Origin of the sequence: Bacillus sp. SD075 (genome assembly GCF_017355165.1) — a bacterium.
Taxonomy (GTDB): Bacteria; Bacillota; Bacilli; order Bacillales; family DSM-1321; genus Peribacillus.
The window spans coordinates 346,029-444,339 of the sequence record NZ_JADILK010000001.1; the positions used below are offsets into that span (position 1 = coordinate 346,029).

103 protein-coding genes and 1 other annotated feature are annotated in these 98,311 nt (G+C 42.8%); of the genes, 89 read left to right on the top strand and 14 right to left on the bottom strand.

All coding sequences use genetic code 11. The features are described 5' to 3' along the window. Window positions 1-102: 102 nt before the first annotated feature. A complete protein-coding gene (gene tagU, locus IOC57_RS01590; RefSeq protein ID WP_207437064.1) occupies window positions 103-1,032 on the bottom strand; it encodes a polyisoprenyl-teichoic acid--peptidoglycan teichoic acid transferase TagU in 930 nt (309 codons plus the stop codon). A 532-nt stretch (window positions 1,033-1,564) separates the two neighbouring features. Here tagU and IOC57_RS01595 point away from each other — a divergent pair. Both IOC57_RS01595 and IOC57_RS01600 read left to right on the top strand, forming a co-directional pair. Further along, window positions 1,565-1,867: a hypothetical protein gene (locus IOC57_RS01595; protein WP_207437065.1), complete on the top strand. Its 303-nt coding sequence runs from the start codon at window positions 1,565-1,567 to the stop codon at window positions 1,865-1,867. A 25-nt stretch (window positions 1,868-1,892) separates the two neighbouring features. After that, window positions 1,893-2,348 (top strand): hypothetical protein, encoded by a 456-nt coding sequence (locus tag IOC57_RS01600; protein WP_207437066.1) that lies wholly within the window; start codon window positions 1,893-1,895, stop codon window positions 2,346-2,348. Window positions 2,349-3,058: 710 nt separating this feature from the next. On the opposite strand, the gene IOC57_RS01605 is transcribed toward IOC57_RS01600, so the two are convergent. Then, on the bottom strand, window positions 3,059-4,324 hold the full coding sequence (locus IOC57_RS01605) for a replication-associated recombination protein A (protein WP_207437190.1): 1,266 nt from the start codon (window positions 4,322-4,324) through the stop codon (window positions 3,059-3,061). 365 nt (window positions 4,325-4,689) lie between these two features. On the opposite strand from IOC57_RS01605, the gene cymR reads away from it, so the two are divergent. From cymR to IOC57_RS01675, 14 genes are all read left to right on the top strand, one after another. Then, window positions 4,690-5,109: a cysteine metabolism transcriptional regulator CymR gene (cymR, locus tag IOC57_RS01610; RefSeq protein ID WP_207437067.1), complete on the top strand. Its 420-nt coding sequence runs from the start codon at window positions 4,690-4,692 to the stop codon at window positions 5,107-5,109. Window positions 5,110-5,170: 61 nt separating this feature from the next. Continuing rightward, the gene (locus IOC57_RS01615; RefSeq protein ID WP_207437068.1) at window positions 5,171-6,316 is read left to right on the top strand and encodes a cysteine desulfurase family protein; all 1,146 of its coding nucleotides are present in this window, start codon (window positions 5,171-5,173) and stop codon (window positions 6,314-6,316) included. A gap of 29 nt (window positions 6,317-6,345) precedes the next feature. Beyond that, the gene (mnmA, locus tag IOC57_RS01620; RefSeq protein ID WP_207437069.1) at window positions 6,346-7,461 is read left to right on the top strand and encodes a tRNA 2-thiouridine(34) synthase MnmA; all 1,116 of its coding nucleotides are present in this window, start codon (window positions 6,346-6,348) and stop codon (window positions 7,459-7,461) included. A gap of 123 nt (window positions 7,462-7,584) precedes the next feature. Beyond that, on the top strand, window positions 7,585-8,250 hold the full coding sequence (locus IOC57_RS01625; RefSeq protein ID WP_207437070.1) for a tetratricopeptide repeat protein: 666 nt from the start codon (window positions 7,585-7,587) through the stop codon (window positions 8,248-8,250). A gap of 36 nt (window positions 8,251-8,286) precedes the next feature. Next, complete coding sequence (gene recD2, locus IOC57_RS01630; protein WP_207437071.1) at window positions 8,287-10,692, top strand: SF1B family DNA helicase RecD2; 2,406 nt, start codon at window positions 8,287-8,289, stop codon at window positions 10,690-10,692. Window positions 10,693-10,782: 90 nt separating this feature from the next. Then, a complete protein-coding gene (locus IOC57_RS01635; RefSeq protein WP_396020742.1) occupies window positions 10,783-11,352 on the top strand; it encodes a LemA family protein in 570 nt (189 codons plus the stop codon). Further along, the gene (locus IOC57_RS01640) at window positions 11,352-12,125 is read left to right on the top strand and encodes a TPM domain-containing protein (protein WP_207437073.1); all 774 of its coding nucleotides are present in this window, start codon (window positions 11,352-11,354) and stop codon (window positions 12,123-12,125) included. The genes IOC57_RS01635 and IOC57_RS01640 overlap by 1 nt, the downstream gene beginning before the upstream one ends. 147 nt (window positions 12,126-12,272) lie before the next feature. After that, window positions 12,273-12,731 (top strand): PRC-barrel domain-containing protein, encoded by a 459-nt coding sequence (locus IOC57_RS01645; protein ID WP_207437074.1) that lies wholly within the window; start codon window positions 12,273-12,275, stop codon window positions 12,729-12,731. Then, a complete protein-coding gene (locus tag IOC57_RS01650) occupies window positions 12,721-12,936 on the top strand; it encodes a hypothetical protein (RefSeq protein WP_207437191.1) in 216 nt (71 codons plus the stop codon). The genes IOC57_RS01645 and IOC57_RS01650 overlap by 11 nt, the downstream gene beginning before the upstream one ends. 227 nt (window positions 12,937-13,163) lie before the next feature. Continuing rightward, window positions 13,164-14,240, top strand: a complete 1,077-nt coding sequence (locus IOC57_RS01655; protein WP_207437075.1) for an AI-2E family transporter — start codon at window positions 13,164-13,166, stop codon at window positions 14,238-14,240. Window positions 14,241-14,550: 310 nt separating this feature from the next. After that, window positions 14,551-17,187 carry an alanine--tRNA ligase gene (alaS, locus tag IOC57_RS01660; protein ID WP_207437076.1) on the top strand — a complete coding sequence of 879 codons (2,637 nt, stop codon included), beginning with the start codon at window positions 14,551-14,553 and terminating at the stop codon, window positions 17,185-17,187. A gap of 66 nt (window positions 17,188-17,253) precedes the next feature. Further along, on the top strand, window positions 17,254-17,523 hold the full coding sequence (locus IOC57_RS01665) for an IreB family regulatory phosphoprotein (protein WP_034311358.1): 270 nt from the start codon (window positions 17,254-17,256) through the stop codon (window positions 17,521-17,523). Then, the gene (ruvX, locus tag IOC57_RS01670; RefSeq protein ID WP_053347052.1) at window positions 17,523-17,948 is read left to right on the top strand and encodes a Holliday junction resolvase RuvX; all 426 of its coding nucleotides are present in this window, start codon (window positions 17,523-17,525) and stop codon (window positions 17,946-17,948) included. Before IOC57_RS01665 ends, ruvX begins: the two co-directional genes overlap by 1 nt. Before the next feature lie 11 nt (window positions 17,949-17,959). Then, window positions 17,960-18,247 (top strand): DUF1292 domain-containing protein, encoded by a 288-nt coding sequence (locus tag IOC57_RS01675; protein ID WP_207437077.1) that lies wholly within the window; start codon window positions 17,960-17,962, stop codon window positions 18,245-18,247. Between the two features lie 131 nt (window positions 18,248-18,378). Here IOC57_RS01675 and IOC57_RS01680 read toward each other — a convergent pair whose 3' ends face one another. Further along, window positions 18,379-18,534, bottom strand: a complete 156-nt coding sequence (locus tag IOC57_RS01680; protein ID WP_207437078.1) for a hypothetical protein — start codon at window positions 18,532-18,534, stop codon at window positions 18,379-18,381. Window positions 18,535-18,869: 335 nt separating this feature from the next. Between IOC57_RS01680 and mltG the strand changes: the two genes are divergently transcribed. The 8 genes from mltG to IOC57_RS01720 all read left to right on the top strand — a co-directional run bounded on the left by mltG (window position 18,870) and on the right by IOC57_RS01720 (window position 27,241). Continuing rightward, window positions 18,870-20,006, top strand: a complete 1,137-nt coding sequence (gene mltG, locus IOC57_RS01685; protein WP_207437079.1) for an endolytic transglycosylase MltG — start codon at window positions 18,870-18,872, stop codon at window positions 20,004-20,006. A 257-nt stretch (window positions 20,007-20,263) separates the two neighbouring features. Further along, entirely contained in the window at window positions 20,264-20,929 is a 666-nt protein-coding gene (locus IOC57_RS01690; protein ID WP_207437080.1) for an O-methyltransferase, read from the top strand. Beyond that, window positions 20,916-21,845, top strand: coding sequence for a peptidase U32 family protein (locus IOC57_RS01695; protein WP_207437081.1), 930 nt, complete (start codon window positions 20,916-20,918; stop codon window positions 21,843-21,845). Before IOC57_RS01690 ends, IOC57_RS01695 begins: the two co-directional genes overlap by 14 nt. 32 nt (window positions 21,846-21,877) lie before the next feature. Then, window positions 21,878-23,149 carry a peptidase U32 family protein gene (locus IOC57_RS01700; RefSeq protein WP_207437082.1) on the top strand — a complete coding sequence of 424 codons (1,272 nt, stop codon included), beginning with the start codon at window positions 21,878-21,880 and terminating at the stop codon, window positions 23,147-23,149. 1 nt (window position 23,150) lies between these two features. Then, window positions 23,151-23,789 carry a uridine kinase gene (gene udk / locus IOC57_RS01705; RefSeq protein ID WP_144479404.1) on the top strand — a complete coding sequence of 213 codons (639 nt, stop codon included), beginning with the start codon at window positions 23,151-23,153 and terminating at the stop codon, window positions 23,787-23,789. Window positions 23,790-24,094: 305 nt separating this feature from the next. Next, window positions 24,095-24,571: a transcription elongation factor GreA gene (greA, locus tag IOC57_RS01710; RefSeq protein WP_063232968.1), complete on the top strand. Its 477-nt coding sequence runs from the start codon at window positions 24,095-24,097 to the stop codon at window positions 24,569-24,571. Window positions 24,572-24,694: 123 nt separating this feature from the next. Further along, window positions 24,695-26,446, top strand: a complete 1,752-nt coding sequence (locus tag IOC57_RS01715) for a peptidoglycan D,D-transpeptidase FtsI family protein (protein WP_207437083.1) — start codon at window positions 24,695-24,697, stop codon at window positions 26,444-26,446. A gap of 87 nt (window positions 26,447-26,533) precedes the next feature. Then, window positions 26,534-27,241, top strand: a complete 708-nt coding sequence (locus tag IOC57_RS01720; RefSeq protein WP_207437084.1) for a YrrS family protein — start codon at window positions 26,534-26,536, stop codon at window positions 27,239-27,241. A 53-nt stretch (window positions 27,242-27,294) separates the two neighbouring features. Here IOC57_RS01720 and IOC57_RS01725 read toward each other — a convergent pair whose 3' ends face one another. Further along, complete coding sequence (locus IOC57_RS01725; RefSeq protein WP_207437085.1) at window positions 27,295-27,507, bottom strand: DUF2536 family protein; 213 nt, start codon at window positions 27,505-27,507, stop codon at window positions 27,295-27,297. A 153-nt stretch (window positions 27,508-27,660) separates the two neighbouring features. Between IOC57_RS01725 and IOC57_RS01730 the strand changes: the two genes are divergently transcribed. From IOC57_RS01730 to IOC57_RS01755, 6 genes are all read left to right on the top strand, one after another. Further along, complete coding sequence (locus IOC57_RS01730; RefSeq protein WP_207437086.1) at window positions 27,661-28,299, top strand: class I SAM-dependent DNA methyltransferase; 639 nt, start codon at window positions 27,661-27,663, stop codon at window positions 28,297-28,299. A 16-nt stretch (window positions 28,300-28,315) separates the two neighbouring features. Then, window positions 28,316-29,011, top strand: a complete 696-nt coding sequence (mtnN, locus tag IOC57_RS01735) for a 5'-methylthioadenosine/S-adenosylhomocysteine nucleosidase (RefSeq protein ID WP_207437087.1) — start codon at window positions 28,316-28,318, stop codon at window positions 29,009-29,011. A gap of 94 nt (window positions 29,012-29,105) precedes the next feature. Further along, on the top strand, window positions 29,106-30,029 hold the full coding sequence (locus IOC57_RS01740) for a PLP-dependent cysteine synthase family protein (protein ID WP_207437088.1): 924 nt from the start codon (window positions 29,106-29,108) through the stop codon (window positions 30,027-30,029). A gap of 1 nt (window position 30,030) precedes the next feature. Next, window positions 30,031-31,167 (top strand): bifunctional cystathionine gamma-lyase/homocysteine desulfhydrase, encoded by a 1,137-nt coding sequence (locus IOC57_RS01745; protein WP_207437089.1) that lies wholly within the window; start codon window positions 30,031-30,033, stop codon window positions 31,165-31,167. Between the two features lie 113 nt (window positions 31,168-31,280). Next, window positions 31,281-31,547 (top strand): YrhC family protein, encoded by a 267-nt coding sequence (locus IOC57_RS01750; RefSeq protein ID WP_286184433.1) that lies wholly within the window; start codon window positions 31,281-31,283, stop codon window positions 31,545-31,547. A gap of 487 nt (window positions 31,548-32,034) precedes the next feature. Beyond that, the gene (locus IOC57_RS01755; protein ID WP_072273247.1) at window positions 32,035-32,175 is read left to right on the top strand and encodes a YrzI family small protein; all 141 of its coding nucleotides are present in this window, start codon (window positions 32,035-32,037) and stop codon (window positions 32,173-32,175) included. Between the two features lie 321 nt (window positions 32,176-32,496). On the opposite strand, the gene IOC57_RS01760 is transcribed toward IOC57_RS01755, so the two are convergent. After that, window positions 32,497-32,673: a sporulation protein YjcZ gene (locus IOC57_RS01760; protein ID WP_207437091.1), complete on the bottom strand. Its 177-nt coding sequence runs from the start codon at window positions 32,671-32,673 to the stop codon at window positions 32,497-32,499. A 189-nt stretch (window positions 32,674-32,862) separates the two neighbouring features. Between IOC57_RS01760 and sigK the strand changes: the two genes are divergently transcribed. Further along, window positions 32,863-33,585 (top strand): RNA polymerase sporulation sigma factor SigK, encoded by a 723-nt coding sequence (sigK, locus tag IOC57_RS01765; RefSeq protein WP_034308596.1) that lies wholly within the window; start codon window positions 32,863-32,865, stop codon window positions 33,583-33,585. 657 nt (window positions 33,586-34,242) lie between these two features. After that, window positions 34,243-36,033 (top strand): M3 family oligoendopeptidase, encoded by a 1,791-nt coding sequence (locus IOC57_RS01770; protein WP_207437092.1) that lies wholly within the window; start codon window positions 34,243-34,245, stop codon window positions 36,031-36,033. A 67-nt stretch (window positions 36,034-36,100) separates the two neighbouring features. Here IOC57_RS01770 and pssA read toward each other — a convergent pair whose 3' ends face one another. Further along, window positions 36,101-36,640 carry a CDP-diacylglycerol--serine O-phosphatidyltransferase gene (pssA, locus tag IOC57_RS01775; protein ID WP_207437093.1) on the bottom strand — a complete coding sequence of 180 codons (540 nt, stop codon included), beginning with the start codon at window positions 36,638-36,640 and terminating at the stop codon, window positions 36,101-36,103. A 135-nt stretch (window positions 36,641-36,775) separates the two neighbouring features. Between pssA and IOC57_RS01780 the strand changes: the two genes are divergently transcribed. Beyond that, window positions 36,776-37,561 carry a phosphatidylserine decarboxylase gene (locus IOC57_RS01780; protein WP_207437094.1) on the top strand — a complete coding sequence of 262 codons (786 nt, stop codon included), beginning with the start codon at window positions 36,776-36,778 and terminating at the stop codon, window positions 37,559-37,561. Window positions 37,562-37,613: 52 nt separating this feature from the next. Here the strand turns inward: IOC57_RS01780 and IOC57_RS01785 are convergent, their stop codons facing one another. Beyond that, entirely contained in the window at window positions 37,614-37,754 is a 141-nt protein-coding gene (locus IOC57_RS01785; protein ID WP_034311351.1) for a sporulation histidine kinase inhibitor Sda, read from the bottom strand. 465 nt (window positions 37,755-38,219) lie between these two features. Between IOC57_RS01785 and IOC57_RS01790 the strand changes: the two genes are divergently transcribed. The 8 genes from IOC57_RS01790 to IOC57_RS01825 are packed head-to-tail and all read left to right on the top strand — an operon-like array spanning window position 38,220 to window position 43,232. Next, on the top strand, window positions 38,220-38,741 hold the full coding sequence (locus IOC57_RS01790) for a YqeG family HAD IIIA-type phosphatase (RefSeq protein ID WP_034308582.1): 522 nt from the start codon (window positions 38,220-38,222) through the stop codon (window positions 38,739-38,741). Then, window positions 38,738-39,847, top strand: coding sequence for a ribosome biogenesis GTPase YqeH (gene yqeH / locus IOC57_RS01795; protein ID WP_396020743.1), 1,110 nt, complete (start codon window positions 38,738-38,740; stop codon window positions 39,845-39,847). Before IOC57_RS01790 ends, yqeH begins: the two co-directional genes overlap by 4 nt. A gap of 19 nt (window positions 39,848-39,866) precedes the next feature. Further along, a complete protein-coding gene (gene aroE / locus IOC57_RS01800) occupies window positions 39,867-40,709 on the top strand; it encodes a shikimate dehydrogenase (RefSeq protein ID WP_207437097.1) in 843 nt (280 codons plus the stop codon). Beyond that, entirely contained in the window at window positions 40,703-40,993 is a 291-nt protein-coding gene (yhbY, locus tag IOC57_RS01805) for a ribosome assembly RNA-binding protein YhbY (RefSeq protein ID WP_207437102.1), read from the top strand. The genes aroE and yhbY overlap by 7 nt, the downstream gene beginning before the upstream one ends. A gap of 11 nt (window positions 40,994-41,004) precedes the next feature. After that, on the top strand, window positions 41,005-41,574 hold the full coding sequence (locus IOC57_RS01810; RefSeq protein ID WP_207437109.1) for a nicotinate-nucleotide adenylyltransferase: 570 nt from the start codon (window positions 41,005-41,007) through the stop codon (window positions 41,572-41,574). Then, complete coding sequence (yqeK, locus tag IOC57_RS01815; RefSeq protein ID WP_207437114.1) at window positions 41,564-42,136, top strand: bis(5'-nucleosyl)-tetraphosphatase (symmetrical) YqeK; 573 nt, start codon at window positions 41,564-41,566, stop codon at window positions 42,134-42,136. The genes IOC57_RS01810 and yqeK overlap by 11 nt, the downstream gene beginning before the upstream one ends. After that, entirely contained in the window at window positions 42,136-42,492 is a 357-nt protein-coding gene (gene rsfS, locus IOC57_RS01820) for a ribosome silencing factor (protein WP_063232984.1), read from the top strand. Before yqeK ends, rsfS begins: the two co-directional genes overlap by 1 nt. Further along, window positions 42,489-43,232: a class I SAM-dependent DNA methyltransferase gene (locus tag IOC57_RS01825; RefSeq protein WP_207437115.1), complete on the top strand. Its 744-nt coding sequence runs from the start codon at window positions 42,489-42,491 to the stop codon at window positions 43,230-43,232. Before rsfS ends, IOC57_RS01825 begins: the two co-directional genes overlap by 4 nt. Window positions 43,233-43,332: 100 nt before the next feature. On the opposite strand, the gene comER is transcribed toward IOC57_RS01825, so the two are convergent. Beyond that, window positions 43,333-44,163, bottom strand: a complete 831-nt coding sequence (gene comER, locus IOC57_RS01830; protein WP_286184435.1) for a late competence protein ComER — start codon at window positions 44,161-44,163, stop codon at window positions 43,333-43,335. A 110-nt stretch (window positions 44,164-44,273) separates the two neighbouring features. Between comER and IOC57_RS01835 the strand changes: the two genes are divergently transcribed. From IOC57_RS01835 to IOC57_RS01845, 3 genes are all read left to right on the top strand, one after another. After that, complete coding sequence (locus tag IOC57_RS01835) at window positions 44,274-44,909, top strand: helix-hairpin-helix domain-containing protein (protein ID WP_207437120.1); 636 nt, start codon at window positions 44,274-44,276, stop codon at window positions 44,907-44,909. Window positions 44,910-44,992: 83 nt separating this feature from the next. Next, the gene (locus IOC57_RS01840) at window positions 44,993-45,553 is read left to right on the top strand and encodes a ComE operon protein 2 (protein WP_207437121.1); all 561 of its coding nucleotides are present in this window, start codon (window positions 44,993-44,995) and stop codon (window positions 45,551-45,553) included. Between the two features lie 16 nt (window positions 45,554-45,569). Beyond that, window positions 45,570-47,876, top strand: coding sequence for a DNA internalization-related competence protein ComEC/Rec2 (locus IOC57_RS01845; protein WP_207437123.1), 2,307 nt, complete (start codon window positions 45,570-45,572; stop codon window positions 47,874-47,876). A gap of 76 nt (window positions 47,877-47,952) precedes the next feature. Here the strand turns inward: IOC57_RS01845 and IOC57_RS01850 are convergent, their stop codons facing one another. Then, entirely contained in the window at window positions 47,953-48,087 is a 135-nt protein-coding gene (locus IOC57_RS01850) for a YqzM family protein (protein WP_034308559.1), read from the bottom strand. 338 nt (window positions 48,088-48,425) lie between these two features. Between IOC57_RS01850 and holA the strand changes: the two genes are divergently transcribed. Then, window positions 48,426-49,439, top strand: coding sequence for a DNA polymerase III subunit delta (gene holA / locus IOC57_RS01855; RefSeq protein ID WP_207437125.1), 1,014 nt, complete (start codon window positions 48,426-48,428; stop codon window positions 49,437-49,439). 88 nt (window positions 49,440-49,527) lie between these two features. Here the strand turns inward: holA and rpsT are convergent, their stop codons facing one another. Further along, window positions 49,528-49,794 carry a 30S ribosomal protein S20 gene (gene rpsT, locus IOC57_RS01860; protein ID WP_207437127.1) on the bottom strand — a complete coding sequence of 89 codons (267 nt, stop codon included), beginning with the start codon at window positions 49,792-49,794 and terminating at the stop codon, window positions 49,528-49,530. 274 nt (window positions 49,795-50,068) lie between these two features. Between rpsT and gpr the strand changes: the two genes are divergently transcribed. From gpr to deoC, 13 genes are all read left to right on the top strand, one after another. Continuing rightward, window positions 50,069-51,187: a GPR endopeptidase gene (gene gpr / locus IOC57_RS01865; protein WP_207437129.1), complete on the top strand. Its 1,119-nt coding sequence runs from the start codon at window positions 50,069-50,071 to the stop codon at window positions 51,185-51,187. Window positions 51,188-51,273: 86 nt separating this feature from the next. Then, on the top strand, window positions 51,274-52,473 hold the full coding sequence (gene spoIIP / locus IOC57_RS01870) for a stage II sporulation protein P (protein WP_207437130.1): 1,200 nt from the start codon (window positions 51,274-51,276) through the stop codon (window positions 52,471-52,473). Window positions 52,474-52,494: 21 nt separating this feature from the next. Continuing rightward, window positions 52,495-52,818, top strand: coding sequence for a YqxA family protein (locus tag IOC57_RS01875; RefSeq protein ID WP_148359208.1), 324 nt, complete (start codon window positions 52,495-52,497; stop codon window positions 52,816-52,818). A 175-nt stretch (window positions 52,819-52,993) separates the two neighbouring features. Then, window positions 52,994-54,829: a translation elongation factor 4 gene (gene lepA / locus IOC57_RS01880; RefSeq protein WP_207437131.1), complete on the top strand. Its 1,836-nt coding sequence runs from the start codon at window positions 52,994-52,996 to the stop codon at window positions 54,827-54,829. Between the two features lie 90 nt (window positions 54,830-54,919). Beyond that, window positions 54,920-56,071 (top strand): radical SAM family heme chaperone HemW, encoded by a 1,152-nt coding sequence (gene hemW, locus IOC57_RS01885; protein WP_207437133.1) that lies wholly within the window; start codon window positions 54,920-54,922, stop codon window positions 56,069-56,071. 124 nt (window positions 56,072-56,195) lie between these two features. Then, a complete protein-coding gene (gene hrcA / locus IOC57_RS01890; RefSeq protein ID WP_207437134.1) occupies window positions 56,196-57,224 on the top strand; it encodes a heat-inducible transcriptional repressor HrcA in 1,029 nt (342 codons plus the stop codon). Window positions 57,225-57,323: 99 nt separating this feature from the next. Further along, on the top strand, window positions 57,324-57,914 hold the full coding sequence (gene grpE / locus IOC57_RS01895) for a nucleotide exchange factor GrpE (RefSeq protein ID WP_396020744.1): 591 nt from the start codon (window positions 57,324-57,326) through the stop codon (window positions 57,912-57,914). A gap of 37 nt (window positions 57,915-57,951) precedes the next feature. Continuing rightward, window positions 57,952-59,784 (top strand): molecular chaperone DnaK, encoded by a 1,833-nt coding sequence (gene dnaK / locus IOC57_RS01900; protein WP_095389811.1) that lies wholly within the window; start codon window positions 57,952-57,954, stop codon window positions 59,782-59,784. Between the two features lie 298 nt (window positions 59,785-60,082). After that, window positions 60,083-61,198, top strand: a complete 1,116-nt coding sequence (gene dnaJ / locus IOC57_RS01905; protein WP_207437135.1) for a molecular chaperone DnaJ — start codon at window positions 60,083-60,085, stop codon at window positions 61,196-61,198. 36 nt (window positions 61,199-61,234) lie between these two features. After that, window positions 61,235-62,176 carry a 50S ribosomal protein L11 methyltransferase gene (prmA, locus tag IOC57_RS01910; protein ID WP_207437136.1) on the top strand — a complete coding sequence of 314 codons (942 nt, stop codon included), beginning with the start codon at window positions 61,235-61,237 and terminating at the stop codon, window positions 62,174-62,176. Between the two features lie 138 nt (window positions 62,177-62,314). Further along, window positions 62,315-63,067: a 16S rRNA (uracil(1498)-N(3))-methyltransferase gene (locus tag IOC57_RS01915; protein ID WP_207437137.1), complete on the top strand. Its 753-nt coding sequence runs from the start codon at window positions 62,315-62,317 to the stop codon at window positions 63,065-63,067. Between the two features lie 6 nt (window positions 63,068-63,073). Further along, window positions 63,074-64,411, top strand: coding sequence for a tRNA (N(6)-L-threonylcarbamoyladenosine(37)-C(2))-methylthiotransferase MtaB (gene mtaB, locus IOC57_RS01920; RefSeq protein WP_207437141.1), 1,338 nt, complete (start codon window positions 63,074-63,076; stop codon window positions 64,409-64,411). A gap of 158 nt (window positions 64,412-64,569) precedes the next feature. Next, on the top strand, window positions 64,570-65,241 hold the full coding sequence (gene deoC / locus IOC57_RS01925) for a deoxyribose-phosphate aldolase (protein ID WP_207437145.1): 672 nt from the start codon (window positions 64,570-64,572) through the stop codon (window positions 65,239-65,241). 452 nt (window positions 65,242-65,693) lie between these two features. Here deoC and IOC57_RS01930 read toward each other — a convergent pair whose 3' ends face one another. Further along, complete coding sequence (locus IOC57_RS01930) at window positions 65,694-66,626, bottom strand: Na/Pi symporter (protein WP_207437146.1); 933 nt, start codon at window positions 66,624-66,626, stop codon at window positions 65,694-65,696. 233 nt (window positions 66,627-66,859) lie between these two features. On the opposite strand from IOC57_RS01930, the gene rpsU reads away from it, so the two are divergent. The 26 genes from rpsU (at window position 66,860) to IOC57_RS02060 (ending at window position 91,087) form a co-directional block, all read left to right on the top strand. Next, window positions 66,860-67,033, top strand: a complete 174-nt coding sequence (gene rpsU, locus IOC57_RS01935; protein WP_028391853.1) for a 30S ribosomal protein S21 — start codon at window positions 66,860-66,862, stop codon at window positions 67,031-67,033. 14 nt (window positions 67,034-67,047) lie between these two features. Next, complete coding sequence (locus tag IOC57_RS01940; protein ID WP_207437147.1) at window positions 67,048-67,491, top strand: GatB/YqeY domain-containing protein; 444 nt, start codon at window positions 67,048-67,050, stop codon at window positions 67,489-67,491. 342 nt (window positions 67,492-67,833) lie between these two features. Next, window positions 67,834-69,108 carry an NfeD family protein gene (locus IOC57_RS01945; RefSeq protein WP_207437195.1) on the top strand — a complete coding sequence of 425 codons (1,275 nt, stop codon included), beginning with the start codon at window positions 67,834-67,836 and terminating at the stop codon, window positions 69,106-69,108. 50 nt (window positions 69,109-69,158) lie between these two features. Continuing rightward, a complete protein-coding gene (gene floA, locus IOC57_RS01950) occupies window positions 69,159-70,148 on the top strand; it encodes a flotillin-like protein FloA (RefSeq protein ID WP_396020749.1) in 990 nt (329 codons plus the stop codon). 22 nt (window positions 70,149-70,170) lie between these two features. After that, entirely contained in the window at window positions 70,171-70,674 is a 504-nt protein-coding gene (locus tag IOC57_RS01955; RefSeq protein WP_207437149.1) for a hypothetical protein, read from the top strand. Between the two features lie 117 nt (window positions 70,675-70,791). Further along, complete coding sequence (gene yqfC, locus IOC57_RS01960; protein WP_034308511.1) at window positions 70,792-71,076, top strand: sporulation protein YqfC; 285 nt, start codon at window positions 70,792-70,794, stop codon at window positions 71,074-71,076. A gap of 15 nt (window positions 71,077-71,091) precedes the next feature. Beyond that, window positions 71,092-72,279, top strand: a complete 1,188-nt coding sequence (gene yqfD, locus IOC57_RS01965) for a sporulation protein YqfD (protein WP_207437150.1) — start codon at window positions 71,092-71,094, stop codon at window positions 72,277-72,279. A gap of 3 nt (window positions 72,280-72,282) precedes the next feature. Continuing rightward, window positions 72,283-73,245: a PhoH family protein gene (locus IOC57_RS01970; RefSeq protein ID WP_207437151.1), complete on the top strand. Its 963-nt coding sequence runs from the start codon at window positions 72,283-72,285 to the stop codon at window positions 73,243-73,245. 194 nt (window positions 73,246-73,439) lie between these two features. After that, window positions 73,440-75,599, top strand: a complete 2,160-nt coding sequence (locus tag IOC57_RS01975) for an HD family phosphohydrolase (RefSeq protein ID WP_207437153.1) — start codon at window positions 73,440-73,442, stop codon at window positions 75,597-75,599. Between the two features lie 11 nt (window positions 75,600-75,610). Further along, entirely contained in the window at window positions 75,611-76,087 is a 477-nt protein-coding gene (ybeY, locus tag IOC57_RS01980; RefSeq protein WP_207437154.1) for an rRNA maturation RNase YbeY, read from the top strand. Then, complete coding sequence (locus IOC57_RS01985) at window positions 76,065-76,442, top strand: diacylglycerol kinase family protein (RefSeq protein WP_063233011.1); 378 nt, start codon at window positions 76,065-76,067, stop codon at window positions 76,440-76,442. Before ybeY ends, IOC57_RS01985 begins: the two co-directional genes overlap by 23 nt. A 39-nt stretch (window positions 76,443-76,481) precedes the next feature. Further along, entirely contained in the window at window positions 76,482-76,880 is a 399-nt protein-coding gene (locus IOC57_RS01990; protein ID WP_207437156.1) for a cytidine deaminase, read from the top strand. After that, complete coding sequence (gene era / locus IOC57_RS01995) at window positions 76,873-77,802, top strand: GTPase Era (RefSeq protein WP_034308493.1); 930 nt, start codon at window positions 76,873-76,875, stop codon at window positions 77,800-77,802. Before IOC57_RS01990 ends, era begins: the two co-directional genes overlap by 8 nt. Before the next feature lie 100 nt (window positions 77,803-77,902). Next, window positions 77,903-78,046: a YqzL family protein gene (locus IOC57_RS02000; protein WP_101222596.1), complete on the top strand. Its 144-nt coding sequence runs from the start codon at window positions 77,903-77,905 to the stop codon at window positions 78,044-78,046. 33 nt (window positions 78,047-78,079) lie between these two features. Beyond that, window positions 78,080-78,832 (top strand): DNA repair protein RecO, encoded by a 753-nt coding sequence (gene recO, locus IOC57_RS02005; protein WP_063233013.1) that lies wholly within the window; start codon window positions 78,080-78,082, stop codon window positions 78,830-78,832. Window positions 78,833-78,890: 58 nt separating this feature from the next. Further along, window positions 78,891-79,066 (top strand) — a binding site (T-box leader). A gap of 99 nt (window positions 79,067-79,165) precedes the next feature. Beyond that, window positions 79,166-80,062, top strand: coding sequence for a glycine--tRNA ligase subunit alpha (gene glyQ / locus IOC57_RS02010; RefSeq protein WP_034308488.1), 897 nt, complete (start codon window positions 79,166-79,168; stop codon window positions 80,060-80,062). Next, window positions 80,049-82,118 carry a glycine--tRNA ligase subunit beta gene (gene glyS, locus IOC57_RS02015; RefSeq protein WP_207437160.1) on the top strand — a complete coding sequence of 690 codons (2,070 nt, stop codon included), beginning with the start codon at window positions 80,049-80,051 and terminating at the stop codon, window positions 82,116-82,118. The genes glyQ and glyS overlap by 14 nt, the downstream gene beginning before the upstream one ends. Window positions 82,119-82,283: 165 nt before the next feature. After that, window positions 82,284-82,919 (top strand): transcriptional regulator CcpN, encoded by a 636-nt coding sequence (gene ccpN / locus IOC57_RS02020; RefSeq protein ID WP_161784850.1) that lies wholly within the window; start codon window positions 82,284-82,286, stop codon window positions 82,917-82,919. 28 nt (window positions 82,920-82,947) lie between these two features. Beyond that, window positions 82,948-83,757 carry a pyruvate, water dikinase regulatory protein gene (locus tag IOC57_RS02025; protein ID WP_076366287.1) on the top strand — a complete coding sequence of 270 codons (810 nt, stop codon included), beginning with the start codon at window positions 82,948-82,950 and terminating at the stop codon, window positions 83,755-83,757. Between the two features lie 512 nt (window positions 83,758-84,269). After that, window positions 84,270-84,725, top strand: a complete 456-nt coding sequence (locus IOC57_RS02030; RefSeq protein ID WP_063233028.1) for a YaiI/YqxD family protein — start codon at window positions 84,270-84,272, stop codon at window positions 84,723-84,725. A gap of 51 nt (window positions 84,726-84,776) precedes the next feature. Further along, window positions 84,777-86,582, top strand: a complete 1,806-nt coding sequence (gene dnaG / locus IOC57_RS02035) for a DNA primase (RefSeq protein WP_207437197.1) — start codon at window positions 84,777-84,779, stop codon at window positions 86,580-86,582. A 35-nt stretch (window positions 86,583-86,617) separates the two neighbouring features. Then, entirely contained in the window at window positions 86,618-87,751 is a 1,134-nt protein-coding gene (gene rpoD / locus IOC57_RS02040; protein ID WP_034308477.1) for an RNA polymerase sigma factor RpoD, read from the top strand. 163 nt (window positions 87,752-87,914) lie between these two features. After that, window positions 87,915-88,445 (top strand): hypothetical protein, encoded by a 531-nt coding sequence (locus tag IOC57_RS02045; protein ID WP_207437162.1) that lies wholly within the window; start codon window positions 87,915-87,917, stop codon window positions 88,443-88,445. A gap of 235 nt (window positions 88,446-88,680) precedes the next feature. Next, window positions 88,681-89,049 (top strand): cytochrome c550, encoded by a 369-nt coding sequence (cccA, locus tag IOC57_RS02050; RefSeq protein WP_207437163.1) that lies wholly within the window; start codon window positions 88,681-88,683, stop codon window positions 89,047-89,049. Window positions 89,050-89,264: 215 nt separating this feature from the next. Next, window positions 89,265-89,972: a tRNA (adenine(22)-N(1))-methyltransferase gene (locus IOC57_RS02055; RefSeq protein ID WP_207437164.1), complete on the top strand. Its 708-nt coding sequence runs from the start codon at window positions 89,265-89,267 to the stop codon at window positions 89,970-89,972. Beyond that, window positions 89,969-91,087 carry a Nif3-like dinuclear metal center hexameric protein gene (locus IOC57_RS02060; protein WP_207437166.1) on the top strand — a complete coding sequence of 373 codons (1,119 nt, stop codon included), beginning with the start codon at window positions 89,969-89,971 and terminating at the stop codon, window positions 91,085-91,087. Before IOC57_RS02055 ends, IOC57_RS02060 begins: the two co-directional genes overlap by 4 nt. Before the next feature lie 48 nt (window positions 91,088-91,135). Here IOC57_RS02060 and IOC57_RS02065 read toward each other — a convergent pair whose 3' ends face one another. Together IOC57_RS02065 and vrrA are read right to left on the bottom strand one after the other, a co-directional pair. Then, window positions 91,136-92,080, bottom strand: coding sequence for a 4-hydroxy-3-methylbut-2-enyl diphosphate reductase (locus IOC57_RS02065; protein ID WP_207437167.1), 945 nt, complete (start codon window positions 92,078-92,080; stop codon window positions 91,136-91,138). Window positions 92,081-92,206: 126 nt separating this feature from the next. Further along, the gene (gene vrrA / locus IOC57_RS02070; protein WP_207437168.1) at window positions 92,207-92,893 is read right to left on the bottom strand and encodes a VrrA/YqfQ family protein; all 687 of its coding nucleotides are present in this window, start codon (window positions 92,891-92,893) and stop codon (window positions 92,207-92,209) included. Between the two features lie 523 nt (window positions 92,894-93,416). On the opposite strand from vrrA, the gene IOC57_RS02075 reads away from it, so the two are divergent. Together IOC57_RS02075 and IOC57_RS02080 are read left to right on the top strand one after the other, a co-directional pair. Then, window positions 93,417-94,730, top strand: a complete 1,314-nt coding sequence (locus IOC57_RS02075; RefSeq protein ID WP_207437169.1) for a DEAD/DEAH box helicase — start codon at window positions 93,417-93,419, stop codon at window positions 94,728-94,730. Window positions 94,731-94,742: 12 nt separating this feature from the next. Then, complete coding sequence (locus tag IOC57_RS02080; protein WP_207437170.1) at window positions 94,743-95,639, top strand: deoxyribonuclease IV; 897 nt, start codon at window positions 94,743-94,745, stop codon at window positions 95,637-95,639. A 111-nt stretch (window positions 95,640-95,750) separates the two neighbouring features. Here the strand turns inward: IOC57_RS02080 and IOC57_RS02085 are convergent, their stop codons facing one another. Continuing rightward, complete coding sequence (locus IOC57_RS02085) at window positions 95,751-96,011, bottom strand: DUF2624 family protein (RefSeq protein WP_063233031.1); 261 nt, start codon at window positions 96,009-96,011, stop codon at window positions 95,751-95,753. Window positions 96,012-96,225: 214 nt separating this feature from the next. On the opposite strand from IOC57_RS02085, the gene IOC57_RS02090 reads away from it, so the two are divergent. Genes IOC57_RS02090 through IOC57_RS02100 form a run of 3 tightly spaced genes read left to right on the top strand, consistent with a single transcriptional unit; the run spans window position 96,226 to window position 98,286 of the window. Beyond that, window positions 96,226-96,990, top strand: a complete 765-nt coding sequence (locus tag IOC57_RS02090; protein ID WP_207437171.1) for a metal ABC transporter ATP-binding protein — start codon at window positions 96,226-96,228, stop codon at window positions 96,988-96,990. A gap of 21 nt (window positions 96,991-97,011) precedes the next feature. After that, entirely contained in the window at window positions 97,012-97,845 is an 834-nt protein-coding gene (locus IOC57_RS02095; RefSeq protein WP_207437172.1) for a metal ABC transporter permease, read from the top strand. Between the two features lie 15 nt (window positions 97,846-97,860). Beyond that, complete coding sequence (locus IOC57_RS02100) at window positions 97,861-98,286, top strand: Fur family transcriptional regulator (protein WP_207437173.1); 426 nt, start codon at window positions 97,861-97,863, stop codon at window positions 98,284-98,286. Window positions 98,287-98,311 lie beyond the last annotated feature (25 nt).

Consider the following 98,311-nt stretch of genomic DNA (forward strand, 5'->3'; position numbering starts at 1 on the left):
CAACAAATCTCTACAATTGGTGTTCGTTTTTTGTCAGAATATTGGACGGGTAAAATGAAAAAGCTGTCAGGATGCGGGTCCGGACAGCTCTTTCTTTTTTTCTTATTTGATGGATAATTGTTCTTTTAATTCGGATTGGACCTTTTCTTTTTCTTCATCCGACACAATATAATAGTAGATTCCGTCGATTTTCGTTCCGTTGCCATTTATGGATGATTGGGTAATGCTTTTGCTTGCATCCCTATAGTTCTTTTGGATGTCCATCATGTCATCAAACGTCAAATTAGTCTGGATATTATTACCGAGTGCATCGAAGACTTCATCGTATTTCGTCAGGGAGGAAACGCTCGCTCCTTTTTTAATGACGGCCTCGATTATGGAACGTTGTCTGGATTGACGGCCGAAATCACCACTCGGATCATCATGTCTCATTCTAGAATAGGCAAGGGCTTCTTTCCCGTTAAGAGTACGCGTGCCTTTTGCAAAATGAATGCCATCAGATGTGAAGTCCAGATCGTTTTGCACGGTCACGCCGCCGACTGCGTCAACGATGTCCTTAAAGCCTTCCATATTGATCTTCATATAATAGTCGATTGGGATATCAAGGAAGTTTTCAACGGTATCCATGGACATTTTCGCGCCGCCGAAGGCAAATGCATGGTTGATTTTATCCTGTGTACCATGACCGACGATCTCGGTCCGTGTATCACGCGGAATGCTAAGCATTTTGACCGATTTCTTTTGTGGATTGACTGTCAGGACAATCATGGTATCTGAACGGCCTTTGTCGCCATCACGTTCATCGACACCGAGCATGAGCATCGAGAAGGGCTCCTGATCTGATAGTGCAAGGTCCTTCGTCCGTTTATCCGTGGTACGGTCTATTGGTGTATGCATCGTGTCAACGGTTTTTGTCAGTGAATTCCATACGGAGTAGGCGAAGGCTCCGCCAGCTAATATAATAAGTAGGACAATTATACCGACTACCTTCAGCCATGTCCGTTTCTTTTTCTTCTTTTTTTCATGTCTCATATTTTACTTCCTTCCTCATTTTGTAACCACTTCATCTATTATATTTAATTTCATATTAAAAGAATAGTATATTTTGTTATTTTATAATACCTTTGGCATATTTGGATGTAGGGTTACTAGTAACTAGAACAAATCTAAAGGGTAGGCAGTTAGATTCATTTAATAGTTTAATGCTTTGGCTGATCGGGGAATTCACACTTCCCTGGTTTTAGGTTGTGTAATTTGGCCTAGTGTTTAACTTTTTAAGTATATAGATCTTTTGCAGGTCATTTTTAGATGTGTACATGGGTAATCATGATCAGCCAGCCTTGCTTAAACAGGAGGTGGGATTCGATGTGCTTTTTATTTGCCAGGAGAAAAGCCTTTGGATCCAATGAATTTGACCAGGTAAAGGATTTGCTGAATATGTCTGGATGAATGAAGTATTACTTGAAAATGGGTGATTAGCAAAGTCCCTATTAGAAAGGAAGCGCATATATATGCAATACGGATATCCCTAAAAAAAAAAATAAATATTGGAGGCCAAGAATTAATGGAATATTCAACGGAAAGCTTGTCGGATGAAAGGAGCTTAACAGAAAGCTCATCGGACGGGAGCGATTCAACGGAAAGCTCATTGGATGAAAGCGGCTTAACAGAAAGCTCATCGGACGGGGGCGATTCAACGGAAAGCTCATCGGATGAAAGCGGCTTAACAGAAAGCTCATCGGACGGGAGCGATTCAACGGAAAGCTCATCGGATGAAAGCGGCTTAACAGAAAGCTCATCGGACGAGAGTGATTCAACGGAAAGCTTATCGGATGAAAGCAGCTCAACGGATATCCCTGAAGAATAAATAAATATTGGAGGCTAATGAATAAATGGAATATTCAACGGAAAGTGCATCGTACGAAAGTAATTCAACGGAAAGTGCATCGTACGAGAGTGAGTCAACAGAAAGCTCATCGACCGAGAGTGAGTCAACGGAAAGCTCATCGACCGAGAGCGAATCAACAGAAAGCTCGTCGTACGAGAGTGAATCGACGGAAAGCTCGTCGTACGAGAGTGAATCGACGGAAAGCTCGTCGTACGAGAGTGAATCGACGGAAAGTTCATCGTACGAGAGCAGTTCAGTGGAAAGCTCATCGGATGAAAGTAGCTCAACGGAAAGTTCAGCAGATGAAGGGAATGTAACACTTTCCGACACCGCAGAAGAAATTGAAAATTCAACTGAGGGTGAAGGAAATGGCAGTCCTCGCCGTGTGAATATATTTAAGAAAATGTGGCTGGATAATATGATTAAAGCATCGAAGGGTATCTATAAAGAAGAGGATTGACCATATAGGTACAGCAACTAAAATGTTGTTGTGCCTTAATATGAAAAGGGGACATGCCGCTAGCACTCGTGGTTGACATATCCTCTTATTGGATACGGGGATCCTGATTTTTCTGCGGGGAATGTAGGCGGAATACCGTCTGTTATATCTGAATGCTGTAAAAGTCATCGGCTGGAACCATGTTGTTGTTTCTGCGCTTGATGGAACCCTAATACAAATACATTCTGGACTAATTTCCGGGGGGATTAGCCAAGCTAGGCGATTAAAATGAAACATTCGGGTTGCTAAAAAAGAATGACCTGGTCGGAGCGTTTCGCTGACAATCGTACATAGTGCCTATGGCTTACTGGTGGGATTTAGGTTGTTTTTTACAGAACGGTGGTCACCAATGATATCTACATGTATGGGTAGTATATTGAACTAGGACTCTCTGGAATATTTTAATAGAGTAAGTTTGGAAATCCAGTTCGGAAAGAAGATATCTTTTATGTGCCGAAATGGAATCTAGCTGTACACTTTTCCGTATACAAACCAATAAACGGGTCATGCCCTTTTTAGTTAGGCATCCGCAGAGCATGGGAATGAGTAGTACACAATGAAAGAAGGAATCTTTGGGATGGTGAATGCTCCAGGGGAGGAGAGATCAACATGAGGCGTTAATCGGTTTCTTTCCCACAATAAAGAAACTCCGGGTCTGAAGGGATCCGGAGTTAGTTCTTTTTCTCGATATTTTCATAGACTGACGCAAGGGCTTGTTCAAATTTCCCGCTCTTTTTCGGTTTGTAATATTTTTTGCTGCGCAGTTTGTCGGGAAGGTATTGCTGCTTTACCCAGCCATTCTCGTAGTCATGCGGATAAAGGTAGCCGATGCCCCTTCCGAGATCGGTGGCCCCTTTGTAATGGGCATCCTTAAGGTGATCTGGTACATCTCCGCTATGGCCGCTGCGAATGTCTGTCAGAGCTGCATCGATTGCGACAATGGCCGTGTTCGATTTAGGTGATAGGCATAACTCGATCACCGAGTTGGCAAGTGGAATCCGGGCTTCAGGAAAACCGAGTCGTTCAGCGGCTTCGACTGCAGCGAGGGCCCTCGGTCCAGCCTGGGGATTCGCAAGAGCTATGTCTTCGTAAGCGATGACCACTAAGCGGCGGGCAATGCTGACAAGATCGCCGGCTTCGACCAAGCGCCCCAAATAATGAAGGGCTGCATTCACATCACTGCCGCGGATGGATTTTTGGAAAGCTGATAGAACATCATAATGGGCATCTCCATCCTTGTCATGTGAGAAGCTTTTTTTCTGCATGCATTCCTCGGCAATTTGCAGGTCTATATGAATCGTTCCGGATTCATCGGGTTCGGTGGAAATGACGGCGAGTTCAAGAGCGTTAAGGGCACTGCGGACATCTCCGTTCGAAGCAGTCGCGAAATGGGTAAGGGCATCAAGGCTGACATCCGATTTATACGCACCGAGCCCCCGTTCTTCATCATGAAGTGCCCGTTCAAGAGCTTTGGTTATATCATTGGTTTCCAATGATTTGAGCTCGAAAATCTGGCACCTGCTTCGGATGGCCGGATTGATTGCATGATAGGGATTGCTGGTCGTTGCACCGATCAAGGTGATCATCCCGTTTTCAAGATAAGGCAATAGGAAATCCTGCTTCGCCTTATCCAGTCGATGAACCTCATCAAGCAACAGGATCACTTTCCCGGACATCTTCGCCTCGGCTGCCACGATTTCCATATCCTTTTTATTATTGGTCACCGCGTTCAGCGCCCGGAAAGCAAACTTCGTGCTTCCGGCAATCGCGCTTGCAATGGAAGTCTTGCCAATTCCCGGCGGACCATACAGGATCATGGAAGAAAGCTGTTTTGCTTTCACCATCCTTGCGATAATTTTTCCTTCACCGACCAGATGCTCCTGCCCGATGATCTCATCAATCGATCGAGGCCGCATCCGGAAAGCAAGCGGTTTTATATTCATTGCGCACCTCTCCTTTTTATATAAGGTATCACAACTGATGGGGGAAATGCGCTGATTATGCTGTGAAAGTGGGCGAATTCGTATTATGGTAGTCCGTTTGGGGATATAATTGGTGCTGTAAGTTGATTATCGAGCTACCTACCAGCGGAATCATCCACAATAGTCCGCCCAAAATATCGACCCCTTACCCTTAAAATCCGTCCTCTCATTTTGTTATATTCCGTTCTTTATTTCATTTTTCCTACCTTTCCAATTAGGATAATTTGACAAATGGAGGGCGGGTGAATGCATTTCCGACGGGAATATGCTATAATTTCATAAGAATTTAGAAACGGATAAATAATTTGAGGTGTATATGTATGAAGATATCTACTAAAGGCCGTTATGGTTTAACGATCATGATCGAGCTGGCTAAACATTATGGAGAAGGCCCGAAGAGTTTGAAATCGATTGCCCAGACGCATAATCTGTCGGAGCATTATTTGGAGCAGTTGATTGCGCCGCTTCGTAATGCTGGGTTGGTAAGGAGTGTGCGCGGTGCGTATGGCGGGTATGTCCTGTCTAAAGATCCTCAGGAGATTACTTCGGGTGATGTCATTCGTGTATTGGAAGGGCCGATTACCCCTGTTGAAGGAATTGAGGATGAGGAGCCGGTGAAGCGCCAGCTTTGGATCCGGATTCGCGATGCCGTGAAGGATGTATTGGATAATACGACGCTTATGGATTTGGCGAGCTACAAGGATACGGGTGAAATCGATTCTTATATGTACTATATTTAAGTGATCAGCAATGCGCCTATTATGTAGGCGCTTGCGTTTTTTTAATGGAGGCGACAAAAAAGTGGACAGAATATATTTAGATCATGCTGCGACTTCACCGATGCATCCGAATGTGATCGATAGGATGATGAAAGTCATGAGCCATGACTTCGGAAATCCGTCGAGCATTCATGCTTTCGGACGGGAGGCGCGCCATGTTTTGGATGAGGCGCGTACGAGTATTGCAGCGAGCATCGGTGCGGGGCGTAATGAAATCATTTTCACGAGCGGTGGAACCGAGGCGGATAATACGGCGATCATTGGTGTTGCGAATGCTTATAAAGAAAAAGGGAAGCACATCATTACGACGGAGATTGAGCATCATGCGGTTTTGCATACATGCCAATACCTTGAGAAGTCTGGCTTTGAGGTCACATATTTACCTGTGAATGAAGCGGGGCTTATTTCAATTGCCGATTTAAAGGCGGCATTGCGGGACGACACGATTTTGGTTTCGATCATGTTCGGCAATAATGAGGTTGGTACGATTCAGCCGATTGCTGAAATTGGACAGCTGCTCAAGGGGCATCCAGCCATTTTCCATACGGATGCGGTTCAGGCATATGGTTTGATCTCTATCGACGTCAGTGAGTTGGGTGTGGATTTGCTGAGTGTATCCGCGCATAAAATTAACGGTCCCAAGGGAGTCGGCTTTCTTTATATTCGCGAAGGCTTGAAGCTTAATCCGCATTTATATGGCGGGGAACAAGAACGCAAACGCCGTGCCGGTACGGAGAGCGTGCCGGCCATTGCCGGTTTTTCAGAAGCTGTTTTCATCGCACAAAGCACGATGGAAAAGAAAAGGGAGCAATACAGGCGTTTTAAAGACGTATTGCTTGCCGTCTTTGATGAGGCGGATGTACAATATGAAATTAACGGATCTATGGAACAGTCGCTGCCGCATTTGCTGAATGTTAGTTTTCCGGGTACGAATGTGGAATCACTGCTCGTTAATATGGACTTGGCAGGTGTCGCGGTATCGAGCGGATCCGCTTGTACAGCGGGGTCAATCGATCCGTCGCATGTGCTTGTGGCGATGTTCGGGAAAGATTCGGAGCGGACGAAGAATTCGATTCGTTACAGCTTCGGTCTGAACAATACGGAAGAGGAAGTAAGGCAGGCTGCTGAAACCACCGTTAAAATCGTCAATAGATTAGCGGGAAGATAATTCCTGCTTTAAATAAATGAGGTGACAGAATGAGAAAAGCACCACAGGACACCCGCGTTGTCGTGGGTATGTCAGGAGGCGTGGATTCTTCTGTGTCAGCCCTGCTATTGAAGAATCAAGGCTATGATGTGGTCGGGATTTTCATGAAGAACTGGGATGATACAGATGAAAACGGAGTCTGTACGGCAACGGAAGATTACAATGATGTAATTGCCGTTTGTAATCAAATCGGCATCCCTTATTATGCGGTCAATTTCGAGAAGCAGTATTGGGATAAAGTTTTCACTTATTTCTTGGATGAGTATAAAGCGGGCCGTACCCCGAATCCGGATGTAATGTGCAATAAGGAAATCAAGTTCAAGGCCTTCCTTGAACATGCCGTAAGTCTTGGTGCCGATTATGTGGCTACAGGTCATTACGCACAGGTCGAATACCGGGATGGCGAATACAAGATGCTTCGCGGTGTCGATAATAATAAAGATCAAACGTACTTCTTGAACCAGCTTACTCAAGAACAGTTGGAAAAAGTCATGTTTCCGCTTGGGCACATTGATAAGAAGGAAGTCCGTGAAATGGCGAAAGAAGCCGGACTTGCCACGGCTACGAAAAAAGATTCTACAGGGATCTGTTTTATCGGTGAACGCAATTTCAAAGAATTTTTAAGCAATTACCTCCCAGCTCAGCCCGGTGATATGGTCACGATGGATGGCAAGGTGATGGGCAAGCATGACGGATTGATGTATTACACCATCGGTCAGCGTCACGGTCTGGGGATTGGCGGTAGCGGCGACCCTTGGTTTGTTGCGGGAAAAGACTTGAAGCGCAATGTTTTATACGTGTGTCAAGGCTTTGATAATGATGTGCTGTATTCCAATTCCCTTCGTGCAGTGAATGTCAGCTGGGTGGCGGAACATATACCGGCTGGTGAATTTACATGTACGGCAAAGTTCAGGTACCGTCAAGAGGATAGCGGTGTCAAGGTGAAGGTCTTGGAAAATGGTGATGTCGAGGTCATCTTTGACGAGCCAGTCCGCGCGATCACACCTGGACAAGCCGTCGTATTCTATGATGGTGAAGTGTGCCTTGGCGGGGGTACGATTGATGAAGTATTTAAAAAAGGTGAAAAACTGACTTACGTAGGGTAAAATAAGCATGTCCCCAGCTGTGTTTGCGGTTGGGGACTTCTTTTGGATTGCGGGTGTACCGCCTGAAATCGACCGCTGGCTTATGCTATAATTTTTTAATATAAAAATGGAGTGTGAATGGATATGGATAAGAATCAACAAGGAATTGAATTTATGCAGCAAGGGAAATACGAAGAAGCGGCGAAAGTCTTTAATGAGGCGATCGAGGAAAATCCGAATGAGCCTGTTGCTTACATAAACTTTGGGAATGTATTGACTGCCGTGGGTGAAACGGATAAAGCGGTCAAGTTTTACAAAAAGGCGATCGAGCTGGATGAAAATGCGGCAGCGGCTTACTATTCATTAGGAAACTTATATTATGAATCCGATTCTAAACTAATCGAAGCGAAGGATATGTTTGAAAAGGCAATCCGTTTGGGACTGGATAACAGCGATGCTTTCTTCATGCTTGGGTTGACATTGATGGCGTTGGATCAACCGAAATTGGCGATGCCTTATTTACAGAGAACGGTGGAGCTGAACCCTGAGGACGTTGATGCTAGGTTCCAATATGCGCTATGTCTTGCAAATGCGGAATTATATGATGAATTGATCAATCAACTGAATTTGGTTGTGGAACAGGATCCGGGCCATGCCGATGCTTATTATAATTTAGGCGTTGCGTTTGCAGGGTATCGTGAAGATGCGAAAGCGGCGGTGGTTTATTTTGATAAGGCTTTGGAAGCACAGCCTGACCATATGCTTGCTGCGCACGGTAAGAAACTGTTGGAAGAAATGAATGCAGAGTAAATAAACGGCATATGCATGGAAAGGTGGGGAGAAGCGTTGAGCCAGCAGGATTCGTTGGATTTGTTTTCAGAAGAGAAAATGTTCATGAAAGGAAGTCATTTAGTGACGATCTTTCATAATGAGGATAATATGTACTCGGTTGTAAGAATTCGTGTGCATGAAACGAATCTGAATTATGAAGAGAAGGAAGCGGTCGTAACAGGTTATTTTCCAAGGATGCATGAGGATGAGATCTATATATTTTATGGGGCCATGAAGGAACATCCGCGTTTTGGCCTTCAATTCCATGTAGAGCATTTTCGCAAGGATCTGCCACAATCCAAGGAAGGGATCGTCAGTTATTTATCAGGTGACCTTTTCAAGGGCATTGGGAAAAAAACAGCCGAAAGCATTGTTGAGACACTGGGTGAAAAGGCTATTTCAAAAATTCTGGCTCAGCCTTCGCTACTTGATGATATCCCGAAGCTATCCGGGGAAAAGGCAAAGGGCCTCTATGATACATTGGTCGAGCATCAAGGTCTGGAGCAGGTGATGATCGCCCTGAATCAATATGGCTTCGGTCCGCAGCTGTCGATGAAGATCTATCAAATGTATAAACAGGATACGATCACGATGGTTCAGGGAAATCCATATAAGCTCGTGGAGGATATTGAAGGGATTGGTTTTGGACGGGCGGATGAACTTGGGCATCATCTTGGCATTTCAGGCAGCCATCCCGACCGAATCAAGGCGGCGTGCTTGTATACGCTTGAATCACAATGCCTGCAGGACGGGAATATCTACATAGAAGCCGAGCAGTTATTGGAAGCGGTCAAGCGGCTGCTGGAGGAAAATAAACGGGATCGCATTGAGTTCACGAACATTTCCTCGGAAATAATCGAATTGACGCAAGAGGGGAAAATAGTTGTCGAGGATCAACGGATTTATCCGCCTTCGCTATTCTATTCGGAAAAGGGAATCGTGATGAACATCAAGCGGCTGCTTGCTCAAACCGAGTATGAGGACCAGTTCCCGGAATCGGAGTTCTTGCTGGCACTTGGGGAGCTGGAAGAGCGGCTGGATGTTTCCTATGCCCCGGCACAAAAGGAAGCGATCCAAACAGCCCTTCAATCCCCCATGTTAATCTTGACGGGGGGACCGGGTACCGGTAAGACGACAGTCATCAAAGGCATCGTCGAGCTATATGCAGAGTTGCATGGGGTATCCATGGACATTAACGATTATAAAAAAGAAGGAAGCGATCCATTTCCATTCGTACTTGCGGCCCCAACTGGCCGTGCAGCGAAACGCATGGCCGAATCGACTGGGCTTCCCGCTGTTACGATCCACCGTTTGCTGGGGTGGAATGGGAGTGAAGGCTTTTCCCATGATGAGGATAATCAGCTGGATGGCCGTATCGTGATCATCGATGAGGTTTCCATGGTGGATACGTGGCTGGCCCATCAATTGTTTAAAGCTCTGCCGGAAAATGTCCAAGTGATATTGGTTGGTGATGAAGATCAGCTGCCATCTGTTGGACCTGGGCAGGTTTTAAAGGATTTGCTTGCATCGAATTGTGTACCGACTGTCAGTCTGGAACATATTTATCGTCAAGCTGATGGCTCATCAATCATTGAATTGGCCCATGAAATCAAAAAAGGAAGGCTTCCGGATGATGTCACGAAACAACAAGAAGATCGATCGTTCATTCGCTGTCAAACAGGTCAAATCGCCCAAGTAATCGAAAAAGTGGTTGCCAATGCCAGAACGAAAGGCTTCACGGCCAAGGATATACAGGTGCTGGCCCCCATGTATAGAGGGCCTGCCGGGATTGATGCTTTGAATAAAATGCTTCAGGAAGTGTTCAATGGCAATGCAGGGGAAAAGCGGCGTGAAATTAAATTCGGAGACGTGATATTTAGAACGGGAGATAAGGTCCTTCAGCTGGTGAACCAGCCAGAGGAAGGTGTCTTTAATGGCGATATGGGTGAAATCGTGTCCATATTGTTCGCTAAAGAAAATACCGATCATGTCGATAAAGTAATCATATCGTTCGAAGGCATCGAAGTGACTTACACGAAACAGGACTTGAACCAGATTACACATGCATATTGCTGCTCCATCCATAAGTCGCAGGGAAGCGAATTCCCCATAGTCATCTTACCAGTAGTGAAAAGTTATTATCGGATGCTCCGCCGTAATTTATTGTATACGGCGATTACCCGCAGTAAGAATTTCTTGATCCTTTGTGGTGAAGAAGATGCATTCCGTGTAGGGATCGAGCGTAATGATGAAATGCGCAGGAAAACGACTTTGCGTGAAAAGCTGAGGGAGATTTTGAGTGAAGAAGAAAGGCCGGTGGAAAAGGGAGAGGTGCATCAAAAATCGAGTTATCTTGAAATTCTCATGCATGCTGACCCGATGATCGGGATGGAGAATGTCACGCCGTATGATTTTATGTAACGGGATCTTTTGACTGAATTTTGTTTAGAATTCATAGTTTTGGTGGAACTAATATAGAATATAACTTAAACGTGAAAGAGTAGGGGGGATTTGATGAAAAAAGGGTGGATAATAGGAATAGTCGTTGCCGTTTTACTGGTCATTTATGGGGCATCTTCGTACAACGGCCTTGTAAGTGCCAATGAAGATGTGGACAATAAATGGTCACAGGTGGATAACCAATTGAAACGAAGAGCGGATTTGATTCCGAATCTTGTCGAAACGGTGAAGGGTTATGCTTCGCATGAAACGGAAGCCATTAAAGCGGTCAGTGATGCACGCTCGAAGTTGGCAGGTGCCAATTCTACTGAAGATGCGATTGAAGCCGATCAAGAATTGAGCGGGGCCTTGAGCCGTCTTTTGGTGGTTGTCGAGAACTATCCGGATTTAAAGGCCAATGAGAACTTTAAGGGTCTCATGGATAGTTTGGAAGGAACGGAAAATCGACTGACGGTAGCACGAAAAGACTATAATGATGAAGTTACCAACTATAATAAGATGATTAAACGATTTCCGAAGAATATGATGGCAGCAGCGTTCGGGTTCGATGTCAAACCATATTTTGAAGTGACCGATCAAGAAAAAGAAACGCCAAAGGTTGATTTCGGGAGCGATAAATAATGAAAAAACTCGCTGTGTTTGCGCTATTCTCCATTCTTATGTGCAGTTTAGCAAACGTGGTCGCAGCACAACCTAATATTCCTGAACCAGTTGGCGATATATATGTTCAGGACTTCGCCGAAGTCCTGGATGATCAGGAAAAATCCGACCTCATCGAGCTTGGGAAACGCTTGGATGATGCCACAAAAGCACAAATTTCCGTTTTGACGGTTGATTCGATGGAAGGATCCGAGATCGAGGAGTACTCGGTCGAGGCTTTGAGAGCATTCAAGCTTGGGGATGCCGAGCTGAACAATGGTGTCCTCATTGTTCTGGCCATGGAAGAACAGAAAATCCGTATTGAAGTGGGGTACGGATTGGAAGGGGCCATTACCGATATAAAATCCGGTCAGATTTTGGACAATGTGGCTATCCCTGCGCTGAAAGAGGGTAAATATGATGTTGCCCTGACGGAAACCTATAAGGCCGTATATAACGATGTCACGAAAGAATACAACTTAGGTGACGAGTTTTTTCAAGATCTCTCCGTTCAGCCAGAGTCAGAAAACTTTCAGCCATCAGGTTTACAGATTTTCCTCATTATCATCGTAGTCATCATCGTATTCATCCTCGATGCCAAGTTCTTTAAAGGATTTTTCCTTCAAACGCTAATCAATATCATTTTGATATTCATCAGTCGCGGAGGCGGCGGTGGCCGTGGAGGCGGCAGCGGCGGTCCACGCGGAGGCGGAGGCGGAAGTTCCGGTGGCGGAGGTGCCAGCAGGGGATGGTAAAGCAGATGGATCAGACCGGGAAACCGGTCTTTTTTTTATGCCTGTTCCCTGTATTTCCGGAAGATCGAGCAACAATGGAAAACCTTTCAGCACATCTATTTTCAGCAGTAAAGAAATAATAAAAATGTTCGGAAAGGCGGGATCACCTTGCGGACGTTTTCATTATTGAAAGGAATGCCGGTTTTTACGATCAAAGGAGAAAGAATCGGCATAGTCCACGATTTATCAATTTCTGAAATGGGTCAGGTAACAGGCTTGGTCGTTCATCAGCAAGCATTGTTCAAAAGAGCTTTTCATTTGAAACTTGACGATATTTCTTCATTCGGTCCAGATGGGATCGTCATCATGCAACTGGATTCAAGCTTAAGGAAAGTGCCGGCGGATTCCATATGCCTATCGAAGGACGAATTATTGGGGCGCATGCTTTTTTCAGAAATGGGCGAAGAATTGGGTTTACTGCAGGATGTATATTTCAGGGAAAAAATGGGCACGATTATAGCGTATGAAACAACGGATGGGTTTTTCTCGGAGTCGACAGTGATAGAATCAAAACAGCCGCCTGCATTAGGGAAGGATACCATCATTGTTTCAGTTTATGAACAGTGAGGTGTCCATTTTGGAAATTAAATGTCCGAATTGCCGCAGTAAAGATGTTGGGAAGATTGGCGTGAATCAATATTATTGTTGGAATTGCTTTATTGAAATGACTCTATCCGAAGGGTTCATTAATACGCACCAAGTCGAGGAAGATGGAAGTTTAAGCTCATTGGACGATTTGTTTGAGGAAAATGACCGCCGCTTCAGTATGTAATTTAACGGAAGAGGTGTTTGCAATGGCTAGACGTTCACGGAATACTCTAATGAATATGGGTTCGGACTTGATGAACTCGAAGATGATCAAACGGAACATGAAGAAAATACGCAAAAGATTAAAGTCATTATTATAGCGGGAATGAGTGTCCTGATAATGAGGGCACTCTTTTTTATGTATGAAAACCTTCCGCCTTTCGAAGAATAAATAAGCGGGAGGTGTTTTTAGTGAGTATTCGTCTAAAGTGGTTCTATCGCCTGGGTTTTTTACTGCTCTTATTTTTCGTTATCTATATTTTTTTGAAACTTAAGCCCATGTGGGGACCTGCCGTTACTGTATGTGTGACGGTACTGCTGCCTTTTTTGATTGGTGCGTTCATCAGTTACTTGCTGCACCCTGTAGTGGAATATTTAAATGAAAAAGGGATGCGGCGCTGGCTTTCGATTACGATCATCTATTTGTTGTTTTTCGGAGGAATCGGCTTTGCTGTGTATAAAGGTATTCCAGTGATGGTCAGCCAGGTACGCGAGCTGTCGGAAAGCGTACCGGAACTGGTTGAGCAGTATCAGGGCAGGATCGATAAGCTCAACCATCAGACGGCGGCCTGGCCGTTCGGAATTCATGAAAGATTCGAAGAAGGTGTCACCCTTTTCGAAAATTGGCTGAAGCGAATACCTGAAAAGGCGATGGAGTATGCCATGAAGATGCTTGATTTCATCCTTCTGATCGCGTTGATTCCATTCATTGCTTTTTATATCCTGAAAGATTTCACAGCCTTAAAAAAAATGGCATGGTATATGACCCCGAAGAAGTGGCGCAAGCAGGGACGGGCATTCGTTCGTGATGTGGATGCGTCGCTTGGCGGCTATATCCGCGGACAAATCATCGTCTGTGTCGTGATCGGGTTGATTTCCTCATTGCTTTTCTGGATAGTCGGGATGCAATATCCGCTTCTATTGGGGGCGATAATCGGAATAACGAATGTCATTCCGTATTTCGGACCGATCATTGGGGCCATTCCCGCAGTGATCATCGCCGCGACAATGTCTGTAAAAATGGTGTTGATCATCGCCTTAATCGTGCTGGTGCTCCAATTTCTCGAGGGGAATATCCTATCGCCGCTCATAGTCGGTAAAAGCCTCCATATGCATCCGCTGTTCATCATGCTTGCATTATTGGCCGGAGGTGAAATAGGCGGGATCATGGGCATGGTCCTTTCGATTCCCATCCTGGCTGTGTTGAAAGTTTTTGTCCTTCATGCCCGCGTTCACTTTAGAAAGAAGCCGCCCCTTATTGACAAATAAAAGTCTTGTGAATATAATCCATTACATAAGATAATTCGTTGAAGGATGAAGTATGCTGAAGTCCATCTAAAAGAGAGGGGTCCCCCAGGCTGAAAGGGACCGCCAGGTGAAGAGCAGCAGAAAGCTAGTCCTGAGAGCAGCTAATACCTGCCGTCACGCCGCGTTAAGGCTTTTATGAAGGTGATGGGCCTAGGATGAATTCCTGCGTCCGTAATCAGGGTGGTACCGCGAGTCAACTCTCGTCCCTGTTTTTGGGATGAGGGTTTTTTGTGTGCTCAAAATTACATAATTTTAAAAGGAGGATATATATATGAAGTATTTAACTGGTGCTCAAATCCGCCAAATGTATTTAGATTTTTTTAGTGAAAAAGGCCATAATATCGAACCAAGTGCGTCATTGGTTCCTCATGAAGATCCATCATTGCTGTGGATCAATTCCGGGGTGGCGACGTTAAAGAAATATTTTGATGGACGGGTGATCCCTGAAAATCCAAGGATTACAAATGCTCAAAAGGCCATCCGTACTAACGATATTGAAAACGTGGGGAAAACGGCACGGCATCATACGTTTTTCGAAATGCTCGGAAACTTCTCCATTGGTGAATATTTCAAAGAAGAAGCCATTACATGGGCATGGGAATTTTTGACGGATGAAAAATGGATTGGGTTCGACAAAGATAAATTGGCTGTGACGATCCATCCTGAAGATGATGAAGCATTCGAACTCTGGAATAAGAAAATCGGTGTTCCTGCTGAAAGGATCATTCGCCTGGAAGAAAACTTCTGGGATATCGGTGAGGGTCCAAGCGGCCCGAATACAGAGATTTTCTATGACCGCGGACCAGCATATGGTGATGATCCGAATGATCCGGAACTATATCCAGGAGGGGAAAATGAACGGCATCTGGAAGTTTGGAACCTTGTGTTTTCTCAATTCAACCACAATCCTGACGGTTCTTACACACCGCTTCCAAAGAAAAATATCGATACAGGCATGGGCCTTGAACGTATGGCTTCCGTCGTTCAAGATGTGGCGACGAACTATGATACAGATTTATTCATGCCAATCATCCGGGCAGTCGAAGAGATTTCCGATGTGAAGTATGGTATCGATTCAGAAAAGGATGTTGCATTCAAGGTCATTGCCGACCATATTCGTACGGTAGCCTTTGCAGTAGGTGACGGTGCTCTTCCATCCAACGAAGGCCGCGGTTATGTATTGCGCCGTTTACTCCGCAGAGCGGTTCGATATGCTAAGCAAATCAACATCAATCGACCATTCATGTTCGAGCTTGTGACTGTCGTCGGTGAAATCATGAAAGACTTCTACCCTGAAGTCCTCAAGAATAAGGAGTTCATTGCAAAAGTAATCAAAAATGAAGAGGAACGCTTCCATGAAACTCTAAATGATGGTCTGTCCATCCTTTCTGAGGTCATTAAAAAGGAAAAGGGAAAAGGCGGCACGACCATTCCGGGCAGTGATGCATTCCGTTTATATGACACATATGGTTTCCCGATTGAATTAACGGAAGAATATGCAGAAGAAGAAGGCATGACGGTCGATCAAGCTGGATTTGAAAAAGAGATGGATGCACAGCGTGAACGTGCCCGTTCCGCACGACAAGATGTTGATTCCATGCAAATCCAGGGCGGGGTATTGGGTGATATTAAAGTAGAAAGTGAATTTGTCGGCTATGATCAAGTTGCTGTCGAAGCCAAAGTTGCTGCCATCATAAAAAATGGCGAGCTTGTAACGGAGGCACAAGAAGGTGAAGAAGTTCAAGTGATCCTGAACAAGACTCCTTTCTACGCGGAAAGCGGCGGACAAATAGCTGATATAGGAACGATGGCCAGTGAATCCGTGAAGGTTGATGTCCAGGATGTCCAAAAAGCTCCTAATGGCCAAAATCTGCACCGTGTAACAGTAATTGCAGGCACATTAATATCAGATTCCGATATCGTTGCTACAGTCAATCAAGAAAATCGCATCCATATCACGAAAAACCATACAGCGACGCATCTTCTGCATCAGGCGTTGAAAGATGTTCTTGGTACACATGTCAACCAAGCTGGTTCACTCGTACAGGCTGAGCGCCTACGCTTCGATTTCTCTCATTTTGGCCAGATCACGGCGGAAGAGATTGAACAGATCGAAACGATTGTAAATGAAAAGATTTGGCAAAGCTTGCAAGTGAATACGGATTATAAAAACATCGAAGAAGCAAAGGCGATGGGCGCAATGGCCTTGTTCGGCGAAAAATATGGCAAGATTGTCCGTGTCGTTCAAATAGGCGATTACAGTCTTGAACTATGCGGAGGGGTCCACGTTCCGAATACAGCGGTGATCGGCTTGTTCAAGATCGTTTCCGAAAGCGGAATCGGTGCAGGGACTCGCCGTATAGAAGCGGTAACGGGTGCCGGGGCATACAAATTGATGACGGATCAAATCGGTGTCTTGAAAGATGCGGCTGCTAAATTGAAAACGAATTTGAAAGATGTGCCTTCAAGAATCGAAACGGTTCTAGCTGAAGTGAAGGATCTTCATCGTGAAAATGAAAGCTTGACTGCAAAATTAAGCAATATTGAAGCTGGCAGCCTTGTTTCTAACGTAAAAGAAATTAATGGTGTACAAGTATTGGTGGCAAAGGTTCAAGCTACAGACATGAATAATTTACGTGCGATGGCTGATGATTTGAAACAAAAACTTGATTCTGTCATTATCGTATTAGGTTCCGCCCAAGGTGATAAAGTCAATTTGATTGCCGGAGTTACGAAGGATTATATCGAACGCGGTTTCCATGCAGGTAAATTAATCAAGGAAGTCGCATCTCGTTGCGGTGGCGGCGGCGGCGGACGCCCAGATATGGCACAAGCAGGTGGAAAAGACCCAGAAAAATTGGATTCTGCACTTAATTTTGTTGAAGAATGGGTCTTAACGATTTCATAATCAATGAAAAGTGTTGTACAATGAAGATAATAATGGATTCTGGACGCTGAGGAGAGGTGCATGATAATGAGTTCCTTTGATAAAACGATGAAATTTAATTTTCCCGAAGAACCATTCGAAAGAGATGTACAGGAAGTATTGTCTCAAGTTTATGTTGCACTTCAGGAAAAAGGGTATAACCCGATTAACCAGATTGTCGGTTATCTATTATCTGGTGACCCGGCTTACATCCCTCGCCATATGGATGCTCGAAACATTATTCGCAAGCTTGAACGCGATGAGATCATCGAAGAATTGGTTAAATCGTATCTTAAGAACCATCGAGAGGAATACTAATGCGCACAATGGGACTTGATTTAGGTTCAAAAACCATCGGCGTTGCCGTGAGTGACGCGATGGGCTGGACTGCACAAGGATTGGAAACAATCAAAATTAACGAAGCTGGAAATGACTTCGGCTTTAAACGTCTCAATGAAATAATAAAAGAACATGAAGTTTCTAAAATTGTCCTCGGTTTACCCAAAAATATGAACGGAACCGTTGGACCGCGCGGTGAGATCAGCCAAGATTTCGCCAAGCGTTTAGAAAACAAATTCAAGCTGCCGGTGTTTCTCTGGGATGAACGGTTGACAACTATGGCAGCTGAACGTGTTCTTCTTGAGGCGGACGTGAGCCGAAGCAAACGCAAGAAAGTCATTGATAAAATGGCAGCTGTCATGATTCTACAAGGTTTCTTGGACAGACAAACAAATTCAATATGAGGTGAATACAAATGGAACACGGTGAAAACAACATTACAGTAGTAGATGAAAACGGAAATGAGCAGCTTTGCGAAATCCTTTTCACATTCGACTCAGATAAATTCAACAAATCTTATGTACTTTACTATCCGATGTCTGCAGAAGATGAAGAGGAAGAAATTGAAATCCACGCTTCATCATTCGTACCAAGCGAAGATAATAAAGATGGTGAACTTACTCCGATCGAAACAGAAGAAGAATGGGATCTTGTCGAAGAAATGTTAAATACATTCCTTGACCAAGAAGAAGCGGAAGAATAAGATTAGAAAAAAACCGGCCCCTAAAGGTCGGTTTTTTTTTGATAATTGATTGAACGGGGGGAAGGGACTCCTGAGGGAAAGCGAGTGCCTGGAGAGAAAACCGGCCTCCATAATAACGGTCGGTTTTTTCCTTATCTTTTCTTTGCGAATAAAAGTATAAATGTAGCGAGTGGACCCAAAAATAAGGATAGCAAGAACCAATTCAACGCCGTTCTATTTTTACCTTGAGCAAGTCCGGCGTTTATGAGTGCCAATGTCCCCCAACCTACAAAATAAGAATTATCCAACTCCTTCACACCTTTCTTCATCTTAAATTAATACTGCCTTCCCCACATGAATATTCCTGTCATTGCCTGAGATGCGTAACGCATGCAGGAAATAAATGGGCGTGCTTTTTTTTAACTGAAGCAATAAGATATCACTATTTTCCTATTAAATAACACCTGTATATTGACAAAACTAGTGCATTTTTGCCATAAATAGAGTATTGATGTATGTAGTTTTGCAAAAAACATGTAATTATTTGTTGATTTTAGTATAATGTTCGAAGCAAAGATTAATTAGAGAAAGCATCATCTAGAAACCATTCTGTAGTTGGTGTGAGTTTGCAGGGGGAATGAAAATGGATGAAAAAGATAAAAATTTATCTAAAAAGGAACATATCCGAATGAAATTGTTAGAACAGCAAGGAGAAGCCAAGCTGGTTCGTAAAATCATCATGATTACGGTAGCTTCGCTCATTTTATTAATTGGGGTAGTTGGTCTTGTGGGCTTTTTATATATCAACTCAGCCATGAAGCCAGTCGATCCAGATGATGACACCATCAAGAAAGTGAAAATCCCAATCGGTTCTTCCGTTAACGGGATTTCAACGTTGCTTGAAGAGCAGGGAATAATCAAGGACGCACGTGTATTCAAATATTATATTAAATTCCGCAATGAATCCGGTTTTCAGGCAGGAGAGTATAAATTATCACCATCCATGCCCATTGAAGATATTGTAACAAGCATCAAAACCGGCAAACTCATGAAGGAAGCTGCCATGAAGATAACGATTCCTGAAGGAAAGCAGCTTATCCAAATTGCCGATATCATCGCAGTTAAGACGGGTGAAGATCCGAAAAAGGTCTTTAAGAAATTGAATGATGAGAAATTTGTAAATTCCATGCAAGAGAAATTTCCGCAGCTCTTGACCTCGGAAATTGAAAATGAAAAGGTTTTATATCCGCTTGAAGGGTACCTTTTCCCAGCTACGTATGACTTTTATGAGGAAAAGCCGACCCTGGAATCGATCGTCATCGAGATGCTGAAGAAAACGGAAGAGACATTGCAGGCTTATGAGAGTCAAATGGACAAGAACGATTATTCCGTACACCAGATGCTGACCTTCGCTTCACTTGTTGAAGAAGAGGCAACGGCACAAGTCGATCGCGGAAAGATAGCTTCCGTCTTTTACAATCGTATTGAGGAAGATATGCCACTTCAAACCGATCCGACCGTTTTGTATGCGAAGGGTTCACATAAGAACAGGGTGTTTTATAAAGACCTTGAGGTGAAATCCCCTTATAATACGTATAAGAACAAGGGGCTGCCGCCAGGACCGATTGCCAATGCCGGAACGACATCGATCGATGCGGTACTGAAACCTGAGAAAACGGATTATCTGTACTTTTTGGCAACACCTGAAGGGGAAGTCCTTTACTCCAAGACCTTGGATGATCACAATGACAAAAAGGCAGAGCATATTTCCAATAAATAAATAAAAAAATGCTAGGAGACTGAGGGGGGAGGGATATTACTTTCCCCTTGTTTTTATGATAGAATAGTACAAGTGAATTTTTGATCCGATTCTTATCGGTGACGTAACTCGGCGAATGCCGGGTTTTATTTTGAAAGATAAGGAAATGTAGATCGTCAAGCATACTTGTTTCAGCTCCTTGTGAAGGAATTGTCCAATCAATTTTTTCATGTTACTGACCAAGCGCTTTTGTTTTCCTTATAATTGGAGGAAACGTTTTGAACGGAAAAATAGAACAATATCTTCATTCCTTAATTCCGGAGCGTACGGGTTTACTTAAGGAGTTGGAAGATTTTGCGATGGAAAATAATGTGCCGATCATGGAGCCCGAAGGCATTGAGGTGCTGCTTCAGATTTTAAGGCTTCATCAGCCAAAGGCGATATTGGAAGTAGGTTCGGCGATTGGCTACTCGGCCATAAGGATGGCCGAAACCCTTCCGGACGCTCGAATCGTCACACTTGAACGGAATGAAGCCCGTATTGAGCAGGCAAGGGCTAACTTCAAGAAGGCTGGACTGTCGGAAAGGATTACCCTCATTGAAGGGGATGCCCTTGAAGCCGGGCCGAAAGTGATGGAACATGGTCCGTTTGATATCATCTTCGTTGATGCAGCTAAAGGGCAGTACAAGCGATTCTTTGAACTGTTTGAACCATTCCTTGCCGGTGCTGGGGTTATCATTACAGATAATGTTTTATTCAAAGGCCTGGTTGCCGAAAACATTGAAGAAATGGAAATGACGAGAAGAAAGCGGGCTCTCATCAAAAAAATCAGAGACTTTAACATCTGGTTACATGACCATCCAAATTTCGATACGGTGATTTTGCCGATTGGTGATGGTGTGGCCATTAGTAAACATAGAGGTGACAAAAATGAAAAAGCCTGAATTACTCGTGACTCCGACAAGTGTCGATCATATTAGAGAACTCATCGATGCTGGCGCTGACGCCTTTATCATTGGCGAACAACGTTATGCGCTTAGGCTGGCAGGGGAGTTCAAACGTGAAGAGGTAGAGAAGGCGATTGAGCTTGCACATGCCGCGGGAAAGAAGGTATACGTATCCATGAACGCCATTTTTCATAATGAAAAAGTGGATGAGCTTGAAGGGTATGTCACTTTCCTTAAGCAGGCTGGTGCCGACCGGATCATATTCGGTGATCCCGCAGTCTTAATGGCTGTCCGTGCCGTGGCGCCTGATATGCCCCTGCACTGGAATACAGAGATGACGGTAACGAACTGGTACACATGTAATTATTGGGGGAAACGCGGTGCTGTCCGTGCTGTGGCTGCCCGTGAGATAAGTCTGGATGAGATTGTGGAAATGAAGGAAAATGCCGAAGTGGAGATTGAAGTGCAAGTGCACGGCATGACATGCATGTTCCAATCGAAGCGTACTCTCCTAGGTAATTACTTTGAATACCAAGGCAAGGCATTGGAAGTGGAAAATCGGAAGGAACATAGAAATATGTTCTTGCATGATAAGGAACGTGAAAATAAATACCCGATTTATGAAGATGAAAATGGTACACACATCATGAGTCCGAATGATATGTGCATGATCGATGAACTTCAGGAATTGATTGAAGCGGACATTGATTCGCTGAAAATCGAAGGGGTATTGCAAACACCGGAATATATCGTGGACATGACAAAGTTATATCGGGAAGCGATTGACGTATGTGCTGAAGACCCTGACCGGTATGATGACATGAAATCGGACTTTTTTGAAAAAGTCAAAGCGGCTCAGCCGGATAGCCGTGAGTTGGATACCGGGTTCTTCTTTAAAGAATCGGTTTATTAAAGAAAAGGGTAAGAGAAAGAGGAGGAATAGCCTTGAATGCTATTGCTGATAAAATTTCCAAGATCGTTGATGGAAAGAGAGTCATTGTAAAAAAACCGGAATTGCTGGCTCCGGCCGGCAACCTGGAAAAATTAAAAATTGCCGTCCATTACGGCGCGGATGCCGTGTTCATTGGCGGTCAGGAATATGGCCTCCGTTCCAATGCAGGCAACTTCACGTTTGAGGAAATGAAGGAAGGCGTCGAATTCGCTAAAAAGTATGGTGCCAAAGTATATGTAACCACAAATATCTTCGCCCATAATGAAAATATCGATGGACTGGACGAATACCTGGAAGGTCTTCAGGAGGCTGGGGTTCATGGTATCATCGTCGCCGATCCATTAATCATCGAAACCTGTAAAAGGGTCGCTCCGAACGTCGAGATCCATTTAAGCACACAGCAATCGCTATCGAACTGGAAGGCTGTTCAGTATTGGAAAGAGGAAGGCTTGGAGCGGGTTGTTTTGGCCCGTGAGACAAGTGCTGATGAAATCCGTGAAATGAAAGAGAAGGTCGATATCGAAATCGAGGCTTTCGTTCACGGGGCCATGTGCATTGCCTATTCTGGACGCTGCACCCTTTCGAACCATATGACGGCGCGTGATTCGAACCGCGGAGGCTGCTGTCAGTCTTGCCGCTGGGATTATGATTTATATGAATTGGATCAAGACGGGGAAAAGGCTTTATTCGATAAAGAAGATGCTCCATTCGCAATGAGTCCAAAAGACTTGAAGCTGATTGAATCCTTGCCAGGCATGATTGAAATTGGCATAGACAGCTTGAAAGTCGAAGGAAGAATGAAGTCCATCCATTATATCGCTACAGTTGTCAGCGTCTATCGGAAAGTGATTGATGCGTATTGTGCCGATCCGGACAATTTCAAGATTAAACAGGAATGGCTGGAAGAGCTTGATAAGTGTGCGAACCGTGAGACGGCATCATCGTTCATGGAAGGGGAAATTCCTGGGTATAAACAGCAAATGTTCGGGAATCATACCGTAAAGACTCGCTTCGACTTCGCAGGATTGGTGCTTGCTTACGACGAGGAAACTAAAATCGTCACCATGCAGCAACGTAACTTCTTCAAGCCTGGGGATGAAGTGGAGTTTTTTGGACCGGAAATCGAAAACTTCACTCAAAAAATCGGTACGATCTGGGATGAGTCAGGTAAGGAGCTGGAGGCAGCCCGCCATCCGCTTCAAATTGTCCGCATTCAAGTAGATAATAGAGTTTATGTGAACAATATGATGCGGAAGGGGAATTGACATGACAAGAAAGAAACCAGTGGTCATCGGAGTTACAGGAGGGTCGGGATCAGGTAAAACAAGTGTTACCCGTTCCATTTTTGAATTCTTTCAAGGACATTCCATCTTGATGATCGAACAAGATTATTACTATAAAGATCAAAGTCATCTGCCTTTTGAAGAGCGCTTGAAAACGAACTATGATCATCCGCTTGCATTCGATAATGATTTGCTAATTGATCACCTTAACGCATTGCTGCGCTATGAAACGATAGAAAAACCCGTATATGATTATTCGATCCATACGCGTTCCGAAGAAGTCATCACAGTTGAGCCCCAGGATGTGATCATCCTTGAAGGGATTCTTGTGCTGGAGGATGAGCGCCTCCGGGACCTGATGGATATGAAGCTATATGTTGATACGGACGCAGACTTGCGAATCCTTCGTCGGATGACCCGTGATATTAAAGAACGAGGCCGTTCCATAGATTCCGTCATCGAACAATACATCAGTGTAGTCCGTCCGATGCATAATCAATTCATTGAACCGACGAAGCGGTATGCGGACATCATCATTCCAGAAGGCGGTCAGAACCATGTGGCGATTGACCTTATGGTGACGAAAATTCAAACAATCCTTGAACAAAAGTCTTTTTTGTAATAACATAGCATAAATAATGATAGGTGCCATTTTCCGCCGTTTATTTAAATAATCCCATTTATTTGTTGGGAAAGACTGGACAAATGTTGGAAAACGCAATACTCTATTCTTGATACAGAACGAACCGGCTGCACATCGCAGTCGGTTTATATACTAAGGAACGAATTGTTTCTTAGTATCGTAGCGTGTACTTTTTAAGTCGCGCAATTATATATTTTGACCCGATTTCAGGGTTAAGCACTATATAGTACATAAACTTGTCACAGCGAATGCTTGCTGTAAAGAATTTGAAGGAGTGAAGGGTTTTGGCAATTGAAAAAGAATATCCAATGACTAAAGAAGGTAAGTTGAAGCTTGAACAGGAACTGGAACAGTTAAAAACGGTTAAACGTAAAGAAGTGGTGGAAAGAATCAAAATCGCCCGCAGTTTTGGGGACCTTTCCGAGAATTCAGAGTACGATTCCGCGAAAGAAGAGCAGGCTTTCGTTGAAGGACGCATTACAACAATCGAAAACATGATCCGTAATGCAAAAATCATTGAAGGCAATGATACGAATACAGATACAGTTTCGCTTGGAAAATCGGTAACATTCGTGGAACTTCCAAATGGTGACGAAGAAACGTATTCCATCGTAGGAAGCGTTGAAGCGGATCCATTCGAAGGGAAAATCTCCAATGATTCACCAATCGCGAAAAGCCTGATCGGGAAAAGGGTCGGGGACAAGGTATCGATCATGACACCTGGCGGCGAAATGAGCGTCAAGATTGTTTCCATCAGCTAATTAAATGCAAAAGAGGATGTCCAGGGGGACATCCTCTTTTTTATCCGAAAAAGGCCGCGTTAAATTTGTTCATAATTGTTTAAAAATTCGCACCTCGTCAACAATGGTTACGAGGTGTATTTTATGAAAAAGAAACGAATGAGGTTGCTGGCTCTTTTTTTGACCACTTTTATGCTGATGCTCATAGGTAGGCTTGCCTACATTCAACTTGTATCGACAGAATCTTTTTCAAAGCATGATGTGAACCTGTTAGAAGCAAGCGTGAATCAGCGTTCACAGATATTAAAGATCGATGATGGACGCGGAAAGTTTTATGACAGAAATGGGGAACCGCTTGCACATGAAGAAATCCCAACGCTCGTCCTATTTCCATTTTTAAAAAAAATGACATGGCCGATAGATGAAGTGGCCTCGATAATAGGTAAATCGGAAGCGGAGTTAAAACGGGCGATAGAACAAGCGGACGAACCATTCGTCTTTGGCGGGGATGATCCGATCGAGTTGACGTCCAGCCAATCGAAGGCCATTAATGAATTGAAGATTCCCGGGGTCTTTGCCGTGAACGAGAAATTATATCATGCTCAAACCCCTGCAGCACAATTGATCGGAACGACGAATATATCTGATGCGGAAAAGAAAAAACGTTATCCGGACATGAATTTATCCCCTGAAACGAAAATAGGCAATACGGGGCTGCAAAGGACCTTCGATGAGTTCTTGCTTTCCGCGGGTGAATCAAAGCTCGTTTTTCACGTGGACGCCAGCGGTGGCCCAATGTTCGGTGTCGATGTTAAATATGTGGAACCTGCGAACCCGCTTTACCCGGTGAAGGTCGTGACGACGATCGATAAAGAAATTCAGGAGAAAGCGGAGAAGCTCGTCGATGAACGCGGGATAAAAAAAGGCGGACTCGTACTGATCGATATTGAAAAAAGTGAAATTGTCGCCATGGTATCACGTCCGGCGCTTAATATAAAAGATCCGAATGGCGAAGGGGCCGTCAATATGATGTTGACTCAAAAAACGCCGGGTTCCGTCTTTAAAACGGTTACGGCAGCAGCCGCCATCGATTATGAAGCGGCTAGCCCCACCCGGACATTTAATTGTAATTTGACGATAGACGGCAAAACGGATAAACAGAGGGAACTGGGCATGCTTAATTTTGAAAAGAGCTTTGCCCAAAGCTGCAACAGGACGTTTGCCGAGCTGTCACAGGAAATAGCTGAAAAGGACCCGGATTTTTTGGATAAATACGCAAAAATGTTAGGGCTGGTTGGTGAAACTGGCTGGCAAGGGGATGTCTATCACACCGAAGTTACTCAATTGCATCATGAACAAGACGGGAAGGTCTGGCATGATGATGATTTAAAAAAAGATCCGAAAATGATTGCCAAAACAGCAATTGGCCAGCAGGATGTCCAAACGACACCATTAGCGATAGCGAATATGATGGCAACGATTGCCCGCGGCGGCAAGAAGGAACAGGTCAAAGCCGTTTCCAGGGTCGAATTTAACAATAGTACCACCGTAGTCGACTTTCCCAATCAAAGCATGGACGGGGAGACATTGTCTCCTTATACAACGATGAAGATGCAGCATCTTCTTAGGAAGGTCGTGACGGAAGAGAAAGGGACGGGCGCTTTCTTGAGAGATTTGCCTGTTGATGTCGCTGGAAAATCCGGAACGGCTCAGACCAATATCGAAAAAGGGCAGCTCAATAAATGGTTTGCGGGCTACTTTCCATATAAAAATCCCAAATATGCTCTTGTTACCGTAAGTTTTGAAACGAAGGAAAACAGTTCCAGCATGACACCTCTTTTTTCAGATATTGTAAAAGTCCTGTACTCCAAGGACCAGGACAATGACGAGAATTGACGAAAAGTGTAGGAAACCCTTCCCTTCTATCTCTGGCTAAATCATGTTAAAATGAGGCAGTAAGAAATGGTAAGGGAGGAATGGACCTTGGGCTCACGTTTTAATCAGAGAGATCAAAAAAGGAAAGTAAATAAAATATATAATATTGCAATCACCATCGTTTCCATATTAATCGTCATTGTCGCGGTCACGATTTTCTTAAGTGATGATGGCACCGAATCAAAAAAAGCCACGACTGAACCAAAGCAAATCGCCGAGACAAATAAGGGGAAAGAAGTGGACAAACCTGCTGGCAAAGAGGAAGAAACGGATTCAGAGAAGGAAGACGCAGTAGGGGATAGTGAAGCAACGGAAGAAGATGCTGAGAAAGAAGATAGTAAAGCAGCAGAGGAAGATGGAGAAGAGCAGGCTGAAGATGATGCAGATTCAGAAAAAGCAGGAGATGCCGAACTTGTGGAAGTGGAAGGCAGCGGCGATGGCAATGTTGCGGCTACCTATACAAGTGAGGGCTGGAAACCAGTTGGAACTGAGCAATCCGGAGAGCACACTACAAGCTTTGAAAAGGGCTCGGTCGATTGGAATGAAATGAGTAAAGCCATAGCGAGTGGGGCTGGAATCGATGAAGGCAGCATGAAGCTATGGTGGCTGCAAAACGGCGGTTCGCCCACCACGGCAATCGGTACCGTTTCTGAAGGGGATAATCCGAAAACCTTCCGCGTTTATATTGAATGGGTGGATGGATCAGGTTGGAAACCTGCAAAAGTCGAAGAGCTGAAGACAAACGATAAAAGGTAATGACGAAAAACCCCCGAAAGCAATTCCGCTTTTCGGGGGTTTTTTCATGTTGATCACTTTTTTGCTTTAAAGTGGACGACTGCACTATAAAAACGTCTGCCTTCTTCACTTACATACATTTGGTGTGACACGGATTCCACCTGAAGCATGATCGCTTTATTGATTTCAATTTGTGATTGAATTTTTTCTTCAAGGTTCTTAATGTTTTCTGCCTCGAAAAATTCTATTTTATCTTCGAATAAGTTTAAGTCGAGTTGAAAACTCATGACTATTCCCCCCAACATTCAGATACTGTTAGTTTAACACCATTTTGGCTGAATCTGAACCTAATGAATTTGCCTAAAAACAAGAACGGTTTCAGTGTTTATTTCATATTATGCTTATAGGTTTTATTATCTTATCATAAAAGGTGATTAAAAATGGGCAGAGAATTTATCGATTTATTTGAAGAATGGTCGAAATCGTATGATGATACGGTTGGTGGACACGATATTGAGTATCAAGAGGTTTTTAAACATTATGACAGCATATTGGACAGCGTCGCGGATCGGGCTCATGGTCATGTGCTGGAGTTCGGGGTAGGTACCGGGAATTTGACGGAAAGGCTTTTGAATAAAGGCTTAAAGGTATCGGGAATAGAACCTTCACCCGCGATGAGGGAAATAGCGGTAAGCAAACTGCGCGGAAAAACGGAAATCGAAGATGGTGATTTTATCGATTTTCCGAAGCCGGTACAGGTGGATTCGATCGTGAGTACGTACGCGTTTCATCATTTAACCGATGAAGAAAAAGAAAAAGCGATAGTCAGCTATGGAAAGTTACTGAATACTGGTGGTAAAATAGTGTTTGCGGATACGATGTATCAATCAAGGGAAGCGCATGAACGGGCGATTCAAGATGCAAGGCAGGCAGGCTTTCATAATTTGGCGAACGATTTGCAAACGGAATATTATACTACGATTCCTTTTTTGGAAAAAGTGCTTGAAGAAAATGGATATAATGTGAACTTCGAGCGATGCAATCAATTTGTCTGGATTATGGAGGCGGAAAAATTATAGGAAGAGGTTTTTACTAATGAAAGTAGCCATAATCGGAGCAATGGAAGAAGAAGTTACGATTTTACGTGATAAATTGGAAGGTTTGGAGCAGGTGACCATTGCCGGTTCCGAGTTCAATACAGGGACATTGGATGGTGTCGAGGTCATTTTGCTTAAATCGGGAATCGGTAAAGTGAATGCGGCAATGTCCACTGCAATCCTGTTAGAAAAATTCAAACCGGATGCTGTCATCAATACTGGCTCAGCCGGAGGTTATCACCCAGCACTTAATGTAGGGGATGTGGTCATATCGACGGAAGTACGGCACCATGATGTCGATGTGACGATTTTTGGATATGAGTACGGTCAAGTCCCTCAGCTGCCGGCAGCTTTCATCCCGGATGAAAAGCTTTTCGCAATTGCAGAAGAGGCAGCAAAAGAAATTGAGGATATACAAGTGGCGAAAGGGTTGATCGTGACGGGGGATTCTTTCATGAATGATCCTGTCAGGGTTGAATTCGTCAGAGGGAAATTCTCTGATTTATTCGCGGTGGAAATGGAAGCGGCAGCCATTGCACAAGTAGCCTTCCAATTCAAAACACCGTTTGTCATCATTCGGTCCCTTTCGGATATCGCAGGTAAGGAGTCGAATATTTCCTTTGATAAATTCCTGGAAACTGCGGCTCTTCATTCAGCGGCACTGATTTTGAAAATGGTTGAAAAAATGAAATGAATGGTAAGTGATCAGTGGAAGCCTTTCTGCTGATCATTCTTTATTGCATAATTCTTATTAAATTGGTAGGATAACTATGAAAGGATGTCCGAATATGAAAGTCTTTCAAGATATTCATGAGTTGATAGGGGAAACGCCGATGATGGAAATCACCCATTTCCCGCTTCCAGATGAAGTCCGTATCTTTGCCAAACTGGAATACTTTAATCCGGGAGGCAGTGTGAAGGATCGGCTTGGTCAAGAACTGTTAGCCCAAGCGTTACAGACAGGGAAGGTGAAAAAGGGCGGGACGATCATCGAACCGACTGCCGGAAATACTGGAATTGGCTTGGCGTTGGCTGCTATAAACAGTGGAGTGGACGTGATATTTTGTGTTCCGGAGAAATTCAGTGCCGAAAAACAGGAATTGATGCGTGCCCTTGGAGCGAATGTGATCCAGACCCCGACAGAGGAAGGGATGACAGGAGCTATCGCCAAGGCTAAGGCCCTGCTGGATGAAATTCCAGGATCTTATTGTCCCCAGCAGTTCGCCAACCCAGCCAATCCTGATGCCTATTATAAAACGCTGGGACCTGAGATATGGGAACAGATGGGAGGCGATGTGGATGTGTTTGTTGCCGGTGCAGGGACGGGCGGGACATTCATGGGAACATCGCGATATATAAAAGAAAAGAACGCTGCTGTCAAAACGGTCATTGTCGAACCGGAAGGATCGATTTTAAACGGGGGCAAAGCTGGACCCCATAAAACAGAGGGGATCGGGATGGAATTTTTACCTGCCTATATGGATGAAACGTATTTTGATCAAATCCATACAATAAGCGATCGTGATGCTTTCCATATGGTAAAGGAATTGGCGATTAAAGAAGGCCTTCTAGTCGGAAGTTCTTCCGGTGCGGCATTTGCTGCAGCCATGAAAGAAGCATCCAAGGCTTCCCGGGGGACGAATATCGTCGTCATATTTCCGGATTCCAGTGAACGATACTTAAGCAAAAAAATTTATCAGGGAGGTATATAAAATGAGAAAAAAAACACAATTGATCCATGGAGGCATTTTTGGTGATGAAAAAACAGGAGCGGTTTCGGTGCCGATTTATCAAGTGAGCACCTATAAACAGGATGGGCCGGGGAATCATCGGGGATATGAATATTCCCGTACGGGCAATCCAACCCGCCATGCCCTTGAAGAGTTGATCAAGGATCTCGAAGAAGGAACAAGAGGTTTCGCCTTCGGATCTGGAATGGCAGCGATGACCGCGGTTATGATGCTGTTCAGTCAAGGTGATCATGTATTGATGACCGATGACGTCTATGGAGGGTCTTTCCGGGTCATCACCAAAGTGCTTAACCGCTTCGGGGTGGAAGCTACGTTCATCAATACGAGTGACATACACACGATCGAAAAAGAGATAAGGGACAATACGAAGGCATTGTTCATTGAAACCCCGACGAATCCATTATTGAAAATCACCGATCTGGAAGAAGTATCAAAAATAGCTAAAGAAAACGGCATCCTCACCATTGTGGATAATACCTTCAGTACGCCATACTGGCAAAATCCGCTTACACTTGGAGCCGATATCGTGCTTCATAGCGCTACGAAGTACCTGGGGGGACACAGCGATGTTGTAGCGGGTCTTGTCGTTGTGAATGATGAAAAACTAGGGAATGACCTTCATTTCATCCAAAACTCTACAGGAGGCGTGCTAGGGCCCCAGGATTCGTGGCTGCTGATGCGAGGCATTAAAACGCTGGGAATCAGGATGGAAGAACATGAAAAAAACACTTCTGAAATCGTCCGTTTCCTTTCCGGGCATGAAGGTGTTTCCAAAATCTATTATCCAGGTCTTGAAAACCACCCCAATCATGAAATTGCCAAAAAACAATCGCGTGGATTCGGTGGAATGGTTTCATTTGATGTCGGCAGCGCCGAAAAAGCCGAGTCCGTTTTGAATAAAGTGAGATTCTTTACACTTGCGGAAAGTCTGGGGGCGGTGGAGAGCTTAATTTCCATCCCTGCCTTGATGACACATGCCTCCATTCCGGCTGAGCGCCGTGCAGAGCTTGGAATAACCGATGGGTTGATTCGCATTTCAGTTGGTCTGGAAGACGTAGAAGACTTATTGGAAGACCTGGAACAAGCTCTGCAAGGATAATCGGGGAGGGGCCTCTTCAAAGCTGGCTGCCATTATTTACACCCTGTCATTTGGAATAAATATGGTAGAATGAGATATCAATATCTTATTAGCTTGAAAGAAGGTGGAATGGCATGAAAAACCGCAATAAACAAACGGCGGCAATGCTGCAATCGAAAATGGTCGATTTTAAACAATTTGCGATCACTTTGTTATGTGTGGGTTCGTTCTTCTATTTAGGAACCATCCTTCCCACCGGCGACAAGGCGATGATAGACACATATGTCTATATGGGAGCGACAATAATGTTCCTGGGCATATCCATAGTATTTTTCCGATTATCTAAAAAATATAAAAAGATCTTGGCCGAAATGGATGACCAGGACTCTTTACAACAATAGAAGCAAACCTGATTCTTTAAAAGAGTCAGGTTTTTTTGTTATTCCGACGTTGTTGCCCTCATAAGGGCAGATTTATCATACTACTTGCCTCATTTAAGGTGATGATTGCTCTTGAAAATGGGTAAAAAGATAGAAATTTCAAAAAAATAGGCAAAAGCCGTTTACAAATATCTGATTTGTGGATATACTTACCAAGTAATAAAAAATATTCCAAAGGAGGTCGAAGAAAATGACATTGTATCTATATGGAGTCGTCACTATTAGCCGGTCCGTTCCAAATGACAATCACATACCATTCGACCTGTGCCAAGCGGAATATTTCTAAAGCAATTTGGCTTTATTAATCATTCAGACATAGCGGCCGCAGGGAGAAGTGTTTTATCCTGCGGCCTTTTTATATTTTCAAAAAAATCCCGCAGGAGGACGTATCTTTCTGCGGCCTTTTTATGCCTTTTTGTTGGGCCGCTCCCTTAAAGGAGGTGATATCATGACACTGAATATGCTTTTTTTCACAATCACGATTAAAATGAAAAAAATGACTGCCGAGGAATGTTTGCAACAGGAGAGAATCCACAAGATTCGAGAAGAACATCTAGATAAAGCGATGAAGCATCGCCCTTTTTTCTAAAAAATATACGAGGTTGGTATCCCGTTTCATAAAAATAAATGCAAGAAAGGTGGAGGTTAATATGGTGAAAAACTTGTTATACGTAAAAGGAGAGAAGCGTTGCTATTGGCAGGAGAAGGATACCGGCTAACGGATTTGCCGGTGAATTGCCAGCATTCATGGTCTGTATGTTTATATAGCGGAAAATGCCGATGGAACATGAAAATTTGAAGGTATGTTGATTAATGCCCATGACGCTGTTTAACTCGGAAATGCAACGTTAGCAATGAATATGTAAATGGAAAACTCGGCACTCGGGCCGAGTTTTTTTCTTTGCCTGAGTCAGCAGCACGGACCAGATCCTCCATAACCAAATCCCGGCAACCACCAAAACCCGAAAATGAGCAATAAAATCAAGAGGACAATGAAAAGGCCATAACCAAAACCGTAACCGGACCCTGCATAACAAGGAGCCGGATAACCATAGTTCCATCCGTATGGTCCATAGTTATACCCCATACTAAAAACCCCCTTTCTCAAAAAATTCCCTATCATTATATGAACAATTGCCTTCGTTCGTTTGGAAATTCATTCAAGCTGGTTTGAACATTTTACACTTTCATGATTTCTTTTAGTGAGACAGACACGAACAAGCCCACTGTTGCATAGGTATGAATAGGGAAGCCAAAGAAACGGGGGATGAAACCAATGCCCGGAATACTTACAGTTGTCGGTTATATTATCAAAGAATTTTACTTATTCGTTTCCTATGTGAAAAACAACGCTTTTCCCCAGCCCTTGTCCTCTCAGGATGAAAAGAAATATCTGAAGCTTATGAGTGAGGGAGACGGTGATGCCCGTAACATCCTGATCGAGCATAATCTCAGGCTTGTTGCCCATATCGTCAAGAAATTCGAGAATACGGGCGAAGATACAGAGGATTTGATTTCGATTGGGACCATTGGTTTGATAAAGGCGATTGAGAGTTATTCGGATGGAAAGGGTACGAAGCTGGCCACATATGCGGCGCGATGCATTGAAAATGAGATCTTGATGCATTTACGAGCGACAAAGAAAACGAAGAAAGATATTTCCCTGCATGACCCGATCGGTCAAGATAAAGAAGGAAATGAAATCAGTTTAATTGATGTACTGAAATCGGAATCGGAAGATGTCATCGATACGATTCAGCTCAATATGGAAATTGAAAAAGTGAAAAAGTATATCGATATTTTGGATGAACGCGAAAAGGAAGTCATTGTAGGCAGGTTCGGACTGGATTTAAAAAAGGAAAAAACCCAGAGGGAAATCGCTAAAGAGCTTGGCATTTCCCGCAGTTATGTATCAAGGATCGAAAAACGTGCCTTGATGAAGATGTTCCACGAATTTTACCGAGCAGAAAAAGAGAAGGAAAAGAAAGCTAAAGGATAGGAATGGTGAAAGTCAAAAAGAGTGCGGGGAAATTCCCCGCACTCTTTTTTTACGATTTATTTCGGATCAAATCTGCAAATGCATGATAAATCTCGATACCCTGAAAAAGGAACAGGCGTGAAGCGGTTAAAGAAAGGACCCCTATCATTATTAGTCGGAACCACATATGAATCACTCCTCCATTTTATTTTTTATAAAATGTCAGAGCGTAAGGCTACGTAATTCGCCTGAAAGAAAACAGGGTTGAGATATCGTCGGCGGAGATTTGAGTGAAAATAAAGAAAACTCAAAATGGAAAATTCGAAAATGAGAAGGATGATAAGAGACTGCCAGGAACTGAAGGAAGGCACGAAAGGCTGTTTCTTGTCTGCCTGATCCCAATGATGAACATCGTTATTTTCTTCAATGGTTAGTTGCTGTGCATGATGATGGAATTGTATGGGCAGTGTCCAAAGGAGTAGGATGATGGCAGACATGTGAATAAAGAATTTCATATGAATCAACCACCCCTTTCCAAAGAATATATTCATCATAACATGATTTTAATCCGGGATATAGAAAAATGTTTTGATGAAAATACTGAAAATTCCTTTTAATTAGAAAAATATTGAATTAACCACTATAATGGGATTAGTGATAAAAAGGGGGTCATGCAGGATGGGATATTCTTTGACGTGGGATTTGGATATCTTTTTTAAAGGAGGAAGCTCTTCTAAGGAGTTCCTGCCTTTTTTAGATGAAATTAACGGAGAGGTAAAAGAACTAGACCGACTTGTAAGCACGATCCATCCAGAAGGAAATGATGAAATCAGTTTAATACAGGCATTTGATCTTTATAAAAATACAAATATGAAATCGTCACAGGCAGGTGCTTTCATTGGTTGCCTGGAAGCTCAAAATGCCCAGGATAAAAAGGCTGGTCAACTGCGGATCAAACAAATGAAAATAGTCGCTTCTCTAAAAATGGTGTTAAGCAAGCTGGATGAAAAATTGATACAGCTTGATGATGCGTTTTTTAAAAAAATCCTCGAAAAAGAACCATTGAATGAATTGGAATTCGTATTGAATGAACGCCGGGAAAAGGCAAAGGAAAAGCTTTCCGTGAAGGAAGAATCCTTAATCACCCAATTGGCCATGGACGGTTTCGAAGGTTGGAGCCAAATGTATGACACGATCGTCGGTTCAATGACCATCTCTTATAAGGGTGAAAAGCTTTCTGTAGGCCAAGCGGCCAATAAATTTTCTGATCCTGATGAAAGGGCACGGAAAGAATTATTTACTGCGTGGGAACAGGCCTGGGAGGAAAAAAGTGACCTTTTTGCCCGGACTTTGAACCACTTGGCAGGATTCCGTCTCAGTGTGAATGAAAAAAGGGGCTGGGTTGATATTTTGAAAGAGCCTCTTGAAATGGGGAGGATGAAAAAAGAAACCCTCGAAAGCATGTGGAATGTAATCGCTGATCATAAGGAGCCGCTTGTGCGGTTTTTAGAAAGGAAAGCGGAGTTACTGGATTTGGATAAATTAAGTTGGGCGGATTTGGATGCACCGCTCGCTGTTACAGCAGAGTCCAAGGTAATGGATTATCAAGAAGGTGCAGGCTTCATCATACAGCAATTCTCTAAATTCGGCTCTCAATTAGCAAACTTCACCCAAAAAGCTTTTGAAGATAGCTGGATTGAAGCTGAGGACAGACCAGGTAAGAGACCAGGCGGTTTTTGCACAGGCTTTCCATTAAATAAGCAGTCAAGAATTTTCATGACGTATTCGGGCACCCCATCCAATGTATCGACATTGGCTCATGAATTGGGACATGCATTCCATTCTTATGCGATGAGGGATATCCATCCATTGAATCGGTCATATGCAATGAACGTGGCTGAAACCGCCTCTACTTTTGCTGAAATGGTCGTAGCAGATGCAGCGGTGAAGGAAGCGGCCAGTGAGGAAGAAAAGCTGGTGCTTTTAGAAGATAAAATTCAGCGTTCCGTGGCATTATTGATGAATATCCATGCCCGCTACTTATTCGAAATAAGGTTTTATGATGAGAGGAAACAAGGGTATGTCAGTGCCGAACGGTTGAATGAACTGATGGTCGATGCCCAAAAAGAAGCTTATGGTGATGCTTTAAGTGATTATAATCCAACGTTCTGGGCTTCAAAGCTCCATTTTTATATTACAGGTGTACCATTTTATAATTTTCCGTACACATTCGGATACTTATTCTCATTAGGCATTTACGCGAATGCCCTGAAGGAACCTGCAGGATTCGAAGAAAAATATATCGCTCTATTAAAGGATACCGGTTCCATGAAGGTCGAGGATTTGGCGGAGAAACATTTAGGTGTCGATTTAAAGACCCGGGATTTTTGGGAAGAGGCAGTCAATGCCTGTATGGAGGATGTAGAAGAATTCATGCGTATGACCGATCCACTAGTCCGAAAAGCATGAGATGGTTTTTTTGGCAGGAATATGAACGAAAAAGCGGATGTCCGGTTTAGGACATCCGCTTTCTTATTTAAACTTTCTTCAGTTTAAATGGACTGACCATAAGTAATGATAATATAATCATGAGGGATAAGAAAAAGACCGGATGGAAATATGGGATGGCTAGATAACTTAAAGTAGCGATGCAACCCGCAACCGTAATGGGCACTCCTGTAAAATATCCATTGCTTTCACTTATATTGAAGCGCGCGAGACGAAATGCGCCACAGCCAATATAGAAAACCGTGAAGAGTGTGCCGGGTGCTCCGAATTCTATTAATATTCCTTGGTATAATAATAGAGCTGGTGCGACGCCAAAGGATATGATGTCACACATGGAATCAAGTTGCTTACCCAATTCAGATTCAATGTTGAACTTCCGTGCAACCATACCGTCAAAGCGATCTGCAAGGGCAGCCAGGAAGATTAATAGCAGGCTTAAATTCAATTGGCCGTGCATCACGGCAATTATTGCAAATCCACCAAGGGATAAGTTCATTAAAGTAAGTATATTTGCTGTTTGTGCTTTCACTTTTTTAATGGTTTGATCTAGGGCGTGTAATAAAAACATCTTTTCACTCCTTTCAAATGAAACAAATTAAAACAAATTATAGTAAACATAAGTATTTATTATATAATAATATTTTATTTAACACAATTTATGCAAGGGGTTTTAGAATAATTTTACAATTTGGAGTGGTTTTATTTGTTTCAGTCTTTGTATCGCATTCTTATTGAACTGACGAATGGTCAGTATTCATCAGGTTTATTAAAGCATTTTAGCCAATCCCGTTGGAGCAGGCCCTTAATTTTATTTTATGTAAGAACATTCAACCTTAATCAACAGGAATTTGGTAAGGAGTTAAAAGCCTATGCCAATCTTCACGAGCTATTTACAAGGCAGTTAAAGGCGGACGCCAGGCCAATTACGGCGGTTCCTTCTGCGGTAGCTTGTCCTGTGGATGGTGTTCTCGAGGATTCAGGTGAGATACACGCTGATAAAAAGATCGTCGTTAAGGGAAAGGTATATTCAATGGAGGAAATGCTCGGGGATGAGCTTTTTTTGGAAAAGTACTTAGGCGGCAAATATCTCGTGCTATACTTAAGCCCGAGTCATTACCATCGGATCCATGCACCAATCAAGGGTGCTGTAGTCAAACGTTGGACGCTTGGAAGGAAATCATACCCCGTTAATAAATGGGGGATGAAATATGGAAAAGAGCCATTATCAAAAAATTATCGGACAATAACTGAACTTCAAAATGAAGCGGGAAGTCTGGCAATGGTGAAGGTCGGGGCCATGTTCATCAATTCGATCGTCATCACCGATGAATCGGATGAATTGGAAAAAGGGCAGGAATTTTCTTATTTCAGCTTTGGGTCCACAGTGGTGCTTCTGTTTGAAAAAGGAAGTTTTGAACTTGAAGGAAACATATCCATTCCCGCAGATGTCCGTGTGGGTGAAACAATCGGATTCATGAGGGCCGTCTAACTTCAAATGAAAATAAGAGGCTGACATTTGATGTCAGCCTATGTATTTCATATTAAAATATTGATCGGATTTTATGCGTTAAGGATCTTCGATGAATTTCCGTTTCTATGAGGCGGATGAAATCGGTACTCAACTTTAGGTTCTGCGCTTTAAAATAGGATTCAAGCAACAGGTCATCAGATAGTTTTTGCATCAGAACGCCACTTACGGCTGCTCACCTCCAGTAGGGATTAAGAGGAATAATTTGGTATTTACTTGCATATATTGATAAGTCTTCCTTGATGTACCCCTACTGTATCAGAAATAAACGTGGAGAACAATCGTTCTGTTATCCACAGTTGGAAGTGGATAACCTGTGGTTAAGTTGTTTACAAGGTGAACGGAATGGTGCCCATCAGTATGGAAAATGTTAGTAAAGTTATCCACAGGTTGAATAATTGAAATTTTTGTCGAAATCTTTTATGAATAAATAGTTCTTTGGTTCGGGTCTGCCTGCAAATTTCCCATTCCTTAATAAAAAATGCCTTTCCATATCTGAAAACATACATTATGATATTTTTTTACCGTCAGCCCTTCTTTCCTAATTTTTTTTGAAAGTGAGCTGAAAATTCGATATGATGGAGACGGTAAATTTTAATGAAAATATAGAGGTGCCAATATGCTTAAATTATTTTTGCCGAGTGAACATGTTAAAAGCATTTTTAATATAGATCCTCAAGAATTGAAGAAAAGAGGGATTAAGGGAGTCATTACCGATTTGGATAATACTCTCGTTGAATGGGACAGGCCAACTGCCACTCCCGATTTAATCAAATGGTTCGACAATATGCGTGATCATGGGATTTTAGTGACGATTGTGTCCAATAATAATGAAAATCGGGTTCGGGCTTTTTCCGACCCGCTTCACATTCCGTTTATCTTCCAGGCCAGAAAACCGATGGCAAGAGCTTTCCATAAAGCCCGTAAGACAATGGGATTGAAATTAGAAGAAACGGTGGTAATCGGCGATCAGTTATTGACGGATGTCTTGGGAGGGAACAGAGGCGGGTTTCATACGATCTTAGTGGTTCCTGTGGCACAAACCGACGAATTCAGAACAAGGATCAATCGTTATTTTGAAAGAAAGATCATGGCGTTTTTTAAACGAAAAGGAATGATAGAATGGGAGGATCACAATTGAACAATCATCAAGAATTAGTGTGCATCGGCTGCGGTGTCAAGGTCCAGACTGAAGATCCGAAGGAGTTGGGCTTTGCCCCAAAATCGGCTCTGGAAAAAGAGAGCATCGTTTGTCAGCGCTGCTTTAAATTGAAACATTATAACGAAGTTCAGGATGTATCCTTAACAGATGATGACTTCTTGAAAATCTTGAATAAAGTAGGCGAAACCGACTCTTTGATCGTCAAAATCGTCGATATTTTTGATTTCAATGGAAGCTGGCTGCCTGGCCTGCATCGATTTGTAGGAAGGAATGATGTTCTTCTGATCGGAAATAAGGTTGATTTATTGCCAAAATCCGTAAAACCGAACAAGCTGATCAATTGGATGAAGCAATCATCCAAGGAATTGGGTCTTAACCCGATTGATGTCCTGCTTGTCAGTGCGGAAAAGGGAAAGCACATCCTTGAAGCGGCTGATGCAATTGAGCGGTATCGGAAAGGTAAAGATGTCTATGTGGTGGGCTGTACGAATGTAGGGAAATCGACCTTCATCAACCGTCTTATAAAGGAAGTGAGCGGTGAAGGTGATATCATCACGACTTCCCACTTCCCCGGGACTACCTTGGATATGATCGAAATTCCTTTGGATGATGACCAGGCATTGATTGATACGCCAGGAATCATTAATCATCATCAAATGGCTCACTATGTGGACAAACGGGACTTCAAGGTGATTATGCCGAAAAAGGAAATCAAGCCGAGAGTGTACCAATTGAATGAAGGGCAGACGCTATTTTTCGGGGGGCTGGCCCGGTTGGACTATGTCTCAGGCGGTAGGCGTTCATTGACTTGCTACCTTTCTAATGAATTGAATATTCACCGTACGAAACTGGAAAATGCCGATGAATTATATAAAAACCATGCCGGGGAATTACTGACGCCCCCACGGCCAGAACAAATCGAGGAGTTTCCGAAGCTGATTCCACATGAATTTTCCTTGAAAGATGGTAAAATGGATATTGTGTTTTCTGGTCTTGGCTGGGTGACGGTCAATGAGCCAGGAGCGAAAATCGTTGCACATGTTCCAAAGGGCGTCAATGTGATCGTTCGCAAATCATTAATCTAAATATAGGGGTCGTCTAGCTATGAAAAAGATATATGGGGTAATGGGAGATCCAATTGCACATTCGATGTCACCGGACATTCATAATGATGCATTTGAAAAAGAAAATATAGAAGCGGTTTATCACCATTTTCATGTGACGAAAGAAGGTTTGAACGATGCCGTGAAAGGCATGAAAGCCCTTGGTATAGAAGGGTTTAACATCACGATTCCTCATAAGACTTCAATCATCCCTTTCCTTGATGAAGTGGATGAATTGGCCCTTGCAATCGGGGCTGTAAATACGGTTGTTAACAAAAATGGTCGGTTTATAGGGTATAATACAGACGGAATTGGATTTTTCAAATCTTTATGCGATGAAATATCAGGTGACATCAAGGCTAAAAAAACGTTAGTGATCGGAGCGGGCGGTGCTGCGCGTGCGATTTATTTTACCCTCGTAAATGAAGGGGTAAAGCAAGTTGATATTGCAAACCGGACAAAGGAAAGAGCAGCCCAGCTTGTTTCTGATTGCCCATATGATAAAGTATCGAAGGCACTCTCGATTATCGAAGCGGAAGAAAGCTTATCACAATATGATTTAATCATCCAAACGACTTCTTCTGGAATGAGTCCGGAATTGGATCATTCCCCGTTAAAGGTCGACCAGCTTAAAACCGGTGCAATTGTCAGTGATATCATCTATAACCCTCTGCAAACCAAGCTGCTGCGTGAAGCTGGGGAAAAAGGGGCGGAAACGCAAAATGGTCTGGGGATGTTCATCAACCAGGCCGCGCTCGCATTTGAGATATGGACAGGCATTATGCCGGATACAGCAAGAATGACAGATATTGTCTTGAACAAACTAGGAGGTAACACATGTTAACAGGAAAACAGAAAAGATTTTTACGATCAAAGGCCCATCACCTCAATCCAATTTTTCAAGTTGGTAAAGGCGGCGTCAATGATAATCTCATCAAGCAAATTGGTGAGGCGCTTGAAGTACGTGAATTAATCAAGGTCAGCATCCTGCAAAACTGTGAAGAGGACCGCAATGATGTGGGACGTTCTTTATCAAAAGGTGCACGGGCGGAATTGGTTCAGATTATCGGCAACACAATTGTGCTGTATAAAGAATCAAAAGAAAACAAACAACTTAAATTACCTTAAGGAACCTATCTATGAAAAAAATTGGAATTCTTGGCGGTACATTCAATCCTCCGCATATCGGGCATTTAATTATAGCGAATGAAGTGCTGGATGCCCTCGAGTTAGATGAAATCAGGTTCATGCCAAATCACGTTCCTCCACACAAGGAAAAATCGGAGGAAGTTTCCGATATGGACAGGCTGGCCATGTTGGAAAACGCGATAGCCGGAAACCCATCTTTTTATATTGAGGGTATTGAAATAGAAAGAAAAGGCACATCTTATACGTATGACACAATAAAATTGCTGAAAGAACTTGAGCCAACCAATGAGTTCTATTTCATAATTGGCGCAGATATGATTGAGTACTTACCGAATTGGCACCGTATCGACGAGCTGGTGCATATGGTCCATTTCGTCGGGGTGAAGCGCCCTGGATATAATGAAAAGACCGTATACCCAATCACGATGGTGAAAGTCCCCCAAATGTTCATTTCGTCTTCCATGATACGAAGGAAGTTAAGAACGGGGAAAACCGTGAAATATTTAATAGCAGATCCAGTGGTGAAGTATATTAAAGGGAATGGTTTATATGAATCGTGAGAAAGCATTGGCGCTGGTCAAAGAACAGATTACCGAGCGCAGGTACATTCATACCTTGGGAGTGGTCGAGTCAGCGATTGATCTTGCTGAACGGTATGGTGCCGACGTCAAAAAAGCGGAACTGGCAGCCATTTTCCATGATTATGCAAAATTTCGCCCGAAAGAGGAAATGGAGCAAATTATAATCGCTGAAAAAATGGACCCGACGTTACTTGAATACAATATGGAGCTGTGGCACGCTCCTGTCGGGGCTTATCTGGTGAAAAAGGAAGCCGGCATTCAGGACGCTGAAATATTGGATGCCATTGCCCATCACACGTCTGGAAGGGTTGGCATGAGCCTTTTGGATAAAGTCGTATACCTTGCTGACTATATTGAGCCGGGACGTTCTTTTCCCGGTGTCGACGAAGTCAGGCAGACGGCAAAGCAGAATTTGGATCATGCTGTCATCCAGGCTTTAAGGAATACAGTTGTTTTTTTAATGAAAAGAAATCAGGCCATTTACCCTGACACATTTAAGACATATAATGATTTGATCATGAATTTGAAGGAGAAGATGTAATGACTGAACGTGAACTTCTTGTAATTGCAGCAAAAGCGGCGGATGATAAAAGAGCGGAGGATATCGTGGCATTGAACATGCAAGGAATTTCCCTTGTAGCGGATTACTTTTTGATTTGCCACGGTAATTCTGAAAAACAGGTACAAGCAATAGCTCGTGAAATGAAGAGCAAGGCTGATGAATCTGGAATCAATATAAAACGTCTTGAAGGTTTTGACGAGGCGAAATGGGTCCTTGTGGATCTTGGCGATGTAGTGGCCCACATATTCCATAAAGATGAAAGGAACTACTATAATCTCGAACGTTTATGGGGAGATGCACCTTTTGAAGATCTAGAGAGTGAACTGACTTCATGACTTACGGACGCTTTGCCTATGTATACGATGAATTGATGAAGGACGCACCTTATGAAAAATGGCTGATGATCCTTACGGCGAAGCTGGAACAGTATGGAATTGGTGGAAGGAAAGTCCTGGATTTAGCGTGTGGAACCGGGGAAATGACCGTTGAATTGGCGCGACACGGATTCGAAGTCACTGGCGTGGATTTATCGGACGAAATGCTTCTTGTTGCTAATGAAAAAGCGGTTAAGTTTGGATTATCAATTCCGCTTTTCCAGCAGAATATGGCAGAACTCGAGGGACTTGGTCAATTTGACTGTGTCACGATTTTTTGTGATTCGTTGAACTACCTTCGCAATGAAGAGGATATAGTCAAGACGTTCAGCCGGGTTCATGAGCATTTGAAGGATGGCGGATTATTCTTGTTTGATATCCATTCCATTTATAAAATGGAAGAAATCTTTCGTGATAATACGTTTGCTGTCAATGGTGAAGAAGTATCCTATATATGGGATTGCTTCCAAGGTAAAGAGCCTTACAGTGTGGAACATGATTTAAGTTTTTTCGTAAGGGACGATGAAAGCGGTCTGTATGACCGTTTTGATGAGTTGCATTATCAACGGACCTATCCGGTTGAACAATATAAAAAGTGGTTGGAGCAAGCAGGTTTTACGGTTTCTGAAATAATGGCGGATCTTGAAGAAGCACCGCTTGCAACGGAAACCGAAAGAATCTTGTTTGTAGCCAGCAAATAATAAAGAGGTCAGCATCTCCGGCGTACATCACACGTTCGAGTGGAGGTCTGACCTCTTCTTTTTTTATTTTAAGAAGGAAATGAGTTATGGATCACGAATATTAATAAGGATGGCCGAACTGCTTTTCAACTTCGTCTAAATCCTCTGCAAACTTTTCATGTGTCGCTTGAAAAAGATGATGGAACATTTCCCCGGTTTCAGCTTCTAAAACCTTGATCCCCTCACCCGTAATTCCACCCTTTACACAAACCTTTTCCTGCAATGTCGGCAATGTATAAACTCCTTTACCAAGCAGTTCCCCTAAGCCAACCAGCATGTTTTCAGTCAAAGTCGTAGCGGTTTTTTTATCGATCTTCGTCGTTTCGCAAGCCGCATCAATAAAAGCTTGTGCTAAATAGCTGAAGAAGGCAGGACCGCAGCTGACGATATCTGAAGCTACCCGGGTGATATCATTTTCAATGATGACCGGTGCCGAAATGGCGGAGGCCAAATCATATAAAGCTGACATTTTATCCTTACTGCAGCTTTCGCTGAAACTCAGTAACGATACCCCTGAACCCACACGGTTCGTTATGCTCGGTATAAAACGGGCACAGGGGGCATTCACTGCCGATTCAAGCTGGGAGACTGAAACCGGGCTTGTGATGGAAATAACCAGCTGATCCCTTTTTATATGATGTTTGATGCCTTGTAATAGGCTGTTAATTTGTAATGGTTTTACACAAAGAAAGATAAAGTCTGCTTCTTGGACGATTTCGACTGCGCTTTCAGCAACCTTAATACCAGGGTGTTTCTCTTTCAACACCAATGCTTTGGAAAGCGTGCGATTTGTAATGATTAGATCTGCCGGATTCAATATCTTTGCCTCCAGCCAAGCCTCGATTAAAATGGTACCCATATTTCCGGTTCCGATAACACCGATTTTCTTCAATTCCGATCAACTCCTCTCACTTAAAGCGATTGATACTCCTAAAAACACTATGTAATTTTATTCTGTCCTATGACAATGTATTGTGCGAAATCCAACAAGGAGGGAAAGAAATGGAAGGGATCTTAAAAAGGAAAAGGACGATGATTACTGTTGCCGTGACATTTATGGCAGCAGGCATTTACTTTTTTTTGCAACAAGGTGAGGGTCCGGCTGATACGGAAGATATATTTTCCGTTGCTGCAAAAGAAGCTGAAATCGAACAAAATGAAAAGGAAACGCCTGCCGACCCTGAGATCATTAAGGTAGACGTTAAAGGAGCGGTCAATTCCCCAGGTATATTTACTGCACAGTCAGGTGAACGGGTAATTGATTTGATTTCGGCTGCGGGCGGTTTTACGGAAAAGGCTGATAAGGATAAAGTGAATTTCGCCCAAATCGTCGAAGATCAAATGGTCATTTATGTTCCGGAAATAGGTGAAGAAGGCAAAGGGTACATGGAGAATATTCAAGTCGGGTTGTCTGGTGAAGCCGCAGCTAAGGGGACGTCAGGAGGACTGGTGAACTTGAATACAGCCACACAGGAAGAATTGGAAACCTTGACGGGAATTGGACCATCCAAAGCGAATGCAATCCTGGAATACAGGGAAACGGTAGGGAAATTCAAAGAGGCCGATGAATTGAAGAAGGTAACGGGAATCGGCGATAAAACATTTGAAAGGTTACGGGATTCCATTTTGGTGAAATGAATGAATGATTGAAATATGCTACACAAATGGGCGGGAAGAGGGTAAAATTGAAGAAAAACATTCTAGTGGTTAGGGGATACAGCATGAACAGAATTAGTTGGGATCAATATTTCATGGCGCAAAGCCATTTATTAGCTTTAAGAAGCACGTGTACACGCCTCACTGTAGGGGCGACGATCGTCAGGGACAACAGAATCATTGCAGGGGGATATAATGGGTCCATTGCGGGAGGGACGCATTGTATTGATGACGGCTGTTATGTAATTGATAATCATTGTGTCAGAACGATACATGCAGAAATGAATGCACTTTTACAATGCGCGAAATTTGGGGTGCCTACTGAAGGGGCAGAAATATATGTGACGCATTTTCCGTGTCTTCAGTGCTGTAAATCACTCATCCAAGCTGGCATCAAGGCTGTTTATTATGCGGAAGATTACAAAAATCATCCATATGCTCTGGAATTATTTAAACAAGCTGGTGTCAAGACCGAGAAGGTTGAAGCAAAAGGGGCCATCGACGTTAATGGAAAGCAAAAAAAGGACTTTGTATTCTCATTGCTAACTCAACTTGAACGAACAGGCCTGGGAAAAGAAGCTGTATTGGAGCTGGAAAAGCAGGCCAATCAGATATTTGAAAATTAAATAGGAAGGGGCAGGCATGGCTAGACATCTTATCTTACTAGCCGTTTCGGCCACATTTGGTGTTACGGCCCATTCTTATTTACATGCAAGGCTGCTGATCATTATCTTCATTTTTCTCTGTTTCCTATATTTTTCGGTGGGGTTAAGTGTGAAGGCCCTTAGTTTTCATTTGGTGATCATGGGGATATTTTTAGGGGCCTCCTCCTTCTCCGATCATCGAAATAAAACTGCCTATCATGGCACGGAAAGCCAATTTATCATCACCTTTACCGGCCAACCGAATATAGATGGAAATTCATTGAAAGGATTCGTGGGCAGCGAGAAAGGCGAACGGCTAGTGCTTCGTTATAAAATCACCTCCGAATTGGAACAGGAAAAGCTGAGTCAGTTTCTGCGCATCGGTTTATCATGTCCGGCTGAAGGGACATTGCAACTTCCTGACCAAAGCAGGAATGAAAACAGTTTCGATTACCAGCGTTATCTTTTGCGCCAAGGCGTCCAATGGATATTCAAAGCGGATTCCATTTCATTTCAAGAATGCAAAGAGGATGGAAACTCGATTCCAGTTTCGATTCGTAATTTACGCCTCCAGGGAATGGCGTATATCAGGGAACATTTTCCGGAAGAATCCAGCGGTTTTGTCACTGCTCTCATATTCGGCGACCAGACATATATAGATGAAAGCGACCTTACTCATTATCAGCGGTTGGGTTTGGTTCATTTACTGGCGATTTCCGGTCTTCATGTCAGTTTTTTAACGGGGATGTTATTTTACTTCGGCATCAGGGTTGGGATTACGCGGGAAAGAATGATGATTGCCATCTTGGTCTTCCTCCCTATTTACATGTTACTTTCAGGTGCCAGTCCATCAGTGGTGAGATCCTGTTTGATGGCTATGCTTTTCTTTCTACTCCTGCTATTCAAGAAGCCGATCTCTGCGGGTGCCGCAATCGGAACGTCATATATGGCACTATTGTTTTTTCGGCCTAATATGCTCTATGATATAGGTTTTCAGCTTTCATTCGCAGTCACTTTCTCCATTATCATGTCTTCAAGCATTTTCTTGCAATATCCGAAGAAAACAACGCAGCTATTCATCATCAGTTCCATCTGCCAATTGGCATCCCTTCCGATTTTGCTTTTTCACTTTTTTGAAGTATCCCTTCTAGGCGTGTTTCTGAACGTATTGTATGTTCCGATTTATTCCATCATATTGCTGCCATTTTCACTGATTTCCCTCCTCATTCATATAGTACTGCCTTCCTTGGGACAACCCCTCATATCATTATTGAATTTCACATTCGTACTCTGCAATAAAGCCGCGGATGGAGCATCGGATATGCCACTGGCCTCCATTCCGTTTGGAAAACCAGCTTTCATCATGATGGCATTACTTGTTATTTCCCTTTTAGGGTTATACCTGACTTGGGATGTATCTTTTGAAAAAAGTAAAATCTGGCGGGGCATATTAATTGTCCTTTTACTTTTGCAATATAATTTACAAAGGTTCTCACCTTTTGGTGAAGTGCAGATCATCGACGTTGGACAAGGTGACTCCATTTTAATTATCCTGCCATTCAATCACGGTAATTATTTGATTGATACGGGTGGGCAAATTACATTTCCAATTGACACATGGGCAAAAAAGCGAAAGAAGTTCAATACTGCGGATGATATCATTATTCCATTATTGAAAAGTAAAGGGGTCCATCAGTTGGACAAACTCATTTTAACCCATCCGGATGCAGATCATATGGGAAGTGCAAAAGAATTAATTGAAAATTTTAAAGTGAGGGAGATCATCATTGGAGGCTGGAGTGAAGAGCATTACAGGGATATGGATTTTGTGTCCATGGCAAGAGATAAAGAAATGAAAATGACCGTCCTGAAAAGGGGGGACCATTGGGTGGCGGGCGGAGCGCCGTTTGCCGTGCTAAATCCATATGAGAAAGAAGAAAACAAGAATGATTCATCCATCGTTCTATTCACGGAGCTTGGGGGATTGTCATGGTTATTAACTGGCGATATGGGAGAAGAAGGGGAAAGGGAACTATTGAACGCATTTCCGCAGTTGCAGGCGGATATCTTGAAAGTGGGGCACCATGGCAGTAAAACATCTTCTTCCACGCCCTTCCTTGAACAGCTACAGCCGAAAGCGGCGCTTATTTCAGTTGGAAAAGATAATGGCTACGGCCACCCTCATGGAGACGTAATGGGGAATCTGGAGGAAAATGGCATAAAGGTGTTCAGGACGGACGAGGATGGTTCTATTATTTACAAGTATTACAAAAGCAGTGGAACCTTTCGGAAGATTCTCCCATAGTATGTAGAAAATCAAAAAGAAAGAGACTGCAGCAGCAGCCTCCATCAGGAAAAATAAGTGCATGCAGTTAATGAAATCAGGATCCGACAGCTTTAATGACGACAGCTATGGTGAACATGGCAGCGAAAAATACAAAAGAACCGATGAATCCAATAGCGGAATCTGCGACGTCATCTGTCTTTGATTGAACATTCTTTTCGAATTCGTTCATTATTTACCCCTCCTATTTCTGCTAATAGTATAAAACATTACCAAAAAAAAATCTACAGGCTTCCTTCCTTCATTTCCTTTACTGACAAGAGTTGTCACAAATAGTTTGGGATTTTGAGGTCAAAATAAAAGTACAAACAAAGCAAGCGAAAAAGAAAAGCTGAATGTTCTACTTGATACTCTACCCGCTTTCAAGGGAGATTACCCGGGCCTTCCTTGAAAGTGTTCATATAGATCCGGAATTAGCCCTATTGAAGGGCTAGTTCCCTTTATAGCTTGTCAAATGGTCCATCCACCTATACCATTAGAGGAGAATACATAGTAAAGAGGCGGATTCTATTGGTATTAGACGTATGGAAAAGTATAAAAAAAGGGCAATTCGCGCCAGTGTACTTGTTATATGGGACGGAAGCCTATCTAATTAATGAAACGAAGCAGCTATTGATCGAAAATGTCCTACACGAAGATGAGATGGATTTTAACTTTTCTCAATTTGATTTAGAAGAGACGCCAGTTGAAACTGCGCTTGATGATGTCGAAACCCTCCCGTTTATCGGGGAAAGGCGTCTTGTTTTCATGCAAAACCCATTTTTTTTGACAGCTGAAAAAACGAAGTCAAGAGTTGAACATAATGTGAAAAGGCTGGAAGCGTATTTGGCTGATCCGGTTCCTTATTCTATTGTCGTATTGACTGCGCCTTATGAGAAACTGGATGAACGGAAAAAAATCACCAAGGAACTGAAGCGTAAGGCAGTGCTCGTTGAAGCGAAGAAGCTTGGTGATCATGAGTTAAAGGGGTGGGTGAAGGAGAGGGTCCAAGCTTCTTCAGTCCAAATAGATGAACAGGCTACAGAGCTTTTACTTGAACTTGCAGGAACGAATCTGATGATGCTGACGAATGAACTAGATAAAATGGTGCTTTATGCAGAAGCTGATAAACAAATTACGATCGAAGTAGTGGAAAAGCTGGTCGCTAAATCCCTTGAACAGAATATCTTCACGCTTGTTGATCATGTGTTACAGCGAAAGATGGAGAGTGCCATGACGATACTGCACGATCTCCTTAGGCAGAATGAGGAGCCGATCAAGATCTTGAGTGTAATGGCAGGTCAGGTCAGGCTCATGTATCAAGTGAAGGAGCTTTCCCGTCAGGGGTATAGCCAGCAAAAAATTGCAGGTCAACTGAAGGTGCATCCCTACAGGGTGAAGCTGGCACTTGAAAAGACGGGGAAATTCCAGGAACGCGAGCTGTTGAGCATCATGAACGACTTAGCGGAAGCGGATTATAAAATGAAGACCGGTCAAGCCGATAAGGCGATCACGCTTGAACTGCTGCTTTTAAAAATTAGATGATAAAAAAGGTGGCAGATATCCTGTCACCTTTTTTATGAAAAAACGGCACAAAAAAAACGATCCGATTGGATCGTTTAATTTTTTGTCATTATGCGTTAAGAGCGTTAAGTCTTTTCGCTAAACGAGATTTTTTACGGGCTGCCGCATTTTTATGGATTAATCCTTTAGATGCAGCTTTGTCTAATTTCACAGCAGCTGTTAAAAGAGCTTCTTTAGCAGCTTCAACGTTTTCACCAGCTAATGCAACTTCAGCGTTTTTCACTGTAGTACGCATAGATGATCTAACAGTAATGTTATGAACGCGTTTTTTGTCGTTAATTTTCACACGTTTAATAGCAGATTTAATGTTTGGCATTCCGTTCACCTCCTACAAAGAAATCGAGATTATATGAACTCGACTTTTCAAATCCATATCAAATAGCACAAGTGATATTCTATCAGACTGCTCATAAATATGCAATACTTCAGATTGAGAATCGAAAAGGAATTATAATTTCGGGAATAAATTCATCTCGTCATCATTCATTGTACCAAAAAAATGAATAATAAAAAAGCAAAAATGACAGAATGTTTAAGAGAGACTATTGAAAATACTAGATTAGATCCAATTCAAACATCAGGAGGCCGTTATGGAAAATAATTTGGACCTTAGTGAATACGGAATTCGTACAGATTTGGCGATTGAAGCAAAGGAAATTGCCCTTGAACATAAAGGTGTTGTAGAGGAAGTGGATGTATCCCGTATTGAAGGGGTCATTATTAAGGAAAAAGATGTGGATGATCTTAAGGTATCCTTAGTCGAGGTCACCGCCGAGGGTGAAAAAGAAATCGGCAAGAAGCAGGGCAGCTATTTGACCATTGAAGTGCAGGGAATCCGCCAGCAGGACACGGATACGCAGCAAAGGGTGGAAAAGGTGTTCGCCAACGAACTGGCTTATTTTTTGAAACGGAATAAAATCACCAAAGAAAGCAGCTGTTTAGTTGTTGGTCTTGGTAATTGGAATGTGACTCCAGATGCTCTTGGGCCTGCAGTCGTTGAGAACCTTGTAGTCACAAGACATTTGTTCGAATTGCAGCCGGAGTCCGTCAAGGAAGGTTATCGGCCGGTCAGTGCGATTTCCCCCGGGGTGATGGGGATTACGGGAATCGAGACGAGTGACATCATAAAAGGAGTCATCGAAAAAAGTAAACCTGATTTCCTGATCGTCGTTGACGCATTGGCTGCCCGTTCGATCGATCGGGTGAATTCGACGATTCAAATTACGGATACAGGCATCCATCCAGGTTCTGGTGTTGGAAATAAACGAAAAGAATTGAGCCAGGAAACACTGGGAGTTCCTGTTATAGCAATTGGAATACCTACCGTTGTTGATGCCGTATCAATTGCCAGCGATACGATAGATTATATTTTGAAGCACTTTGGCAAGGAATTGAATGAAGGGGACAGACCATCACGTTCGTTGGCACCCGCTGGATTCAGTTTTGGGAAGCGCACAAAGCTGACCGAAGAGGATATGCCGGGTGAAAAGGAACGCCAAACCTTCATGGGAATGATAGGTGTCCTCCCTGATGAAGAGAAGCGGAAATTGATTTATGAGGTCCTGTCGCCGCTTGGCCAAAATTTAATGGTTACACCGAAAGAAGTTGATGTTTTCATTGAGGATATGGCCAATTTGATTGCCAATGGTTTAAATGCAGCCTTGCATCATTCCATAAATCAAGATAATGCCGGCTACTACACCCGTTAAATCACTTTCAGTGCCCAAAAATGGTGTTCTACCCTTTCTAGCAAAGTCATAGGTATTAATAGACAAGCTGTAGAGAGGGTGGAAGGATGAAAAGAAGAAATTCCCCAGGAATCATAACAGCCATTCATGGATCAACAATAATAAAAACTTTTCTAGGTATTCTCGCCTTGCTTCTTTTTATTTTTTCAGTCAGTGGGGTCATGACTTCCCTAAGACCGGAGTATCGGATATCTTCTAATTCCGTACATACTGTAGCCAACCAATTCTCGGGGAAAATGCTGTTCTCGATGCTGGCCAATGAAAATCATTATCTTTTTAATGCGCTGCCGGAAGGTAAACAGGAATCAGTGATCACGAATCAATTGATAAAAGTTTCGACAAACATTTCTCTCGAGGACCCGCGAAGTTTACTTGGCAGGGAATTGCCTGGCTTTTCGATTTTTGATAATGAGATCCTCGTTGCTGGGGAAGGAACGAATTATACGAATATGCCATATGAATCCTCGCCGCCAGTAGATGTCCTGAATGAAGAGAGGGATGCATCCCTGCAAAACCTGGATGAGATTGAAGAACCGGAAAAAGGAGCGGCCAATCAGCCGAAACAAACGACCAATGGACGGAAAGTGGTCGAGATTTACCATAGCCATAATCGGGAATCGTATCTTCCATACTTAAAAGGAGTGACCAATCCGGACCTAGCCTACCATTCTAAAATCAATATTACGAAACTTGGGGAACGGATGGTTGAGGATATGGCTGATAAGGGGATTGGCTCCTCGCTCGATAAAACGGATATCATGGGAAATCTCAATAATAAAGGATTGAATTATGCCAAATCCTATCAAGAGTCTCGTAAATCCGTTCAGACTGCGTTGGCTACCAACAAAGATCTAGAATATATGATTGATATCCATCGTGATTCTAAACGAAAAAAACATACGACCATTAACATTAACGGTAAAGATTACGCCAAGATCGCCTTCGTGATCGGGGGGAATAATCCGAACTTTGAAAAAAATGCGGCGCTTGCCAATAAGCTTCACAAAGCTTTGGAGAAAAAATACCCGGGTATCTCACGAGGGGTTATGAAACAGGGCGGGGCGGGACAGAATGGAGTATACAATCAGGATTTGTCAAGCAATGCCATGCTCATAGAAATTGGCGGTGTCGATAATACTTTCGAGGAAATGTATTTGACCGTTGATGCCTTTACCGATGTTTTCAGTGAATTTTACTGGGATGCAAAAGCGGTGGATAACTCGACCGGGGATTCGGAAGCGAAGTAATTTGAAAGGAGTTCTCTTATCATGGTTCGATTTTGGCTGAAATGTACAGGGATTGTGCTCGTATTATTTTTAGGTGTTCTAATCGGGATGCAGCAAGCGAACGACGGGATGAAAAAAATGAAGGGGTACGAAGATCCCTCTTTAAATAGTGCATTCATTATTAACCAATCGGACCAAGGGGAGATGGAAGCGGACATCCTTGGCGAAAAAGTAACAAGTCATGATTTGGAGACGAAAAAAGAAAAGCTTGAAGAAATGAAAGCCTTCAACTTTTTCTCATCGATCGGCAAAACGCTTGGAGAGACCATTTCAAGTGCCTTTCAAGCACTTATTGATATGATTTAGTTTGAAATAAGGTGAGTGTGCCCTGCCAAAAGGCTGCGTCCGAATCCGGAATGCAGCCTTTTTTAATCCTTTGCCCTGCAATGATGCTTCTTTTGTAACTATTCTGTTGAATCTTGCATTTTCTATTGATATAATAAAAAATAGTGTATTGTGTCGACTAGTGGGAGTGAACGTCATGAATAGAGAAGAAAAATTAAAAAGACAATCAAAGATTCGTAACTTTTCCATCATCGCTCATATCGATCATGGGAAATCTACATTGGCGGATCGTATCATTGAAAAAACGAATGCCATGACTCAGCGTGAAATGAAGAGTCAGCTGTTGGATTCCATGGATTTAGAGCGTGAGCGTGGAATTACGATTAAATTGAATGCGATTCAATTGAAATATAACGCAAAAGATGGCGAAGAATATATTTTCCATCTTATTGATACACCGGGACATGTCGATTTTACGTATGAAGTGTCACGAAGCCTTGCAGCGTGTGAAGGTGCAGTCCTTGTTGTCGATGCGGCACAGGGGATTGAGGCCCAAACGCTTGCAAATGTGTATTTAGCTTTGGACAACAATCTGGAAATCCTTCCGGTCATCAATAAAATTGATTTGCCGAGTGCAGATCCTGAACGGGTGCGTGGGGAAATAGAGGAAGTGATTGGCTTGGATGCTTCCAATGCAGTCTTGGCTTCGGCTAAAGCGGGAATCGGAATCGAGGAGATTTTGGAACAGGTCGTGGAATTGGTTCCAGCTCCACAAGGTGATCCCGATGCTCCTTTCAAGGCGCTTATTTTCGATTCACTGTTTGATGCGTATCGCGGTGTAGTTGCCTATATCCGTGTTGTTGAAGGTTCCATTAAAGTGGGCGACAAAATCAAAATGATGTCCACTGGCAAGGAATTCGATGTTACCGAATTGGGTGTCTTCAACCCTAAGACCCAGCTGTTGGATGAACTGAACGTCGGTGATGTAGGTTTCCTTACGGCAGCCATTAAAAACGTTGGTGATACGACTGTTGGTGATACGATTACCAGCGCTGTGAATAGTGCGACAGAACCATTGCCGGGTTACAGGAAAATGAATCCGATGGTATATTGCGGTTTATATCCGATTGACGCATCGAAATTCAATGATTTACGGGATGCCTTGGAGAAATTGGAATTGAACGATTCAGCGCTGCAGTTCGAAGCGGAATCATCGCAAGCATTGGGCTTCGGTTTCCGTTGCGGATTCCTTGGTCTCCTTCATATGGAAATAATCCAGGAACGGATTGAACGTGAATTCAAAATTGATCTGATCACCACGGCGCCTAGTGTTATTTATGATGTAGTCCAAACAGACGGAACTGTCCTGAAAGTGGATAATCCGTCTAATATGCCGGATGCTCAAAAGATCGAACGGGTCGAGGAGCCATATGTCAAAGCAACGATGATGGCACCGACGGAGTTTGTCGGAGCGATCATGGAAATCTGTCAAAATAAACGCGGTAACTTCATTGATATGGAATATATCGATGAGACTCGTGTAAGCATTCATTACGAAATACCATTATCGGAAATCGTGTATGATTTCTTCGATCAATTGAAATCCAATACAAGAGGCTATGCTTCATTCGATTATGAGATGATCGGCTATAAACCGTCCAAGCTTGTGAAGATGGATATCTTGCTGAATTCTGAAACTGTCGATGCTTTAAGTTTCATCGTTCATAAGGACTTTGCTTATGAACGTGGTAAGGTGATTGTTGAGAAATTGAAGAAGCTGATTCCGAGACAACAATTTGAAGTGCCGATCCAAGCAGCAATCGGGCAAAAAATCGTGGCTCGTTCTTCGATTAGTGCAATGCGCAAAAACGTATTGGCTAAATGTTACGGCGGCGATATTTCCCGTAAACGTAAGTTGCTCGAAAAACAGAAAGAAGGTAAAAAGCGGATGAAACAGGTAGGTTCCGTTGAAGTGCCGCAAGAAGCTTTCATGGCTGTTTTGAAAATGGATGATACGACACCGAAAAAATAAATAAAATAAACGATAGATAGAAAAAAAGAGGGTAGAGGAAATCTAGCCTCTTTTTCTATCGACTCATTCGATTAAAAGGTTGTGAACACAATGATTAAAAGCGCCTACCTCCATATACCATTTTGTGAACATATTTGTCATTATTGTGATTTCAATAAAGTATTTTTGCAGGGACAGCCGGTTGACGAATATTTACAGATGATGAAAAGGGAAATGGGTATGCAGCTTTCCAAATACCCGACCGCTGGATTGGATACCGTTTTTGTAGGTGGAGGGACACCGACCTCTCTAGATGAAAAGCAGCTTGCATTCTTATGTGAAGCGATCAATGAAACCTTGCCATTTGATCCGAAAAAGGCTGAATATACATTCGAAGCCAATCCAGGAGATCTTTCGAGAGAAAAACTCGAGATACTTTATGATTCAGGGGTCAATCGACTTAGCTTTGGAGTGCAAAGCTTCAATGATGAATTATTAAAACGAATTGGCCGGACTCACCGGGCTTCTGAAGTATATGAAACGATTCATATGGCTCAAGATGTGGGCTTTTCGAATATCAGCATCGACTTGATTTATGGATTACCGGGCCAAACGATGGAGGATTTCGGGGATACGCTGGATAAGGCGATTGCCCTTCAATTGCCGCACTATTCCAGTTACTCATTGATCGTTGAGCCGAAGACGGTTTTTTATAATCAGATGCGTAGGGGGAAATTAAATCTGCCGCCGCAGGAGCTCGAGGCTTCGATGTATGAGAAGCTGATGGAGGAAATGGAGAAGCATGGCCTGCATCAATATGAAATCAGTAATTTTGCCAGAGCTGGGTTTGAAAGCAGGCACAACCTGACATATTGGGATAATGTGGAGTATTATGGAATTGGTGCCGGTGCACATGGCTATACTGGAGGTAAAAGGGTGGCCAATCATGGGCCTGTGAAGAAATATATCACGCCATTGCTGGCGAACGAGCTGCCTGTATTGGAAGAACATCAGGTGCCGCTTCATGAACGGATGGAAGAGGAGATGTTTTTGGGGCTCCGGAAAACGGAAGGTGTTTCATTGGAAATCTTCAAGAATAAATTTTTTGTTGAAATGACGGAGATTTTCTGGAAACCGCTCGAAGAAGGATCGGCAAAGGGTCTGCTTAAGGTGGAAGGCGGGTTCGTGCGCTTGACTGAGCGGGGCAAACTGCTAGGAAATGAAGTGTTCCAATCATTTTTAGGCGTTATTGATTCCGACTGAAGGAAATGTATGTTATTTTAACGATGAATTAGCGGTTTTCATTGTTGACATCATAAGCTTCATTTGATAATTTATTAGTATATTAGCACTCGAAGAGACAGAGTGCTAACAGAGGTGATCTTACATGCTAACTGATCGTCAATTATTGATTCTACAAGTGATAATCGAGGATTTTATCCATTCTGCCCAGCCAGTCGGGTCACGAAGCTTGTCGAAGAAAGATGAAATTACGTTCAGCTCTGCCACAATTCGCAATGAAATGTCTGATCTTGAAGAAATGGGATTTTTAGAAAAAACCCATACTTCTTCCGGTAGGATTCCTTCTGAAAAAGGGTATAGATATTATGTGGATCATTTACTTTCTCCTCAAGCTCCGAAAAAGAATGAAATGAAGATATTAAAATCGGTTTTTGTAGAAAGAATTTATGAATTGGAAAAGATCGTTCAAAAGTCAGCGAGAATACTTTCGGAACTGACGAATTATACGGCGATTGTACTGGGGCCGAAAGTGAATGAGCATAAGCTGAAAAAAATCCAGATCATTCCTTTGAGTCCTGAAACGGCAATAGCGATCATTATTACGGATACAGGTCATGTGGAGAATCGAATGATTTCCTTACCGCCTTCTTTTGATATAAACGAAATTGAAAAGATGGTGAACATATTGAATTCCCGTTTGGTCGATGTCCCGTTAGTTGATCTGAAGGATAAGATTTATAAGGAAGTGGCAGTTTTATTGAGCCGCCATATCCATAACTATGGATCGATGGTCTCCGTCCTGGCGGAGACGCTGACGGATACAAAGCCCGAAAAAATATTTTTCGGCGGGAAAACGAATATGCTGAGGCAGCCGGAGTTTCATGATATTGCTAAAGTAAGCACGCTTTTATCGATGATTGAGCAGGAACAGGGATTTTATGAACTCATTACTCAAAATCCAACAGGCATCCACGTAAAGATTGGCCGTGAAAATCAAAACACAGTGCTCGATGACTGCAGTTTGATCACGGCAACATACTCAATCGGGCAGGAGCAAGTGGGCACTTTGGCCATATTGGGTCCTACGAGAATGGAATATTCGAGAGTGATCAGTTTGCTTTCATTTTTTTCGAAGGATTTAACGGACCTGATGACAAAACTGTATCAAAAATAGTAGCAAAGGTAATATTGTTAAGGTGGCGGAGGAGCATATTCCGCGGCCTGGCCTATTACTTTAGCATAAATTGTATAACCCTTTTAGGGAGGTGAGATTGTGACAGAAAATAAAAACGAAGAACAAATATTGGACAATGAAACAATCGAGGAAAGCGCTGCAGAAGCAGTTTTCGCTGCAGAAGAAATTCCAGCGGAAGAAAACCATGGCCCGGTTGAAAAGGATGAACTTCAATTGGCTCAGGAAAAGATTGCCGAGCTTGAGGCAAAAATCGAAGAAATGGATAACCGTTATCTTCGTCTGCAGGCCGATTTTGATAATTCAAGACGCCGTGCCAAGCTTGATATGGAGGCGGCTCAAAAATATAGAGTTCAAAGTATTGCTAGTGATTTAGTGGAGGCTCTTGATAATTTTGAAAGAGCTACAAAAATCGAAGCGGAAAATGAACAGACGAAATCCTTGCTTCAAGGCATGGAAATGGTCTATAAAGCGATTACAGATGCATTGACTAAAGAAGGCATCGAACCGATCAGTTCGGTTGGCGAAGAGTTCGATCCGCGTTTGCATCAAGCGGTCATGCAAGTTCAAGATGAAAACTTCGGTTCGAACATCGTCGTTGAGGAATTCCAAAAAGGATACCTTCTTAAAGACCGTGTGATTCGACCTGCAATGGTAAAAGTGAACGAATAGGATTTTTACATATAAATAATTGGGAGGTAGTGAAACTATGAGCAAGATTATTGGTATTGACTTAGGTACAACAAACTCTTGTGTATCTGTACTTGAAGGCGGGGAACCAAAAGTAATCCCGAATCCAGAAGGAAACCGTACAACACCATCCGTAGTGGCATTCAAAAATGGAGAAAGGCAAGTAGGGGAAGTGGCAAAACGCCAAGCGATTACAAACCCTAATACGATCATTTCCATTAAACGCCATATGGGCACTAACCATAAAGAAGTGATTGAAGGAAAAGAATACTCACCTCAAGAAGTTTCTGCAATCATCCTTCAATACTTAAAATCATACGCTGAAGAGTATCTTGGCGAGAAAGTTACCAAAGCGGTTATCACTGTACCTGCTTACTTCAATGATGCAGAACGTCAAGCAACTAAGGATGCTGGTCAAATTGCCGGTCTTGAAGTGGAACGTATCATCAACGAACCGACAGCAGCAGCACTTGCATACGGTTTGGATAAAACGGAAGAAGATCAAACGATCCTTGTATTCGACCTTGGCGGTGGTACGTTTGACGTGTCGATCATGGAACTTGGAGACGGCGTTTTCGAAGTTAAGTCCACAGCTGGTGACAACCGTCTAGGCGGGGATGATTTCGACCAAGTCATCATCGATTACCTGGTTGAAGCATTCAAGAAAGAAAACGGAATCGACCTTTCAAAAGATAAAATGGCAGTTCAACGTTTGAAAGATGCAGCTGAAAAAGCGAAAAAAGATCTTTCCGGCGTAACGTCAACTCAAATTTCTTTACCATTCATCACAGCTGGAGAAGCTGGCCCGCTTCACTTGGATGTAACGATGACTAGAGCTAAATTCGATGAGCTTTCTACAGGTCTTGTGGAACGTACTATGGGACCAACTCGTCAAGCATTGAAAGATGCTGGTCTTTCAGCTTCTGAAATCGACAAAGTAATCCTTGTTGGTGGATCTACACGTATTCCTGCGGTTGTTGAAGCGATCAAAAAGGAAATCGGTCAAGAACCAAGCAAAGGTGTAAACCCTGATGAAGTGGTGGCTATGGGTGCTGCAATTCAAGGTGGCGTATTAACAGGGGATGTTAAAGACGTTGTCCTTCTTGATGTAACTCCACTTTCACTTGGAATTGAAACGATGGGCGGAGTATTCACGAAACTGATTGACCGTAATACTACGATTCCGACAAGCAAATCACAAGTATTCTCGACAGCGGCTGATAATCAAACGGCAGTTGATATCCATGTCCTTCAAGGTGAGCGTCCAATGTCAGCGGATAACAAAACTCTTGGTCGTTTCCAATTGAGTGACATACCGCCGGCACCGCGTGGAGTTCCACAAGTTGAAGTGACATTCGATATCGATAAAAATGGTATCGTGAATGTCCGTGCTAAAGATCTTGGCACGAACAAAGAACAAGCGATCACCATCAAATCATCTTCAGGACTTTCTGATGAAGAGATTGAACGCATGGTACGTGAAGCGGAAGAAAATGCCGATAGCGATAAACAACGTAAAGAAGAAGTTGAACTTCGTAACGAAGCTGATCAGCTAGTTTTCCAAACGGAAAAAACGCTAAAAGATCTAGAAGGCAAAGTGGACGAAGCGGAAGTGACGAAAGCGAATGAAGCGAAGGATGAACTGAAAGCTGCCATCGAGAAAAATGAGCTTGAAGAAATCCGCGTGAAAAAAGATGCGCTTAACGAAATCGTTCAAGCTTTGACAATGAAGCTTTATGAAGAAGCGGCAAAAGCTCAGCAAGCTGGTGAAGCCGGTGCTGGCGAGCCTGCTCAAGACGATAATGTGGTTGATGCTGAATACACTGAAGTTAACGAAGAAGAGAAAAAATAAAAAGTGACCCAATCGGGACACTGATATATTGGGCAGTATTTCTGCCTGCCATTGTAAAAGTCAAAGTCAGGTTATCTTGACTTTGGCTTTTTTTACAGTGGATGGAATCAAAGTCGGGAAGTACTACAATCACTGGTGGGGAATCGTGGGATTTTAGAAGAAATTGTGTGCAAATCGTGGCTGGCAATACCATTTGCAAAAATGTGTTAAAGCCGTTTGTACTTTTCTAGTTGATTATTATCTTCGTTCAGTGATAATATTACCTTTATGTGAATCGAATCGGGAGTGGATTTTAGATATGAGTAAACGCGATTATTATGAGGTGTTAGGCCTTTCGAAGAGTGCTTCGAAGGATGAAATCAAAAAAGCGTATCGAAAGCTCTCCAAACAATATCACCCTGATATTAATAAAGCGGACGATGCTGCGGATAAATTCAAGGAAATCAAGGAAGCTTATGAAGTGTTGAGTGACGAACAGAAAAAGGCCCATTATGACCAATTCGGACATACAGATCCAAATCAAGGCTTTGGCGGACAGGACTTTGGCGGTTTCGGCGGTTTTGAAGATATTTTCAGTAGCTTCTTTGGCGGCGGCGGACGCAGAAGAGATCCTAATGCGCCGCGTCAAGGTGCGGATTTACAGTACACGATGACGCTTTCTTTTGAAGAGGCTGCATTCGGAAAAGATACAGAGATCGAAATTCCGCGTGAAGAGAATTGTGATACATGTAAAGGATCCGGTGCCAAACCAGGTACAAAAGTGGAAAACTGTTCACATTGTCATGGAACCGGTCAATTGAATGTTGAACAAAACACAGCGTTCGGAAGGATTGTGAACCGAAGAGCATGTCACCATTGTCAAGGAACGGGAAAAATCATTCCTAATAAATGTTCGACATGCGGCGGCGACGGAAAAGTCCAAAAACGTAAAAAGATCCAAGTCAAGGTGCCAGCAGGAATTGATGATGGCCAGCAGTTGCGTGTAACCGGTCAAGGAGAGCCAGGAATCAATGGCGGTCCGGCAGGAGACCTGTATGTAGTCTTCCATGTGCGCAGCCATGAATTCTTTGAGCGGGATGGCGATGATATCTATTGTGAAATGCCGGTTACATTTGCTCAGGCAGCATTGGGCGATGAAATAGAAGTTCCGACGCTGCATGGTAAAGTGAAGCTGAAGATTCCGGCAGGTACTCAAACAAGCACCCGTTTCCGTTTAAAAGGGAAAGGTGTTCCGAATGTCAGAGGATATGGCCAAGGGGATCAGCATGTGGTCGTATTAGTGGTCACCCCCAAGAAATTAACGGAAAAACAAAAGGACCTGCTCCGTGAGTTCAGTGATATCAGCGGACAAGGTATTGATGAACAAGAAGATGGCTTTTTCTCAAAAGTAAAGCGTGCTTTTAAAGATAGGTGAATAAAAGTAAAAGAACAAATTGGGAGTTGGTAGATTATGAAGTGGTCTGAATTTGCAATCCAAACAACGAATGAAGCGGTTGAACCTGTTTCGAATATTCTTCATGAGGCAGGTGCGAGTGGTGTTGTCATTGAGGATCCTCTAGAATTGGTCAAAGAACGTGAAAATGTTTTTGGCGAAATCTACCACTTAAACCCAGATGATTATCCGGATGAAGGGGTAGTCATTAAGGCTTATCTGCCCGTTAACAGCTTCCTTGGCGATACCATTGATGCCATTAAGGAATCAATCAATAATCTCCTTCTTTTTGATATAGACCTTGGGAAAAATGTTGTTTCAATTAGTGAAGTGAATGAAGAAGAGTGGGCGACGGCTTGGAAAAAATATTATAACCCCGTCAAAATATCGGAACGTTTTACCATCGTGCCAACATGGGAAGACTACACTCCAGTAAGCAGTGACGAATTGATCATTGAACTTGATCCAGGCATGGCCTTCGGAACGGGTACACACCCGACGACTGTCATGTGCATCCAAGCGCTGGAACGTACAGTACGGCCTGGGGATTTAGTCGTGGATGTTGGAACGGGTTCTGGTGTGCTAAGCATTGCGGCTGCATTATTGGACGCAAAACGAATCCAGTCCCTTGATTTGGATGAAGTGGCTGTACAGTCAGCCATACAAAATGTGGAACTGAATAACGTGCAGGATAAAGTATCCGTTTCACAAGGCAATTTATTGGATGGTGTGAATGAACAAGCGGATATCGTCGTGGCTAATATTCTCGCCGAAGTGATCATGCGTTTTACGGATGATGTAGCGAAAGTCGTTAAACCTGGCGGATATTTCATCGCCTCAGGAATCATTCAAACTAAGAAACAAGATGTGAAGGATGCGATTATAGCATCTGGTTTCACCGTTGAGGAAACGATCTTGATGGAAGATTGGGTGGCAATAATCGCGAAAAGAAATGATTAATTGAAAAAGTTACTCTGATTATCGGGCATTTGGATAGTCAGAGTACCTTTTTTTAGCTTGAATCTTTGCACGGCTTGCATTCTGGAATCCTGACTGTTAGCCTGTGAGTTTTTTAGACTAGACGAAGTAGGTGGCAGTGTGCAACGGTATTTTCTTAACGAAGTAGACATCAATGGAAACACGGTGACGATATCAGGCGATGATTTTCACCATATCGCCAGGGTGATGCGAATGGGACCAGGGGAGAGGATCATCACGGTGAAAGGTAATGGCATGACGGCTGTCGCGGAAATTACGGAAATTACTGACGATGCTGTTATAGGGACCGTTACCGAATGGAAGAATGAAGAAAAGGAACTCCCTGTGAGGGTTGTGATAGCGAGCGGTCTGCCTAAAGGGGATAAGTTGGAATATATCGTTCAAAAGGGTACTGAACTGGGTGCCGTTGAATTTATCCCTTTTATTGCTGCTCGTTCGGTGGTAAAATGGGACCACAAAAAGGTAGGTAAGAAATTGGAGAGGCTCCAGAAGATTTCAAAAGAGGCGGCTGAGCAATCACACCGCACGGTTATCCCTGCCATCAAGGAACCGATGACGGCAGAACAGCTAGCTGGGTATGCGTCCGGCTTCGATCATAAATTAATCGCTTTTGAAGAAGAGGCAAAACGGGGGGAAACTTCTGTACTCGCTTCTATCTTGGAAGATATCACCGCTGGGCAATCCATCCTATTCGTTTTTGGGCCTGAAGGTGGTTTAGCAGATAAGGAAATTGAAAAACTGACTGATGCCGGTTTTATGGCTTGCGGTCTTGGACCAAGAATATTAAGAACTGAAACAGCACCTTTATACGCACTTTCTGCTGTTTCTTATCATGTAGAACTTTTGAGGTGATGAAAAATGGCAACGGTCGCTTTCCATACATTAGGCTGTAAAGTGAATCATTATGAAACAGAGGCCATATGGCAATTATTCAAAACTGGGGGATATGATCGTGTTGAGTTTGAAAATACATCAGATGTATATGTCATCAACACATGCACAGTGACAAACACTGGCGATAAGAAAAGCCGTCAGGTCATCCGTCGTGCCATTCGTAAAAATCCGAATGCCGTCATAGCGGTAACCGGTTGTTACGCACAGACATCGCCGGCAGAAATCATGGCGATACCAGGTGTGGATATTGTTGTAGGAACACAAGACAGGGGTAAACTCCTTGATTACATCGAGCAATTCAAGGTTGAACGCGAACCAATCAATGCCGTAGGAAATATCATGAAAAACCGTGTCTACGAAGAGTTGGATGTGCCTGCTTTTACAGACCGTACACGCGCTTCACTTAAGATTCAGGAAGGGTGCAATAATTTCTGCACTTTCTGCATCATCCCTTGGGCTCGTGGCTTGATGCGTTCCCGTGATCCGAAAGAAGTCGTTCACCAGGCTGAACAGCTTGTCGAGGCAGGCTATAAAGAGCTAGTCCTCACCGGAATTCATACTGGCGGCTACGGAGACGATTTAAAAGACTATAATTTGGCAATGCTGCTGCGGGACCTCGAAAAAGTCGATGGGCTGAAGCGTATCCGAATATCATCCATTGAAGCCAGCCAAATTACAGATGAGATCATTGAAGTGCTGACGAATTCGAAAAAAGTGGTACGTCATTTGCATATACCAATCCAATCGGGTTCCGATACAGTCCTAAAACGGATGAGACGTAAATATACGATGGATTTCTTCGGGGATCGAATCGAAAAGTTGAAAATTGCACTTCCGGGTCTTGCTGTTACCTCTGATGTCATCGTAGGTTTCCCAGGTGAAACCGAAGATGAATTCATGGAGACATATAACTTTATAGAAAAATATAAATTCTCCGAACTTCATGTTTTCCCTTATTCAAAACGGACAGGGACTCCGGCTGCCCGCATGGGAGATCAAGTAGATGAAGAGGTCAAAAATGAACGTGTCCACCGCCTTATCACTTTGTCGGATCAGCTGGCAAAAGAGTATGCCTCCCGATTCGAGGGGGAAGTTCTTGAAGTCATTCCTGAAACGAAGTTGGAAAATGGCCTTTATGAGGGCTACTCCGATAATTACATGAAAGTCGTTTTCCCGGCTTCGGAAGAAATGGTCGGTGAAATCGTCAAAGTGAAAATTACAAAGTCTGGCTATCCATTTAGTGAAGGTCAGTTCGTGACGGTCGTGAAGGAATTTCCGTTGCAGCAAGCGTCCAATATCTAAGGCAGCGGTAAATCGCTGTCTTTTTTTTTATCCTCTTTTAGGTGTGTTATCTTGGCACTTTCGGGTAAAGACTATATATATCGTCAAAGTGAATAAACTATGGTATCATGAGAGGTACGTACAACTAGGTATAGAATGTTTTTGAGGAGGATTTATTCATGTCACAAAATGTAGCAGGTTTAATTGACCACACGTTATTAAAAGCAGATGCAACCAAGGAGCAAATAAAGGTATTATGCGAAGAAGCGAGAGAGTATAACTTTGCTTCCGTATGCGTAAACCCAACATGGGTGAAATATGCAAGCGAACTTTTGGAAGGTTCAGAAGTGAAAGTTTGTACGGTTATCGGCTTTCCTCTAGGTGCAAACACACCGGAAACCAAAGCTTTTGAAACGAAAGACGCCATCTCCAATGGCGCTCACGAAGTCGATATGGTGATCAATATCGGCGCATTGAAGGACAAGGATGATGAGTTGGTAGAGCGGGATATTCGTGCCGTGGTAGCGGCATCCACAGGTAAGGCTCTTTCAAAAGTGATCATTGAAACTTCTTTACTGACTGATGAAGAAAAAGTGCGTGCTTGTGAATTGGCCGTAAAAGCCGGAACGGATTATGTGAAAACATCAACTGGTTTTTCGACCGGCGGAGCAACTGTTGAAGATATCACGCTAATGAGAAAAACGGTTGGCCCGGATATCGGTGTCAAAGCTTCAGGCGGGGTCCGCAACACGACCGATGCCCAGAATGTGATTGAAGCCGGTGCAACAAGAATTGGAGCGAGCGCAGGTGTCTCCATCGTAAAGGGCTTAACGGCTGATTCCGATTATTGATTTTGTAAGGGACCGTATAATAAGTCCATGAAATAAAACAGGCGTAGAAAAATTATTTTTCTACGCCTGTTTTTTATTACTTCCATGGAAAAAGAGAACCCGTATCATTTTTGTACTTTTACTTGTCCTGGGTATCAACAGGAAGTTAATGTGCTTATATTAGAGAATGTTGATTCTCTTTTATCATTAACATCGCTTACGATGGGTGGTGAAATGGAGAAATTTTGGGTATATAACTATAGTGGCAGTACCTTTTGTTTCTGCAATTTTGATATTAGCTGCCGTTATAGTGAGTGACTTGGACTTATTAAATCATAATATCATTATAAAAAGATTAACTAAAATCCCCCATTAATCATGTATCCCTTTATATCTGCTCCAGCCGCCTACCATGTCTAATCTTCCACCGAAGCTGCCCTAAAAGAAAGCTCTAACGGCTTTCGGACAGCTCATTATTTTTTTAAGTGTGGCCGATGGGCCAAAAGAATGAGGTTGGAAAATTGCCGGGCGAATGGCAAGACGGCCAAAGAAGTCAAGATATTGAAAATGACACTGGCGTGGGCGAGCTGTGTCCCCTTGTTTTCGGTGAAAAAGGCAGCGGTGCTTACCAGGATATCCACAAAAGGCAGGAATGCGGCAACCCCGATGACGTTTAGCCAAATATGTGCATAGGCTGTGAAGGCAGCTTGTCTACCAGAACCGATGCTGGCCATGTATCCGGTGATGCAAGTACCTATATTCGATCCGAGCATGATGATGATAGCTGAGGAGACGGACAACTCCCCATTCATCAAAAAGCTCATGGCTATCCCGATGGTTGCCGAACTGGAGTGTATGAGTGCTGTCAATAATATCCCTGCCAATAAGGCATAACCCATATGGTCCTCTATGTAATCGATGAGCGTTTGAATGGATGGATAAGCAGCAATCGGTGTCGAAAGCGTTTTAAAACCACTCATCGCCGTGAAGATGGCCGAGATTCCGATCAGGGACATCCCCATGCTTCTCGGTAATGCTTTTGGCATGAAGCAAAGGAAAGCGCCGCTTACGACACCGGGAATGATCCAACGATCCAAAGAGAAGGTCATGAACTCTGCAGTAAAGGTGGAGCCGATATTCGTTCCAAGAATAATCCCGATTGTTTGTGGGAACGTTAAGCTTCCTGAGGAAACGAGGCCGACCGTCATGACCATGACCGCCGAACTGCTCTGCAGGATCCCCGTAAAGATGGTTCCGGCCATGAAGCCTTTCCAGGGTTTATCCGTAACCTTTGAAAGAAAAGTTTTTAATGCTGCACCGGACATATTGAACAGTCCGATTCGTAAAACTGACATGCCTGCCAAAAATATCGCAATGAATAAAAGGAATAAAAATAGCTCATGCATGACGTCACCCCTTAGTAAGCTTATGGTCCATTAACGGGAGACATGCTATAAATTGGATTTTCATGAGTTGAATGATCGTTGAGTGAAAAATTATGATAATAACATGATAATATTCAAAATAAGTTTGATTTTATTGGTTGACCTGCTAAAGATGATATATTATAATTGTTTAGTACATGTATAACATGTTGACAACTTGAGTTAGTGTGTTGTTTTCGGAGGGAGGGAAAGAGATGTCTAAAACCGTCGTTCGTAAAAACGAATCGCTTGAAGATGCTCTTCGTCGTTTCAAACGTACTGTATCTAAAGCAGGATCGCTTCAGGAAGCTAGGAAGCGTGAATTTTATGAAAAACCAAGCGTAAAACGTAAGAAAAAGTCTGAAGCTGCAAGAAAACGTAAATTCTAAGAGAGGGTGGAAAGATGAGTCTTCTCGAGCGTTTAAATAATGATATGAAACAAGCGATGAAGAACAAGGAAAAGGACAAACTATCTGTTATTCGGATGCTGAAAGCTTCTATTCAAAACGAAGCGCTGAAGCAGAGACAAGATTTAACAGATGATGAAGAATTGACAGTGCTCTCTCGCGAATTAAAACAACGCAAAGACTCCCTCCAGGAGTTTGAAAACGCAGGTCGTTCAGATCTCGTGGATAAAGTCCGCACCGAACTAGTATACGTAGAGGCATATATGCCTGAGCAACTTTCAGAAGAAGACATTTCTAAAATCGTTAAACAAACGATTTTAGAAGTCAATGCAACATCCAAAGCAGATATGGGCCGAGTTATGGGAGCTTTAATGCCTAAAGTTAAAGGTAAAGCGGATGGTTCTCTAGTAAACAAATTAGTACAACAACATCTATCTTAAACTTAAAACTCGAAACCTAACCGCAGGCAAATTGCCTGTGGTTTTTGTGTATTTCATGATTTTTATGCGTATATTATTCAAATGAAGCCCAAGATAATAAAGGCACTTTTAATTTTATTTGCTTTTTTTGAAACCTTTTTCATATACATACGTAATAACTAAAGAACAGAGTAAAGGGGTGTTTCATCTGCTCCTTATTCGAATTTTAGTTGCGTGCTGAATTTACTGGTAGCTTTGCCTCATGAATAGTGAGGCAATTACCGCGTTTAATACGGGAAAGGGGGCGTTCCGTTGAAAATTTGGCGTTATTTATCTGTACTCTTATTTGGATTGCTGTTCACCATGTCTTCTTTCGGGGGATCGACGGTATCTGCAAACGAGAAGATCGTTTACCATGTACCAATTGAAGAAACGGTGGAAAAGGGACTCTCGGCCTTTTTGGAACGCGCGCTGACCACTGCTGAAGCAGCTGATGCAGATCTTGTCGTTTTCGAGGTGAATACCCCTGGAGGCGCTGTGGATGCAGCAGGGGAAATTGCAAAGTTACTGTCGGATTCACCAATCAAGACAGTTGCCTACGTCAATAACAGGGCTTTATCTGCAGGGGCATACATTTCTCTAAGTGCAGATGAGATCTATATGGTTCCGAGTGCCACCATGGGATCTGCGGCTGTGATTGATTCAACAGGGAACGCTGCAGGTAAGAAAGCGCAATCTTATTGGTTAGCTGCCATGAAGACTGCTGCAGAACAAAATGGACGTGATCCCATATACGCCCAGGCTATGGCGGATGTCGACATCGATCTACCCGAATATGGAGCGGAAAAAGGAAAGTTGCTGACATTTACAGCTGAACAGGCAAAAAAGGCTGGATATAGTGAAGGCACAGTCTCTGGGAAAGCGGAGCTGTATAGTATACTTGGAGTCGAGGATGCTGATATTCGGTCAATCGAAGAAAGCTTTCCTGAGAAACTTGCCCGCTTTTTGACCAACCCGATCGTCGTTCCCATTTTATTAACGATAGCGGGAATCGGGATTGTGATGGAATTATTTTCACCTGGTTTTGGTATTCCGGGAGTCATTGGAATCACCAGTCTTGTCTTATTCTTCTATGGTCATCTTGTCGCCGGTATCACCGGATACGAATCGTTAGCGATGTTCATCATTGGGGTCATTCTCGTACTAGTTGAATTTTTTATCCCAGGGGGGATTATCGGGCTTCTCGGATTTACAGCGATAGTGGGAAGTCTGTTCCTCGCAACCGGAGATCCGGTACATATGACGATATCCTTGCTAATTGCGGTCACCGTATCCATTTTGGTATTCATCCTACTTGTAAAGGTGTTTGGAAAACAGATGAAATTTTTCAGGAAAATGATATTAACCGATGCAACAAAAACGGAACAAGGGTATGTCAGCAATCCTAATCGTTTGGATTTATTAGGTGTAGAAGGGAAGGCACTTACAGATTTGAGGCCTTCAGGTACAGCCTTGGTCAAAGAAGAAAGAGTGGATGTCGTGACCGAAGGAAGCTTTATTTCCAAAGGTTCGCCAATCACTATCGTTAAAGTTGAAGGATCAAGGGTAGTCGTCCGGGAAATTCCGGATTCAAATTAAAATTAAGAGATATAGGAAGGATGAATCATTAAGTGATAACTTCAGGAACGATATTTATTGTACTGGCAGTGATTGCTGCCATCATCGTGTTGTCAGTGTTTTTCACATTCGTACCAGTAATGTTATGGATTTCCGCCTTAGCGGCAGGAGTCAAAATCAGTATTTTTACATTAGTCGGGATGAGGCTTCGCCGCGTTATACCGAGCAGGGTCGTCAATCCTCTTATCAAGGCGCATAAGGCTGGAATCAATGTTTCAACGAATCAATTGGAGAGCCATTACCTTGCAGGCGGTAATGTCGATCGAGTAGTGAACGCATTAATTGCTGCAGAACGTGCCAATATCGTGCTGCCTTTCGAACGGGGTGCAGCCATTGACCTTGCAGGCCGTGATGTACTGCAAGCCGTTCAAATGAGCGTTAACCCAAAAGTGATCGAAACTCCATTCATCTCTGGTGTAGCGATGAATGGTATAGAAGTGAAAGCGAAGGCAAGGATCACGGTCCGGGCCAATATTGAACGTCTGGTCGGTGGTGCCGGTGAAGAGACGATCATTGCCCGTGTAGGCGAAGGGATCGTATCGACGATCGGTGCTTCGAAAATGCATACGGATGTGCTGGAAAACCCCGATTTGATTTCAAGAACGGTATTATCGAAAGGGTTGGATTCTGGAACGGCATTCGAAATTCTATCCATTGATATCGCTGAAGTGGATATCGGTAAAAATATCGGGGCCATATTACAGACGGACCAAGCTGAAGCCGATAAGAAAATAGCACAGGCAAAGGCCGAAGAACGCCGGGCAATGGCTGTTGCGCTTGAACAGGAAATGGTTGCACGCGTTCAGGAAATGAGAGCGAAAGTTGTTCAATCCGAAGCGGAAGTTCCATTGGCCATGGCCGATGCACTGAAAAGCGGTAATCTTGGAGTGATGGATTATATGAATATCCAAAATATCACGGCCGATACGGATATGCGAGGTTCCATTAGTAAAATATCCGAAAATCCAAAAGATAACAACAATAACAATAATAATAACTAGATCAGGGAAGGGAGGTCTTTAAATGGGAGATTTTATTGATTTCTTTCTCAAGAACCCATTCCTTATCATTGTCTTGATCGGTATTTTAACGTCCATGTTAGGAAAGAAAAAGCAGCCTCAGCAAGGTGATGATCCAAATACGCCTCCGAAAAGGAAATGGCAGGAGGTCATGCGGGAGCTTCAAGGTGAAATGGCGCAAGGTAATCAACAGCAAAGTCCTGCCCCTGCTCCCGTAAGGAAAGTCGAACAGCAGGCAGCACAGGCTGTTGAAGTGATCGATGAGACGAAGAACGAAGCGAATAAAAGGATTGCTGAGCTTAGACGGCTTCAGCAGAAGTACGATCAAGAGCGTTTATATCAAAAAGCGAAGGCGGATCAAATTACATCAGCAATATCTGATAATGGCAGTCCGGTCTATCGCAAAGGACCTTCTTTTGGCAAAAAACAGCTGATTGATGGCATCATCATGTCAGAAGTGCTGGGCCCGCCAAGGGCGAAGCGAAGTCTTCAGCGGTCCAGAAGGTAATTCGGAATCCCTGACTTTTTTCAGTCCATCCTGAAAAAATAGACTTCCATTCCCTTATAATTTTGTGCTAGAACCCTCTTTCATTTCATACATTGAGATGAAAGGGGGTTCTTTTTTATGGCTCGCAATTGGGGAAAAAAAGTGAAACAGCTTATGACCAAAACAATGGACCTTCCGCAAGATGTCATGATGGACCTGCCGCGAATTACAATGATTGGACAATTACATATTTATATTGAAAACCATCGTGGCTTATTGGCTTTTACAGACAGCGAAGTGCGATTGATGCTGAAAAATGGGCAGTTGCTGATAAAGGGAAATGCCTTTGTCATAAAGACGATTTTGCCGGAAGAAATCATGCTCGAAGGCAAAATTGACAAGGTTTATTTTATCAATGAATGATCCCGGGAGGTCTCCATGAAAAACCAATGGACAAACTATTATACAGGCTATGTAAAGGTGAAAGCTTATGGAAAAGGTGCAGAACGGCTGATTAATATGCTGACGAGAAGGGGGCTTCATATCTGGGATGTGAAGCGTGTCGGAAGCGAATCCCTGATTTTTCATATGGATGTCAGGGATATCCCCAAACTCCGTCAGGTCATGCGTAAGAGCGATTGTAAAGTAAAGTTCATGCAAGGGAAGGGTTTCCCTTTCCTAATGAAGAGAGTCATGAAAAACAGCGGGTTTTTAGCGGGGATGATTGCTTTCCTGCTTTGTATATTTGTACTTTCCAATATGGTATGGGGCATCGAGGTTCAAGATGCCAAACCGGCAACCGAGCATGCCATCCGGAAAGAATTGGACAAGATGGGCGTGAAGATCGGTAAAGTGCAATTCTTTGTTGATGATGTGGATACGATTCAGCGTAAGCTGTCGGACCGGATTAGTGCACTGACGTGGGTAGGGGTTGAGTTAAAGGGAACGACATACCATTTTCGGGTTGTGGAAAAACGGCAGCCTAAAGAAGTCGAGAAAACATCTCCACAGAATTTGGTAGCGTCAAAAAAAGCGATCATCACTGATATGTTCGTTGAAAAAGGACAATCTATTGTTAATGTGAATGATTATGTAGGAAAAGGGCAGCTTCTTGTTTCAGGACTGATCGGAAAAGAGGATAAACAGGAAATCGTATCCGCACAGGGAGTAATAAAAGGGAAAACGTGGTATAAAGCGAAAGTGGAAGTTCCGTTAAAAACCAAGTTTTCCGTTTTTAATGGAGATGAAACGAGCAGGCACTTTTTGAAAATGGGGGGCTTTTCCCTGCCGGTATGGGGATTCAAGGATCCGGGATATGAAAAAAAGGAAAAAGAAACGACAGTGAGGCCATTTCACTTTCTTCAATGGGAACTTCCCATTTCCTATAAACAAGTGACCTTAAGGAGCAAGGAAGATATTGTACGAAGTTATACGGAGGAACAAGCGGTGAAGGAAGGCAGGAAAATGGCTAAAGCAGAATTGAAAAAGCATTTGGACGAGGAAGATGAAATCGTCGAGGAAAAAATTTTGCACGAAAGCATGGAGAATGGTAAAGTTAAATTATCTATACATTACCAAGTTATTGAAGATATAGCGATTGGACAACCAATCATTCAAGGAGACTAACGAATGGCAGATGATGTGAAAGTAATTAAGCTCGAAATAAAATCACCCAATGAAGCGATCGCGTTATTGGGCAATGGGGATTCAAACGTAAAAGTGCTTGAAGAAGAGCTTGGCATTTCCGTCATAACCCGAGGTGAAGCGGTGAGTGTTGCCGGGGATATCGAGCGGGTGACGATGGGGGAGGAAATCCTTAAGGCATTACTGACAGTTATCAGAAAAGGAATTGCAATCAGTTCCAGAGATGTGCTTTATGCAATTGAATTGGCAAGAAAAGGAACATTGGAGTATTTCGGTGAATTATATGATGAGGAAATCGCTAAAACGGCTAAGGGTAAATCCATTAAAGTCAAAACAATCGGGCAGAGGTACTATATTCAGGCAATAAAGAAACAGGACCTTGTATTTGGAATAGGGCCTGCCGGAACCGGAAAGACCTATCTTGCTGTAGTGATGGCCATCAATGCATTGAAAAATGGACATGTTAAACGGATCATCCTGACACGGCCTGCCGTCGAAGCAGGGGAAAGCCTCGGTTTTCTGCCAGGTGATTTGAAAGAAAAGGTAGATCCTTATCTAAGGCCGCTGTATGACGCTCTCCATGACCTCCTGGGGATGGAACAGACGCTAAGGATGATAGAGCGCGGAACGATCGAAATAGCTCCTCTGGCTTATATGAGGGGCCGTACGCTTGAAGATGCCTTTGTCATATTGGATGAAGCCCAGAATACGACGGAAGCCCAAATGAAGATGTTCTTGACCCGGCTTGGTTTTGGATCGAAAATGGTCATTACGGGAGACCGAACCCAGATTGACCTTCCAAAAGGTATGAAGTCAGGTCTGGTCCGGGTAGAAGAGATCTTGAAGAATGTTAAAGGCCTTTCCTTTGTTTATTTTGAACAAAGTGATGTAGTGAGGCATCCGCTTGTTGCCAAAATCATTACTGCTTACGAGCAGGCGAAGTCCTAAGAAAAAATCCGCCATTTCAATCGGCGGATTTTTCGTGATGTGTCTAAATGGCAAACTTTTTGGTTAAAAGGTGGATATGGAATGAAAGAAGCTTTACATTTATCAATACGAAGGTGAAAATGTACATGAAAACTGTTATGATTTTACATATCTAGAATAATAAACATCATTTTTTTTTTTTAGGAGGGCCTTCCTTGAATCGTATCCAAAAATTTTTCACTCAAATAAAAGGGCTGTTGGTCCATCGCTTTTTTCAAGTGCTATTGTTTATCGTACTTGGCTTGTTTGCTTATGGGTTAATGTTCTCCAATGTTAAGCCGGAAAGGGTCCAGGTAGAGCTTTTTAAGCCTGCGGAACAAACGATCCGTTCGACCAAGACTGTGGAAGATACCTATAAGACGGAACAGGAAAAAGAAGAGATTTCAAAACAGGTGGCGGATGTTTATTCTTTAAAAAAAGAATATGCCAAAAATAAAGTCGATTTGATATCATCCATTTTCGATTCAGCGATTGAGGTGAATAAAGAAACGAACCCCGCTGAAGATCATAAAGATGATGAGGGGAAAGAGGATAAAAAAGAGTTCGTTAAGACGGATGCACAAAAAGTTTCCATATTAAAAGAAAAATTGACCGATGAAGTCAATAAAAATATTGAGGAATCCGTTTTCCTTGCTTTAGTGAAGGCGGATGAAGATGAGTTGAAAATAGCGAAGGATTCAACCATTACGGCCGTGAATAATGTGATGAGCTCCCGAATCGCTGCAAGTGATGTCGAAAATGCCAAGAAAAAGGTTGTAGAGGAATTGGATTATATGAGCATTAGTGGCGATATGAAAAAAGCCTCCACTTCCCTTGCTCGTACGGCAATCATTCAAAATGTATTTTTCGATAAGGACAAAACCGAGGAACAGCGAAGGAAAGCGGTTGAAAGCGTTGAGCCAATCAGGATCCTTCAAGGCCAGATCATCGTTGAAGAAAATCAGTTAGTGGACAGGGACGTATATAGGCAGCTTGAACTGGCAGGCTTCTTAAATGCCGAGTCTACCATTTACCCGTATATCGGCCTGCTGTTATTCATATTCCTGACCTTTGCCGCTTTTTATTATTTTTTCTACTATTCCATTTCCAAAAAGGATAACAAGTACAATCAGTTATTGATATTCAGTCTTGTCTTCATCCTTTCAATGGCTACCATGAAAACGGTCAGCATTCTGGCAGACCTGAAAAACTCGAACTTGGAATACATTTTCCCGGGTGCCATGGCGGCGATGCTCATCAAGATATTATTGAATGATAAGTTAGCGGTAGCAATGATCATATTGTTAGGTTCGTATGGTACGATTATATTTAATGGAGATACACCTGGAAATCTTGATTTCTCGATGGGGCTTTATATCATTTTCGGGGGATTGACGGCGATCATCATTCTGTCTAGGCCCAATTTCAAATCAAAGGTGCTTGTAGCAGGGCTGCTATTGTCTTTAATCAATATGGCATTTGTTTTTTCGCTCATCTTTATAATGGACAGCCATTATACTAGAATGGAGTACTTGTATTATGCTGTTGCTTCCATAGGTTCTGGAGTGGGTTCAGCCGTTTTGACAATGGGGCTGTTGCCTTTTTTCGAAGCTGGTTTCGGGATCCTATCGTCGATTAAGCTTATCGAGCTCGCGAATCCCAATCATCCGTTACTGCGGAGGATCTTGATTGAGGCTCCGGGGACATATCATCACAGTGTAATGGTCGCCAATTTGGCGGAATCGGCTTGTGAAGCCATCGGGTCGAATGGGTTGCTTGCAAGGGTCGGCAGTTATTATCATGATATCGGTAAAACGAAGCGGCCGCACTTCTTCATCGAAAATCAGATGAGTGAAGAGAACCCGCATGATCGGCTGCAGCCGGAAACGAGCAGGGATATCATCATTGCCCATGCCGTAGATGGCGGGGAGATGCTGCGCAGTCACAAATTCCCGAAAGAGATTGTGGATATCGCAGAGCAGCATCATGGGACTACTTTATTGAAGTTTTTCTACCATAAGGCAAAAAAACAGGATGAGGCCACACTCGAAACGGCCTATCGATATCCAGGGCCGAGGGCGATAATGAAGGAAGTGGCCGTCATTGGCATAGCCGATAGTGTGGAAGCTGCAGTGAGATCGATGAAGCACCCCACTCCGGAGAAGATCGAAGAGCTGGTAAGCTTCATCATTCAGGACAGGATTCAAGATGGCCAATTTGATGAATGTGACATTACTATGAGAGAATTGAGTATCGTGAAGCATTCCTTATGTGAATCGCTGAATGGTATCTTCCACTCCAGGATTGAATATCCGGAGCCAGATAAATTAGGATAGAAGGTGAAAGAATGATTTTAGCTATCGATTTAATGGATGAAACGAATGAAGTAACGGAGGAAGCTCAGCAGCTTGTTGAAAGCATTCTGCAATTTGCGGCTAGAAAAGAAAACATTGAAAAAGATACCGAGCTGTCCGTTACATTTGTAGACAATGGTAGGATCAGGGAAATCAATAAAGAATATCGCCATAAAGATTCAGCTACAGATGTCATTTCTTTTGCACTTGAAGAAATGGGAGAAAATGAAGTGGAAATTGTCGGAGCGGAAATGCCCCGCATGTTAGGGGATATCATCATTTCCATTGAACGTACGAAAGAACAGGCTGAAGAATATGGTCATTCATTTGACCGGGAACTTGGATTTTTAGCGCTGCATGGATTTCTTCATTTATTGGGATTCGACCACATGAATGAAGAAGATGAAAAAGTGATGTTCGCAAAACAGAAGGAGATCTTGGAAGAATATGGACTTTCAAGAGAAGGATAAAAAAAGGTATCCTTTATTAAAAAGTTTCTCTTTTGCCTGTCAGGGAATTTTGGAGGCTGTTCGGACTGAACGCAATATCAAGATTCATTTCGCGTTAACGGCAATCGTCGTATTCTTTGGTTGGTACTTCTCATTGAATGGGATGGAGTGGCTTTTCATTTTGGCGGCCATAGCCGGAACGATCACGTTGGAGCTCGTTAATTCAGCGATTGAAAGGGTAGTGGACCTGGTAACGGATCAAATCCATCCGCTTGCCAAGCAGGCAAAAGATATTGCAGCCGGAGCTGTATTCATATATGCTATATTTTCTATAATAGTTGGATTGATTATCTTTTTACCTAAGTTTGGCCTGTAGGTTGCCGAAATGGTACTCAATTTGAAAGGAAGATGTGAATTGAATACAAAAGAATTGATTGAGGAAGCTAAAAAAGCAAGGGATAAAGCTTATGTGCCTTACTCCAAATTTAAGGTGGGGGCAGCCCTTTTAACCGCTGATGGAAAGGTCTATCATGGTTGTAACATAGAAAATGCTGCATATAGCATGTGTAATTGCGCCGAAAGGACAGCTTTGTTCAGCGCTTATGCCCATAATGAAAAAAAATTCACTAAACTTGCAGTCGTGGCAGATACCGATGGTCCCGTTTCTCCATGCGGGGCATGCAGGCAGGTCATTTCAGAACTGTGTGAAAAGGATATGCCGGTCGTGTTGACCAACTTAAATGGGGATATAAAAGAACTAACAGTACAGGAATTGCTTCCAGGAGCTTTTTCACCGGAGGATTTAAATGGATAAACTATTTGATGATACACAAGTAAAAGGTTACAAATCAGGTTTCATTTCAATTATTGGACGACCTAATGTTGGAAAGAGTACATTCCTGAATCGGGTCATCGGTCAAAAGATTGCCATTATGAGCGATAAACCGCAAACTACAAGAAATAAGGTCCAGGGAGTACTTACGCAAAATGATTCACAAATGATTTTCATCGATACTCCCGGCATTCATAAACCTAAGCATAAGCTTGGTGACTTCATGATGAAAGTGGCAACGAATACATTGAAAGAAGTCGATTTGATTCTCTTCATGATCAATGCGACTGAAGGATACGGACGCGGTGACGAGTTTATCATCGAAAAACTTCAATCCGTAAAAACGCCAGTTTTCCTGGTTGTGAACAAAATCGATGCGATGCATCCAGATGATTTACTTCCGATTATTGAAAAATACCAGCAGCTTTACCCTTTTGCGGCAGTCGTTCCGATTTCTGCGCTTGAAGGGAATAATGTTGATACATTGCTTGAACAAATCAAGGAACATTTGCCTGAAGGTCCTCAGTTTTATCCAGCTGACCAAGTGACTGACCATCCGGAACGTTTTATCATTTCCGAATTGGTCCGCGAGAAGGTACTGCACCTGACACGTGAAGAAATTCCGCATTCGGTGGCTGTTGTCATCGATTCGATAAAAAAAATGGACAACAGCGACACCATTAATGTCATGGCGACGATCGTTGTCGAACGTGATTCACAAAAAGGCATTGTCATCGGAAAGCAAGGGAAAATGCTTAAAGAAGTCGGTAGCCGTGCCAGAGTGGATATCGAAAACTTATTGGGCTCGAAAGTTTTCTTGGAACTGTGGGTGAAGGTGCAGAAGGATTGGCGTAATAAAGCAAGCCAGCTTCGCGATTATGGTTTCAATGAGAGCGAGTATTAATTAACAAAATTTACGCGTCATGAAAGCTTGGAAAACGGTCAAGCTAATCATATGGTCGGATATTCATAATTGCTAGTTAAAAATGAAAGGTGGGCTTTATATGTTGGATTTTACCTGGGAATTATTTAGTGAAACAGGTAATGTGGACACCTATTTGCTGTTTAAGGAGATAGAAGTCGAAAGACAGGAAAGACACTTGGTATTGAATGATGAGCTAGCAGAAATTGATTTTCCTGTTTCATAGGTTAGTCTTGGCGAGCATGGGTGGTGTCTTGGTATGCTCCAAAAATGTGAGGGCATTGTCATAAGGCGAACTGCATATGGAGAAAATAACAAAATCATTACAATATATACCCGAGAGCTAGGAAAAATTGGCGTTATGGCTAGAGGAGCCAGTAAACCTAACAGCAGGCTTTCCGCCGTCACACAGCTTTTTTGCTCCGGGTATTTTCTTGTAACCACATCAACCGGACTCGGAAGCCTTCAGCAAGGCGAAATGGTCGATTCACTCCGTTTCATAAGGGAGGATCTTTTTGCCACTGCTTATGCTTCATATATTGTTGAATTGCTTGATAAAAGCGTCGAGGATAAGAAACCGAATCCATATTTGTATGAATTACTTTCGCAAACCTTGCATTACATAAACGAAGAATATGACGCAGAGGTTTTGAAATTCATTTTTGAAATGAAGATGCTGCCCGTCAATGGGATTAACCCTGTGCTGAATCAGTGTGCTGTATGTGGTGAAACGGAAGGGGAATTCTCCTTCTCGCTTAGGGAAGCGGGCTTTATCTGTCACCGCTGTCTGGGGAAAGACCCTTATCACTATAAAATTTCACCTGCAGCCGTCAAATTACTGCGGATCTTTTATTATTTCGATTTATCAAGGCTCGGAAACATTTCCGTCAAGCCTGAAACGAAAAGAGAACTGCAGAAGATCATCGATGCTTATTATGAGGAATATTCTGGTCTGCATTTGAAATCAAAAAAGTTCCTGAAACAGATTGATACGATGAAAGACATGTTTTAGGATCTGACCTATTGACATTCGATGCTAGTTTGTATAAAATTCTAATCATCAAAATAAGAAGATTGCGTTGATGGAAAAGAGTATCTGTCATTCTCCATAAAAAGCGAGCCCGGGACGGTGGAAGCCGGGATATGGATTTACAGGGAAGGGCGTTTCCGGAGCATGTTGCTTTGAAAAGAGGCCGTTTATAAACGGCAATTAGGGTGGAACCGCGGGTATACTCTCGTCCCTATGCATTTCGCATAGGGACGGGAGTTTTTTGTTTGCCGAAATGTAATGGGTTCCGACCTTGAATTTTAAAAAGAGCCTTTTTAAATAACCTGGAGGTGTAAGATGAATATTCAAAATATGATTTTAACGTTACAAAAGCATTGGTCTGAACAAGGCTGCATATTAATGAATGCTTATGATGTCGAGAAAGGGGCAGGAACGATGAGCCCATACACGTTCCTGAGAGCCATTGGACCGGAGCCATGGAGCGTTGCTTACGTAGAGCCTTCCCGCCGACCTGCTGACGGTCGCTATGGTGAGAACCCTAATCGACTGTATCAGCATCATCAGTTCCAAGTGATCATGAAGCCATCGCCTGATAATATTCAGGAGTTATATTTGGATTCATTACGTGCTTTAGGGATAAATCCGCTTGAGCATGATATTCGCTTTGTGGAAGACAATTGGGAAAATCCATCACTAGGCTGTGCTGGTCTTGGTTGGGAAGTGTGGCTTGATGGGATGGAAATCACCCAATTTACATATTTCCAACAAGTGGGCGGCCTTGAGTGTAAGCCGGTTTCCGTGGAAATTACATACGGGATCGAACGTCTCGCCTCTTACATTCAAGATAAGGAAAACGTATTTGACCTAGAATGGACAGATGGATTCACAGTTCGGGATATATTTGGACAGCCGGAATACGAACATTCGAAATATACTTTCGAAACTTCCGACCTTGATATGCTGTTTCAACTTTTCACGATGTATGAAAAGGAAGCGCATCGCCAAATGGAAGAAGGACTTGTACACCCTGCATATGATTATGTTTTGAAATGTTCACATACATTTAACCTTTTGGATGCCAAAGGTGCCATCTCGGTGACGGAAAGAACGGGTTATATTGCCCGTTGCCGTAACTTAGCGCGTAAGGTTGCCAAAACCTTCTATGAAGAGCGGGAAAAATTAGGCTTCCCGATCCTGAAAGTGAAAGGGGAGAACACAAATGAGCAAGCGTGATTTGTTATTGGAGATTGGATTGGAAGAGCTGCCTGCCCGTTTTGTGACAGCATCAATGAAACAGTTGTCAGATAAAGTGCAGCAATGGCTAACGGAAAAAGCGATTGCATTCGGAACGGTTGAAGCTTTTTCCACACCAAGACGTTTGGCCGTATTGGTGAAAGACGTGGAAGAATCCCAAAAGGATATCGAAGAGGAAGCAAAAGGTCCGGCTAAGAAAATCGCTTTGGACAGCGAAGGCAACTGGTCTAAAGCTGCATTGGGATTCGTAAGGGGTCAAGGCATGACTTCAGAGGATATATATTTTAAGGAACTCAAGGGTGTGGAATATGCCCATGTGAATAAATTCATAAAAGGACAGCAGACCGTTCAGCTTTTATCTGAGCTGCGGGAAATCATCAGCGGCATGACGTTCCCGAAAAATATGCGCTGGGCCAATCAGGAGCTCCGTTTCGTCCGTCCGATTAAATGGCTGATTGCCCTATTCGGCAATGATATAGTGCCATTTAGCTTGGCTGATGTGGAAACGGGCCGTGAAACAAAAGGACACCGCTTCCTGGGCGATAGCGCAATCATCGAGGAACCGGAACGGTATGAAGATACGCTAAAAGAACAATTTGTAATGGCGGATCCAGATAAACGCCGACAAGTTATATTGGATCAGATTAAGGAGCTTGAGCAGGAAAAAAACTGGATCATCCCAGTCGATGAAGACCTGCTCGAAGAAGTCAATAATTTGGTGGAGTATCCAACGGTGTTATTTGGACATTTTGAAGAGGAATTCCTTGAGCTTCCTGCTGAGGTGCTTATCACATCAATGAAGGAGCACCAACGTTATTTCCCTGTTAAAGATCAGGACGGGAAACTGCTTGCTTACTTTGTAACCGTGCGTAATGGCGATGACCGCCATTTGGATAAGGTTTCTAAAGGGAATGAAAAAGTATTGCGAGCCCGCTTATCGGATGCAGCATTTTTCTATAAGGAAGATCAGAAAAAAGAGATTTCGGCGGCTTTGAAAAAGCTTGACAGCATCGTTTATCATGAAGAAATTGGTACATTAGCCGAGAAAACTGCCCGGGTAACTTCAGTGACCGGTGCCCTTGCGGATGCTTTGAATTTAAAGGCGGAAAAAGAAATGGCGCTTCGTACAGCGGCAATCGCCAAGTTCGATTTAGTGAGTCATATGGTTTATGAATTCCCTGAATTGCAAGGGTATATGGGTGAAAAATATGCGCTCTTAAAAGGGGAAGCCAAAGAAGTGGCCGCAGCTATCAATGAACATTATATGCCAAGACATGCGGATGACAATGTACCGCCTTCAGTCATTGGAGCAGTTGTGAGTTTAGCTGAAAAAATTGATACTTTGTCGTCATTCTTCGCTATCGGAATCATTCCGACAGGTTCCCAGGATCCTTACGCATTAAGAAGGCAGGCGAGTGGTGTCGTCCAAATTTTAGCTGAGAAGAAATGGAATATTTCTTTAGAGGAGCTTATTGCTTTAGGCCTTAAAGGGTTGGAAGCAAAAGGCATCTTAAAACGTGATCTTGATGAAGTTAAGGCAGATATGTTCACATTCTTTAAAGCACGTGTCAAACACCTGCTTCAAGAACAGCAAATCCGATATGACTTGATTGATGCAGTCCTGTTCAATGAGATCGGTTATATTCACTCTATCGTGGAACGTGCACATGTCTTGGATGCGAAAAAAGACGAAGCCGGTTTTAAAGAAAGCCTGGAAGCTTTAAGTCGGGTCATGAATATTGCCGTAAAATGTGACAATAAGGTGACAGTTGACCCTAGTGCCTTTGAAAATGATCAAGAAAATGCGTTATACGTAAAATATCAAAAAGTGGCCATGCGTTATAATGAATCCAAAGATGAGAAAGAGCGATTTGAACAGCTTGTTTCGCTTCAATCGGAAATAGAGTCATATTTCGAGAATACAATGGTCATGGCAGATGATGAAGCAATCCGTAATAACCGTTTATCCTTAATGAAGGAAATCAGTGATTTGGTTGCAGGTTTTGCTGCCATGAATAAAATCATCCTTTCATGATCGAAAGGATGTATGGAAATCGGAAACACTTTAAATAAGGGTTTCCGATTTCTTAAAAAGATAAATGGTCATTAAATAGGACAAAAATGCCCTAATTAAATAATTTAGTATATAATTATTAAATGAATAACTTTTGTTACTTTACTCTGCGAAAGCAGTGGGGTGGTGATTATAATCCAATTGAATAAGCGTCAGGAACAAATTTTACAAATTGTAAAAGAAAACGGACCGATTACCGGGGAACATATTGCAGATAGATTGAACCTAACTAGGGCGACACTTCGTCCTGATCTAGCGATTTTAACGATGGCAGGTTTTCTTGATGCCAGGCCCCGAGTGGGGTATTTCTATACAGGCAGGTCAGGGACACAGCTCTTGACAGATAGCCTTAACCATCTTTATGTACGAGACTACCAATCGATACCTGTCGTTGTTGATGAAGGCATTTCCGTATATGATGCAATCGTCATGATGTTTTTAGAAGATGTCGGAACAATGTTCGTAGTCGATAAGCATGCATTGCTTGTTGGTGTCCTATCAAGAAAAGACTTGTTGCGTGCGAGTATTGGGAAACAAGAGCTTAACTCCATTCCAGTCAATATCATCATGACTAGGATGCCCAATATTACAATGTGTTCAAAAGAAGACCTTTTGATTGATGTTGCAAAAAAATTGATTGATAAACAAATCGACTCATTACCGGTCGTCAAAGACACAGAAAAAGGCTATGAAGTAATTGGAAGGATTACAAAAACCAATATTACGAAAGCATTCGTAGCTTTGGCTGATGAAGGCTATTAGGGGGCTTGCAAAAGGAATGACGGAGAATATGAACGGTTCTATTATATATGTTGTATCGGATTCGGTAGGGGAAACAGCGGAATTGGTTACAAAAGCCGCTGCAAGCCAGTTCTCGGGATCTGCATTTTCCATAAAGAGAATTCCGTATATTGAAGATGAACAAAACGTGGATGAAGTGATATCACTGGCTAAGTTGGATGGGGCAATCATTGCTTATACCCTTGTGAAGCCAGCTATTAGAGCGTATATGAAAGCACAGGTCGAGAAAGAAAACCTGTCTGCTTATGACATTTTAGGGCCGCTTATGGACATCCTTCAGGAAAGGGCGCCAAAAGGGCCACTTAATGAACCTGGTCTTGTAAGAAAGCTGGATGATGACTATTTCAAGCGTGTGGAAGCCATCGAATTTGCTGTAAAATATGATGATGGACGTGACCCTCGAGGCATTTTACGTGCAGATATCGTTCTTGTGGGTGTTTCACGCACTTCCAAAACGCCTTTATCGCAATATTTAGCCCACAAACGCTATAAAGTAGCGAACGTACCTTTAGTGCCTGAAGTGGAACCTCCAGAAGAGCTGTTCTTGGTACCTCCTGAAAAATGCATTGGTTTAAAGATCAGCCCGGAAAAGCTTAACCATATTCGTAAAGAACGATTAAAGTCACTTGGGCTCAATGATCACGCCATTTACGCAAATGTGGAGCGCATAAAAGAAGAATTGACATACTTTGATACAATCATATCAAGGTTGAACTGTCCTATCATTGATGTAACCAATAAAGCTGTTGAAGAAACAGCTAATTTGATAATCAATATCCTTCAAAACAAAAACCGTTGATCCTTATAATTAAGGCAAATCAAAATGTGAGCTAGGCACTTTACGTGTCAGCTCACATTTTAATGCCAAGGTCAAATAAGGGAATAAAAAGAATAAGTTCAAAATAGTTACATAAAATTCCTTTTAGTTTCCAAATGCAAATCCATTGATTTGCATGAAAACACATTCGAAATTTAAATGTTGGCATCTTCTAATCAAATAGACTATAATAAAAAATTGTGAGAAAAAAGTAATCTTAAGGTTTAGACTTAATTAATAAGGAATAAACTAAAGGTTAATGAGATGTCAAGGTTTTTATCATAAAAATAATTCGACATGTTCCGTATAATTCAGGAAGGGTTGGTCTTTTTTAAGGCAAAAGAGACGCTTTCACTTAAATAAGCAGGTATTCTTTGAAGAATAGTATGTGCTCTTATAGAGGGAATCCTCTGAATCAATGCTGAAATTCACCATAACTTCATAAAGTTTAGGGGAGAAAAAGGATTATGCAGAAAGATGTAGAATTAGAAGGTATGAATAATAAACCTACGATACACGTCGATGCCGATGCATGCCCGGTGAAAGACGAAATCCTTCATTGTGCAAGTTTGCACGATGTTGAAGTCTGTTTTGTTGCATCATATAAAAATATGATGAATAACCCTGAAGGTAAATGGGTATATGTCGATGCAGACAAAGAAGCGGCAGATCTTTATATAGTAAACTCCGTAAAAAAGGGTGATATTGTCGTTACTGCAGATATTGGTTTGGCTGGGACCCTGCTTCCTAAAAACGTTTATGTCCTTTCGCCAAGGGGAAAAGAATACACAGACGAGAATATTTTCATGCTCTTGGATATGCGTTATCAGTCGGCGAAACTCCGCAGGCAGGGTAAGCATACGAAAGGGCCGAAAGCATTCACAAAGGAAGATCGTGCATGTTTTACAAATAAACTTTTGAAAACATTGTCGAACTTTGCAGGGGATTAGGAAACAGTATCGAATTAGAAACTATCACCCATATGGCAAGGTGGAAAAATGATAAATGGCCGTATAGAAGATGAGAAAATTAATCAAATTCGTGAAGCTGTTGACATTGTTGATTTAATTGGGGAGTATGTCCAGCTGAAGAAACAGGGACGCAATTACTTTGGCCTATGTCCTTTTCATGGTGAAAACTCGCCCTCGTTTTCCGTTTCAACGGAAAAACAAATCTTTCACTGTTTTGGTTGCGGGGCAGGCGGAAATATTTTTACCTTCTTAATGGATATTGAAGGCTACAGCTTTGTGGAATCTGCAAAAGTTTTAGCTGAAAAAGGGAATGTTCCTTTGGATGTTCAAATCAATAAGGATTCCAAGCGTTCTAACATGCCGGCAGGCTCGCAGCAAATGGTCGAAGCCCATGACCTGCTGAGGAAGTTTTATCATCATCTCCTCGTTAATACGAACGAGGGGCAGGATGCTCTGGAGTATTTACTTAAACGCGGGTTTACTGAAGAGATGATAGAAAAGTTCCAAATTGGCTACTCTTTGGATTCATGGGACTTCGTGTCCAAGTTTCTTTTAAAGCGCGGGTTTCCAGCGGAATACATGGAGCAGGCAGGGCTCATTATTTACAGGGAAAAAGACGAGTCATATTTTGACCGTTTCAGAAATAGAGTCATGTTCCCAATTATGGATCATCAAGGAAATACGATTGCATTTTCAGGAAGAGCGATGGGGGACGATGAGCCCAAATATTTGAATAGTCCTGAAACGCCAATCTTTAATAAAAGTAAAACTTTATATAATTTCCATCATGCAAGACCACACATACGTAAGAAAGAACAAGTAGTCATTTTTGAAGGCTTTGCCGATTGCATTTCAGCGGTTGGTGCAGGTGTAGAGAATGCTGTCGCGACAATGGGTACTGCCCTGACGGACCAGCATATCCAGCTTTTAAAAAGAAATACTGACCAGATACTTATTTGTTACGATTCGGACTCTGCGGGATTGAACGCTGCCAATCGTGCAGTTAACATGCTGCAAGAACATGAGTTTTCCGTGAAAGTCGCCCTTATGCCTGATAACTTGGACCCCGATGACTACATAAAGGAATTCGGTGAAAAAAGCTTTGTTTCTGAAGTAATAGGGGCCAGTTTAACCTACATGGCATTCAAAATGCATTATTTGCGTCGAGGGAAAAATGTAAATAATGAAGGAGATCGAATTCAATATATCGAAGAAGTCCTTAAAGAAATTTCGCGATTGCCCAATGCAGTGGAGAGGGATCATTATCTCCGGCAGCTATCCTCTGAATTTTCCCTTTCATTGGATGCGCTGGAACAGCAGCAGCGTCAGGTGTTCTTTACGGAACGCAAGAAGGGTTCACTGCCGCAGCCAGCAGCCCAAAAGAAAATGGCCCTGCAATATGAGCACAAGTTAAAGCCTGCTCACCATAATGCTGAAACGAAGTTGATTGCCCATATGCTAAAAAGCAGGGATATGACTTTCAAGATTCAGCAGTTGCTTGGGCAAACGGTCTTTCATGTAGATGAACATCAGGCAATCATCACCTATTTATATGCGTTCTATGAAGATGGACACGAACCGGATACAAGCTTTTTCCTTACTTATTTACCGGATCCAAACTTGAGAAGGATCGTTTCGGAAATAGAAATGATGTCAGTGAATGAGGAAGTTACCGATAAAGAACTGACCGATTGTATAAATCAAGTGTTGAAATATGAAAAATTGTTAAAGATAAAAGAAAAACAAGTTGAAGAAAAAGATGCAGTTAGACGAAGTGATTATGTCACTGCTGCACAAATTGCCATGGAAATCATTAAATTGCGTAAAATGTTGTAGTCGTTTAGGTGTAAGTCCTGGAAGGAGGGGAACTAATGGCTGAAAAACCAGCACGTTCCAAACAAGTTGATAATGAATTTAGCCTTGAACAGGTGAAAGAAAAATTACTAGAGCTAGGTAAGAAACGAGGCTCTTTGACTTTAGAAAAAATCGCTGAAATGATTGGCGGTTTTGAGTTGGATTCCGATCAAATGGATGAGTTCTATGAGGTGTTAGCAGAAAATGGCGTCGAAATTCTCACTGATGGTGAGGAAGACGAGGATGAAGATGATCCAGATGAGAAGAAACTTGCAAAAGAAGAAGAGTTTGACTTAAATGATTTAAGTGTTCCTCCTGGCGTTAAAATTAATGACCCGGTACGTATGTATTTAAAGGAAATTGGTCGGGTCGACCTTTTATCGGCAGAAGAGGAAATCTCTCTGGCGACGAGAATTGAAGATGGTGATGAAGAAGCGAAACGCCGTTTGGCAGAAGCTAACCTTCGTCTTGTTGTCAGTATCGCCAAGCGCTATGTCGGACGCGGAATGCTATTCCTTGATTTGATTCAGGAAGGTAATATGGGACTTATCAAAGCAGTGGAAAAATTTGATTACCGCAAGGGATTCAAATTCAGTACGTATGCAACATGGTGGATTCGCCAAGCGATAACCCGTGCCATTGCCGACCAAGCAAGAACGATCCGGATACCTGTGCATATGGTGGAAACCATCAATAAACTGATCCGTGTCCAAAGACAGCTTCTTCAGGATTTAGGACGTGAACCTTCTCCGGAAGAAATTGCTGAGGATATGGACTTAACTCCTGAAAAAGTTCGTGAAATCTTGAAAATAGCTCAGGAGCCTGTTTCGTTGGAAACGCCAATAGGTGAAGAAGACGATTCACATTTAGGTGATTTCATTGAAGATCAGGATGCCACTTCCCCATCGGAACATGCAGCCTATGAACTATTGAAAGAACAGCTTGAAGACGTATTGGATACTCTTACTGATCGTGAAGAGAACGTCTTGAGACTCCGCTTTGGACTTGATGATGGACGCACCCGTACTCTTGAAGAGGTAGGGAAAGTGTTTGGGGTCACCCGAGAGCGTATCCGTCAAATCGAAGCGAAGGCTCTGCGTAAACTGAGACATCCAAGCCGTAGCAAACGCTTGAAAGATTTCCTGGAGTAGAAGATATAATATATATGCCCTTAACAGAGCCCTCTTTGAATGCCCAGCGTTCGGGAGCGGCTCTTTTTTATATAATGGAAATTAATTTTACAATAGAAACAATTTCACACAAAAAACTAAGCCGTTAGTTAAAAAGAAATGATCATCATGGGATGTGAGATTCATGGATGAGATGAGAAAGAAAATCATCATTCAAGAAATAAGCTCCTGGAAGGAAAGTCGTATGCTTCCGGAGCAATATTGTAATTACCTGCTTGCCTTATACTGTCAAGGCGAATTGCCGCCAGCAAAGTCGAATAAAACCCGGAGCAAAAAAAACGACATCTTTTCCGGGGTGTTGATTGGGGTCCTTTTTGCATTTATTGTATTTTTGAATTATTTTACTGAAATACCCATAAGAATGCAAATGCTTATGACAACAATTTCAATGCTTGTCTTTGGGCTGGCGGCCCGCCGCTTAAACGGCAGGAGGATCATTTATCAAATGGCGTTGATGGGAATGGCTTTATCATTGCTTTTATTAACTGTCAGTTTGGCGGAATTCATGGCACCCGGTAAAGTGGGTATCCTGTATATATTCTTGTTCATTAATTGCGGACTCTGGATTTTAATGGGCAATAAACTGAAGCTGCTCCATTTTTCCATGGCGGGAGTCCTGGGAGCACTGGTCACTCTTTCCTTTTTATTAATATAATTAAAGGGGCATCCCCGCGGTTTTAAATAATGAATTTAGGGTACTATGAAACATATGTAAGAAAAAGTAAAATGTTTGGAAATATACATAAGTTTTTGACAATTTTAAGAAATTATATAATATCTTCTATTTTTGGGCTTTTACTTGAAACTCTTTTCAAGTAAAATAATATATAGCTGTTTGTATATAATATTAAATATGGTAAGTTAAGGTTCTACATAGGGGAGGAAATACTATGAATCGCAATCCAGTAATGCCTTTTATTATTATCATGGTTTTTGGTATTGGACTTATGTTTTTACTTTCGTTTAAAGGTTTGGGTGATGCCAAAGATCTTGCTAAGGAAAAAGAGGGCGGCGAAAAGACAGAAGAAACAGAAAGTGCCTCAGCATCACCTGAGGACATTTATAAGCAAAACTGTATCTCATGTCATGGTGACGCCTATCAAGGCGGTGTGGGGCCTGCTCTAAAAGGAGTTGGCGACCGTCTGTCGGTGGACGAGGTTAAAGACGTGATCGCTAATGGACGAGGTGCAATGCCACCAGGTTTAGTCGAAGAACAGAACATTGACGCCATGGCCGAATATATTCATGGACTGAAATAATTCATGGAACTGACTCAAGAAATCGTTGGAAGGCGACTTTTGGAGTCAGTTTTTCATTTATTCAGAAAAGGGAGATTCCAGATGGAAGGTTTCTTTTGCCCACTGATAGAAAGAGACCTATGTCTCCTTTCTGTAATTTTTCGATTGAACTTGGTATAATCGAAAGGGAAACTAATTATAGTAAGACATTATTTGAATTAAGAGAGTTGATAAATATGAATCATGAAAAACTATCCATGAGATTAGAACGTGTTGCCATACATATACCAAAAGGAAGCGTCCTTGCAGATATAGGTTCAGACCATGCTTATTTACCGTGCTATGCGGTGACTAACGGCTTGTGTGATAGCGCTATAGCTGGTGAGGTTGTAGAAGGGCCCTATCAGTCAGCACGCAAGCAAGTGGCAATGACAGGGCTTGGGGACAAGATAGAGGTCCGTAAAGGAGACGGGCTTGAAGTATTGAATCCCGATGAAGCGACATGCATTACGATTGCAGGCATGGGGGGGACTTTAATATCAAGTATATTGGAAAGCGGAAAAGGGAAACTCGGCAAGGCAGAAAGGCTTATCCTTCAGCCTAATGTCGGTGCAGCGAATGTTCGCAGCTGGCTAATCGATAACGGATGGGAACTTAGTGGAGAGGAAATCCTTGAAGAAGATGGGAAAATCTATGAAATCTTAATTGCCGGAAAAGGAGACCCGCTCCGCCCTTATGGGGTAAACAAGCAAGCCGGCCTCACTTTCGGTCCATACCTAAGAGAGCAATTCAGTGACATTTTCATAAAAAAATGGCAGCTTGAGAAAAAACATTTGGAAAGGATCATTGAACAATTGGATGAAAGCGGAAGAAGCGGACTGGAAGCGAAGCGCAAGGAATTAAAAAACCAAATTTCAGTAATAGAGGAGGTGCTTAAAGGTTGAAGACAGTGAATGGTCACAAAATCATTGAAACGTTTGAGCAATTCTCCCCAAAGCATTATGCAATGGAGGGAGATCCGATCGGGCTGCATATCGGACAGCTCAATAAGCCCGTTACTAAAGTGTTGATTGCCCTTGATGTGCTGGAAGAGGTTGTAGACGAAGCGATCGAACATGGCGTGGAATTGATCATCGCCCACCATCCGCTTATTTACCGACCATTGAAAAGGATTGATACAAACGCAGCTGGAGGCCGCATCATCGAAAAGCTGATCAAACATGATATCGCTATTTATGCTGCACATACCAATTTGGATGTTGCTAAGGGCGGCGTGAATGATTTACTTGCCGAGGCGCTACAATTGCAGGACACAGAGGTATTGATCCCAACTTACGAGACAGTCCTAAAGAAATTGGTCGTATATGTTCCAAAGGACGACGAACAAAAGGTGAGGGAAGCCCTAGGTAAGGCAGGGGCGGGAGCGATCGGGAATTACAGCAATTGTTCGTTTTCGGGGGAAGGTATCGGACGCTTCTTGCCAGGTGAAGGCAGTGAACCGGTAATTGGCTCTAAAGGAGAGCTTGAAGAAGTAGCTGAAATGCGGGTTGAAACGATATTCCCAGAAAATATCGAAAAGAAAGTGCTAGCTGCGATGATTAAAGCCCACCCATATGAAGAAGTTGCCCACGATATATATATACTGGAGAATAAAGGGGAGGTTCTCGGCTTAGGGAAGATTGGTGTACTTGCTGAAGAAATGACACTTGAACAATTTTCCGAACATGTGAAGCGGACACTCGATGTTGAAAAGGTGCGTGTCGTTGGAGATTTGCAAAGTCCGATAAAAAAAGTGGCGGTTTTGGGCGGGGACGGCAATAAGTACTTTACGACCGCGAAATTCAAGGGAGCAGATGTATACGTTACAGGTGACATGTATTATCATACAGCCCATGATGCGATGATGCTTGGATTGAATATCGTGGATCCAGGCCACAATGTTGAAAAGGTGATGAAAAAAGGTGTAGCGCGAATCCTTGAAAAAATGTGCCGCGAAAAGAACTACGATGTGGAATTCATTCCATCCCGGCAGAATACAGACCCTTTCCGCTTTATCTAAATAACACGAAAAAGGCAGCCCTCAGTGGCTGCCTTTGTTTTTGTTCAATCATTTCTTCACTTTAATCTTAGGTAAAATCTTATGCAATGGCGTTTTCTTTTCAGTATTCCAAGTCGATTCATCATTTGCTTCATACTGCTCCAGAAATGCGATAACTTCTTTTGTGATCGGAGTTGGTGTAGAAGCCCCCGAAGTGACGGCAACCGTTTCTGCATCTTTTAGCCATTCAAGGTTCAGCTCTGAAATGTCAGCAATCCGATAGGCTCTCGTGCCGGCAATCTCTTTAGAAACTTGTGCAAGGCGGTTTGAATTATTACTCTTGGGATCCCCCACAACGATTAAAACATCAGCTTCGCCAGCTTGCTCGGCAACCGCTTCTTGGCGAACCTGTGTCGCTAAACAAATTTCCTTATGGACTTCAGCATGTGGGAACTTTTCCTTGACCTTATCCATGATATCCAAAACATCCCATTGGCTCATCGTCGTTTGATTGGTGACAATGATCTTATCACTATTCAAAGTCAAAGCTTCCACATCTTCATCCTTTTGAACCAGGTGAACGACATCGGGAGCAACCCCGACAGCACCCTCTGGTTCCGGATGGCCTTTTTTGCCGATATAAATGATTTGATAGCCTTCCGCCTCTTTTTCCCGAATTAAGTCATGTGTTGCGGTAACATCGGGACATGTTGCATCGAGCGTGACAAGACCTTTTTTCTCAGCGATCTTCCTGATCTCAGGTGAGACGCCGTGAGCAGTAAAGATGACGGTTCCGCTGTTCACCTGTTCAATGATATCGTTGCGGTTGCTGCCGTCCAATGTGATGATGCCTTCTTCTTCAAACGCATCCGTCACATGTTTGTTATGCACGATCATTCCTAAAATGTAAATGGGACGTGGCAAGGTTTTATCTAAAGCCGCATTTCGGGCGATGACCATGGCATCGACAACGCCATAACAATAGCCGCGCGGGGAAATTTTAATCACTTTCATCTATGTGTCCTCCTTCAAGGCAAGAAACTCTCACTTTTTATACCTTTCTATTATATAAGACCATAGATGATAATACAAAACATCATATTTACATAAAATCAGTTATTGTTGAATTTTTTGCAGACTTTAAATATAAAGCTTGGGGCCGGATGATCTTTTCCTTTTGGTTTCGGTATGAACTTGGGTGCTGGGGTTAGCTTCCTTAGCTTTTTCCTTTTTCTTCGAATCCGTTTTTACATCACTGTTTTTTGGGGCCTCGACATTGGGCCCGCTTTCAACTGGAGCTCCCTGGTCCGGTGTATCACCGGCTGATGAAATGCTCCTGAAAACTTTCCACATGGAAGGCAGGTTTTTAATCACGGGTCCGTATTGTTCCACCATAGGCGTGAATTGTTCCGCTGCTTGCAACACTTTTTGCGTGTTGGAAAGCATATTATTAAGGGAATCGGGATTTTTTAATGTTTCTAAGATACCGCCTCCGCTGCTCCTTGAAGAACTTTGGTTAGTGGAAGCAGCCGGCGCAAACAAATTGGGTGAAGCTGCTTTTTGTTTCGATTTGCCAAGTATTTTTGACAATAACCCTTCTTTCTTTGCTGGCGGCATTTCCTGCCGCTGCGGTTGGATGAAAGGACCTCGGAAACCTTGTGGTCCTTGTGGCCCCTGCCGTCTGTTTTGAACCATCGGCCGCTGCATTTGCTGATAAGGGTGGGGGAATTGCGGTGACTGTCTGAATGGAGCAGGGTGCTGCTGCATCCTTCGGCCATTTGGTGGCTGAAAACCGGGTCCGGGTTGACGATTATTATTTGGGAACATAGGATTCACCTCCTCAGATTTTATATGCTGGTGTAATCTTCTCTATAAATTATGCAACTCGACTAAAAAGGTTTGAGGAAAGAGTGGCTGGGCGGTTGTGAAGTAACCGGAAAGAAGGTAAGATGGTAACGGTAGTCTTTTAGCTCCATGTCTGCGGGGGATACGCTATGACCAGGACAGGGGCTTTTCGTTTGCAGGAGTCCATTTTAAGAGAACTAGCCTCAGCGTACGCGCTTTTGTGATGTAAGAAATTGGGTCACAGTGAAAAAAAGTGAATCGATTGCCCATTATGGGACAATCCCTATTTTCTTCACGGGCAACCCAGGCGCTTGCGCTTTTTGTGTAATCCAGCTTCAGCGCCTAGCTCGTTGTGAAAAAGAGGATTGCCCTCACAAGGCAAAAAGCGCCTTATGGGACAATCCCTATTTTCTTCACGGGCAACCCAGGCGCTTGCGCTTTTTGTGTAAAATTTATTATAATAACAGGACATGTCTAATGACTGACAGGATAAAGGAGTTTTTTGATGAAACAAAATCAATTTGAACGATTTAATTTGAAAAGCTACATTCTAGATGCGGTTCGTACTTTAGGGTTCGATAAGCCGACGGAAATTCAAGAGCGTGTGCTTCCGTCGCTTTTAAAGGGAAGTAGCTTAATTGGACAGTCGCAGACAGGTACAGGAAAGACACATTCCTATTTGCTGCCAATCATGAACAGGCTTGATGCTGGTAAAAACGAAGTTCAAGCAATTATTTCCGCACCAACCCGTGAGTTAGCGAACCAAATCTACAAAGCAGCTTTGAAAATTGCTGAACATTTCCCTGAGGATGAGCAGATTCAAGTCCGTTGTTTCATCGGTGGTACTGATAAACAGCGAATGATAGATAAATTGAAGACACAGCCGCAACTGGTAATCGGTACGCCGGGCCGGATCAAGGATTTGGTTGAAGCTCAGGCACTACAGGTGTATACAGCAAAAATGCTTGTAGTCGATGAAGCGGACCTTATGCTAGACATGGGTTTCATTGAAGATGTGGATTTATTTGCATCACGTATGGCTGAAAAAATTCAAATGCTTGTCTTTTCGGCAACCATCCCAGAAAAATTGAAGCCGTTTTTAAATAAATATATGGAGAATCCAAAGTATGTTCAAGTGAATCCAAAGCAGGCGACCGCTTCGAAAATTGAACATGTTCTGGTACCGCTTCGCCACCGTAACAGAGAGCAGTTACTCCATGATATTATCGTTCGTTATAATCCTTATTTGGCGATTGTTTTCACGAACACAAAGAAAATGGCGGATCATGTGGCTAACTCCTTGATCGAAAAAGGTTTGAATGTCGGCCGTATTCATGGTGATTTATCGCCTCGTGAGCGTAAAAAAATGATGAAGCAAATCAATGATCTGGAGTATCAATTCATCGTTGCGACAGATCTGGCTTCCCGTGGAATAGATATTGAAGGTGTAAGTCATATCATTAATTATGAATTGCCTTCAGACTTGGATTTTTACATCCATAGGACGGGAAGGACGGCTCGTGCCGGATATTCGGGCATTGCCACTACCATTTACGATACATCCGATGAAGATTCATTGAACCGCCTTGAAAAAATGGGCATTGAATTCCGTGATGCCGATATCCAAAACGGCGATTGGGTTGATATCGATGAACGTAATAAACGGAAAAACCGTAAAAAACAAAAATCTGATATCGATGTTAAAGCGAGCAGGCACGTCAAGAAGCCGACTAAAGTCAAGCCAGGATACAAGAAGAAAATTCAACGAGATGTGGAAAACTTTAAAAAACGCGAACGTCGTATACAGAGAAAGAAATAGGGGGGAAATCAGATGCTGAAGATTGGATCGCATGTTTCAATGAGCGGGAAAGGTATGCTTCTTGCTGCGAGTCAAGAAGCGGCTTCGTATGGTTCCAACACATTCATGATCTATACAGGGGCCCCTCAAAACACAAGACGTAAAAAAATCGAGGATTTAAATATCGAAGCCGGAAGACTGCATATGGAGGAGAATGGAATCAGCGATATCGTTGTTCATGCCCCGTATATCATTAATATAGGAAATACCACGAACCCAGCCACATTCGAGCTTGGAGTCAACTTCTTACGCAGCGAAATCGATCGGACTGAAGCGATTGGCGCAAGTCAGATCGTACTTCATCCAGGTGCGCATGTTGGTGGAGGCAGTGAACTGGGAATCAAGAGAATCATCGAAGGTTTGAATGAAGTGCTTACTGCCGATGATAAAGTTCAGATTGCCCTTGAAACGATGGCGGGTAAAGGTACTGAATGTGGCAGGTCTTTCGAGGAGCTGGCGATGATCATTGATGGTGTAACCTATAATGAAAAATTATCGGTATGCTTTGATACTTGCCATACTCATGATGCCGGATATAATATCATTGAGGATTTTGATGGCGTACTGAATGAATTCGATAAATTGGTCGGTGTTGACCGAATCAAAGTCCTTCATATTAACGATAGCAAAAACGAACGCGGCATGCGTAAGGACCGCCATGAAAACATTGGATTTGGTCATATCGGTTTCAAGGCGTTAAATGATATTGTCCACCACCCGCAATTAAGCACGGTTCCGAAAATCCTGGAAACACCTTATGTTGGGGAAGACAAAAAAGACAAAAAGGCACCTTATAAATTTGAAATTGATATGTTCAAGAATAATCAATTCGAAGAAGATTTATTGGAAAAAATCAAATTCCAACAATAATCATCATAATAGAAAGGGGCGATTCATCGAAATAAGGATGAATCGTCCTTTCATTTTGCATTTGGCTTAAGTATGCCCATTCAAGACTGCCGGTAAGTAGGCTAAGATCCTTTAAAAAGTGGAAGTAAGGTTGTTAAATAGGGATTCTATTTCCCTGGCTGTGCTTGCTCCGGCAACTTTTGTAATTTGACCAAGTACGTTCTGTCTTTGGCGTATATCAAAAATGTTAATATTTTTGCCTGCTAGAAGTGCAGTAATATCCTGTGCTTGTTTTTGGGTAAGTGCGACCTTATGCTGTTTAGCAAGGGAAAGCAATTCATCAGGGCGTATGCTGTTGATTTTATGATTGACCATCATTTCAAATAATTTCAAACGATCTCCTCCTTTGTTAAAACATATGAAGGGGGAAGACGTATGTGAACATGAAACTTTATTTGATTCTCGGGAAATTGCTTAAGCTAACGTTTTTTTGTTGTTCAGGGCGGATCGGCACTTGTTCAAAGGTTCGGATTCTTTACATCTGGACTTCTTTGATTTATACTAACGATTGTTAATCGTAATGATTCTTAAAAAATAGGTGATCTCTTTGGACAATGTAGTAAACCCCATAGTTAAATTTGAAGATATATCTTACAAATATACAAAAGATCTAGTGCTGGAACATGTTTCGCTTGAAATTCCCAGAGGGGCCTTCCTGGCTATCGTCGGACCGAATGGATCGGGCAAATCAACACTTTTGAAGTTGCTGCTTGGTCTGTTCAAGCTTCAAAAGGGAAAAATTGAAATATTCGGGGAAGATATTCGACGCTTTAAAGATTGGCAAAAGGTCGGGTTCGTTTCCCAAAAGGCGAATTCCTTTAACTCAGGATTCCCTGCCACTGTATTTGAGGTGGTTCAGAGCGGTTTGACCAAAAAAATAGGCTTATTCAAGTTCGCCAGCAAAGAGGATAAGCAAAAGGTGATGAAGGCTCTGGAATCGGTGGACATGCTTGAATATCAGAACCGTAATATCGGGGAAATGTCTGGAGGCCAGCAGCAGAGGGTATTCATTGCCCGTTCACTGGTCAGCGAGCCGGAATTGATGATATTGGATGAGCCCACGGTTGGCGTTGATTCAAAAAACGTCCACCAATTTTATGAAATGCTTGAGATGTTGAATAAAAAATTAGGAATAACCCTTATTTTAGTAACCCATGATGTTGGTACTGTGACCGATAAAGTCACACATGTCGCCTGCTTGAATAAAAAGCTTCATTTTCACGGGGATGCCTGTGAATATAATGAGTTGGATGAAGGTGAACTCTCGTCCATTTATGGGCATGGAGTCCAATTTTTAAATCATGATCATTAATATGTTTTGGAGGATAGCCCAATGATATCGGGGATATTGCAATTTGAATTTTTGCAGAACGCATTCTTGACCGGAATCATCATCGGAGCGATTGCGCCATTAGTGGGCGTTTTTGTCGTGGTAAGGCGGATGTCGATGATTTCCGATGCGCTCAGTCATGTAGCGCTTGCTGGTATAGCGTTTAGTTTATTGCTGCAGAAGAGCTTTCTATCTCTAGCTGGATTGAATCCACTTTATATAGGAATGGCGTTTTCTGTAGGTGGTTCGTTATTCATTGAAAAATTAAGAGGGGTGTACAAGCATTACCAAGAGCTTGCAATCCCGATCATAATGTCAGGCGGCATGGGACTTAGTGTCATTTTCATTTCCATTGCAGATGGTTTCAATACCGATTTATATGGATATTTATTTGGCAGTGTCAGTGCCGTCAGCCGGGCGGACTTGTATGTCATTTTGGCAGTGGGGGTAGTCGTTGCCTTGATGCTCACCTTATTGTATAAAGAATTATTTCTGTTATCTTTTGATGAAGAGCATGCCAAAGCGTCTGGAATACCTTATAAAGCGATTCATTTTATTTTTATTGTCATGGTCGCATTGGTCATTGCCGCTTCCATGAAAATCATTGGCATATTACTTGTTTCTTCGCTCATGACACTCCCGGTAGCTGCTAGTCTCCGCTTTGCGAAGGGCTTTAAGCAGATGATTGGTTATTCGGTATTATTCGGTGAAGTTTCTGTCATAGGCGGCTTATTTTTATCATACAACCTTGATCTCGCTCCCGGTGGGACCATTGTAATAATAGCTGTGCTAATTCTCATCTTATCAATTTTGTTTGATAAGTGGAAAAATCGATAGATGGGGTGATGTATTTTGAACGTAACTACAGCCATGCAACTATTAAAGGAAAAAGGTTTTAAACATACAGGAAAGAGGGAAGAAATGCTTCAGCTTTTCTCTTCCAGCGATAAATATTTAACGGCTAAAGATGTATTGGAGAATATGAAACAGGATTATCCTGGTTTAAGCTTCGATACGATTTACAGAAATCTTTCCTTATTTGTCGAACTGGGCATCTTTGAAACGACCGAGTTGGAAGGGGAGAAGCATTTTCGTTTTACATGCGGTCATTCTTCCCACCATCACCACTTCATCTGCTTGAATTGTGGAAAAACGAAAGAAATCGACTTGTGCCCGATGCAGGAACTCCAGGAAAGCTTGAAGGACTTCGATGTTTCGGGGCATAAATTCGAAATTTACGGACGCTGTCCCGCATGTAGCGTCTCTTTGGAAGCATAAAAACCATTGACTCGAGTCAATGGTC

Bases quoted from the DNA above. Each gene is read 5' to 3' on its own strand.
- ruvX (WP_053347052.1), top strand. From the start codon at position 17,523: ATGCGCACAATGGGACTTGATTTAGGTTCAAAAACCATCGGCGTTGCC.
- aroE (WP_207437097.1), top strand. From the start codon at position 39,867: ATGAAAAAGATATATGGGGTAATGGGAGATCCAATTGCACATTCGATG.
- IOC57_RS01725 (WP_207437085.1), bottom strand. From the start codon at position 27,507: ATGAGTTTTCAACTCGACTTAAACTTATTCGAAGATAAAATAGAATTT.
- IOC57_RS02025 (WP_076366287.1), top strand. From the start codon at position 82,948: ATGAACGGTTCTATTATATATGTTGTATCGGATTCGGTAGGGGAAACA.
- mnmA (WP_207437069.1), top strand. From the start codon at position 6,346: ATGAGAAAAGCACCACAGGACACCCGCGTTGTCGTGGGTATGTCAGGA.
- IOC57_RS01760 (WP_207437091.1), bottom strand. From the start codon at position 32,673: ATGGGGTATAACTATGGACCATACGGATGGAACTATGGTTATCCGGCT.
- IOC57_RS01740 (WP_207437088.1), top strand. From the start codon at position 29,106: ATGAAAGTCTTTCAAGATATTCATGAGTTGATAGGGGAAACGCCGATG.
- yhbY (WP_207437102.1), top strand. From the start codon at position 40,703: ATGTTAACAGGAAAACAGAAAAGATTTTTACGATCAAAGGCCCATCAC.
- IOC57_RS01675 (WP_207437077.1), top strand. From the start codon at position 17,960: ATGGAACACGGTGAAAACAACATTACAGTAGTAGATGAAAACGGAAAT.
- IOC57_RS01940 (WP_207437147.1), top strand. From the start codon at position 67,048: ATGAGTCTTCTCGAGCGTTTAAATAATGATATGAAACAAGCGATGAAG.
- pssA (WP_207437093.1), bottom strand. From the start codon at position 36,640: ATGTTTTTATTACACGCCCTAGATCAAACCATTAAAAAAGTGAAAGCA.
- IOC57_RS01770 (WP_207437092.1), top strand. From the start codon at position 34,243: ATGGGATATTCTTTGACGTGGGATTTGGATATCTTTTTTAAAGGAGGA.
- IOC57_RS01945 (WP_207437195.1), top strand. From the start codon at position 67,834: ATGTCTTCTTTCGGGGGATCGACGGTATCTGCAAACGAGAAGATCGTT.
- cccA (WP_207437163.1), top strand. From the start codon at position 88,681: ATGAATCGCAATCCAGTAATGCCTTTTATTATTATCATGGTTTTTGGT.
- IOC57_RS01845 (WP_207437123.1), top strand. From the start codon at position 45,570: ATGGCTAGACATCTTATCTTACTAGCCGTTTCGGCCACATTTGGTGTT.
- glyQ (WP_034308488.1), top strand. From the start codon at position 79,166: ATGAATATTCAAAATATGATTTTAACGTTACAAAAGCATTGGTCTGAA.
- dnaJ (WP_207437135.1), top strand. From the start codon at position 60,083: ATGAGTAAACGCGATTATTATGAGGTGTTAGGCCTTTCGAAGAGTGCT.
- alaS (WP_207437076.1), top strand. From the start codon at position 14,551: ATGAAGTATTTAACTGGTGCTCAAATCCGCCAAATGTATTTAGATTTT.
- IOC57_RS01695 (WP_207437081.1), top strand. From the start codon at position 20,916: ATGAAAAAGCCTGAATTACTCGTGACTCCGACAAGTGTCGATCATATT.
- IOC57_RS01715 (WP_207437083.1), top strand. From the start codon at position 24,695: ATGAAAAAGAAACGAATGAGGTTGCTGGCTCTTTTTTTGACCACTTTT.
- IOC57_RS01810 (WP_207437109.1), top strand. From the start codon at position 41,005: ATGAAAAAAATTGGAATTCTTGGCGGTACATTCAATCCTCCGCATATC.
- rsfS (WP_063232984.1), top strand. From the start codon at position 42,136: ATGACTGAACGTGAACTTCTTGTAATTGCAGCAAAAGCGGCGGATGAT.
- IOC57_RS01970 (WP_207437151.1), top strand. From the start codon at position 72,283: ATGGCAGATGATGTGAAAGTAATTAAGCTCGAAATAAAATCACCCAAT.
- IOC57_RS01650 (WP_207437191.1), top strand. From the start codon at position 12,721: ATGAACAGTGAGGTGTCCATTTTGGAAATTAAATGTCCGAATTGCCGC.
- IOC57_RS01640 (WP_207437073.1), top strand. From the start codon at position 11,352: ATGAAAAAACTCGCTGTGTTTGCGCTATTCTCCATTCTTATGTGCAGT.
- IOC57_RS01790 (WP_034308582.1), top strand. From the start codon at position 38,220: ATGCTTAAATTATTTTTGCCGAGTGAACATGTTAAAAGCATTTTTAAT.
- glyS (WP_207437160.1), top strand. From the start codon at position 80,049: ATGAGCAAGCGTGATTTGTTATTGGAGATTGGATTGGAAGAGCTGCCT.
- tagU (WP_207437064.1), bottom strand. From the start codon at position 1,032: ATGAGACATGAAAAAAAGAAGAAAAAGAAACGGACATGGCTGAAGGTA.
- IOC57_RS01600 (WP_207437066.1), top strand. From the start codon at position 1,893: ATGGAATATTCAACGGAAAGTGCATCGTACGAAAGTAATTCAACGGAA.
- IOC57_RS01985 (WP_063233011.1), top strand. From the start codon at position 76,065: ATGGACTTTCAAGAGAAGGATAAAAAAAGGTATCCTTTATTAAAAAGT.
- yqeK (WP_207437114.1), top strand. From the start codon at position 41,564: ATGAATCGTGAGAAAGCATTGGCGCTGGTCAAAGAACAGATTACCGAG.
- IOC57_RS01665 (WP_034311358.1), top strand. From the start codon at position 17,254: ATGAGTTCCTTTGATAAAACGATGAAATTTAATTTTCCCGAAGAACCA.
- IOC57_RS02095 (WP_207437172.1), top strand. From the start codon at position 97,012: ATGATATCGGGGATATTGCAATTTGAATTTTTGCAGAACGCATTCTTG.
- IOC57_RS01625 (WP_207437070.1), top strand. From the start codon at position 7,585: ATGGATAAGAATCAACAAGGAATTGAATTTATGCAGCAAGGGAAATAC.
- IOC57_RS01840 (WP_207437121.1), top strand. From the start codon at position 44,993: ATGAACAGAATTAGTTGGGATCAATATTTCATGGCGCAAAGCCATTTA.
- era (WP_034308493.1), top strand. From the start codon at position 76,873: ATGGATAAACTATTTGATGATACACAAGTAAAAGGTTACAAATCAGGT.
- prmA (WP_207437136.1), top strand. From the start codon at position 61,235: ATGAAGTGGTCTGAATTTGCAATCCAAACAACGAATGAAGCGGTTGAA.
- ybeY (WP_207437154.1), top strand. From the start codon at position 75,611: ATGATTTTAGCTATCGATTTAATGGATGAAACGAATGAAGTAACGGAG.
- IOC57_RS02055 (WP_207437164.1), top strand. From the start codon at position 89,265: ATGAATCATGAAAAACTATCCATGAGATTAGAACGTGTTGCCATACAT.
- IOC57_RS01595 (WP_207437065.1), top strand. From the start codon at position 1,565: ATGGAATATTCAACGGAAAGCTTGTCGGATGAAAGGAGCTTAACAGAA.
- IOC57_RS01785 (WP_034311351.1), bottom strand. From the start codon at position 37,754: ATGCAAAAACTATCTGATGACCTGTTGCTTGAATCCTATTTTAAAGCG.
- rpsT (WP_207437127.1), bottom strand. From the start codon at position 49,794: ATGCCAAACATTAAATCTGCTATTAAACGTGTGAAAATTAACGACAAA.
- cymR (WP_207437067.1), top strand. From the start codon at position 4,690: ATGAAGATATCTACTAAAGGCCGTTATGGTTTAACGATCATGATCGAG.
- IOC57_RS02065 (WP_207437167.1), bottom strand. From the start codon at position 92,080: ATGAAAGTGATTAAAATTTCCCCGCGCGGCTATTGTTATGGCGTTGTC.
- hemW (WP_207437133.1), top strand. From the start codon at position 54,920: ATGATTAAAAGCGCCTACCTCCATATACCATTTTGTGAACATATTTGT.
- rpsU (WP_028391853.1), top strand. From the start codon at position 66,860: ATGTCTAAAACCGTCGTTCGTAAAAACGAATCGCTTGAAGATGCTCTT.
- IOC57_RS02080 (WP_207437170.1), top strand. From the start codon at position 94,743: ATGCTGAAGATTGGATCGCATGTTTCAATGAGCGGGAAAGGTATGCTT.
- IOC57_RS01955 (WP_207437149.1), top strand. From the start codon at position 70,171: ATGGGAGATTTTATTGATTTCTTTCTCAAGAACCCATTCCTTATCATT.
- IOC57_RS01825 (WP_207437115.1), top strand. From the start codon at position 42,489: ATGACTTACGGACGCTTTGCCTATGTATACGATGAATTGATGAAGGAC.
- IOC57_RS02030 (WP_063233028.1), top strand. From the start codon at position 84,270: ATGAATAATAAACCTACGATACACGTCGATGCCGATGCATGCCCGGTG.
- IOC57_RS01750 (WP_286184433.1), top strand. From the start codon at position 31,281: ATGAAAAACCGCAATAAACAAACGGCGGCAATGCTGCAATCGAAAATG.
- IOC57_RS01755 (WP_072273247.1), top strand. From the start codon at position 32,035: ATGACACTGAATATGCTTTTTTTCACAATCACGATTAAAATGAAAAAA.
- spoIIP (WP_207437130.1), top strand. From the start codon at position 51,274: ATGAAAAGAAGAAATTCCCCAGGAATCATAACAGCCATTCATGGATCA.
- IOC57_RS02045 (WP_207437162.1), top strand. From the start codon at position 87,915: ATGGATGAGATGAGAAAGAAAATCATCATTCAAGAAATAAGCTCCTGG.
- IOC57_RS01930 (WP_207437146.1), bottom strand. From the start codon at position 66,626: ATGCATGAGCTATTTTTATTCCTTTTATTCATTGCGATATTTTTGGCA.
- mtnN (WP_207437087.1), top strand. From the start codon at position 28,316: ATGAAAGTAGCCATAATCGGAGCAATGGAAGAAGAAGTTACGATTTTA.
- sigK (WP_034308596.1), top strand. From the start codon at position 32,863: ATGCCCGGAATACTTACAGTTGTCGGTTATATTATCAAAGAATTTTAC.
- lepA (WP_207437131.1), top strand. From the start codon at position 52,994: ATGAATAGAGAAGAAAAATTAAAAAGACAATCAAAGATTCGTAACTTT.
- yqfC (WP_034308511.1), top strand. From the start codon at position 70,792: ATGGCTCGCAATTGGGGAAAAAAAGTGAAACAGCTTATGACCAAAACA.
- gpr (WP_207437129.1), top strand. From the start codon at position 50,069: ATGGAAAATAATTTGGACCTTAGTGAATACGGAATTCGTACAGATTTG.
- recO (WP_063233013.1), top strand. From the start codon at position 78,080: ATGCTCCAAAAATGTGAGGGCATTGTCATAAGGCGAACTGCATATGGA.
- deoC (WP_207437145.1), top strand. From the start codon at position 64,570: ATGTCACAAAATGTAGCAGGTTTAATTGACCACACGTTATTAAAAGCA.
- dnaK (WP_095389811.1), top strand. From the start codon at position 57,952: ATGAGCAAGATTATTGGTATTGACTTAGGTACAACAAACTCTTGTGTA.
- mtaB (WP_207437141.1), top strand. From the start codon at position 63,074: ATGGCAACGGTCGCTTTCCATACATTAGGCTGTAAAGTGAATCATTAT.
- IOC57_RS02075 (WP_207437169.1), top strand. From the start codon at position 93,417: ATGAAACAAAATCAATTTGAACGATTTAATTTGAAAAGCTACATTCTA.
- IOC57_RS02000 (WP_101222596.1), top strand. From the start codon at position 77,903: ATGTTGGATTTTACCTGGGAATTATTTAGTGAAACAGGTAATGTGGAC.
- IOC57_RS01850 (WP_034308559.1), bottom strand. From the start codon at position 48,087: ATGAACGAATTCGAAAAGAATGTTCAATCAAAGACAGATGACGTCGCA.
- hrcA (WP_207437134.1), top strand. From the start codon at position 56,196: ATGCTAACTGATCGTCAATTATTGATTCTACAAGTGATAATCGAGGAT.
- IOC57_RS01730 (WP_207437086.1), top strand. From the start codon at position 27,661: ATGGGCAGAGAATTTATCGATTTATTTGAAGAATGGTCGAAATCGTAT.
- IOC57_RS01875 (WP_148359208.1), top strand. From the start codon at position 52,495: ATGGTTCGATTTTGGCTGAAATGTACAGGGATTGTGCTCGTATTATTT.
- mltG (WP_207437079.1), top strand. From the start codon at position 18,870: ATGGATGAAAAAGATAAAAATTTATCTAAAAAGGAACATATCCGAATG.
- udk (WP_144479404.1), top strand. From the start codon at position 23,151: ATGACAAGAAAGAAACCAGTGGTCATCGGAGTTACAGGAGGGTCGGGA.
- IOC57_RS01745 (WP_207437089.1), top strand. From the start codon at position 30,031: ATGAGAAAAAAAACACAATTGATCCATGGAGGCATTTTTGGTGATGAA.
- rpoD (WP_034308477.1), top strand. From the start codon at position 86,618: ATGGCTGAAAAACCAGCACGTTCCAAACAAGTTGATAATGAATTTAGC.
- vrrA (WP_207437168.1), bottom strand. From the start codon at position 92,893: ATGTTCCCAAATAATAATCGTCAACCCGGACCCGGTTTTCAGCCACCA.
- IOC57_RS01835 (WP_207437120.1), top strand. From the start codon at position 44,274: ATGGAAGGGATCTTAAAAAGGAAAAGGACGATGATTACTGTTGCCGTG.
- yqfD (WP_207437150.1), top strand. From the start codon at position 71,092: ATGAAAAACCAATGGACAAACTATTATACAGGCTATGTAAAGGTGAAA.